Consider the following 112,969-nt stretch of genomic DNA (forward strand, 5'->3'; position numbering starts at 1 on the left):
GTCGGCGCTCGCCGCACTGGGCACGCCCCCCGCGAAGGTCTCCGTGGGAGCGGGGGAGGCGCCGTGAAGTTCGACGTCAACCTCTCCATCCTCTTCACCGAGCTGCCGCTGCTGGAGCGCCCCGCGGCGGCGGCCAAGGCGGGCTTCGACGCGATCGAGCTCTGGTGGCCCTTCGCCGTCCCCTGCCCGGCCGACCGCGAGATCGACGCCCTGCGGCGGGCGGTCGAGGACGCCGGGGTGCGCCTGGTCGGCCTCAACTTCGACGCCGGGGACATGGCGGCGGGGGAGCGGGGCCTGCTGTCGCGGCCCGACGGCTCGGCCAGGTTCCAGGCCAACGTCGAGGTCGCCGCGGGCCTGGCCGGAGCGCTCGGCTGCCGGGTGCTCAACGCCCTCTACGGCAACGCCGTGGCGGGGCTGCCCCCGGAGGCCCAGCGCGAGCTGGCGCTGTCCAACCTCTCCCTCGCGGCGAAGGCGGCGGCCGGGGTCGGCGCCACGGTCGTGGTCGAGGCGCTCAACTCCCACGAGAGCCCCGACTACCCGATCACCTCCTCGGCCGCGGCCTTCGAGGTGATCGACCAGGTGGACGCGGGCAACGTGGCCTTCCTCGCCGACCTCTACCACCTGCACCGGATGGGCGAGGACGTGCTCGCCCTCATCGGCACGAGCGTCCACCGGTTCGGCCACGTCCAGATCGCCGACGACCCGGGGCGGGGTCAGCCGGGCTCCGGGGCCATGCCGTACGACCGGATCTTCGAGCGCCTGGAGACCTCGGGATACCGGGGCCACGTCGGGCTTGAGTACCGCCCCGCCGGTCCCAGCGCCGAGAGCTTCGGCTGGAGGAGCACGTGACCTCCCGCACAGGCCGCGCAGGCCGTACAGGACCCAAAGGACCCAAAGGACCCACCACCGGGCCGAGGCCCGGGGTCCCCACCTTGGAGGTATTCGATGAACGCTGAGCGAGGGAGGAGCGGTGAGCCGCTCATGAACATCGGATTCATCGGCCTGGGGATCATGGGCGGCCCGATGGCGGCCAACCTGGTCAGGGCCGGTCACACCGTCGTCGGCTACGACATGAGCGCCGAGCGGATGGACGCCCTCGCGGTGGCCGGCGGCAAGTCCGCGGGCAGCGTCGCGGAGGCCGTCGCGCAGGCGGAGGTCGTGATCACCATGCTGCCCGACTCGCCCCAGGTGGAGGAGGTGGCCTTCGGCGACGACGGGCTGCTCCAGCGGGGCAGGCGGGGCCTGATCCACATCGACATGAGCACCGTGCGGCCCGAGACCTCCCGCAGGGTCGCGCAGGCCGCGGCCGTCAAGGGCATCAGGGCACTGGACGCCCCGGTGAGCGGCGGGGAGCGCGGCGCGGTCGACGGCACCCTCTCGATCATGGTCGGCGGCGCGTCCGCCGACTTCGCCGCCGTGCGCCCGGTCCTCGCGGTCGTCGGCACGACGATCGTGCACGTGGGCCCCGCCGGGGCGGGACAGACCGTGAAGGCCGCCAACCAGCTCGTCGTCGGGGGCATCTACGGCCTGGTCGCCGAGGCGATCGTGCTGCTCGAAGCCTCCGGGGTCGATCCCAGCGGCGGGCTCGACGTGCTGGCCGGCGGGCTGGCGGGCTCCCGCATCCTCGACCTCAAGCGGCACTCCATGGTCAGGCGCGAGTTCGCGCCGGGGTTCCGGATCGACCTGCACCACAAGGACATGGGCATCGCCGTCGCCGCGGCGCGGGAGGCGGGCGTCTCGCTCCCGCTCACCGGGCTGGTCGCCCAGCTCGTCGCCGCGGCCCGTGCCCAGGGACATGGCTCCCTCGACCACTCCGCCCTGCTCAAGGTGATCGAAAGGATCAACCAGTGAAGCGGATCCCCTGTATGGAGGCCGTGGTGGCCGTCCTGGAGTCCGAAGGCGTCGACACCGTCTTCGGCATCCCGGGCGCGGCGATCCTCCCGCTCTACGCGGCGCTCCAGCACAGCGACATACGCAACGTCACCGTCCGCCACGAGGAGGGCGGCACGCACGCCGCCGACGGCTGGGCCCGGGTCACGGGCAACGTCGGCGTCTGCATCGGCACCTCGGGCCCGGCCGGCACCAACATGATCACCGGCCTCTACACCGCCCTCGCCGACTCCATCCCCATGATCTGCATCACCGGGCAGGCGGCGCGCGACAAGCTCCACCAGGAGGCGTTCCAGGCGGTCGACATCGTGGAGATCGCCAAGCCCGTCACCAAGTGGGCGGTCCAGCTCAAGGAGCCGGCCCAGGCGCCGTGGGTGTTCAGGGAGGCCTTCAGGATCGCCAGGTCCGGGCGGCCGGGACCGGTCCTGATCGACCTGCCGATCGACGTGCAGCGCGGCACCTGCCTGTACGACGCGGAGATCGACACCCCGCTCCCCGTCGAGGTCCCGCAGCCCAGGCCCCCGGCGATCCGGGCGGCGATCGACATGCTCATGGGCGCCCGGCGGCCCCTCATCCTGGCCGGTGGCGGGGTGGTCATCGCCGACGCCGACGCCGAGCTGCGCGCGCTCGCCGAGCACCTGCAGATTCCCGTCCAGGTGACGCTGATGGGCAAGGGGGCCTTCCCCGAGGACCACCCCCTGTTCGCCGGCATGGCGGGCATCCAGACCCAGACGCGCTGGGGCAACGCGGCGCTGCTGGAGAGCGACCTGGTGCTCGCGGTGGGCGCGAGGTTCGGCGACCGGCACACCGGCGACCTCGACACCTACCGCCGGGGCCGCAGGTTCGTCCACGTCGACATCGAGCCCACCCAGATCGGCAAGGTCTTCGAGCCCGACCTGGGCGTGGTCGGCCACGCCCGGCCCACGCTGGCGGCGCTGACGGGAGAGGCGGTCAGCCGCACCGGGGCCCGCCGCCCGGGAAAGTGGCCCGCGCGGGTCGCCGAGCTGCGCGGCACGCTGCTGCGGCGCGACGACTTCGACGACGTGCCGATCAAGCCGCCGAGGGTCTTCCGGGAGCTGAACGACTTCTACGGGCCCGACACGACGTTCGTCACCGCGATCGGCCTCTACCAGATCTGGTCCGGGCAGTTCCAGAAGACCTACCTCCCGCGCCGCTACCTCGTCTGCGGGCAGGCCGGGCCGCTGGGCTGGGAGGTGCCCGCCGCGATGGGCGTCAAGTGCGCCTACCCGGAGCGGCAGGTGGTGGCCGTGGCGGGCGACTACTCCTTCCAGTTCCTGATGGAGGAGATCGCCGTCGCCGCCCAGTACCACATCCCGTTCGTCATCGTGATGATCAACAACGAGTACCTCGGGCTGATCCGCCAGGCCGAGATCCCCTACGACATGAACTACGCCGTCGACCTCCACTACGGCGAGGGCGGTGTCGACCACGTGAAGCTCATGGAGGCGTTCGGCTGCCCGGCCCGGCGCGTCGAATTGCCCGGCGAGATCGGCGACGCGCTGGCCTGGGCGAGCGCGGAGTCCGACCGTCAGCGGCTGCCGGTGCTGGTCGAGGTCATGGTCGAGAGGGAGGCCAACGCGGCCATGGGCCCCTCGCTCGACGCGATCAAGGAGTTCGAGCCGCTGCCCGAGCAGGAGCTCGCCCTCGCCATCGACTGGTCCGACTGAGGAGCGGCGCATGTCACTCGTACTCAAACCGGGGTTCGCCTGGTCCGACGCCTACGACCGGTGCGTGTCGGCGGCGCCCCAGGCCTTCCACGACGACCGGGTGCTCAACCACTGGGGCGGCTTCTGGCAGCGCGACGGCCGCCCGGAGCCGGCCGCCTCACCGGTGGACGGCACCGCCATCGCCGGCCCGCCCCGTCTCGACAGGGCCACCGCCCTGCGCGCGGTACGGGCCGGCCTCGACGAGCACCGCCTCTGGCGCCACGTGCCGCTCGCCGAGCGCAAGGCCCGCGTCACGGCGGCGCTGGAGGCGATGACCGCCCACCGCGACCTGCTCACCCTGCTACTGGTCTGGGAGATCGGCAAGCCGTGGAAGCTCGCCGCCGCCGACGTCGACCGGTGTATCGAGGGGGTGCACTGGTACGTCGGAGAGATCGACCGGATGATCGGCGGGCGCGTCCCGCTGACCGGCCCGGTCAGCAACATCGCCAGCTGGAACTACCCGATGAGCGTGCTGATGCACGCCATGCTCGTGCAGGCCCTCGCGGGCAACGCGGTCATCGCCAAGGCGCCCACCGACGGCGGTCTCGCCTGCCTCACCCTCGCCACCGCGCTCGCCGCCCAGGAGGGGTTGCCGTTCACCCTCGTCAGCGGGGGAGGCGCCGAGCTCTCCCCGGCGCTGGTGCGCGGCAAGGAGCTGGGCTGCGTCTCCTTCGTCGGCGGGCGCGACGCGGGCGGGCAGGTGGCCACCTCGCTCGCCGACCTCGGCCACCGGCACGTCCTGGAACAGGAGGGGCTCAACTGCTGGGGGGTGTGGGAGTACGGCGACTGGGAGCTGCTGACCGGGCAGATCCGCAAGAGCTTCGACTACGCCAAGCAGCGCTGTACCGCGTACCCGCGCTTCGTGGTGCAGCGCTCGCTGTTCCACGAGTTCCTCACCGCCTACCTGCCGGCGGTCCGGTCGGTGCGCTTCGGCCACCCGCTCGCCGTGGCGGGGCCCGACGACCCGCCGCCCGACCTCGACTTCGGCCCGCTGATCACCGGCGCCAAGGTCAAGGAGCTCACCGACCAGGTGGACGAGGCGGTGGCCAAGGGCGGGATCCCTCTTTACCGGGGCTCCCTCGACGACGGGCTGTTCCTGCCCGGCCAGGACACCTCCGGCTACCTGGCGCCCGTCGCCGTCCTCGGCCCGCCGCGCTCGTCCCCGCTCTTCCACGCCGAGCCCTTCGGGCCGGTCGACACCATCGTGCTGGTCGACACCGAGGCCGAACTGCTCGCCGCGATGAACGCCAGCAACGGCGCGCTGGTCGCCACGATCTCCTGCGACGACGAGGAGACCGTCAGGCGGCTCGCCCCGGAGGTGCGGGCGTTCAAGGTGGGGATCAACGCGCCCCGCTCGCGCGGCGACCGGGAGGAGCTGTTCGGCGGGCTCGGCGCCTCCTGGCGGGGGGCCTTCGTCGGCGGCGAGCTGCTCGTCCGGGCCGTCACCCAGGGGCCGGGGACCGAGCGCCTGCCCGGCAACTTCCCCGGCTACACCCTCCTGCCCACGTCCCGCTAGAAGGGAAGGAGATGTCAGAAGGCGCCGAAGCGGTCGGCGGCGAGCAGGATCAGGAAGGTGAGCAGCGCGACGCGCAGGAGACGCCCCCCGGACCCCAGGGACGGCCACGACATGTAGGCGAGCCAGCCGACGAACCCGATCACCGGAAGCACGGCGACACCGCCCCAGAAGGACGGCACCGCGAATCCGGCCAGCAGGAGGACCACCAGCAGCACCGGGGCGATCCACCGGGGAAGCTGGAACAGGAAGACGAGCGGGGCCGCGCTGCGCAGCTCGATCCTCCGCCGCAGCCCGGTCGCCCCCGGCGTGAAGAACTGCTCACCCGGGGGCAGCGGGCGCTTGCCCTGCCTGGGGCGGGGCTGTGCCAGCGGGTGTGCGGGGCGTTCCTGACGCTTGTCGGCCACGGGTCGAGCCTAACGCCACCGCGCCCGCCACGACATGCCCGCCGCCCGGGAGCGGCACGGGACCGGCGGGGCGGCGCCGAGCACCTCGGGACGTGGCACCTCGGGACGTGGCGTCCGGGGTGCGGCGTCCGGGGTGCGGCGTGGCGGGGCCGGGGGCGGGCTCTGGCATGCTGGGCGGATGCTCGCTCTCATCCGCTACTCGGTGCCACCCGGCCAGACCGAGGAGTTCACGCTCCAGGCCCACGAGATCGTCGACACCCTGGCCGGGCAGCCGGGCTACGTGCGCGGCCGGGTGTCGAGGTCGGTGGACGAGCCGGAGCTGTGGGCGCTGGTCAGCGAGTGGGAGGGCGCGGGCTTCTACCGCAGGGCACTGGGCGCGGCGCGGATGGCGATGTACCCGCTGATGACACTCATGATCAACGAGCCGAGCGCGTTCGAGGACGTCGAGCGCCCCTGAGGCCCGCCCGGCGCCCCTGTGACGTCCCTGGGAAGCTTTGCCGGGGACAGGGGGGCGGCATGGTTTATCCGCACGTCCCGTGGCCTCGTCTCCCCTAAGCTGGAGACTCAATCACTTCCTCGCCGACCTCCAGCCGGATGGAGTTTCTCCCTTATGGCACGCCGTACGGACATCATGGACACCATCGTCAGCCTCGCCAAGCGGCGCGGTCTTGTGTATCCCTCCAGCGAGATCTACGGCGGCCTGCGCGCGTCGTGGGACTACGGTCCGCTGGGCGTGGAGCTCAAGAGCAACGTGAAGCGGCAGTGGTGGAAGACCGTGGTGCAGGGGCGTGACGACGTGGTCGGCCTCGACTCATCGGTGATCCTGGCCCGCGAGGTGTGGCAGGCCAGCGGCCACGTGGAGACCTTCACGGACCCGCTGACCGAGTGCCAGTCGTGCCACAAGCGCTACCGGGCCGACCACCTCGAAGAGGCCTACGCCGAGAAACACGGGAAGCAGCCCGTCAACGGCCTGGCCGACATCACCTGCCCCAACTGCGGCAACAAGGGCTCCTTCACCTCGCCGAAGCAGTTCAGCGGCCTGCTGAAGACCTACCTCGGCGCGGTCGAGGACGAGTCGGGCCTCGCCTACCTGCGTCCCGAGACCGCCCAGGGCATCTTCATCAACTACCTCAACGTGCAGCAGTCGGCGCGCAGGAAGGTCCCGTTCGGCATCGGCCAGATCGGCAAGTCGTTCCGCAACGAGATCACCCCGGGCAACTTCATCTTCCGCACCCGCGAGTTCGAGCAGATGGAGATGGAGTTCTTCGTCAAGCCGGGCAGCGACGAGGAGTGGCACCAGTACTGGATCGACGAGCGTTTCCGCTGGTACACCGACCTGGGCATCAACAAGGACAACCTGCGCATCTACGAGCACCCGAAGGACAAGCTCTCCCACTACTCCAAGCGGACCGTCGACATCGAGTACCGCTTCAACTTCACCGGCACCGAGTGGGGCGAGCTTGAGGGCGTCGCCAACCGCACCGACTTCGACCTGACCGCGCACGGCAAGGCCTCCGGCACCGACCTGAGCTTCTTCGAGCAGGACACCGGTGAGCGCTACGTCCCGTACGTGATCGAGCCGGCCGCCGGTGTCGACCGGGCCACGCTCACCTTCCTGATCGACGCCTACACCGAGGACGAGGCGCCCAACGCCAAGGGCGTCATGGAGAAGCGCACGGTCATGCGCCTCGACCACCGGCTCGCGCCGGTCAAGGTCGCGGTGCTCCCGCTGTCGCGCAACGCCGACCTGTCGCCCAAGGCCAAGGACCTGGCGGCCCAGCTCCGCCGCCGCTGGAACGTGGAGTTCGACGACGCGGGGGCGATCGGCCGCCGCTACCGCCGCCAGGACGAGATCGGCACGCCGTTCTGCATCACCGTCGACTTCGACACCCTCGACGACCAGGCGGTGACCATCCGCGAGCGCGACTCGATGGCCCAGGAGCGCGTGGCGCTCGACCAGGTCGACGCCTACCTCCGTCAGCACCTCAACGACTGAGGCCCTCCCCGCCCTCCCCGCCCAACTCGCCCCGCCCGACCCGCCACGGCCGGCGCCCCCCGCACCCGGGGGGCGCCGGCCGTCGCTCTTTCCCGGCGGTCTCCCCGCCCGGGGCGAAAGACGAGATAAAAAGCAGGCTTACGGCGGTTTTCGGGGGCTTTTGATGACATCAGAGTGATCGTTCGTTCGACGAAGGGAAGAACGATGGCGCGCGTATCACCTTGGAAGACCGTTCCGGGGGTCGTGGCTCTCGGCGGGGTCGTCTTCCTGCTCACGGGAAGTGCCGCTCACGCCGACCCGCGACCGGCAAGCGACGCGATCGAGCTGCGGCTGCTCGTCGACGACTGCCCGGCCTCGACCTCCGCGACCGCCCCGTGAACGAGTACACCGACCCCGTGAGGGAGATCCCGTACGAGGCGGAAAAGAGGGAAAGGACGGAAAAGACGGAGAGCGCCGTGCTCGGGCGGGCGCTGTTCGAGGTCAAGCGGGTGATCGTCGGTCAGGACCGGATGGTCGAACGCCTGCTCGTCGCGGTCCTCGCCCGGGGGCACTGCCTCCTGGAGGGGGTCCCCGGCATCGCCAAGACGCTGGCGGCCGAGACGCTCGCGGGTGTCGTGGGCGGCTCGTTCGCCCGGATCCAGTTCACTCCCGACCTGGTGCCCGCCGACATCGTCGGCACCCGTATCTACCGGCCGTCCACGGAGAGCTTCGACGTCGAGCTGGGCCCGGTGATGGCGAACTTCGTGCTCGCCGACGAGATCAACAGGGCCCCGGCGAAGGTCCAGTCGGCGCTGCTGGAGGTGATGGCCGAGCGGCAGGTGAGCATCGGCGGGCGCACCCACCCGGTGCCCGCGCCGTTCCTGGTCCTGGCGACCCAGAACCCGATCGAGTCCGAGGGCGTCTACCACCTGCCCGAGGCCCAGCGGGACCGCTTCCTGATGAAGATCGACGTGGGCTACCCGAGCGAGTCCGAGGAACTCGCGATCCTCTACCGGATGAGCGCCGGCCGGCCGGTCTCCCGGCGGGTGCTCGACTCCCAGCGGCTGCTGGCGCTCCAGGCGGCCGTGGACGACGTCTTCGTCCACCACGCCGTCGCCGAGTACGCGGTCCGGCTGGTGTACGCGACCAGGGAGCCCGCGCGGTTCGGGCTGGCGGACGTCGCACCGCTGCTCGCCTTCGGCGCGAGCCCGCGGGCGACGCTCGGCCTGGTCGCCGCGGCCCGCGCGCTGGCGCTGCTGCGCGGGCGCGACTACGTGCTGCCCGAGGACGTCGCGGACCTGGCCGGTGACGTGATCGCGCACCGGCTGGTGCCGTCGTTCGACGCGCTGGCCGACGACGTCTCCCCCCGGCACATCGTGGACCGGGTGGCCGCGGCGATCCCGATGCCCAGGATCGCCCCCGGGCAGGGAGAGGCGGCCTGATGCGGCACCTGCTGTCCGAGCGGGTGCTCCGGCGGCTGGAGCTGACGGTCGTCAGGCGCCTCGACGGGCTGCTCCAGGGCGACCACCGGGGGCTCACCCCCGGGCCCGGTGGCGAGCTCGCCGAGGCGAGGCCGTACGCGCCGGGTGACGACGTGCGCCGGATGGACTGGAACGTCACCGCACGCACGACGGAGCCGCACGTCCGGGACATGATCGCCGATCGGGAGCTGGAGACCTGGGTGCTGCTCGACGCCAGCGCCAGCATGGACTTCGGCACCGCGCTGATGGAGAAGAGGGAGCTCGCGCTCGCCGCCGTCGCGGCGGTCGGGTTCCTCACCGAGCGGACGGGCAACCGCGTCGGGGCGCACGTCCTGCACGGCGGCGAGGTCCGGCGGTTCCCCGCCAGGAGCGGGCGCCCGCATCTCATGGCGCTGCTCGGCGCGGTGTTCGCGCTGCCGCGTACCGAGCCGGGCGTCCCGGCGCCGCGTGTCGGCCAGGCCGCCGACGACCTGCGCCGCGCCGTGCGCCGCCGCGGGCTCGTGGTCGTCGTATCGGACTTCCTCGACCCCCCGGAGACCTGGGATAGGCCGTTGCGCCATCTCGCGCTCCGCCACCAGCTCCTCGCGGTGGAGGTCGTCGACCCCAGGGAGCTGACCCTGCCCGACGTGGGGGTGCTCACCCTCGTCGACCCGGAGACCGGCCGCCGCAGGGAGGTGTCCACGGCCGGTGCCCGCCTCCGCGAGCGCTACGCCGAGGCCGCCGCGGGCCAGCGGGCGGCCATCGCGACCGCCCTGCGCCGGTGCGGGGCCGCGCACCTGCGACTGGACACCGATCGCGACTGGGTCCGCGATCTGGTCCGTCACGTCATGCTGCGGCGCCGCCTGGCGCGGGGGCGCGGGGCGCAGGGGACGAGAGGGGGTGTGGCGTGACGTTCCTGTCTCCCGTCTGGTTGTGGCTGCTGGTGCCCGCCCTGCTGATCGCGGTTCTCTACGTGGTCATGTACCTGCGGCGCAGCCGGTACGCCCTGCGGTTCACCAACCTGGACCTGCTGGACAGGCTCGCGCCCAAGGGACCCGGGTGGCGCAGGCACGTGCCCGCCGCGGCGTTCATGGGGATGCTGGTGCTCCTCGTCGTCGGGTTCGCGCGGCCGACGGCCGAGGTGCGGGTCCCGAGGGAGCAGGCGACGATCATCGTGGCGTTCGACGTCTCCGCGTCGATGCAGGCCACGGACGTGGCGCCGAACCGGTTCGCGGCGGCGCGGGAGGCCGCGCGGCGCTTCGTCGGGGACCTGCCCTCCCGGTTCAACCTGGGCCTGGTCACGTTCTCGTCGTCGGCCTCGGTGAGCGTGCCGCCCACCGCCGACAGGGCGGCGGTGCTGTCCGCGATCGACCGGCTCACCACGGACTCCGGTACGGCCATCGGCGAGGCGGTGTTCTCGTCCCTGGACGCGATCGACGCCCTGGAAGGCGGCGAGGAGGGGCAGGAGAGGCCGCCCGCCCACATCGTGCTGATGTCCGACGGGTCGAGCACCATGGGGCGGACGCCGGAGCTGGCGGCGCGGGAGGCGGCCTCCCGGCGCGTACCGGTCTCGACCATCGCGTACGGCACCTCCGGCGGCACGATCCAGATGGGCGGCCGGGAGACGCAGGTGCCGGTGGACGGCCCGGCGCTGCGCGAGCTGGCGGAGAGCACCGGCGGGGGTTTCTACGAGGCGGCCTCCGGCGGCGAGTTGCGGGCGGTGTACGACGACATCGGCAGCTCGGTGGGCTACCGGACCGAGCGGCAGGAGGTCTGGCCGTGGTTCGTCGGGGTGGCCCTGCTCGGCGCGGTCGTGGCGGCCGGGACCTCCCTGTTCTGGTTCTCGAGGATCCTGTGAGGAGTCGGCCATGGTGACGTCACACGATCGGCCCCCGGGGCTCGGACGGCCCCGCGGACCGGGTTTCACGCCGGGAGAACCGCCTCCGGCCGCGCCACAGCTGGAGATCGGCCCGCAACCGGGCAAGGTGACCACCGCGAGGAAGGCGGGGGCCGGGCGCGTCCTGGTCGCCGCGGCGCTCGTCGCCGTGGTCACCGGTGGCGCGTCGGGCGTCGCGGCGGCCCGGCTGGCGGGGGAGGAGCGGGCCGCGCCCGTGGCGCTGCCCCGATCCACCGCGGGCCCTTCCGGCCCTTCCGGTCCGGCGGGGGTCGCGGGCGGCCTCAGCGGTACGGCGGCCAGGGTGCTGCCGAGCGTCGTGTCGGTCGAGTCCGGCCGGGGCTCGGGCTCCGGCTTCGTGATCGACGGCGCCGGGCACCTGCTCACCAACGCGCACGTCCTGGCCGGTGGCGCGAGCGTCACCGTCGTGCTCGGCGACGGGCGGCGGCTGCCCGCCGTCGTCGTGGGCACCGACGAGGCGTACGACCTCGCGGTGCTCAGGGTGGACGACGCCCGCGGGCTGGTCCCCGCCGAGCTGGGGAGGTCCGCGGACCTCGCGGTGGGGGAGCAGGTGCTCGCCATCGGCTCCCCGCTCGGCCTGGCCGGTACGGTCACCGGCGGCATCGTCAGCGCCCTCGACCGTCAGGTGCGGCTGGGCGGGCGCGGGCAGACCGCGTTGCAGACCGACGCCTCCATCAATCCCGGCAACTCGGGGGGACCGCTGGTCAACGCCCGGGGCGAGGTGGTCGGGGTCAACACCGCGATCGCGACGCTCTCCCGGCGCGGGACCGGATCGATCGGCATCGGCTTCGCCATCCCGATCGACAGGGCGGCGCCCGTCGCCGAACGCATCATCCGAGAGTGAACGGAGACGGCCGTGCCTCCGGGAGCGAACGGGAGCGGAGTGAAGGGAATGCGAGGGAATGCGAGGGAACAGGAGAGCGGTATGGCGGTGGCATCCGCGTTTCCGGCCGCGCACGACCTAGGTTCGTACCATGCGACTGCTCGTTGTCGAAGATGAGGAAGACCTGGTCGACGCCCTGCGCGTGGGGCTCGTCCGGGCCGGATACGCGGTCGACGTCGCCTGCGACGTGGCCCAGGCGCGGGAGAAGCTCCAGGTCAACTCCTATGACCTGGTCCTTCTCGACCTCAACCTGCCCGGAGGGGACGGCTTCGAGGTGTGCCGGGCACTGCGCGGGACCGACCAGGGCCAGGCCGTGCGGATCATCATGGTGACCGCGCGGGACCGGCTGGACGACCGGGTCAGGGGGCTGGACGAGGGCGCCGACGACTACCTGGTCAAACCGTTCGCCTTCCCCGAGCTCCTGGCCCGCGTCCGCGCGCTGCTCCGCAGGGAGCCGGGCGGCGGCACCGCGATCCTGCAGGTGGGGTCGCTGCGGCTGGACACCTCCCGGGTGGAGGCCCACTCGACCGGGCGCGAGCTGGGGCTCACCCCCAAGGAGTTCGGTGTCCTGCACTACCTGATGACCCGTCCCGGGCACGTCGTCTCCGCCGAGGAGCTGCTGGAGCACGTCTGGGACGAGCACACCGACCCGTTCACCAACACCGTGCGGGTGACGGTCGGGAACCTGCGGCGCAAGCTCGGCGCCGACGCCGTGATCGAGACCGTGGTCAGCAAGGGCTACCGGCTGCGGGAGGACACGTGAGGCTCTCCTTCGTGCAGACGATCCGCTTCCGGCTGACCGTCCTGTATTCCGGCCTGCTGTTCCTGCTCTCCGCGCTCGTCCTCGGCCTGCTGTACGTCGCCGTGGCCAAGAGCGCCGAGGAGCGGCCCTACACCGTCCAGCAGGCCAAGCTCTACAGCGTCGACACCGAGCGCTACATCGGCAAGGCCCCCGTCGTCGAGCTCGCCGAGGTCGAGAACGCGGTCAACCTGCTCACCCTCCGGACCCTGCGCGACTACTCGTTCCTCACCCTGGGCGGGCTCTTCCTGGCGAGCTTCGGCATCGGCTGGGTCCTCTCGGGCCGGGTGCTGCGGCCGGTGCGCTCGATCACCAGGGCCGCCGCCGAGATCCAGGGCACCGACCTGTCGCGGCGGATCCTGCTCACCGGCCCGAAGGACGAGCTGCGCGACCTCGCCGACACCGTCGACACCATGCTCGGCCGCCTGGAGGGCGCCTTCCTGGCGCAGCGGCAGCTGATCGACGACGCCTCCCACGAGCTGCGCAGCCCGCTGGCCATCATCCGGGCCAACGTGGACGCGGTCCTCGCCTCGCCCGACAGCACCGAGGAGGAGCGGATGCGCGCGGTGGCCATCGTGGACCGGGCCACCACCCGGATGACCCGCCTGGTCGAGGACCTGCTGGCGACCGCGCGCCGGTCCGCGCCCGCGCTGGCCGACGCCGAGGTGGACGTGGGGGCGCTGGCCGCCGAGGCGGCCGAGGAGTTCACCACGCTCGCGGCCGGGCGCGGGCTGTCGATCCGCCGGGCGCTGCCCGCCGGGCTGCGCGGGGTGGGGGACCACGACGCCCTGCGCCGGGCCGTGGGCAACCTGCTCTCCAACGCGGTACGGCTCGCGCCCGGCGGGAGCGAGGTCGTCGTGGCGGCGGGCCGTACCAGGGGCTGGATCTGGGTGGCGGTGCGCGACGCCGGGCCCGGGGTGCCCGAGGACGACCACGCGCGGGTGTTCGACCGGTTCTGGCGGGGCCAGACCAGCCGCCGTGACCGGCACAGCGGGCTGGGCCTGGCGATCGTCCGGCAGATCGTGGAGTCGCACGGCGGGCACGTGCGCCTGTTCTCCCGGCTGGGTGAGGGAAGCGTGTTCGTGCTGTGGCTGCCGTCCGGCGCGGGCCCGGCGGAGGGGGAGGTTCCGGACCTGAATCCTCTCGCCGAGGCCGGTCTGGCGGGTCGCTGAACCGGCTGTGAACGGGTTTGAATGGGCGGGGAATTGGTTTATACCAATTGGTGTAAACCAATTTTCGAGGTGATCGATATCCTCGCGCATTTGGGCTGGATTTGAATTGGATTAGACCGGTTTGCCCGCTTTGAGCTGCGATGATGCTGTTCCGTGTGGTGAGTGCCGTTTCATCGCCGTGTTCGTCGGTAGAGTCCGGAGAGAGGCGGAACCAGACGCCGACTGAAGTCGCATAAGGAGCAACCGTGCCGAAGTACGTTTACGACTTCACCGAGGGCAACAAAGATCTCAGGGACCTGCTCGGCGGCAAGGGGGCGAACCTCGCCGAGATGACCAACCTCGGGCTGCCGGTGCCCCCCGGCTTCACCATCACCACCGAGGCGTGCCGGAGCTTCCTCGCGGACGGGATCCTTCCCGAGGGGATGCGGGAGGAGGTCTCCGGGCACCTGACCGCACTGGAGACCGCGATGGGCCGGAAACTGGGCCAGGCCGACGACCCGCTCCTGGTGAGCGTGCGCTCCGGGGCCGCGTTCTCCATGCCCGGCATGATGGAGACCGTCCTCAACATCGGGCTCAACGACGACTCGGTGCACGGGCTGGCCAAGCAGGCGGGCGGCAACGAGCGCTTCGCCTGGGACTCCTACCGGCGCCTCATCCAGATGTTCGGCAAGACCGTCCAGGACATCGACGGCGAGCTCTTCGACGACGCGCTGGAGGAGCTCAAGGACGGCCGCGACGACCTGGAGCTGGAGGCGGCCGACTTCAGGCGCCTGGTCGCGACGTACAAGGAGATCGTGCGCGACAGGACGGGCGAGGACTTCCCCGCCGACCCGTACCAGCAGATGAGCATGGCGGTGGAGGCCGTGTTCGCGTCGTGGAACGCCCCGCGCGCGGTCCTGTACCGCCGCCAGGAGCGCATCCCGGCCCACCTGGGCACGGCGGTCAGCGTCTGCTCGATGGTCTTCGGCAACTGCGGCATGGACTCCGGCACCGGCGTGGCCTTCACCCGCGACCCCGGCAGCGGCCAGCAGGGCGTGTACGGCGACTACCTGCAGAACGCCCAGGGCGAGGACGTCGTCGCGGGCATCCGCAACACCATGCGGCTGCAGGAGCTGGAGGGCATCGACAAGCCCGTCTACGACGAGCTCATGCGGACCATGAAGACGCTGGAGGACCACTACCGCGACCTGTGCGACATCGAGTTCACGGTCGAGCGCGGCAAGCTCTGGATGCTCCAGACCCGGGTGGGCAAGCGGACCCCGGGCGCCGCGTTCCGCATCGCCGTGCAGCTCGTCGACCAGGGCGTGATCGACCTCGACGAGGCCGTGACCCGGGTGACCGGCGACCAGCTCGCCCAGCTCATGTTCCCCCGGTTCGCCGAGGACGCCGGGAGCAAGGTGATCGCCAGGGGGATGAACGCCTCGCCGGGCGCGGCCGTCGGCAAGGCCGTCTTCTCCACGCCCAGGGCCGTCGAGCTCGCGGAGAGCGGGGAGGCCGTCATCCTGGTCCGCCGCGAGACCAACCCCGACGACCTGGCCGGGATGATCGCCGCCCAGGGCGTGCTGACGAGCCGCGGGGGCAAGACCTCGCACGCCGCCGTGGTCGCCAGGGGCATGGGCAAGACCTGTGTCTGCGGCGCCGAGGAGCTGGAGGTCTCCGCCGCCGACCGCGCGTTCACCACGGCCTCCGGCCTCGTGGTCTCCGAGGGAGACGTCATCTCCATCGACGGCACCAGCGGAGCCGTCTACCTCGGCGAGGTGCCCGTCGTCCCCTCCCCGGTCGTGGAGTACTTCGAGGGCTCGGGCGACCGGGACGACGAGCTCGTCCGCGCCGTGCACCGGATCATGTCCCACGCCGACGAGGTACGCCGGATGGACGTGCGCGCCAACGCCGACACCGGCGAGGACTCCGCCAGGGCGCGCAGGTTCGGCGCCCAGGGCATCGGCCTCTGCCGTACCGAGCACATGTTCCTCGGCGACCGCCGTGGCCTGGTCGAGGACCTGGTGCTCGCCACCTCCGCCGAGGAGCGCGAGCGGGCGCTGGAGGCGCTGGAGCCGCTGCAGCGGGCGGACTTCACGAAGATCTTCCAGGCGATGGAGGGCATGCCCGTCACGATCCGCCTGATCGACCCGCCGCTGCACGAGTTCCTGCCCGACTACACCGAGCTGTCGGTGAAGGTCGCCCTCGCCGGTGACGCGGTGGAGGAGAAGGACCGCAAGCTCCTGGTCGCGCTCAAGCGGCTCCATGAGGAGAACCCGATGCTGGGCCTGCGCGGCGTGCGGCTCGGCCTGGTCATCCCCGGAGTGTTCGCCATGCAGGTCCGGGCGATCGCCGCGGCGGCCAGGGCCGTGCCCGGCAGCCGCCCGGAGATCATGATTCCGCTGGTGGCCGCCGTCCAGGAGCTGGAGCACGTCAAGGACGAGGCCCGGCGGATCCTGGAGGAGACCGGCGTCGACGCGCTGATCGGCACGATGATCGAGGTGCCCCGCGCGGCGCTGACCGCCGACCAGATCGCCGAGGCCGCCCAGTTCTTCTCCTTCGGCACCAACGACCTGACCCAGATGACCTGGGGCTTCTCCCGCGACGACGTCGAGGCCGCCTTCTTCGCCAAGTACCTGGAACTGGGCGTCTTCGGCGTCTCCCCGTTCGAGACCCTGGACCGCGACGGCGTCGGCAGGCTCGTCGAGATCGCCGTCGAGCGGGGCCGCGCGACCCGTCCGGACCTGAAGCTGGGCATCTGCGGCGAGCACGGCGGCGACCCGGACTCTATCCACTTCTGCCACCAGGCCGGTCTCGACTACGTGTCCTGCTCGCCGTTCCGCATCCCGGTCGCCCGGCTGGAGGCCGCCCGCGCCACCCTGGTGTGCGGCGGCTCCGACACCCGCTGACCCCCGCCCGCTTCACTTCGAAGGACCCCCCGACCCTCGCTGACCCCCGCCTACTTCGCGAGGCGCCCCGGCACCGCCGGGGGCGACGCCTCGCGGAGCCGGTCCCCGCGGCCCGCCCCACCCTCACCGGGGCGGCCGCGGGCCCGGTCACGCGTCTGATGGACCGCTCCCGGCGAGCCGCCCGAGCCGCCGGGGCCGCCGCGCGTACGGGTGAGGAACGGCGCCACATACCCGGTAACCAGCTGTTTTCTCGCCGTTCGGCATGGGAGGGCCCTTTCGCGGATAAAATCAGGGCACTTATGCACGGCTACGACGAACACGATCAGGCCAGGTGGGTGCCGGAACCGCCCGGCAACCCCGGCAGAGGCCCGTTCGAGCGCGATCGGGCGCGGGTGCTGCACAGCGCCGGGCTCCGCCGCCTCGCCGCCAAGACCCAGGTCGTCGGCCCGGGAGAGACCTTCGGCAGCGGCCAGCACATCCCCCGCACCCGCCTCACCCACTCCCTGGAGTGCGCGCAGATCGGCCGCGAGATGGGGGAGACCCTCGGCCGCAACCCCGACCTGATGGAGACCGCCTGCCTGGCCCACGACCTCGGCCACCCGCCGTTCGGCCACAACGGGGAGACGGCGCTCAACGAGGTCGCCGCCGGGTGCGGGGGCTTCGAGGGCAACGCGCAGAGCCTGCGCCTGCTGACCCGGCTGGAGGCCAAGGTCGTCACCGAGGACGGCCGCAGTGCCGGGCTCAACCTCACCCGCGCTTCCCTGGACGCCGCCGTCAAATACCCGTGGACCCGCGAGCGAAGCGCCAAGTACTGCGTCTACGACGACGACCTGCCGGTCTTCGAGTGGATCAGGGAGGGCGCGCCGGAGGGACAGGTCAGCTTCGAGGCCCAGATCATGGACTGGGCCGACGACGTCGCCTACTCCGTGCACGACCTGGAGGACGCCCTGCACTCCGGCGGCGTGGTGCTGGAGGCGATGCGCGACCCCTCCGAGCGCCGCGAGGTCTGCGCGACCACCCGCGAGTGGTACGCCCCCGACGCCGAGCCCGGCGAGCTGGAGGACCTCTTCGGCCGCCTGATCACCCAGCCGCTCTGGCCCCGCCACTTCGACCGCTCGCTCGCCGACCTCGCCGCGATCAAGGGGCTGACCAGCTCGCTCATCGGCCACTTCTGCAAGTCCGCGGAGGTCGCCACCCGCGAGGCGTACGGACCCGCCGCCGGGCGCTACAGCGCCGACCTGATCGTGCCCAGGGCCACCCGGCTGGAGTGCGCGCTGCTCAAGGGGGTCACGGCCCACTACGTGATGGCGAGCGACGCGCACAACGCCAACCAGGCCAGGCAGCGCGAGCTCATCCACGACCTGGCCCACCACATCACGCCGGGCGCCCCCGGCACCCTGGAGCCCGCGTTCAGGCTCGCCTTCACCAGGGCCGACGGCGACGCCGGGCGGCTCCGCGTGGTCGTCGACCAGATCGCCTCGCTCACCGACACCTCCGCGGTCGCCTGGCACCGCACCCTGACGGGCCGCTGACGGGCCCGGCGACAAGGACCACCGTTGACGGGCCGCACCCGGGACAGGGCATGCCCGTGTCCGGCTCCGGCGCTCCGCTCCCGGGCGGCGACGTGGACGGGCCCGCCGGGGCCCGCCGTGTCACGTTCCCGGCCTTACAGCGGGCCGGTGCGCAGCGGGATCTGCTCCGGCTCCTCCGGCTCCGGCCTCCTGGTGGGCTTCTTCGTCGGCTGTGGCTTCGACGCGCACAGGGTGAAGCAGCGGGGAGCCGAGCCGGTCCGGTTCAGCACCGTCTGCATCTCCTCCCTGGGGGAGAGCGTGGGATTTCCCTTCAGCCAGGCGTCCAGGTAGTCCCAGGGCTCGACCATGCCCCGGCGCACCCACCACATCGTGGGGGAGGTCTTCCAGGAGATCGCGAAGTAGAGGTTGCTCGCGGTCGAGCGGGCGTTGCCCGAGTTGCCGATCTGGCCCAGCAGCTGACCGGCGCCGACGCGCAGCCCCGGCCTGATCCCCAGGGCGACCTTGTCCAGGTGGCCGCCGAGGTAGCGTACGCCGTCGTCACCGACGACCGTGACGAACCGGCCCTCGCGGTCGGCGCCGCGGTCGGTGGAGGGCTTCCACCGGTTCTTGGTGTTGACCTCGTCGACCACGCCGTTCACCGGCGAGACGAACGAGCAGCCCTTGCCCGCCCAGATGGTGGTCTTGGGCAGCACCAGGAGCCTGCTCTCGTAGGTGACCGAGCAGCCCTTCACCGGGAAGGCGTAGGTGTGCTTGGAAACCTTCGGCGGCGGGACCCGCACCGGGGGGTCGGCCTTGGGGCGGTCGACCGCGGTCCGGGGGACCGGGGTCGGGGTCGCCTCGGGCATGGTCGCGGTGACCGACGAGGCCGGTGACCCGGCCGCGGACTCCGCCCCGGGGGTCGGGACGGCCGTGCCGATGCCCGCCACCCCGCCCGGCGACGCGCAGGCGCCGGTGACGAGTACCGCACCGGTCACAGCGGCCAATCGTGCTATATGCCCCGATCGCATGATCTCCACCCGCGTACATTATCGAGAATCCGCCTTTACCTTTGTAACCGACGTCCTGATTGGTCACGACCACTTCGGGAAAGTCGTCGTTCCTCCTGTCCCTCCCGTCCCGGCAGTGGCGTCCCGGCCTGCCGGAAGATCGGTACGGGAGCGGGCGCACTCGTCGCCCCTACCTGTCGGGGGGCCGGACTAGACTCGCGGCGTGGCAGGCCGGATCAGTGATGAGGACATCGCGCTCGTACGGGAGCGCTCACCGATCGCCGACATCGTGGGCGAGCACATCCAGCTCCGCAACGCTGGCGGCGGCAACCTGAAAGGGCTCTGTCCCTTCCATGAGGAGAAGAGCCCGTCCTTCAACGTGACCCCCACCCGGGGATACTGGTACTGCTTCGGGTGCGCCGAGGGCGGTGACGTCATCACCTTCGTCCGGCGCCTGGAGCACCTGTCGTTCGGCGAGGCGGTCGAGCGGCTGGCCGGACGGGCGGGCGTCCAGCTCCGCTACGAGCAGGGCGGCTACGTCCCCGGGCGCGAGCAGGGCGAGCGCATCCGCCTGATCGAGGCACACAAGGCGGCGGCGGAGTTCTACGTCTCGAAGCTGTCGGCCCCCGACGCCGCGATCGGGCGCAGGTTCCTGTCGGAGCGCGGGTTCGAGCGGGTCGACGCCGAGCGCTTCGGCGTCGGATACGCCCCGGCCGAGTGGGAGGCCCTCTCGCGGCACCTGATGGGCCGGGGCTTCACCAGCGCGGAGCTGATCAAGGGCGGGCTGGCCAAGGAGGGGCGGCGCGGCCCGATCGACCGTTTCAGGGGACGGCTGGTCTGGCCCATCCGCGACATAACCGGCGACGTCATCGGCTTCGGCGCCCGGAAACTGAACGACGCCGAAGACGGCCCGAAATACCTGAACACCCCGGAAAGCCCCCTCTACAAGAAGAGCGAGGTCCTCTACGGCGTCGACCTGGCCAAGCGCGAGATCTCCAAGCGCTCCCAGGCCGTGATCGTCGAGGGCTACACCGACGTGATGGCCTGCCACCTGTCGGGCGTGCCGACGGCGGTGGCCACCTGCGGCACCGCGTTCGGCGAGGAGCACATCAAGGTGCTCAGGCGGCTGCTGCTCGACCAGTCGGGGTCGCACGGCGAGGTGGTCTTCACCTTCGACGGCGACGCGGCGGGCCAGAAGGCGGCGCTGCGCGCCTTCGCCGACGAGCAGAAGTTCGTCACCCAGACCTTCGTCGCCGTGCAGGCCGACGGCCTCGACCCGTGCGACCTGCGCGTCAGGCAGGGCGAGGCGGCCGTGCGCGACCTGATCGCCGGGCGCGAGCCGCTGTTCGCGTTCGCCATCCGCAGCGTGATCTCCCGCTACGACGTGAGCACCAACGAGGGGCGGCTCTCCGCCCTCGACGCCGCCGCCCCGATCGTGGCCGGCATCAAGGACAGGTCCCTGCGCCAGCTGTACGCCGTCGACCTCGACCGGTGGCTGGGCTTCAACAACGAGCGCTTCGTCCTCGACCGGATCACCGAGGTCTCCGCGGCCGCCGCCCAGCCGCGCGCCCAGCGCCCCGCGGGGCCCCGCAAGGTCGCCGACCTCACCGACCCCGGCGTACGGACCGAGGCGGAGGTGCTGCGGCTGGCCGTGCAGCGTCCCGCGTTGCTCGGCCCGGGCTTCGAGGCGCTGGGGGCGGAGGCGTTCACGCTTCCCGAGCACGCGGCCCTCTACCGGCTGATCGTCGGCTCCGGCGGCACCGCCACGGCGGGGCAGGGCGGGCGCGAGTGGGTCGACCTGCTGCTCGGCGGCGCCGAGGACGCCCTGCGCGGGGTCGTCACCCGGTTCGCGGTGGAGGAGCTGCGGGCCGACCTGGCGAGCGAGGAGCGCTACGCCTCGGCCATGCTGGCGGCCCTGGAGCTCGTCTCGGTGGCGCGGGCCATCGAGCAGCTCAAGTCGAGGATGCAGCGGACCAACCCGGTCGACGAGCAGCAGGAGTACAACCGGCTGTTCGGCGAGCTGGTCGCGCTGGAACAGCAGCGGCGGGTGCTCAAGGATCGCGCCGCCGGGAGCTGACGGCGTAAATGGCATTAATATCCGGAGGGCGATTCCACCAAACCCGAATAAGGTCTCGATCCGATAATGATCGGGGCCTTACCTCCGGTGACAAAAATAGGTCTGCCATTTAGGGGACCCAATACAGCAGACTGTCTCCCGTGGGTGCATCGGTGCTGCCAAGTGGGCCGCCATCGGTAGACCAGGTGGCCGACCTCGTCACGAAGGGAAGAGAGCGCGGAAGCGTCACGGTCGATGACGTGGCCGCCGCTCTCGACAAGTCCGAGCTGCCGTCCGACGCGCTCGAACGCGTCGTCCGAATGCTCGCCGAGCACGGAGTGGAGGTCCTTGAGCCCCAGGGCGACGAGGAGCCCGCCCGGCCCGATGAGGAGGATGTCGGAAAAAGGGCTCCGACCAGCGATCTTGTCCGTATCTACCTGCGGGAGATCGGCCGGGTGCCCTTGCTCACGGCCGAGGAGGAGGTGGAGCTCGCCAAGTCCATCGAGGCGGGCCTGTTCGCCGAGGACAAGCTGACCAGCGTCGTCTCGCGCATGGTGTTCCCGGAGTTCAAGGAGCTCGCCTGGCAGGGCACGAGGGCCAAGCAGCGGCTGATCGAGGCCAATCTGCGGCTGGTCGTGTCAATCGCCAAAAGATATGTGGGACGCGGGATGCTGTTCCTGGATCTCATCCAGGAGGGCAACCTCGGGCTCATCCGGGCGGTCGAGAAATTCGACTACACCAAGGGCTACAAGTTCTCCACATATGCCACCTGGTGGATTCGCCAGGCGATCACCAGGGCCATCGCGGACCAGGCGCGCACCATTCGGATTCCGGTGCACATGGTCGAGACGATCAACAAGCTGGTACGGGTCCAGCGTCAGCTCCACCAGGATCTCGGCCGCGAGCCCGCGCCCGAGGAGATCGCGATGGAGATGGACCTGCCGATCGACCGGGTGATCGAGATCCAGCGGATCGCCCAGGAGCCGGTCTCCCTCCAGTCGCCGATCGGTGAGGAGGACTCCGACCTCGGAGACTTCATCGAGGACGCCGACGCGGTGGTGCCGATGGAGGCGGCGGCCTTCATCATGCTGCAGGACCAGCTCGACGACATCCTCGCGACCCTCTCCGATCGCGAGCAGCGCATCATCCAGCTGCGCTTCGGGCTCGCGGACGGGCATCCCCGGACCTTGGAGGAGGTCGGCAGGGAGTTCGGCGTGACGCGCGAGCGCATCCGGCAGATCGAGTCGAAGACCCTCGCCAAGCTCAGACACCCGACGAGGGCGCAGATGCTTCGCGACTACCTCGACTGATCCACGACCGCTTCGACCGCTTCGACTACTTCAACCACCTCGACCGCTTCAACCACCTCGACCGTTTCGACCGAGGAGCCACACGGCGCGGGCCCCGGGAACCTCCGTTCCCGGGGCCCGCGCCGTTCGGGGCCCGGCGTCGTCCGGGGGCCGCGCTGTTCGAGGGTCCGCGTCGTTCGGAGAACCGCGCCGTCGTGATCATCCGGGGATTCCGGTCGCCGGTCCCGCGCGTTCCGACGGTCCTGTCGCCGGTCGTCCGGAAGCCTTCGTTTCCGGGGGGCCGGGGCCGTTCCCGGCGTCGTGCGTCCCCCTCTTCGGCGCATTCGGGGCGGGCCGGGCTGTTCTCCTGACCGATACAGGCGCAGACTGGGCGGATGGAGTCGCGAGCGGCGGTCGACGACGCCGCACTCGGGCGCGAGGCGTGGTCCGTGCTCGACGCGAACTGGACGGGGTCCGCGACCGTCCCCGCGCCCGGCCTCTACCCCCACCAGTGGAACTGGGACTCCACCTTCGTCGCGATCGGCCTGGCCCGCTGGGACACCCGCAGGGCCGGGACCGAGCTGATCAGCCTGCTGGCGGGGCAGTGGGGCACCGGGATGCTGCCGCACATCGTCTTCCGTCCCGTCCACGCGGAGAACTACTTCCCCGGCCCCTCGGTCTGGCGCTCCCCCGACCATCCGGCCTCTCCCAACGCCGTGTGCACCTCCGGGCTGACACAGCCGCCGCTGCACGCGCTGGCCCTGTGGTGGATATGGCGGCACGCGGCCGACCGCGACACGGCCGTGGCCCTCGTACGGCGGATCTACCCGATGCTCGCCGCCCAGCACGACTACCTCGCCACCTCCAGGGACCTCGGCGGGGGAGGGCTGGCCGCGATCGTGCATCCGTGGGAGTCCGGGATGGACGACAGCCCCGCCTGGGACGCGCCGCTGGAGGCGCTGCCCTCGGTGCGGCACGCCTACCGGCGGCGCGAGGAGCCCTCCGACCGGCCTCCCGGCAGCCGCCACGACCGCTACATGGCCCTCGTCCTGGGCTACCGGGACTCCGGCTACGATCCGGCCTACCTGCGGGACGAGCACCCGTTCGCGGTCGAGGACCCGATGTTCAACGGGATCTGGCTCGCCTCCTGCCAGGCTCTCGCCGAGCTGGCCCCGGTGGCGGGCGCGGACGCGGGCCCGCACCGGGAGGCGGCGGAGCGGATCCGCGCGGCGCTGCTGGAGCGTCTCTGGGACGACGGCGTCTTCCGCGCCCGCGACCTGCGCGGCGAGCGGCTCAGCCCCGTCTGCACGGTCGGCTGCTTCGGGCCGATGCTCGACCGGGAGATGCCCGCCGACCGGGTCGCGGAGCTGGTGAGGGTGCTGGAGTCGGCCCGCTTCATGGGGGCCGCCGGATACCCGGTGCCGAGCTGCGAGATCCGCGCCCAGCAGTTCGACCGGTCCTGCTACTGGCGCGGGCCGTCCTGGGTGAACACCAACTGGCTGTTGCGGCGGGCGGCGGGCGCGCACGACCTGGCGGGACTGGTGCGGGTGCTCGGCTCGGGCACCCTGCGTCTCGTACGGCAGGCGGGCTTCCGCGAGTGCTTCGACCCCTTCGACGGCAGCGGGCGGGGCAGCCGGGACTTCTCCTGGTCGGCCGCGCTCACCCTCGACCTGCTGGCGGATACCGTGGAACGGTGAAGCTCTTCAATCGCATGCCCTCCGAGGTCCGCGCGGCTCTCGTTCCCGGTGACCGGGTGCTCACCTACGCCGAGGGGCCCGACGGCTACGTGATCGCCGCGGACAAGGCCCTCTATCTGGGTGGCGAACGCCTGCCCTGGTTCCAGGTGGATCGCGGGGTGTGGGACGAGGAGGGGCTCACGGTCGGCACCACCGACGGGCGGTCGCACCGGGCACTGCTGCCCGAGCCCGGCCGGATCCCCGAGACCGTGCGGGAGCGGGTGACCGCCTCGATCGTGGTCAACCAGTACGTCCCGCTGGACGCGCGAGGGGGAGTGCGGCTGGTGGCGAGGAAGACCGACGGCGATCAGCTGATCTGGGAGTTCGTCTTCGACTCCGGTCTCGATCCGCAGGACCCGGGCCTGCGCGCCCTCGCGGAGCAGGCGCTTGAGGAGACCCGCCGGAGCTTCGGCGTCTGAGAGCTCCGGAAACGCGAAAGGCCCCTGAAGGGGCCTTTCGCACCGGCGGGCCGTTCCCGGCCCGTGGGTGCCGACGGGGCGGCGGCTGGAAGGATCAGTAGGGCGCGTTGGTCCTCTGGTTGTCCGGCCAGCCGGTGCCCGTGTCGTCGTGCTCGTCGCCGTGCCAGCCGTTGGCCGAGCGCAGGAACGGCAGCCGGTTCCTGGCCACGTCGCTCACCTTGGTCCTCGCCACGCCCGTCGCCTTGGAGACCTTGGCGCCCATCAGGCCCGCCGTCTCCTGCACCGAGGGGTTGTCGGAGACCCGCTGGGCCAGCCGCTTGATCTGCTCGTACCGTTCCCGGCCGGCGCGGCTCCCCAGGATGTAGCCGACCGCGAACCCCACCCCGAGCATCAGTCGATAACGCATGTCCACCTCCACAAGCATGTTCCGCGGACCCTGTCCTGTGATCACTCGCGGATCGCCTCGCCTCGCACCTACCCCGGAGTATCGATGCGACACACACCCATGGAGTGCGCTAATCTATTCCTGCGCCGCAAGGAACGGGGAACACCCGGCCCGACCAGCGCAAAGCGCAATCCCGTGTAGCTCAATCGGCAGAGCAGCCGGCTGTTAACCGGCAGGTTATAGGTTCGAGTCCTATCGCGGGAGCCCGTTGAAAGGCCCCGGAAGCCCCGCTTCCGGGGCCTTCGCCGTTCTTCCGGCCCGATTCGGACGGCCTCTCACGTCGCGATTCGCCGGACAAACCACGGTGAATCACAGAAAATAAGGAACGCCGCGCCCGGTGCCGCCCTGATCGCGGTGAGTGAGCCGACGCGCGGTTGCCGCGGACAACAGCGATCGCAGCGGGGAAGGGCCGCCGCGTTCAGGGCATCGCGCCGCCCGGAACGGTCGCCGTGCCCGTGAGCCACAATTGGCGGTCTTTCTGTGCTGACCTGGCGAAGGTCCCGGCGGCGTGCGCCGGATCCGATCCGCGACGTCCCCGGCCTCCCCGGTGTTCTCTGTGTCTCCGGTGTCCTCGGTGGCGTCCCCGAGGTGCCCCCGGTCGACGTGGCGGCGGCCGAGGACTATCTCAGGCTGTTCCACGCGGAGAATCCCGGGGCGGGAGTCCTGCGGGAACGCCTGCGCGAGGTCCGGCAGGAGATCGCCAGGACCGGGACGTACACCCACACCCCCGGTGAGCTGGTCTTCGGCGCCAGGGTGGCCTGGCGCAACAGCGGCAGGTGCATCGGGCGCCTGTACTGGCGCTCGCTGCGGGTGCGCGACCGGCGGCACGTCACCACGGCCGAGGGGGTCGCCGTCGAGTGCGTGAACCACCTGCGGGACGCGGCGCCGAGCCGCCGGATCCGCCCGACGATCACCGTCTTCCCCCAGGACCGGCCGGGGGCCCCGGGGCCGCGGATCTGGAACGAGCAGCTCATCCGCTACGCCGGGTACGCGACGGAGGACGGCTCGGTCGTCGGGGACCCCCGCTACACCGGTTTCACCGCGATGCTGCGCGAGCTGGGCTGGCCAGGCGGTCCCGGAAGCCCCTTCGACGTCCTCCCGCTGGCGATCTCGGTGGGGGACGGGCCGCCGCTGCTGTCCACGATCCCCGGCGACGCCGTGCTGGAGGTCGCGCTCTCGCACCCTGCCCACCCGTGGTTCGAGCAGCTGGGACTGCGCTGGCACGCGGTACCGGTCATCTCGAACATGTGCCTGGAGATCGGCGGGGTCTGCTACCGGGCGGCCCCGTTCAACGGCTGGTACATGGGCACCGAGATCGGCGCCCGCAACCTGGCCGACACCGACCGCTACGACCTGATGCCGCTGATCGCCAGGCGCATGGGGCTGGACACCGGGAGCGACCGCTCGCTCTGGCGGGACTACGCGCTGGTGGAGCTGAACGTGGCGGTCCTGCACTCCTTCGAGCGGGCGGGGGTGACGATGACGGACCACCACACCGAGGCCAGGCACTTCCTGATGCACGTGGAACGAGAGGAGAAGGAGGGACGGGTCTGCCCGGCCGACTGGACCTGGATCGTCCCTCCCATTTCGTCCTCGGCCACGCCGGTCTTCCATCGCTACTACGAGGACCGGCTGCTGTCGCCGAACTTCGTCCACCATCCGGACGCCCTGGCGCGTGCACTCGGTCACTGGACTGCAACGGGGTGTTAATCCGGAGGAAACGTACCGGCGATGCACTTGCAGTGACCCACCTCGTGGTGGGGCGCACCTAGGGTTCCGCCGCCGCCGACGCCGGGCGTCACGACCGTGAGGCCGCAGGCGTCGGCGCGGGACTGGTCCGAGAGGTGCAGGCGGCCGCGCGGCCGTTCCACGGCGGGACAAAAGCCCGGGAGGCCGGCCGATCCCGGCTGCCCTCCGGCCGGGTTCCGAGCTGATCGGAGCTCCATGCACTGGCACCCGTCCGCTTCCGACCCCGCCCGCCAGGGCCCTTCCGGCGCCGCGCCCTCGGGGCCCTCGGGGCCCGACCGGTACGGCCCCGAGGCCCGCTTCGCCGTCGACCGCGAGGCCGAACTGCCCACCACCAACTGGGAACGCGAGGTCGCCTGGGCCCTGGAGGTGGGCCTGCAGGGCGCCGACTCCATCGTCGACCGGCGCATCCCGACCTTCTCCCGGGGCGAGCTGCCGCACTTCGCGGGGATCAACACCTTCCTCAAGGCCCCGTACGTCGAGGACGTGCGGCGCTGCGGCGCGTACGACGTGGCGATCATGGGAGCGCCCTTCGACGGCGGCACGACCTACCGCTCGGGCACCCGCTTCGGCCCGCAGGGCATCAGGAAGATCTCCGCCCTGTACGGGCCCTACAGCTTCGAGCTGGGGGTGGACCTGCGCGAGTCGATCACGATGGCCGACCTCGGGGACGTGTTCACCATCCCCGGCAACATCGAGAAGACCTTCGACCAGATCTCCAAGGCCGTCTCGCACGTCTACTCCAGCGGGGCGTTCCCGGTCGTCCTGGGCGGGGACCACTCCATCGGGTACCCGACCGTGCGCGGCGTGGCCGAGCACCTGTCGGGCAACCTCGGGATCATCCACTTCGACCGGCACGTGGACACCCAGGAGACCGACCTCGACGAGCGCATGCACACCACGCCGTGGTTCCACGCGACCGACATCCCCAACGTGCCGCCGCGGAACCTGGTGCAGATCGGCATCGGCGGCTGGCAGGCACCCCGGCCCGGGGTGAAGGTCGGTCGCGAGCGCGGCACCACGATCATGACGGTCACCGACTGCGTGGAGATGGGCATCGAGGCGGCGGCCGAGCGCGCGCTGGAGGTGGCCTGGAAGGACGCCGAGGCCGTCTGGCTCTCCTTCGACGTCGACTGCCTGGACGCCGCGTTCGTCCCCGGCACCGGCTGGCCGGAACCCGGCGGCTTCCTGCCGCGCGAGGTCCTGAAGTTCATCCAGATCATCGCCGACGCGGCGCCGCTGGCCGGGATCGAGGTCGTGGAGTGCTCGCCGCCCTACGACAACGCGGAGATCACCTCGCTGATCGCCACCCGCGTCATCTGCGACACCCTCGGCTGCCTGGTCCGTTCCGGGCACCTGCCCGCGAGGAAGGGAGCCTCCTGATGCTCCGCCGCCCGCTCGTCACCCTCCGCCCGCTCGGCCCGCCCGGCCCGCTCCGTTCGTTCCGGCCGGCTTTCTCGCTTCGCCTGCTCGTCCCGCTCCTCCTGCTCGCCGCCTGCGCGGCGTGCGCGTCCGCTCCGGGAGGGGCCGCCGAGCCCGAGGCCTCCGGCGGGAAGAAGACCCTCACTCTGGGCTTCTCCGCCTGGCCCGGCTGGTTCCCCTGGCAGGTCGCCCAGGAGAAGGGGCTGTTCGCCAAGAACGGCCTTGAGGTCGAGCTGAAGTACTTCGACAGCTACACCGACAGCCTGACCGCGCTGGCCACCGGCAACGTCGACGCCAACAGCCAGACGCTGAACGACACCCTCGCCTCGGTGTCCGGCGGGGCGAAGCAGACGATCGTGCTGGTCAACGACAACTCCACCGGCAACGACCAGATCATCGCCAGGTCCGGTATCTCCACGGTGGCCGACCTGAGGGGGAAGACCGTCGCGGCCGAGCAGGGGACGGTCGACCACTACCTGCTGCTGCTCGCGCTGCGGAAGGCCGGGCTCACCGAGAAGGACGTCACCTTCAAGCCGCTGCCGACCGACGCCGCCGCCGCGGCCTTCAAGGCGGGCCAGGTGGACGCGGTCGGCGTGTTCGCGCCCTTCACCACCACCGCCCTGGAACTGCCGGGCTCGACGGCGATCGCCACCTCCAAGGACTTCCCCGGGGCCATCCCCGACCATCTGGTGGTGGCCGCCCCGCTGGTCGCCGAGCGGCCGCAGGAGGTGCAGGCGCTGGTGAAGACCTGGTTCGAGACCCTGGAGTGGATGGCCGCCAACAAGGCCGACGCCACCGCGATCATGGCCAAGCGGGCGGGGGTGAGCGAGGCCGACTACGCGGGCTACGACGCGGGGACCACGATCTTCTCCCTGGAGGACAACCTCGCCGCCTTCGAACCCGGTGACACCGGCGACCACCTCGACAACCAGGCCGCCCTGATCGCGAAGTTCCTCGTCGACTCGGGCCTGGCCGACACCGAGCCCTCGCTGGACGGCCTGTTCGAGCCGAAGTTCGTCAGGAGTCTCAAGCCGTGAGGACCTTGAGGCGTGTGAGCGCCGCGAGAACGGGAGCGCCGACATGGAGACGACGCCGGGCGACGACCGGTTGTGGCCGGGGCGGGTCCGGCTCGCCCTGCTCGCCACCCGGAAGGTCGAGGCCCTGATGAGCGCGCGGACCGCCGAGCCCGTCGCGTCCCCCGACGCGGGGCGGCGGGACTGGGAGCCGCTGCCCCGGCGTTCTGACCGTCCGGGACGCCTCCGGAGACGGCTCCCCGGCCCCGGCTCCGACCCGTCCGGTGGGAATCGGCCGGTCGAAGGGGAAGGACTGGGTGCGGGAAAAGGGCCGGTCGCGGGGGAAGGCCGATCCGATGGGCGGGGACGGTCAGGTGGGCAGGGCCCGTCCGTCCGGGCCCGCTGGGGCCTGCGGGTGGCCTCGGTGCTGTTCCCGCTCGCCCTCTGGGCCGCCGCCAGCTCGGCGGAGCTGGTCGACCCCACCTTCCTGCCCTCCCCGCTGGCCGTCCTGGAGGCGTTCGCGGAGATGCTGGGCACCGGGCAGCTGCTCGACGACACCCTCGCCAGCCTCGGCAGGGTCGGTGCCGGGTTCGGGCTGGCGGTGCTGATCTCGGTGCCGCTGGGCGTCGCGATGGGCACCTCGGCCGTGGCGCTGGCGCTGCTGGAACCGGTCGTCGGCCTGCTCCGCTACATGCCGGCCGCCGCCTTCATCCCCCTGCTGATCATCTGGCTGGGCCTCGGAGAGCCCTCCAAGATCGCGATTCTCGTGCTGGGCGTGGTGTTCTTCAACACGCTGATGGTCGCCGACGCCGTACGGCGGGTGCCCGGCGAGCTGGGCCAGGCCGCGGCCACCCTCGGTGCCCGGCGCGGTGAGATCCTCAGGAAGGTGACCTGGCCGTACGCGCTCCCGGCGGTCGTGGACGCGGGGCGGATCAACGCCGCCGCCGCGTGGAACTTCGTGGTGGTGGCCGAGCTCATCGCGGCCGAGTCGGGGCTCGGCTACCGGATCGTCCGGGCCCAGCGGTTCCTGCAGACCGACAAGATCTTCGCGGTGCTCATCGTGATCGGGGTCGTCGGCCTGCTGATCGACGTGGCGCTGCGCGTCCTGCGCGACCGTCTCGGGAGGTGGGTGGTGTGAGGTCCGTATCACTGGTGCCGGGGTCCGTGTCACGGGTGCCGGGGTCCACGTCACGGCTTCCGCGTGATCCGGGCGGCCGGTCCCGGAGGTGGACGGCATGACCCTCGTGTTGCGCGGCGTGGCCAAGGACTACGGCACCACGCGCGTCCTGGACGGCATCGACCTCTCGATGGAGCCGGGCGAGTTCGTGTGCGTGGTCGGGGCGAGCGGCTCGGGGAAGTCGACGCTGCTGTCGTTGATCGCCGGGCTCACCCCGGCGAGCGCGGGATCCATCTCGCTCGCAGGGGAACCCGTCACGGGCCCGGGGCCCGAGCGCGGGCTGGTCTTCCAGTCGGGCGCGCTGTTCCCCTTCCTCACCGTCGCCGAGAACGTGGCCTTCGGGCTGCGGCTGCTGCCGATCTCCCGGGCGGACCGGGAGCGGCGGGTCCGCTGGTATCTCGGCGAGGTCGGGCTGTCGGCCCTGGCGGGCGCGCTGCCCCGGCAGCTGTCCGGCGGGCAGCGCCAGCGGGTGGCGATCGCGAGGGCGCTGGCGTGCGAGCCGGCCGTACTGCTGCTGGACGAGCCCTTCGGGGCGCTGGACGTGCAGACCAAGGAGGACATGCAGCTCTTCCTGCGCGAGGTGTGGCGCGACACGGGCACGACCGTGCTGATGGTCACCCACGACGTGGAGGAGGCGGTCCTGCTCGCCCAGCGGGTGCTCGTCTTCGCCTGCGGTCCCGGCAGGGTCGCCGCCGAGGTCCCGATCGGCCTGCCCGCCTACCGGGCCCTCACGGTCAAGCGGACCTCCTCCTTTCTGGGCCTGCGGGCCACGGTCGAGGATCTGGTCCGCTCCCACATGCTGACGCCGGAGAGGGAAAAGGTGTAGAACGATATTCTGTGGCTCTCCGGGCGGGTGTCCCGCCGGGCTTTCGAGGGGGATGCGGGATGGTCGATCCGGTGCTGTCGTCGATCGAGCGGGGCGTGCTGACGCTGACGTTCAACCGCCCGGACCGGCTCAACGCCTGGACCGACGAGATGGGCCGCCGCTACTTCGACCAGCTGGCCGACGCGGAGAAGGACCCCGAGGTCCGGGTGATCGTGGTCACCGGCGCGGGGCGGGGCTTCTGCGCCGGCGCGGACTTCCGGACGCTCACCGCCCTGCAGGACGGCTCCTATACGGGGCAGCCCGACCCGCGTCCCACCACCTTCCCGACCACGATCCGCAAACCGATCATCGCGGCCGTCAACGGTGCCTGCGCCGGGCTCGGGATGGTCCACGCCCTGCTCTGCGACCTGGTCTTCACCGCCGACGAGGCCAAGTGGACCACCGCCTTCGCCCGGCGCGGCCTGATCGCCGAGTACGGCATGTCGTGGGTCCTGCCCCGCCTGGCCGGTCAGGCCAAGGCCATGGACCTGCTGCTGTCGGGCCGTACCTTCACCGGTGCCGAGGCGTACGAGCTGGGCCTGGCCGGCCGGTCGGTGCCGGGGGAGAGGCTGATGGAGGAGACGCTGGCCTACGCCCGCGAGCTGGCGACGCACAGCTCCCCGGCCTCGATGGCCGTGATCAAGCGCCAGGTGTGGGGTGACTGGCAGCAGAGCCTGGAGGCGTCGGAGCGGGCCGCGACACGCCTGATGGCCGAGTCCTTCGGCCGGCCGGACTTCGCCGAAGGCGTCGCCAGTTTCGTCGAGCGCCGCGCCCCAGGCTTCCCGCCCCTGTGAGTGTCGCCGACTTCGTCGACGCCGCGCCCCCGGTCTGTCCCCGCCCCTGTGAGTGCCGCCCGCTTCGTCCAGCGCCGAGCCCCCGGCTTGTCCCGCCCCTGTAGGTCCTGCGGGTCCCCCGGCGGCCTTCCGTGCCGTCGAGCACGCGACACCGCCGGGCACGCAACGCCGCAGGGATGCCGGGGTGGGCCGGTTTCCGGCGTGAGCACCGCGAAGGTGTCCCCGGATCAGACGGGCGGTTCTCCGGTCACGAGCACCGCGAGGCCGTCGAGGATGCGGTCCATGCCGAAGACGAACTCGTCCTCGGGGCCGCTGGACATGTCGAAGACCCGGGCCCCGAGAAGCTCGTGGATCTCGGGGAAGCGCTCGGCGTCGGTGAGCCTGGCGAGCGCCTGGCCGTAACCGGACAGCATCTCCTCGTCGGTGACCTGGGAGGCGTCGAAGGCCTCCTGGAGATCGGCCAGGAGCGCCACCTCGGTCCTGACGAAGCCGTTGACCAGCAGCAACGCCGCCATCTTCGTGCCCGGGTCGAGCCCGGTGCCGCGCAGGCAGCGCAGCCCTGCCTCCAGCCAGGCGACGTGGTTGGGCATGATCCCCGGGCCGGTGATGGGGATGCGCAACGACCAGGGGTGCCGCTGCAGGGCGGCGCGCATGGTGGCGCCCCACCGGTGGACGCCCTGCCGCCAGTCGTCGCCCGGCTCCGGGAGCCGGGGAGGCGGGCCGAGCACCGCGTCCGTGATGAGCGCGAGCAGGTCGTCCTTGGCGGAGACGTAGCGGTAGAGCGCCATCGTGGAGACGCCGAGCTCGGCGGCGATCTTGCTCATCGAGACCGCGGCGAGCCCATCGGCGGAGCCCACCCGCAGGGCCGCCTCCACGATGTGCTCCAGGCTCAGGGTGCGCTTGGGCCCCTTGCCCGGCCGCTCGCGCAGACCCCAGGCGATCTCCACACTCTCCGGCACTTCCATCGCGCTCCCGGCCTTGACCGTCCTTTCCCGCGAGTGTATACCTTACGCAATACCGCGTATGCCATAAACAGTAGAGCGTACGCCATACACAGGAGGGACAGTGGAACCAGCGATAGAGGTGTCCGGCCTCACCAAGTCCTACGGCCGGGTCGCCGTCCTGACCGGCGTCGACCTGCGCGTCGCCAAGGGCAGCGTGTACGCGCTGCTCGGTTCCAACGGCGCGGGCAAGACGACGACCGTGCGTACCCTGGCGACGCTGGTCACACCGGACGCGGGACGGGCCACGGTCGCCGGTTTCGACGTCGTACGCGACCGTCGCCGCGTCCGCCGCGCCATCAGCCTGACCGGCCAGCACGCGGCGGTCGACGAGCTGCTCACCGGCGAGGAGAACCTGCGGATGATGGGCCGCCTATCCGGCCTGTCACGCGGCGGGGCCCGCCGCAGGGCGGCCGAGCTGCTGGAGCGGTTCGACCTGGCCGAGGCGGGCGGGCGTCGGGTCGGCACGTACTCGGGGGGCATGTGGCGACGCCTGGACCTGGCCGCGGGGCTGGTCGGCGCGCCGTCGGTGATCTTTCTCGACGAGCCGACCACGGGACTCGACGTGCGGAGCAGGCAGGCGATGTGGGAGGTGATCACCCGGCTCACCGGCTCGGGCACCACGGTCCTCCTGACCACCCAGTATCTGGAGGAGGCCGACAGCCTGGCCGACAGGATCGCGCTGCTCGACGGCGGGCGGGTGGTGGCGGAGGGCACCGCCGACGAGCTCAAGGCGAGGGTCGCCGCCTGGCGGCTGGACCTCGTCCTGGCCGACGCCCGGTCTTTCGCCGACGTGACGCGCCTCCTCGGGGCGCGTGCCGTCCACGCCGACCCCGGTCGGCTGACCGTCGGGGCGGCCACGGACGGGAGCGCCGCGGAGATCCGTGCCCTGCTGGACGAGGTGGACCCGGGGCGTTCGGCGGTCGAGAGGTTCACCGTGCGGGGCGCCACGCTCGACGACGCGTTCCTCGCGCTGACGGACAGGCAGCTGACGGACAGGCAGCTGGCGGACAGGCAGCTGGCGGACAGGGAGCCGATGAGCAGGGAGCCGATGAGCAGGGAGCCGACGGACGGGGAGACGACGAGCGGGGAGCGGGCCGGTGTCTGATCTCGTCGCCTGGCCGGTGATGACCGGCCGTGCCGTCCGCCTGTCGCTGCGCAACCTCGACGCGCTGCTCACCTCGTTCCTGATGCCCGTCCTGGTCATGCTGCTGTTCGTCTACCTGTTCGGTGGCGCGATCCAGACCGGCGTCGACTACGTCACCTACGCCGTCCCCGGCATCCTCGTCATGTGCGCCTCCTACGGCGCCTCCCTGACCGCGGTCGCCGTCAGCCAGGACATGAGCCGGGGGATCGTCGACAGGTTCAGGTCGATGGACGTCGGCGGCGGGGCGTTCCTGGGCGGGCACGTGGCCGCCAGTACCGTGCGCAACCTCACCTCGCTCGTCATCGTGTTCGTCGTCGCGTTCCTGCTCGGCTTCCGGGCGGAGGCGGGCCTGTCGGGCTGGGCCGCGGCGGTGGGCGTCCTGGTGGTGTTCGTCCTGGCGATCTCCTCGGTCTCGGCCGTGGTCGGCCTGCTGTCCAGGACGCCGGAGGCGGCGGGCGGCTTCACCTTCCTCGTGATGTTCCTGCCCTACCCGAGCAGCGCCTTCGTCCCGGTGCACACCATGCCCGCGTGGCTGCACGGGTTCGCGGAGAACCAGCCGGCCACCCCGATCATCGAGTCCGTACGCGGCCTGCTGCTCGGTCAGCCGGTGGGCGGCGATCCGTGGAAGGCGCTGGCCTGGTGCGGCGGTTTCCTGCTGGTCTCGGCGGCCCTCTCCGGCAGGCTGTTCCGCCGCCGCGCCCGCTGAGGTGGTGGGGGCGCGACCCCGCCCGTACGGAAGGAGACCACCGGGCCCCGGCGAGGCGGGCCCGGTGGTCTCCGGCGTCGGGGGACACGGGCGGGCGGGGTGGTTTCGGGGAAGTTCGGTGACCGGGCCCGACGAGCCGGCCACAGAGCCCGGATGCCCGGAGCCCGGATGCCCGGATGCCCGGAGCCCTGATGTCCGCCAGGCTCAGGACGACCCGGCTCAGCTGACCAGGGTGAGCCAGTGCGGCGCGTCCCCGAAGGGGGCGGTGCGGGCGGTGACGGCGTCCATCAGCCAGGCGGCCGAGGCGCGGGCGTTCTCCACCACGCCGGGCGGGTAGGCGTACTTGACCCGGTGCTCCTCGAACTCGTCCTCGTCGTCCAGGAAGACCCGGCTCGCGCGGCCCTTGAGCAGGTTGCGGCGGGTCCGGATCACGTCGAGGTCCAGGTCGACCATGGTGACCTCGCCGTCGCTCCACTCGGGCACCGTGGAGATGTCGCAGTAGATCTCGTGCTTGTGCGGGGCGGCGTTGAAGGCGGCCGTCCACCAGGCGTCGCGGGGGAAGAGCATCACGAACGGATGCGGCCAGGCGACCGCGGGACCGTCGCCCTTGTGGCCGCTGGAGTCGGCCACGCAGCCCGTCCACACCCCGTGCTCGTCCTCGCCGAGCAACAGGCCGCGGTGGTGCCAGTGCAGTGACCCGTCGTACTTGCGGTAGACCACATTCACACTCTCATAGGACATTCCCCGACACTAAGGCTTGACAGAGATCTATGTATTTCCTACCTTCTAAATAGGTTAAGAGTGTCAGTGAGAAGCCCCGGCTGGCTGACCGGCAACCCTCGCACCGCGGCGGGGTGCCCCCGGGGGAGACCAGGCGGCACGGTGGGCGTGCCGCAAGCGCGGACCCCTTCACAGGGGTCACCGAGACATGCCCGGGAGTGCCACATGTCGAAGACCAGCACACTGAACCACGCGAGCCCCGTCGACCTCGACACCCACGGCCACTACCGGCCCGGTGGCAGGCCCGGCCCGCGTTACCCCTTCCAGGGGCGCGTCGGCACACCCGCCTTCCCCGCGGAGCCGGGCCGCTACCACCTCTACGTCGCGGCCGTCTGTCCGTACGCCCAGCGCGCGGCCATCGTGCGCTCCCTCAAGGGACTCCAGGACGTGGTCTCGCTCTCCTACGTCGACGACGAGCGCGACGGCCGCGGGTGGGCGTTCCGCGAGCGGCGCGGCGCCGACCCGGTCAACGGGTTCACCGTCCTGCGGCAGGCGTACGAGGTGACCGAGCCCGGCTTCGACGGGCACGTCTCGGTGCCGGTGCTGTGGGACAGGACGACCGGCCGCATCGTCAGCAACGACTTCCCCGACATCACGATCGACCTGGCCACCCGGTTCGGCGGCGACCCCGACGCCGACCTCTACCCCGAGGAGCTCAGGCCGGAGATCGACGAGCTCAACACGAGGATCTACGAGATCGTCAACACGGCGGCGGGCCGTGTGGCGGCGGCCACCACCGAGACCGCGTACACCGAGGCGCGCGCGGCCGTGGTCGCCTTCCTGGACGAGCTGGACGACCGCCTGGCCGACCGCAGGTTCCTGTTCGGCTCGGGGATCACCGAGTCGGACGTGCGGCTCTGGCCGACCCTGCTCCGCTTCGACCTGAGCGACAACCCGGCGGCGAGGATCAGTGAGCGCCCGCTCACCGCCTTCCCCAACCTGTGGGACTACGCCAGGGACCTGTACGCCCACCCCGCCTTCCGCGAGAACACCGACTTCACCGTCATCTCCCCGGCGAAGGGCGAGACCGGCGCCTGGCGGATCCCGGTCGAGCCGCTGCATGCCGACTGGGACCAGCCGCACCGCAGAGCCGCCGTATGAGCGCCTCGATCGCCGTCGTCGGAGCCGGGCCGACGGGCACCTGCCTGGTGGAGCGCATCTGCGCCAACGCCACCGACCTGCTCGGCTGGCCGTCGCTGGACGTCCACGTGATCGACCCCCACCCGCCGGGCGGCGGGCGCGTCTGGCGCCACGACCAGCCGGACCTGCTCTGGATGAACTCCGCCGCCGCCGACGTGACGCTCTTCACCGACGAGTCGGTGCGCTGCGAGGGGCCGATCCGCCCCGGGCCCACGCTGGCCGAGTGGCTCGGCGGCGACCCCGGCGGGTTCGCCTCCCGCCCGGCGCAGAACGGCTACCTCTCCCACGTCTTCCGGCACGCGGTGGCGAACGCGCCACGCGGCGTCCGGGTGCACGTGCACGCCGCCCGCGCCGTCGACCTCGCCGACGTCCCGGGCGGGCAGGTGGTGAAACTGGAGGACGGCCGGACGATCGAGGCCGACGCGGTGATCCTCGCCCAGGGACACGGCGACGTGACACCGACGAGGGAGGAGGGCGAGCTGGCCGGTCTGGCCGCGCGCGGCGGGCTGCGCTACCTGCCCACCGGCTACGCGGCGGACCTCGACCTGGACGCCGTCCCCGCCGGGGAACCGGTGCTCATGCGGGGGATGGGCCTCGCCTTCGTCGACCTGATGGTGCTGCTCACCTCGGGCCGGGGCGGCCGGTTCGTGCGCGAGTACGACGGGGAGCTCGTCTACCTGCCCAGCGGGCGCGAGCCCCACATGCGCGTGGGGTCGCGGCGCGGCGTGCCGTACCACTCCAAGACCGGTTACCCGTTCACGGGCACGCGCCCGCCGGTGCCGCGTTTCCTCACCCGCGAGGCGCTGGGCGAGGGGCCGTGGAACTTCCGCAAGGACGTGTGGCCGCTGGTCGCCAAGGAGCTCGCCTTCGCGTACTACCACGAGCTCGTCACCGCCCACCCCAAGCGCGTCAAGCGGGGCTGGGCGGAGTTCGAGGAGGGTTTCGCCGCGGAGGAGTGGCGCAGCCTCGGGATGCGCAAGCTGATCCGCGAGACCGTGCCCCGGCATCTGGACCGGCTCGACTTCGACCGGCTCGACCGGCCGCTGGACGGCATCCGGTTCGGCGACCAGGCCGGGCTGCAGAAGTGGATGCACGGCTATCTCGCCGCCGACCTGCAACGACGCTCCGACCCCGCGCACAGCGCCGACCACGCGATGATCCTCGGGCTGCTCTCCGTCCACGGTGTCCTCGCCGAGCTGGGCATCTCCGACCCGTGGTTCGCCGGGTTCTTCGGCTACGTCGCCAGCGGCCCGCCGGGACCCCGGCTGGAGGAGCTGCGCGCCCTGGCCAGGGCCGGAGTGGTCACCTTCCTCGGCGCGAACGTCAAGGTCGACCACCACGACGGGCGCTGGCGGGCACAGACCCCCAGCGTGCCCGGCGGCGTGACGGCCACCACCCTCGTCGAGGCGCGGCTGCCCGCGCCCAGCGTGAGCCGGGCCGTCGACCCGCTCGTCTCCGCGCTCCGCGACCGGGGCGAGCTCGACGAGGAGTCGGGCCTGGTGAACGTACGGCCCGCAGACCGCCGCCTGCTCGACAGGTCCGGCACCCCGCACCCCCGCAGGTTCGCCTTCGGTCCCTGGGTCGTCGGCGGCCGGGCCACCGGCGGCTTCGCCAGGCCCCGCCTCAACGCCCCGCTCTTCCGCCACGCCGACGCCCTCGCCCGGATCGTGCTGTCCGAGGCCGCCGGAACCCAGATAAGACGGCACGTCGCATGAAGCGCTCCGGCCGGTACGCCGTACCGGAGCCCGCAGCACAGAACCAGGTAACAGGAAAGCGCAAGGAGAAGAACGTGAAGTTGCGATGGGGCGCCCTGGCGCTCGCCGGGGTGCTGGCGCTCGCGGCGTGCGGAGCCGAGAGCGGGGCCCCGGGCGCGGCGGCCGGTGGCGAGGGCGGCGGTGGCGACGGCGGGTCGCTCGTGTGGGCGGTGGAGACGCAGCCGATCACCTTCAACCCGCAGCAGTGGGGCCAGAACAAGGCCCGCCTGCTGGTCCACAACCAGTTCGACGCCCTGATCGCCCGGGGCAAGGACGGCGAGTTCCTGCCGTGGCTGGCCAAGTCCTGGAAGGTCTCCGAGGACGGGCTCACCTACACCTTCGAGCTCCGCGACGACGTCACCTTCCACGACGGCGAGAAGTTCGACGCCGCCTCGGTGAAGGCGAACCTCGACCAGCTCGTCTCGCCCGGCTACAACGCCGCGGTCAGCGCCATCCAGCTGCGCAACTTCGACAGGGCAGAGGCGACCGCGCCGCACACCCTGAAGGTCACGCTGAAGGCCCCCGACGGATTGTTCCTCGACTTCCTCTCCTCCCCGTACGCGGGCCAGGTCTCCCCGAAGTCGCTGAAGAACGCCAAGGACCTCAAGGCGGGCGGCGTCGACGTGGTCGGCACCGGGCCGTTCATCCTCGACCGGTTCACCCCCGGCCAGGAGGTCCACTACAAGCGCAACCCGGACTACAACTGGCCGCCCACCGGCTCCGCCCACCAGGGCCCCGCGCACCTGGCCGAGATCACCTACCGCTTCCTGCCCGAGGCCGCGGTCAGGGTCGGCGCGCTCACCTCCGGGCAGGTGCAGGTGATCGAGGGCGTGCCCGCCACCGAGATCGGCCTCATCAAGAGCGACCCCGAGCTGAGGCTGGAGACCAGCCTCAACTCCGGAAGCGCGTTCTCCTACTACTTCAACACCTCCCGCCCCCCGTTCGACGACAAGCGGGTCCGCGAGGCCTTCCGTGACGCCGTCGACGTGGACGCGGTGCTCAACTCCGTCTACCAGGGCACCGCCAAGCGGGCCTGGAGCGTCATCGGCCAGGGCAGCCCGCAGTTCTACGACCCCTCGCTGGAGAAGACCTTCGGCAACAACCCCTCGCGGGCCAACCAGCTGCTCGACGAGGCCGGCTGGAAGGAGCGTGACGCCGAGGGCTTCCGGGTGAAGGACGGCAAGAGGCTGACCGTGCGTACCGTCAACGCCGCGCCGTTCGTCCGCGACCGCCGCGACATCCTCGCCCAGGCCGTCCAGGCGGCCGTCAAGCAGAGCGCGGGGATCGACTTCCAGGTCAAGATCGTGGACCAGGGCACCGCGCAGAAGGCCATCGACGACAACGAGTACGAGATCTTCGAGAACTCGCGCGGCGACACCGACGCCGGGGCGGCGCTCAACCTGATCCTGGCGAAGGGCGCCGCGATCAACCGCACGAAGTTCGAGAGCGCCGAGCTGGACAAGCTGCTCGCCGACGCCTCGGTCACCACCGACCTCGCCGAGCGCAAGGAGCTCTACGCGAAGGTGCAGAAGATCGTCGTCGCCGACGAGGCGATCCTGCTCCCGGTCTACGTGCCCGCCGACCAGATCGCCCACGGCGCCGGGGTCACCGGGATCACCTTCGAGCCGGTCTCCGGCACTCCCAACAGTGCTTACGACGTCCGGACAGGGACGTGAACACGTGAGCACCCTCACACTCACCCGGCGGCGGGGGCTGGCCGCCGCCGGGTGGCTCGGCCCGGTGGTCCGGCGGCTCGGAGCGGGCGTCGCCGTGCTCTGGGCCGCCGCCACCGCGGCCTACCTCTCGCTGATGCTCGTCCCCGGCGACACGGTCGACGTGCTCATCGGGGACGGCCTCGACACCCCCGAGCGGCGGGCGCAGATCATCGCCGAGTGGGGGCTGGACCGCTCCCCGCTCCAGCAGTACGGCGACTATCTGTTCCGCCTGCTCCAGGGAGACCTGGGCCACTCCTACATCCTGCAGCGCGGCGTCGGCGAGATCCTGTCCTCCCAGATCCTGCCGACGATCCAGCTCGCGCTCACCGCGGCGCTCTTCGGGGTCGTCCTCGCCCTGGTGCTCGCCCTGGGCACCGCCGGGCGCCGCCCCTGGCTCGGCGGCCTGGCCGGGCTGTCGGAGCTGGTCGTCGTCTCGGTCCCGCCGTTCCTCATCGGCATCCTGCTGCTCGCCGTCTTCTCCTTCACCCTCGGCTGGTTCCCCGTCTCCGGGGACAGGGGGCTCGTTTCCCTCGTGCTGCCGGGGCTCGCGCTCGGGCTGCAGGTCGCCGGGGTGCTCGGCCAGGTGCTCCGCGAGGGCCTGGAACGGGCGCTGGAGGAGCCGTTCGCGGTGACCGCCCGCTCGCGCGGCATCACCGAGTGGCGGCTCGTCGCCCGGCACGCGCTGCGCCACGCCCTGCTCCCGGCCGTCACCCTCACCGGCTGGTTCACCGGCTACCTGCTCGGCGGCGCGATCATCGTGGAGGCCGTCTTCGGCCGTCCCGGGCTCGGCCAGGTCACCGTCAACGCGGTGACCGGCAAGGACATGCCCCTGGTGATGGCGGTCGTGCTGATCTCGGCCCTCGCCTACGTGACGGTCAGCACGATCGTCGACCTCGCCTACCTCGCGATCGACCCCCGCCTGAGGAGGAGCCGATGACGGTCCCGTCGCGCTCGTCGTGCTCGTCGTGCTCGTCGTGCTCGTCGTGTTCGTTGTGCTTGTCGCGTTCGTTGTGGAAGGAGCCGGTGGCGTCACGGTCGCCGTACCGTCCGAGGTCGTCGTATCGCCCGAGGATGAGCCGATGACGACGATCACCGAGGTCCCCGGTGTCGCGGCCGTCGCTCCCGCGGCGGCCGGGCGCGGGTACGGCTTCGGCGCGCCGCTGGTCGTGCCGCTGCTGTTCCTGGCGGTCGCCGCGGTCGCCGCCGTGGCGCCCGGCCTGCTGACCGGTGTCGACCCGCTGGCCGCCGACCCGCTGCACGCGCTCGCCGGGCCGAGCGCCCAGCACTGGTTCGGCACCGACCACCTCGGCCGCGACGTGCTGTCGCGCGTCGTCCACGGCGCCGGGCACTCGCTGAGCATCGGTGCCGCCGCCGTCCTGCTCGCCGCCGGGGCCGGCACCCTTCTGGGCATCCTGGCCGGGCTGTCCCCCCGCTACCTCGACGAGCTGCTCAGCCGCCTGTTCGACGTCGTGGCGACCTTCCCCGAACTGCTGCTCGCCCTGCTGGTCATCGCCATCACCGGTCCCGGCACCGGCAACGTGATCCTCGCGATCGGCATCGCGCAGATCCCCAACTACGCCCGGGTGATCCGCGCCCAGACGTTCGTGGTGCGCCGCTCCGGCTACGTCGAACAGGCGGTCACCCTCGGCCTGGCCAGGCCGGTGCTGATCGTCCGCCACGTGCTGCCCAACGTGCTGGGCCCGCTGCCGGTGCTCGCCACGATCGGCATGGGCACCGCCATCATCGCCACCTCCGGGCTCAGCTTCCTCGGCATGGGCCCGCAGCCGCCCAGCCCCGAGTGGGGCTCGATGCTGTCGGAGGGCCGCAACTACCTGCGCGTCGCCTGGTGGACCGTGCTCTTCCCCGGCCTCTTCGTCACCCTGACCGTCATCAGCCTGACGCTCGTCGGGCGCCGCCTGCAGCGCCGTTTCGAGGGGAGAAACCGTTGAGCCTCATCGACGTCGAGGACCTGCGGGTCGGCTTTCCCAAGGCCGGGGTGCGGGCCGTACGGGGAATAAGCCTGTCGATCGAGGCGGGCGAGTGCGTGGCGATCGTCGGGGAGTCGGGCTCGGGCAAGAGCGTCACGGCCAGGACCCTGGTCGGGCTGGCCGGTCCGGGCGCCGAGGTCACGGCCTCCCGGTTCGCGGTGAACGGCCGGGACGCGCTCGGGTTCGGCGCCCGCGACTGGCGGCGGCTGCGCGGCCGGTTCGCGGGGCTGGTGCTCCAGGACGCGCTGACCTCGCTCGACCCGCTCCGTACCGTCGGCGACGAGATCGCCGAGGTGCTCACCATCCACGACGTCGTCCCCCGCGCCGCCCGCAGGGAAAGGGTGATCGAGCTGCTGGAGGCGGTCGGGGTGCCGGAACCGGAGGTGCGGGCCCGGCAGTACGCCCACCAGCTGTCCGGGGGGCTGCGCCAGCGCGCCCTGATCGCCTCCGCCATCGCCGCCGGTCCGCCGTTGATCATCGCCGACGAGCCGACCACCGCGCTCGACGTCACCGTGCAGGCCCAGATCCTGCGCCTGCTCGCCACCCGCAAGGACGAGGGTACCGCGCTGCTCATGATCAGCCACGACCTCGCCGTGGTCTCGGCCATCGCCGACCGCGTACTGGTGATGAAGGACGGGGTGATCGTCGAGGAGGGGCCGACGGGACGCGTGCTGTCCGCGCCCCGGCACGACTACACCAAGCTGCTGCTCGCCGCCGTACCCTCCGCGGCCTCGCGCGGCACCCGCCTGTCGGCCATCGCCGCCGGGGGGATCGCGCTGCGCGCCCCGCTGCCGGAGCGGACCGTGGACCACGCCGCGCCGATCCTGGAGGTCTCGGGGCTGTCGGCCGCGTACGGCTCGCGCACGGTGGTCGACGACGTGTCGTTCGAGGTCTACCCCGGCGAGACGCTCGGCATCGTGGGAGAGTCGGGCTCGGGGAAGACCACGGTCGCCAGGCTCGTCCTCGGCCTGCTCGAACCCTCCTCGGGGGAGGTCCGGCTGGGCGGTGAGCCCTGGTCGGGGATCCGCGAGCGCCGGAGGCGTTCCCGCAGGTCCCGCATCCAGGTGATCTCCCAGAACCCGCTCGACTCCTTCGACCCCCGCTACACGGTGGGCCGCCTGGTGGCCGAACCCCTGCGTGGCGCCTCCGTCGAACGCGGCGCCTCTTCCGGGAACGGCTCCTCGCGCGACGTCTTCTCCGGTAACGGTTCCTCGCAGGGTCTCTCCTCGGGGAACGGCTCCTTGCACGGGCTCTCCTCCGAGAGCGGATTCTCGCGCACGGCTCCTTTCCGGCGCGGCTCCTCGCGCGGTGTCCTCGCCGACCGGGTGGCCGAGCTGCTGGGCCGGGTCGGTCTCCCCGCGGACGTCGCCGGACGCCACCCCCGGCGTCTGTCCGGCGGCCAGCGCCAGCGCGTGGCCATCGCCAGGGCCCTCGCCACCCGTCCCGACGTGCTCGTCTGCGACGAGCCGGTCTCCGCGCTGGACGTGTCGATCCAGGCGCAGGTGCTCGACCTGCTCGCGGAGATCCAGGCCGCCGACGGGACCGCGCTGATCTTCATCTCCCACGACCTCGGGGTGGTCCACCACGTCGCCGACCGGGTGCTGGTCATGCGCGGGGGCCAGGTCGTGGAGGAGGGGCACGTGGACGAGGTGTTCTTCCTGCCCCGGCACGACTACACCCGCGAGCTGCTCGGCGCGGTGCCCAAACTGGTGTCTGCCGAGCCCTGATCGGCCGAGCTCTGACCGAGGCCGTGGGTGCCGGCCGAGCCCTGACGCAGGCCGCGGATGTCGGGCAGGACCAGCACCCCCAGGCAGGAGACCGCGAGCAGCGCCGCCGCCCCGTACAGGGTGGGGGCCGTGCCCACCGCGCCGGCCAGCGGACCGGCCAGGGCCATGCCGAGAGGGGTGAGCCCGAGGGAGAGCAGCCAGTCGTACGCGGAGACCCGTGAGATCGCCTCGGACGGGATGTGCTCCTGCACGGCGGTCTCCCACAGCGGGGCCATGAACGCGAGGCCGCCGGTCATCAGTCCGTAGGCCGCCGCGACGATCGGCGCGGGCGCCCCGGCGGCGAGCAGGACCAGCGGCAGCGCGCCGAGCGCGAGCGCGAGGTTCGCCGCGACCAGGGGCTTTCGCGGCCTCGCCCGCAGAGCCAGCAGCGCGCCGCACAGGGCGCCGACCGTGCCGCCCTGCACGATCGTGCCCCAGGCGAGCTCGCCGCCGAGAGTCGTGACGGCGATCACGGGGCCGATCGTGATCAGGGCGCAGCGGCTGAGGTTCCACAGGGAGTGGCCGACGAGGTTCGTCCAGTACCACCGGTGGCGGCGCAGCTGCGCCCAGCCCTCGGCCAGCTGCCTGACGAACCGCTCGCGCGGCGCGGGCGGGATCGGCGCGAGCCGGAGCCGGCCAAGCAGCACCGCGCTGGCCGCGAACGTCACGGCGTCCAGGAGCAGTGCCCAGCCGGGCCCGGCGGTCAGGGCGAGGGCGGTGGCGATCCCCGGGCCGAGCAGCACGGACCCGCGCTGGGCGATCGCCATGAGCGCGTTGGCCCGGGGAAGGTGCTCCGCCGCGACGGTGGCGGGCACCAGGCCGGTCGCGGCGGGCAGGAAGAACGCCGACCCGGCCCCCGAGACGGCCGCCAGCGCCGCCAGGTGGACGATGTCGACCGTGCCGGTGATCAGCTCCAAGCCCATGACGGCGTGGGCGAGCCCGCGCACCACGTCGGCGCCCATCATCACGCGACGGCGCGGGAGCCGGTCGGCCCACACGCCGCCGGGCAGCATCAGCGCCACCGTGGCGATCGACTGGGCGGCCAGGACCACCCCGAGGTCGGTGGCCGAACCCGTCGTGGTGACGATCGCGAGCGCGAGCGCCACGGAGGTGATGGAGTCGCCGACGTGCGAGAGGGTCTGGCCGGTCCACAGCAGTCGGAAGCGGGGGTCTCGCAAGGGGGCCCAGAGGCCGGATGAGGAGGGCATGCTCAGAAAATTACTACGAAATCATAATATATGCATCCGTATTAACGGCGACCTGGTGGGGAGCCTTGAGGGTGACCTGGTGGGGGCCTTGGTGGTTTGGCGGAGAGCCTTGGCGGTGACCCGACGGGGGCGCCAAGACTGGCCTGCCGGGGAATCTTGAGGGGGGCGGCGGAGAACGTCGGGGGTGGCCTGGCGGGGAGCCTTGAGGATGGCCCGGTGGAGAGCACCAAGGGCGGCCCGGTGGAGGGCGGCGTTACCCTTTGGGCATGCCAGAGCCTGACTCCATCGATCGGCACATCGCGCACTGGTCCCGGGAGCTGTCCGACCTCGACCCGCAGGTCGAGGGGATCGTCACGCGCATGCAGGTGCTCGTGCGGCTGCTCAGGCGGAACAAGGAGGCCTGGCTGACCGCGGGCGGGCTCAAGCCCTGGGAATTCGACGTCCTCCACCACCTGGTCGCGGCCGGGCCGCCCTACCGGGTGACCCCTTCGCTGCTGGCCGGATGGCTCGACACCCACCCGGCCACGCTGACCAACCGGCTCGACCGGCTGGAGCAGGCCGGATACGTCGACCGGGTGCACGACCCCGGCGACCGCCGCCGCCTGCTCGTCGCGCTGACCCCCGCCGGGCGCGCCATCTGGCAGGAGCGCATGGACCTGGGCGACATCTCGGAGCGGGAAGTGCTCAGCCCGCTCGCCCCCGGGGAGCGCGAGGTCCTCAACGATCTCCTGCGCCGGATGGTCGGTGCCCTGGAACGGGACGGGTCACCGCTGATGCCCGACTGGCCGTCGGCCTCGGACGCGGACGCGGGGACGAGAGGGAGAGAACCGCACGCCGGATCGGGAAAGGGGCCGTTGGCGTGAGAGCCCGGCCCGCCGGGCGATGTTCTCCTCCCCATTCAGGAGGCGCCCGATATCTCGTACGCCGGAGCAGGTCTGGGGGCCGGGGAGGGCCGGTCAGAGGAGCCGGCGGGCTCCCGCGGCCGGGGTCGCCGGGTAGATCTCCGGTGCGGCCCAGCCGCGCTCGGCGTAGGCCCCGGTCACCGACTCCCGTACGGACTCCACCCGGTCGTCGGCGACCAGCGCGATCGCCGATCCGCCGAACCCGCCCCCGGTCATCCGCGCCCCTCGCGCCCCGCCCCTGACCGCCGACTCCACGGCCACGTCCAGTTCGGCGCAGGACACCTCGAACTGGTCGCGCAGCGACAGGTGGGAGGCGTTCAGCAGCGACCCGATCTCCCGTACGGCACCGGCTCGCAGCATCCCGATCACCGCCTCGACCCGGTGGTTCTCCGTCACCACGTGCTGGGTGCGCCTGCGCTCGTCACCGCTCAGCCTCGCGAGGGCGCCCGCCAGGTCCGTGACATCGCGCAGCGCGTCGACGCCCAGGTGCCTGGCGGCGTTCTCGCAGTCCTTGCGACGTCGGGCGTACTGCCCGTCGGCGAGCTCGTGGTGCACCCCGGTGTTGATGATCAGCAGCTGCAGGCCGTGACTCGCCAGGTCGAACGGGATGTTCCTGGTCCCGAGGCTCCGGCAGTCCATGAACAGCGCCTTCCCCTCCTCACCGAGGGCCGAGGCGGCCTGGTCCATGATCCCGCACGGCATGCCCACGAAGTCGTTCTCTGCCCTCTGCGCGGCGAGGGCGATCTCCATCCTGGTCAGGCCGAGGCCGTACAGCTCGTTGAGCGCCGTACCGACGACCACCTCCAGCGCCGCGCTCGACGACAACCCCGCCCCCCGGGGCACGTCCCCGTCGATCACCACATCCGCACCGCCGACCGACCGCCCTCGGCCCTGTCCCTGCTCCTGGCCCCGATCTCGCTCCGGCCCCGCTTGGCGGAGGGCCCGGAACACCCCGGCCACGTAGCGGGCCCAGCCCTCGGCCTCGTCGAGCGTCGCCAGCGTCACCGGCTCACCCGCCTGCAGCGACCGCAGCCTGAGCACCCCGTCCTCGCGCGGCGACACCGCCGCGGTCACCCCCCACGGCAACGCGAACGGCAGAACGAACCCGTCGTTGTAGTCGGTATGCTCCCCGATCAGGTTGACCCGCCCCGGAGCGTGCCACACCCCGGCCGGTTCCGTGCCGTACGAGTCCCTGAAAGCCTCAACAACGCGCATGATCCAACACTCCTCAACAAGGTTCACCAGTAGGGTAGCGAGTCCGCCGGAGCCCGGTTCCACGCCCGATCCCGCCGAAGGTCACATCTTGAACCCGTCCCGCCCGGCAGGTGTGCGAACAGCGTCCACGTTTGGTTGAATGCCGCGTACGGCGTGCGCGAGGGGCGGTAGCTCAGCCGGTTAGAGCAGGGGACTCATAATCCCTGGGTCGCGGGTTCGAGTCCCGCCCGCCCTACCCCTTCCGATCTGCGGAAAGCGTCCTTGACCTGCGTGTTCGCAGTTGGGGGCGCTTTTGTGACGTCCGGCGGCCTGCCTGCCTGTTCACCTGTCCACGGCATACCGGGAACCTGCGCGCACGCATGGGGGCACCTGGTCGCCTTGTGATGTTGCCGTGCGCGGGATAGATCTTCGATCGAGGACGTCTGTGTACTGCCAGGTCACCGACTCCGTCCAGGCGGACGTCCGGAGCGGCTGCCTTCGGCCGCGGCGCCCTCTGCTGTCGGAGGTCCGCCTCCAGCGGAAGTACGGCGTGGCCCGCGGTGATCGTGGGTCGTGTGATCGGTTACCCCGCTGAGTTCGGTCGGTGCGCCTGGCCGCCGGCTGGGGAAGCGTTTGTGCGCGTGATGGAGGCGACCCTGGCGAAGGCGGAGCCGACGACAGAGGACGGCTGAAGCCGACGGGCCGGCACTAAGCTCCGCGCGGTGGTGTGCGGATATCCACAGCCCACGGGACGCTTCAGCTGGACATCGCTTCCTGCGCAATGAGCTTTCTCTGTCCCGCTCGCACAACGGGAGCTTTCCGCACCTGGTGAGAGCGATTGGCCGGCGAGCCCGGTCCGACCGCGTCGAGAGTCGTTGCTGTTCTTGTGCCTAACCATGTTGGTCGGCGGACGTTTCGCCATTATTTGAATAGCGGGCGATGACTTCCCGCAACTGATCACTGTTGTCGAATTGGTCGCGCGTCAATTTGATCTCTTGTCCGTCTTTGACGCGTATGGTCACAGCAACGTCGTCTTTTGACCTGCGGGCCCGCAGCCAGGCCATCACGGCCGCCACGAAAACATTCAGGACGCTACCACCGGTTAAAAATAGGACCGCCAATTCGCTTGATTCCACTGGGCTTCCTTCGTACCGAAAAATGCCTCCGAGGAGACCGTCTTGCCGCTGGAATATAAGCCGAATATGTCGATGATTATGGGGCTGAGGCCCACCGGTAGGCTTACTGTGAACCATTTCGACGTTCTCGCCATGACACGATGGACTATGGAATGAGGTGAAGGTGTGCCTTGCGGCTGGCCGGCCGCAGAGCCTTGGGCGCCCGCCTGCTGCGGAGATGGTTGCCGTCCAGGCGCCGGTGTGGGGGGAAGGCTGGCCACGAACTCATCTCCATGGTGGCCTAGGATCCCTATCATCCGCTGTTACTCCAGTTACCTGTCAAGGTATGAGTTGGTTCGACGCTTCGTCTTGCAAATCCGTGAGATGGGTTAAGGGTCTTTCTGCCGGATATCAAAGGCCGGCTCCGCCCCTCGGCGATTTCATCGCCCGCCATACGGCGTCGGACGATCGGTTGCCGCGCTTGCCTTTCCCCAGGTCTTGCCGTCGAGAGACGAGGCGAAGTCAACGTTCCCCGGACATGCCGCATCGATCAAGACATGACAAGTTGGCTCTCCATGATCAGGGCCGTTCTGGCAGCTGGTGGCATGGATGAGCGAGGTGTTCATACGGAAGCGGAGGCTGCCCGCTCCTGTGGTAGCGGGTTCAAATCTGATGATTTGGGCTATTTTGCGAACCGAAGAGGCGATGGGAAAGCGCGTTCGCCGAGGAGTCGAAGCCGGACAATGCCGCCCCGCGAGAGCGATGCGGTGACAGCTCGCGGGCTGAGGATGGTCACATGAGCATGAGGTGTGCGACACAAGACGGATACGCCCGTGGCGGCGGAGACGGTGGCCGGACGGCCGTGGCGCGTCTTCGTCTCTGACATGCCTGAATCCCACTGTTCGGGTGTCTGCGGCGTTTCGGTGCGCAGGCCATCCGGGGTGACCTAGATTGCCGCGACGTGTCACCAATGGCGACTAAATTGTCCCTTTTGTCGGCACCCTGTTGGCCATCTTCAATTGTCGCGGTGGAGGCGAGCCTGGGAAGGGGTGCGCAAGTGCGGAGGTCCTGGGGTCAGGGACGCAGCAGCTGGATGATGGCGACGGTGCCGACCGCCACGATGAGGGTTCGCAGCACCGTGGGGCTGAGCCGGCGGCCTACCTTGGCCCCGATCGAGCCGCCGAGGGCGGAAGCGGCCGCGATGAGTGCGACGGCCGTCCAGTCGAAGTCGGCGGAGAAGAGGAAGAAGAGGGCGGCGGCGGTGTTGACGACGGCGACGAGGACGTTCCTGACGGCGTTGAGGCGTTGCAGGGTCTCGTCGAGGAGCATGCCCATCAGGGCCATGTAGATGATTCCCTGGGCGGCGGGGAAGTAGCCGCCGTAGACGCTGGCGAGTGTCAGTCCGGTGAGGAGCAGCGGGCCGCCGTCAGGGTGTGCGGCGGCGCCGCTGGTGCGTTCGCGGCGCCGCCGCACGCTCTCGGCGATCCGGGGCTGGAAGATGATCAACACGAGGGCGAGGCTCACCAGGGCCGGCACGATCTTCTCGAACGCCGTGGCGGGCAGGGTCAGCAGGAGCGCGGCGCCCGTGAGGCCGCCGAGCAGGGCGCCGACGCTCATCCTCAGGATGCGCCGGCCCTGGCCGCCGAGCTCCGCGCGATAGCCGATGGCCCCGCTGATGGAGCCGGGAATCAGGCCGAGGGTGTTGGAGACCGCGGCGGTGACGGGCGGCATGCCGGTGGCGAGCAGCACGGGAAAGGTGATCAGCGACCCGGAGCCGACGACGGTGTTGACGGCTCCGGCGCTGACACCCGCCGCGAAGACGGCCAGCATCTCCCACGGCGTCACTCTGTCTCCTCCCTCGCGGAACCGGCGTTCGTGCCCGGCCGGGTGGCGTGCGAGGGCGATGCCGTACGGCGCATCGGCTCAGGTGCTCCCGAGACCGGTGATCCGGCGAGGAGCCGGCCCGGCATGTGTGCTCCCGGGACCGGCGCTCCTGAGACCGGTGGTCCGGCGAAAGGCCGTCCTGACATCGGCGCTCCCGGAACCGGTGGTCCGGCGAAGGGAGGTCCCGGCGGACGGGCCGCCCGGTCGGCCGTGTGGACGGAATCGCCGGTCAGGGGCCACGGCGCGGCGGTTACGCCCGCTGCGGCCAGGGCGGGCGATTCCGGCTGACGGCCCGTGTCCGGCGAGGGTCTCACATGGCCGACGCCGGGTTTCACGTGGCCGATGCCGGGTTTCACGTGGCAGACGCTAGACCGGAAACACTTCGGCACCCGGCGAAGTGTCCCGGCTCGACGGGGTCAGGCGACCTTCGAGGAGGGGGCCTTCCAGGTGTTGCACGCCCCCGGGCCCCTCGACCCGTAGCCCTGCTCGAACCAGTGGAGGCGGTTGGCGGGCTTGCCGTACCAGTCGAATCTGCCGTATTCCTTCGGCGTCTCCGCGGTGAGGAGGGGCTTCCAGTTCTTGGCCGAGCGCCCCAGGATCTTCATGGAGATCCCGCCCATGCAGTCGGCCTGCAGGTAGAAGCGGTGCGTCTGCTCCACGCCGCCGTCCTTCTCGTCCCCGGCCGGCAACGCCCACCAGGCCTCGCTGATGCCCACCTGCGCCTGGATGACTCCGGCGTACGCGCGCGTGAGCTCGACGAGGACGGCCTGGTCGGACTTCGCCGTGATCCAGTCGGAGCCGAGCTGCACCTGGACGGCGCCGTAGCAGCTGATGGCGAAGGAGCCGGTCACCCGCAGGCCGCTGAGGCAGGGCCCCTTCTCGACCTTGGCCTTGGCGCTCACCCTGACGGGGACGAAGCCCTTGACGGCCTCGCGCCAGGAGGAGTTCAGGCAGCCGACGACCTTGTCGAGGTATCTCGTGGTGGACGCCTTGGTGGTGCCCTTGGTCACCTTGCAGGAGACCGCGGGGAGGCGGCCCTGCTTGTAGAGCGGGTTGTGGGTCAGCTCCGGAGCCCCGACGACGGGACCGGCGGAAGCGGTGGCCGTACTGACCGTACCGGCGAACAACAGAACGAATATCCCAGCAGTAGCCGTAAATGTGCGAATCATCATGAAGCATGATCGCAGCGGCGAACGTCAACGCGACGGGAATTTCACTTTTCGGGCATGGAGTAGGTCACTTCCGGTCCGTCCTCCTCGGTCATGACGAAGCCGTGCCGTTCGTGGAGGCGGCGGGCGCCGGTGTTGGCCCCGTGGGTGGTGACCCCCGGCCCGTCGGGCCGGGCGCGCTTGGCGTGGGCGAGCAGGGCCGTTCCGGCACCGCGGTTCTGCGCGTACGGGGTGACGTAGAGGTGGCAGAGCCAGTCGACGATGAGGGTCGCGAAGCCGACGACCCGGCCATGGAGCTCGGCGATCCAGAGCTCGTGCAGGTAGCCGCACCCGAGGAAGCCTTCGAGCCACTCGGGGAGTCCGGTGTCGGGGTCGGACTCCCGCAGGTAGGGTTCGTCGGCGGTGGCGGCGAGGAAGACCGTGCGGATCGCGTGCGCGTCGTCGACCCCTCCCTTGCGGATGAGGGGCGGCGTCTCCGGGAGGAGGGGTCCGGTCATCGCGGTCACCCGCTCACGGTGTGGCGCCGAGGGCGTCGCGGGCGTCCATGAGGGCGAAGCCGAGCAGGTTCAGGCCCCGCCACGTGACGGGGGAGGCGGCGCGTTCGTCGTCGGCGGCGAGGCCGATGCCCCAGATCCGGTCGACGGGACTGGCCTCGACCAGGACGCGGGAGCCGGTGCCGAGCAGGAAGTCCCTCAGCTCGGGGTGCTCGCCGAACTTGGCGATGTTTCCGCGCACCACGATCCCGTAGCGATGCTCGTCCCACACGGCGCCGTCGAAGCCGCGGACCTCGCGGCCGAGTTTCTTCGCCTCGCCGGGGTGCCCGGCGGCGAGGATCCGCCCGGCGGTCTCGTCGTCGCCGAACAGCCACGCCTTGTGCGCCATCATGTAGTGCTCGGCCGACCGGAAGTCGTGCCCCTCCGTGGTGAAGACGACCTCCCACCACTGGCTGAGGCATCCGGCGCCGACCCCGCCGTCACGCGGCGGCCGGTGGCCCCAGAAGAACAGGTAACGCGACCGCTCGCCGTCTCGCTCGGCGGCGACGGCCTCGGCGACCGAGCGGGGTGTTCTGATGAGATCGGACACCCGTACACCGTGCCACGGGCGGACGCCGGACGGCCACCGGGTTACCGGACCGCGGCCCTACGGGGTCATGGGAGGTCGAGGGAGGGAGGGAAGGAGACCGGGCCGTCGGGGGTGTGGACGGTCACCTTTCCCCCGGAGACGGTGATCTCCGGGTCTGCGGTGCCCGGGACGATCAGGGTCAGCAGGGAGGCGGCCGGAGGAGAGAGCACCGTCACCGTGTCCGCCTTCCTGAGGTAACCGGTCGAGATCGCGCAGGCTCGCACCTCCTGGCCGCCGACCGGCCGCGGGGAGGGCGTCGCGAGTTGCGGCAGCGTCGCCCGCCAGCTCCCGTCGGCCAGCACCACCCTGCCGTCGCGGTTGGAGACCACCCTGAGCGACGGGCCCACGTGCCACAGGTTGCGCAGCGCCGACCCGGCCGGGACCGTGTCCAGTACGGCCATCAGGTCGGCGCCGTGGCCGACCAGGACCGAGCGGGTGCGCCTGACGCCGTACGCGTCGTCGGTGAGCGTGCAGGACTGGCGGGCGCGGCCTGTGGACGAGCTCACGAGGCGGGTCGCCGTACCCTCGCGGAAGGCGGCGCCCACGACGACGGGGACGTTGTGCGCCTCGGGGGAGGCCGTCCATTCCCGGTAGGCCGTTCTCTCGTAGGAGTGGAAGCCCGCCTCCACCAGGATGTCCCGGCCGTGGGCGTGATAGGTGACGCCCAGGTGGTCCTCGTGGCCGTGCGGGCGGCGTCCGGGGCCGAACCTGATCGGGTAGTGGGCGGATCCCGGGTCGTCCCACGCCGTCCCGCCGAAGACGTAGCCGTCGTCGAACACCTTCACCGTGCCCTCCCCGTGCTCTCCCCGTGCGGGAAACCCCCGGGACGCGTGTCGGCCGGGCTGTCACCGATCGGCACCAGCCGGCCGTCGGGCTGGGTGGCATGGCTGACGTACGTGTCCAGCGACGTCCGCCGCGCGGCGAGGCCCGCGGGGATCTCGGCCCCGCACCTCCCGATCGCCTCCAGGGCCGTTCCCAGCCGCCGGTGGACGTGGACGCCGTATCGCGGAGCCTGCTCGTGCAGCGCGCCCTGCGCGTCGATGGAGAGTTCCGCCGACTCGGTCATCCGCCGGATGGCCAGGTCCCTCCACCGTTCCCGCCGGAGACGGCAGCCGATCGCGAGCAGCGCGATGTCCTGGTCCAGGCCGTGGTTGTTCCCCTTGGGGTACGGGTCGAGGCGCCAGTCGATGTCCGGGCCCAGGTCGACGGGAGGCAGGCCGACGAACGTGACCCGGCCCCGCATGACCTCGGCCACCTCGATCGCCGGGAACCGCTCGGCCGGGTGGACGACAGGACCGTCGGCCGTCGCGAGGGAGAGCGGGGCGGGGCGGTTCCCGATCAGGCCGAGGGCCCCGCGGGCGCGCTGAAACACGTGATCGCTCCAAAGGGTGGTGGTGTACGGGCGTCCTCGCACGCCCGCGTACCCGTGTGTGGGTGTGGGCGCGGGTGTGGTGGGGAGACGGTGGCCGGGCGGGCGCGGTTCGGAGAAGGGCGGGCTAGGGGAGTGTGGGAGGGGCGGGCTCGTCGTCCGTCCAGCCCGCCTCCAGGACCACCTCGGCCTCGTCCCCCACGACCGCCCCCGGTCCGCCCGTGCCGGTCGAGGACAGCACGCGGGCGCTGGTGACGTCGATGATCAGCGTCCGCTGGACGGTCGAGACGGGGGCGGGGGAGGAGGTTCGTACGGTGAAGGAGAAAGCGGCTCCCCTCCTGCCTCGCTCGTCCGCCGCCGTACCCAGGTAGCGGACGTTCGGCAGCTCCGCCAGGGCCCGGTAGGCGGCCGCCCGCGCCTCCGGCGACGAAGGCTTGCTCCACAGCAGCCCGCTGAGCGCGTCCGCCACGACACCGCCGTCCAGGCCGGTCGAGCCGCCCGAGCCACCGTTCGGGTCGGCCGGGCCGCCCGAGTCACCGTTCGGGTCGGCCGGGCCGGAACCGTCCGGCACGCCTCGCACCATCCCGGAGATCCGCTCCTTCAGGACGTCGCGGTCCCGCCGGTGGAGTCCGGCCAGGGCCGTCGCGAGGCTCGGCCGCAGGCTCTCCGCGCTGACCCGTGCCGCGACCCGTTCCTCGTGACCGTGGGGGCGGGGTCCGGGCCGTGGCGCCCGAGCGCGCGCAGCGCGCGCACCTCGACACGGCGCCGCTTGCCGATGAGGTTGGTCGCGATTCCGTACAACCATGCCCGCCCACCGGCACGCGACGGGTCGTAGAGCGCCCGCTTGCGGAACGCGGTGAGAAACGTCTCCGCCACGACGTCCTCCGCGCCGTCGGCACCGGGTCTCTGGGCGACACAGCGGTGGATCTCGGTGAAGTGGAGATCGAAGATCGCGCTGAACCGCTCGGGCTCGACGAGGGAGAGCCGGACGACCTCGGCGTCGTCCACCGGGCGAGCGGTCCAGGACATCGTGGTCACGATGGTCTTCCCGTCATGCGCGACCCTTCGGACCGATCGGCGATCACTCTTTATCACCCGATCCGCCGATGTGCTTTCACGGTCACGACAACGGTCACGGACGACGGGCTCGCCGATGGTCGCGGCCGGTCGGCCGTCGGGTGTGCGGGCCGGGCTCCGGTGTGCCGGTACGTCGCGGAGGGGCTCGGCGCCGGTCGTGGACGGCCGGGCTTCCGGCATGATCACCGCTCGCGTCGACGACGCCGATAATGGGGCGTGCCCTTCACCCTGAGCCATGTCGTCGCGATCCTGCCGCTGCGGCGATGGTTACCCCCCGCGGCGCTGGCGGTCGGCACGATGATTCCCGACCTGCCGTACTACCTGCCGCTGCCCTTCTCCTCGAAGATCACCCACGGCTGGCCGGGCGCGTTGCTGGTGGACCTGCCCCTGGGAGTGGTGGTGCTCGTCGTCTTCGACCTGTTGCTGCGCGCGCCGTTGACGGCGCTCGCCCCGGACGGGTTGCGCGCGCGCCTGCCCGGCCGGGCGCCGTACGGGCGTGGGGTCGCGGTGGTGGCCGCGCTGCTGACCGGTGTCGCCACGCACCTGGTGTGGGACGGGTTCACCCAGGTGGGAGGCTTCGCCGTGGTGCACTGGCCGGCGATGCGCGTCTCGGTCGTCGGGGCGCACCGGGTGTTCAACGTGGTGATGTACGTCAGTTCGCTGGGCGGGCTCGTGGTCCTGGCCTGCTGGTTCGCCCTGTGGTACCGGCGCGCCGCCGTACGGCCGGGGCGTTGGCCCGGCGTGACGGGACGGTGGCGCGGCTGGGTCCTCGTCACCGGAGTGGGCGCCGCGGGTGTCGGCGCGGCCGTGCTGGGGACCGGTGAGCGTGCCGCGGTGAGCCTGTACGACCTGGTGCGCTGCCTGATCCTGGGCGGGATGGTCGGGGGCGGCGCCGTCCTGGCCGGTTACGTGGTCGTGTGGCACGTGTGGTCGGTGGCGCGCTCCCGGCGGGACACGCCCCGGCCGGATCGAGTCGAAGATCCCGTTCACTGACGGTCCCCGGTTCCGCGCGTCCGCGAATGGTGTCGCGCGGCGGTGGCCGGGTATCCCGTCCAGAGGGAAAACCCCAGCTCACAGTGCTTGATCAGCTCCGGAAGGACATGGACGATGCCTCTGAGGCGGCCCGGTCGCACCGGGAGCGGGAGCCGGGATCTGGAGATCAACCCGGTCTTCAGCCGGGAGCCCCTCCGGGTCCCGCGCCACGCCATGCCGGCCGGGGAGATGGAGCCGGACACGGCGTACCAGCTGGTGCACGACGAGTTGATGCTGGACGGCAACGCGCGGCTGAACCTCGCGACGTTCGTCAGCACCTGGGCGGAGCCGCAGGCGCTGAGGCTGATGGCCGAGTGCGTCGAGAAGAACATGATCGACAAGGACGAGTACCCGCAGACCGCGGAGCTGGAGACGCGATGCGTGGACATCCTCGCCCGGCTCTGGCACGCCGAGGACCCCCACCGCGCGACGGGCTGCTCGACGACCGGGTCGAGCGAGGCGGCGATGCTGGGCGGCCTGGCGCTCAAGCGGCGCTGGCGGCACCGGCGCCGGGAGGAGGGCCGCCCCGCCGACCGGCCCAACCTGGTGATGGGCGTCAACGTGCAGATCTGCTGGGAGAAGTTCGCCGACTACTTCGACGTCGAACCCCGGTACGTGCCCATGGAGGGCGACCGGTACCACCTGAGCCCCGAGACGGCGGTCGAGGCGTGCGACGAGAACACCATCGGGGTCGTCGCCGTCCTCGGCTCCACGTTCGACGGCGGTTACGAGCCCGTCGCCGACATCGCCGCGGCCCTGGACGAGCTGCGGGCCCGTACCGGACTCGACGTGCCGATCCACGTGGACGGCGCCTCCGGTGCCATGATCGCCCCTTTCCTCGACCCGGACCTGCGCTGGGACTTCCGGGTGCCGCGAGTGGTGTCGATCAACACCTCCGGGCACAAGTACGGGCTGGTGATGCCCGGGGTGGGCTGGGTGCTGTGGCGCGACGCCACCGCGCTCCCCGACGACCTGGTCTTCCACGTCAACTATCTCGGCGGGGACATGCCGACCTTCGCGCTGAACTTCTCCCGGCCGGGTGCCCAGGTGGTCGCGCAGTACTACAACTTCCTGAGGCTGGGCTTCGACGGTTACCGCCGGGTGCAGCGGACCTGCCGGGACGTGGCGACCCGCCTGGCCGGTGAGATCGCCGGGCTGGGCCGCTTCGAGCTGGTCACCGACGGCGGCCAGACTCCGGTGTTCGCCTTCCGGGTGCGTGAGGGAATCGACGGCTTCACGGTCTTCGACGTCTCCGCCGCGCTGCGTGAGCGCGGCTGGCTGGTGCCCGCCTACACCTTCCCCGCGAACCGTACGGACCTGGCGGTACTGCGCGTCGTCGTCCGCAACGGCTTCAGCCACGACCTGGCCGATCTGCTGCTGGAGGACCTGCGCAGGGTCCTGCCCCGGCTGGAGGCCCAGGGCGGACCACGTCGTACCGCCGACGACGCCGGAGGCTTCGCGCACGGCACCGAGAGCAAGACCCCTCGGCGCCACGGTCACGGCTGAGGGCGTACGGCGGCGCCCGAGGACGTCCGCGCCGGTCGTGGGAGAAGACCGGGGGAGAAGGTCGGTCGGGAGAACCGGCGCGGCCGGAGGAGAAGGAAGAAGGGGGCATCGGGATGTGCCGTTTGTTTGGCATGAGCAGCGCGCCTCGTCGTGCGTGTGCCACCTTCTGGCTCCTGGAGGCGCCGGACAGCCTCAGCGAGCAGAGCCGCCGCTATCCCGACGGGGTCGGTCTGGGGTACTTCGGCGCCGACGGCACCCCGAAGGTGCACAAGGCCCCCGTCGCCGCCTTCGAGGACAGGTGTTTCGCGGAGGAGGCCAAGTGGACGGAGTCCACCACCTTCCTGGCCCACGTCCGCTTCGCCTCCACCGGTGGCCTGGACGAACGCAACACGCATCCCTTCCTGCAGGACGGCCGGATCTTCGCCCACAACGGGGTGATCGAGGGCCTGGACGAGCTCGACGCCGAGCTGGGCCGGGATCGAGCGCTGGTCAAGGGGGAGACCGACTCCGAGCGCTTCTTCGCGCTGATCACCCGTGAGACCAGGGCGCGCGGCGGCGACGTCGCCGCCGGTATCGAGGCCGCAGCCCGCTGGATCGCCGGGAACCTGCCCGTCTACGCCCTCAACATCGTCCTCACCGCCCCGCAGGAGCTGTGGGCGCTGCGATACCCCGACACCCACGAACTGCACATGCTCCAGCGTGCCGCCGGAGGGTGCCACGGCGGCCGGCACCTCGACCAGAGCGGTACCGACGGCCGCATGCGTGTCCGCTCCCGCGACCTCGCCGGGATCCCCTCGTTCGTGGTCGCGAGCGAACGCATGGACGACCATCCCGACTGGTGCTCGATGGAGGCCGGTGAGCTGCTCCACGTCGGACCGGGGCTCGTCCCCACCCGCCGGATCGTGCTGCCCGACGAGCCCGCGCACCGGATGAGCCTCGCCGACCTGCGCCCCGAGGCCGCCGCCTCGCAGCAGGTCACCTGACGTCGCGCCTCGCGAGGTACGGATCGAACCGCAGGTCAGGGACGAGGCCGCACGGCGTCAGGTCCGGGGCCGCCGGGGCCGATGACCGGAGGGGCGTGTGAGGAGGAACCCGCGCCAGGTCGACGGGATCGCCGCAGGGGCGGATCGTTCCCCCGCCGACCGTTCCTTCGGTGACGGTTCTTCCGGTGACGGATTTCCCGGCGACGGTTCCCCCGGCGACGGACGTTGAGCGGGGGTGTCGACGCTCCCGGCCGTCGGCAGGGGTTCCCGCACGCCTCCCGTCGCGGAGGTGGTCTGGTGTTCCAGATCCTGCGTGAGAACGCACATCACGCGGCCCGCGGGGATGCCTGGCGAGCCGTCGTCCCGGCGGGGTCGATCATGATGCCGGTGACGTCCAGATCCTCGATCATGTGCCGAAGCGCGGGCTCGGTGAGCCGGATCCAGCGCTGGTCGGCGCCGAGCACCTTGGTCAGGCGCATCGGCGAGGAGAAGGCGGCTGCCGTCCTCCTGCCCGAATCGGTCCTGAACAGGCGCAGCGACATGCTGAAGGCGCCTTCACGGACCGGTACGTATAACGGGACTTCCGACATTACTTCCTCCTGGTGAGAACTCGTACGAAAACGACGTTATCCCCTTTCTGATGGCTTCCGGGGTGATCTCTACAGGATTCAGACGGGGAGGGCAGGAGCGTTGACGCCTCGTTGACGTGTGGCGTACCGCCGCCCGGGGTGTGGGAGGGCAGCGCCTCCTGACCGAGGTCCGTACGGGAGGCGTCCTGCCGTTCTGCTGCTCTGCCCGTCGTTCCGCTGTGCCGCCTGTGGCGCTGTCGTCCTGTCGAGCCGGACTGGTCCCGGGTGGGACGCGCATCGGGCTCTGGCGGGGGCCTCGTGCCCGTCGTCGATGGCGCGGATGCATCCGGGAGATGCTCGCGAAAGGCGGCAGCGCGCGGGGTGATCGGCCAATCAATCATAAATATCTACGATTTTTCGTGAACAGTCAGACAATGTGCTTTACGGGGCTGTCGGGGCTTCCCTTTTCTTGGTTTTCCGTTAGCGCGCCACGGACGTTCCGGCCCCGGAATCACGACGCAAAGCAGATAAGGCAAGGGGCGGCTGTCGGCGCCGAACGTTTTGGTTTCGATCTTTGTAGGCGCCCACCCCGTCTGCCGGAGACTTCTTTTCTCTCGATCGGGATCGAGCGGTCCGAGACCTCTGCCGTCTGGGCGGAACGGGGCCAGTGTGGCCGTACGCTCTCCGTGGCCGAGACACCTGCGAGCAGGGAAAGGAAGAGCCGGTAAAGAGGGAATTTGTTTTAGGTTGCCTTTGTCCAAGAGTGGCTTTATGGCGAAAGGGTAGGGTGCCGACATTGATGTCGGTGGAAATGTTGACCTTGTCGGGCGAGAAACCACTATTCGGGGTCATCGACTGGATCGGCGCTCGCTGCTAATGTTTCGCTCGACCGGCGGATTCGGCCGGCCGGCGATTCGCGGCTGTTGGCGTAACTCGGGGTAACTCGCTTTTCTCTGGTCAAATCTGGTTGAGTCTGGTCAAAGGAGGTCCCCCATTTCTGGTCTGGATGGTGACGACTCCGAACTCCGGACGGACGCGGGAAACGTCAGGACCGGCCCCCTGCCGTCCTCGAAGATCGAGTCGACCTACAACGAGCTCACGGCACTGGTGGACGAGATCGCGGGGCCCGGCCGGCACGACGGCTTCCGGACGGGTTCCCACGACGTCGCGCCGATCCGGGAGGCTCAGGAGGCCACGGAGCGGATGACCGACTTCGTGCTGGCCAGACTGGGGGTGGGGCAGGGCTCCCGGGTGCTGGACGTGGGCTGCGGCGACGGCCGTCCTGCGGTGCGCCTGGCCCGGACCCTGGGCGCGCGGGTCGTGGCGATCGACCTCGACCGGGAGGCGCTGCGCGACGGAGCCGAGCACGCCGCGGCGCGGGGTGTGGCGGAGATGGTGCGGTTCCGGCACGTCGACGCGCTGGACCTGCCGTTCGCCGACGCCGCGTTCGACGCGGTGCTCGCCCTTGAGGTCACCCCGCACCTCGACGTCGAGACCCTCTACCGGAGCATCGCCGGGGTCCTGCGCCCGGGGGGCCGCCTGGTGGTCGAGACACCTTACCCACGGGTTCCGCTGACCGAGGAGATCCGCGAGCGCATCGCCCTCCACCTGAACACGCCGAACGCCGTGTCGCTCGACGCGCCGGAGGGTCACCTGTCGGCGGCGCGGCAGGCCGGGATGGCCGTCACGGAGCTCGTCGACATCACCGAGGACGTACGGGACTCCTTCTCCCGGTTCGCGCGCGGGACGCGGGAGCACGGGCCGAGGCCGGAGGCCGGAGGCGGGGCGCCCGGCACCGCGCGGCGGCTCGGCGCCTTCGCCGCGTGGGCGGACGCCGCCGAGGTCGGCGGGGTGGTCATGACCTTCACCAGGACGGAGCGCTGACATGACGGATGTGACGGTCATCGGGACCGGGGTGGTCGGTGCCGCGATCGTACGGGCCTGCGTCGACTCGGGCCTGGAGGTCTCGGTCTGGAACCGTACGCCGGAACGCTCGGAGAGGCTCGCGGGACGGGACGTCCACCTCCACGCGACTGCGGCCGAGGCGATCGAGGCCTCCCCGATCGTGCTGCTGTGCCTTCTCAACTACGAGATCACCCACGCGGTCCTCGACGAGACCGCGGCCGACCTCTCCGGCAGGCTCGTCGTCCAGCACGCCAGCGGCATCCCCGACGACGTCGCCCCCCTGCGGGGGCGGGTGGAGGCCGTGGGAGGCAGATACCTGGAGGCCGCGATCCTCAGCCACCCGGACGCCGTCGGCACCGAAGACTGCTTCGCCGTCTACGGCGGGGCGGCCGAGGACTTCAAGGAACTGGCGGGCGTGACCGAGGCGCTGTCCGGCAAGCAGATCCGCCTGGGCGCCGACCCCGGCTACGCGAAGGCGTACCACGTCGTCTCCCGCGCCTTCTACTACGCCTTCGTCAACGGTTTCCTCGAATGCTCGGCCATCGCGGAGAGCATGGGAGTCCCCCTCAACGACTTCGCGGAGTCCGTGCCGCTCTACGACCCCGGTTTCCAGAACACGATCGGCGTCGGCCTCGGCCTCATCGCGCGCCGTGACTACACCTTCGAGCAGGCTCCGCTCACCTCGCACCTGGACGTCCTCAACAACCTGGCGGGCGTCGCGGAGCGGGCGGGGATCGAGCAGTCCTACCTCGCCGTGATGCGCGAGCGCGTGCTGAGGGCGATGGAGCAGGGCTACCGGCGCGAGCACGTGGCGGTGCTCACCGAGCAGTTCCGCAGCCGCCGAATGGCCGTCCATAACCGCTGAGAGGAACCATGTGCGGGTTTGAACCGAATGGCGATGGGCCGGGTTCCGGTTTCCCGAGGCCGGGCACTCCCGGTCCCGGCCTTCCCGACCCGGCCGTCCCCGGTCCCGGAATCCCCGGCCCCGGCACTCCCGGCCCAGGGGCCCCCGGTCCCGGCACCCCCGGCACTCCCCGGCCCGGGGGCCCTGACCCCGGCCCACGGGGTCCCGGCATGCCCGATCCCGGCGCTCCCGACCTCGATGTTCCGGGTGCCGACGCCTCGGGTGCCGACGTTTTGGGTGACGGCGTCCTTGGTGACGGCATCGCGGTCGACGGCATCGCCCGTCGCCTTCCCCGCGCGCCCGTCTCCGCCACTCGTACGGGTGGCGAGGTGGTGTTCATGTTCCCCGGCGGCGGGGCGGGGTATCCCGGGATGGGCCGCGAGCTCTACCGCGGCGAACCGGTCTTCCGCGCGGCCGTGGACGAGTGCCTGGGCCTGCTGCCCGACCGCTCCGCCGCCGAGCGGCTGCACGCCCTGTGGACGGACGCGGCACCGGCCCTCCCGGACGAGCCCGACGAACCCCACGAGCCTGGCGAACCCCGCGAACCTCGCGAGTACGGCGGGCCCGATGAGACCGTCGCGCTCCCGGACGGGGAGGCCGGGAAGGCCGGTCCGTCGTCGGCGCCGCCCGCCGTGTTCGTCATGGAGATCGCGCTCGCCCGGCTCCTCATCGCGCGGGGGGTGAGCCCTTCCCTGCTGATGGGACACAGCTTCGGTGAGTACGCCGCGGCCTGCGTCGCGGGTGTCATGTCGCCGCGCGACGCTCTCGCCGTCGTGGCCAGGTGCGGAGAGCTCCTGTCCACCCTGCGCGACGGGGCGATGCTGGCGGTTCCGGCCTCCGAGCGGGAGGTCGAGCCCTTCCTCGGGGAGGGAGTGTGCCTGTCGGCGGTCGACGGCCCGGCGTCCTGCGTGCTCGCGGGTCCCGCCGCTCACGTCGCCGAGGTCAGGGAACTCCTGGACCGGCGCGGGATCGCCTGCCGTCTCCTGCCGCTCGGCACCGCCGCGCACTCGGCCCTGGTCGATCCCGTGATCGACGAGTTCCGCGAGTTCCTCGGCGGCATCCCGCTGCGCCGTCCCTCGGTGCGCCTGGTGTCCGGCGTGACGGGGACCTGCGACGCAGACTTCGCCGACCCCGAGTACTGGGTCACCCATCTCCGGGCGACGGTCCGCTTCGACGCCGGACTCGGCCACGTCCTGGACGGCGGTCCGAAGGTCCTCGTCGAGGTGGGGCCGGGCACGACGCTGACCACACTGGCGAGGGCACGGGCGGGTACGGAATCCGTCGTCGTCAACGTGACCCGCCATCCGGCGGAGAAGCGGACCGACAGGGCGGTCCTGCTCGACGCGCTGGTCCGGCTGTGGGAGGCGGGCGTCGAGGTCGACCCGCCCTCCCGGCGGCCGGAGCGGCGGCTCGGGCCGCCCGCGGTGCCCCGCCCCTTCGTGCCCGCCGCCGTTCCCCCGCCGGACCGGCCGGCCGTCGCTCACCTGCCTGAGCAGGCCACTGCCGCTCACCCGCCGGACCGGCCGCGCGTCATGGACCCCGTACCGGATCCCCTCACGAATCCCGTCGCGGACCATGTCACGAATCCCGCCGGCACCGTGCGGGAACGTTACTCCGGCGGTCTGTACGGGATCACCTGGAAACGGGCCGTGGAGGTGCCTCCGGCGGACCTCGGCCCCACCGTGCGGGAGCACCGCTGGATCCTGCTCTCCGACTCGTCGCCCCTCGCCGAGGCGATCACCGCGAGGCTGGAGGGGTACGGGGCCACGACCGTCGTCGTCACCCCGGGGCGCGCGTTCCACCACGCGGGCCGGGACCGGATCACGATCGACCCCCGGTGCGGGGAGGACTACGAGCAGCTCCTGAAGACGGTGGAGGGCGACGCGGACGAGCCGTCGCGGATCGTCTGCCTCTGGGGAGCGTCGTTGCCCGCACAGGTCTGCCCGCCGCTGGGGCACGTCGTCGGCCTGGCCCGTACCCTGATCGGCCGGCCGGAGACCGACCTCTGCCTTGTCACCCGGGGGGCCCTGGAGATCACCGGAGGTGAGCGGCTCGACCCTCGGGCGGCTCTCACGGCCGGAGCCGCCGGGCCGCTTCGCCACGAGCTGACCGGCACGCGCGTCCGGCTCGTGGACCTGGACCCCGGCGACACCGGAGACCACGGGATCCGGGCTACGGAACTCCTGGCCGAGCTCTGCCGCCCGCCGTACGAGGACCCGGTGGGCCTGAGGGCGGGGCATCGCTGGTTGCGCGGGTTCGAGCCGCTGGACGTGGTGCCCGGCACGTACGGGAGTCCCTCGGTGCGCCGGGGCGGGACCTACGTGATCACCGGGGGGACGAGCGGGATCGGGCTGCGGCTGGCCGGGCACCTCGCGGCCACCCACTCGGCGCGGCTCGTCCTGGTCGGGTGCGAGGGGCGGGGGAGGTTCTCGCCGTACGGAGGTCACCCCGAAGGCTCGGACGGCTCCGGAGAGGTGCCGGGCGGTGCGGGAGAGGGCGGCGCCTTCGAGAGGTTCGAGAAGTCCGGGAGTTTTGGGGGTTTCCGAGGGGAGGGCGACGGCTCCGGCGGTCGGGAGGGCGCGGCGCTGAGGGCGCTTCTCGCGGAGCGGGGGGACGACGTGCTGGTACGCGGTGCCGATGTCGCCGACGCCCGGCGCCTCAGGGAGGTCCTCGAAGAGGCGCGGTCGTGGTTCGGCGAGATCCACGGGGTGATCCACGCCGCGGGCGTGCCGGGGGAGGGCCTGGCGGAGTTCCTCACCGAGGACGGCATGGCCACCGCACTGCGGGCCACGACCGAGGGGGCCGCCACCCTGGTATCGGTCCTGCGGGAGGTGGGCGCGCTTCCCGATTTCGTGGTGCTGCTCTCCCCGCCGGAGTCGTTCTCCGGGGCTTCCGGGCTCACCTGTCACGGGGCCGCCAACGCCTTCCTCGACACGTTCGCCCTTGTCGCGCGGCGCGACGGCGGAGGCGTACCGGTGCTGTCGATCGACTGGGAACGACGAAACGGCGTGGGAACGGCCCGCGACACGGAACGCCACCACCGCGAGCCCGCCGGGGAGAGCCCGACCGGAGGGCTGAGCCCCGAGGAGGGGGTCGGGCTCTTCGAGAGGTGCCTGGCGGCCCTTCCGCTGGGTCAGGTCGTCGTCTCCTCCCGTCCGCCGGGGGGCACGGATCCCGACCGGCGGGTCTCGGTGCCGGGCGCCCGGTCACGCCTCCCTCGCCCGCGTCACCTCGCCGCGACCCCGGCACCGGGCGGGGGGGCTCACGCGTACGGAGACGCGCCCCCCTGGGCCGAGGGCGGGGGAGAACCGGAGGCGGTCGGCCCGCACGCGGTCCCCGGAAGGAACGACCTCCCATGACCGAGACGATCCCGGCCGACTCCCGCGTGTGGCTGCGCAGGCAGCGCCCGCTCGCCGAGCCTCGCGTGCGTCTCGTCTGCTTCCCCCACGCCGGGGGTACCCCGATGTCCTACCGAGGCTGGCAGGACCGGCTGCCCGCAGACGTCGAGTTCTCCGCCGTGTGTTACCCCGGCAGGCAGAACCGCGTCAACGAGCGGCCCATCGACCGGATGGAACCCCTCGCCGACCACGTCTGCCGGATACTGGTCACCCTGGCGGACCGGCCGCTCGCCCTCTTCGGGCACGGCATGGGCGCCGTGGTCGCGTACGAGGTCGCGGTCAGGCTCGCCGGACAGCACCGGATCTCCCCGGCGGCGCTGCTGGTGTCGGCGTACGCGGCGCCGCACCTGTGCGCGGACGACGCGAGGAGGATCCCCATCGGTGACCGCCAGCTCGCCGAGCAGGCCGCCGCCGCGAATCCGATGCTCCTGCGCTTCCCGGAGCTGATGGACCTGGCGATGATCGCGCTGCGGGCCGACCACGATCTCCTGCACGCCTACCGGCCCGCGTCCACCCCGCCGGTCACCGCTCCGATCGTCGGTTACCGGGGGACGGACGACCCGCGTGTGAGCCACGGGGAGATGCGTGCCTGGAGCCACGTCGCGGGCTCCGGGTTCGAGCTGCGGACCTTCCCCGGGGACCACTTCTATCCGGTGGACGCGGAGGAGGCACTCGTCGCCGACATCACTGAGCGCCTCGCCGGCGTGGAGGACACCGACGGGGCGCTCCGCGAGGATTCGCCCGCCGCTTCTTCCCGGCACGCGTGAGGTCGTCCCCGGACGGGACGCGCGGCCCGGCGGCGGCCTTGCCGGGTTGAGGTCCGCGCTGGTCGCAAGGGTCATACAGGTTGTGCCGGTTGCGTGATCCGTGCGACCTGCGTGATCTGTGTGATCCGTGCGACCTGCATGATTTGTACGATCCGCGCTTGGGATCCGTGTGACCCGCGAGCGCGGGCGTGGGTGTCCGATGCGGCCGGTACGAATCCGCGCTCGCCGGTCGCCCCAAAGTGCGCAGTCCTGGAAATTGTCGGTGCCCGTTGTCAGAGTCGACAGGGTCAGCGGCAACGTTCCAACCTCGTCCCCCGGAGGTGCGCGATGGCACGGCGACGGACACCCGCCAGGGCGGTGCGACGGCGGGCGTCCGGCGGGCGAAGGCCGCGCCGCCGTAAGGATGACGGCGACTGGTTCCTGTGGGTGGTCGCGGCCGTGGTCCTCCTCCTGGTCGTGATGTGGCTCGTCGACGTCGTCGTGGCCAACTGGCAGCTGGTGATCGGCGGCACGATCGTGCTGATCGCGGGTCTGGCCGGGGCGCTCCTGCTCCGCCATCGGGTGATCGAGGCCCGGGAGCGGGAGTGGCTGCGGGACAACGCGCGCCTCGAACGCGTCGACCGCATGACCGGCGACCGGTTCGAGGCCCTCGTCGAGGCCCTGTTGCGGCGCGAGGGCTTCCGCGGGGTGCGCAGGATCGGCGGCAGCGGTGACGGCGGTGTCGACGTCGTCGCGACCGCGCCCGGCGGCGACGACTTCGTCATCCAGTGCAAGCGCTGGGGCTCCACGGTCGGCTCACCCCAGATCCGTGACCTTCTCGGCGCGCTCCACGCCTATCCCGGCCACCGTGGCGTGCTCGTCACCTCGGCGACCTTCACCGCTCCGGCCAGGGAGTACGCGGCGGGCACCGGCCTGACGCTGATCGACCGCGCGATGCTCGCCGCCTGGTTCACCGGGTCCTTCACCCTCGCTCCGCGGGCACGCCACGGGGCCGGTCGGCGGTTCCCGCCGGGACGCCGTCTCGCGACCCCCTACCCGGACGGCGAGCTGGGCCTGGAGGGAGCGCTCGGCGACGAGCCGGCCTGACGACCGTGCCGTCAGTGCCGTCCGCCGGGCGTACGACAAGGCGCGGTGGTGCACGGCGGGGCGGCGCACGGCGGGGCGGAGGGGGTGTGCCGGAAGGCGGTGGCGGCGGCCGGGGAGTCTCCCGAGCGAGTCGGCATCTCGCCTGAGCGAGCCGGTGTCTCTCTTGCGCGAGCCGACATCTCTCCCACCCGAGCTGGCGTCTCTCCTGCGAGAGCCGGTGTCGGTTTTGGGAGGGTGCGGCCGGGGGCGGCTCACGATCCCGTGGTGTCGAGGGCCTTTTCGAAGGCGGCGTAGGCCTCAGGGGTGAACAGGACGAACCGCAGGTCCGTCACCTGTGTCGGGGTGGTCCGCACGGTGTCGATGGCGGTACGGGCGGCGTCGTCCATTGGCCAGCCGTAGACTCCCGCCGACACGGCGGGAAAGGCGACGCTGGTGGCGCCGAGTTCGTCGGCGACGCGGAGGGATTCGCGATAGCAGGAGGCCAGGAGGTGCGTGCGGTCCTCGGTGGGGGAGTGGACGGGACCGACGGTGTGGATGACCCAGCGGGCCGGGAGGTCTCCCGCGGTGGTGGCCACGGCCTGGCCGGTGGGGAGTCCCTTGCCGTAGTGGGAGGCGCGCAGTTCCCGGCACGCGGCGAGGATGGCGGGGCCGCCGCGCCGGTGGATGGCCCCGTCGACCCCGCCGCCGCCCAGAAGTGAGGAGTTGGCGGCGTTGACGACGGCGTCGGCGTCCTGCGTGGTGATGTCCCCCCGGACCAGCGTGATCCTCATGAGCGATGGCCTCCCTCGGTGGTTCGTCTTCTCGTATCGGGTCCTTCCCCGGTTTCCGGCCCTCTGACGTGTTTCCCGTCCGTTTCGCCCCCGGACGTGCCGGGGTTCTCGCTCCTCGCCGTCTCAGGACGCCGCCGCCACCGCTTCACGCGACGGGCCGTCTCAGGCAGGGGGCAGGGTGGGGGCCACGACGGGCTCCCGGCGGGAGCCCGTCGTGGCCGGTGCTCACGTTCCGGCCGGGAGCGGGCCTTCCGCCCGGCGCGCGGTGAGCAGCAACCGTCCGGCGCCGATCCGGAAGGGAGAGCCGTCAGGCCCGCCGAACCGTTCGATGCCGGTGAACCCGCCGTCCGTGAGGATCTGGCCCAGGTGGGCGCTGGTGTAGACATGGTGGATCGCGGTGACCTTGAGTTCCTCCGCGCCCCGGGTGAAGTGGTATCCACTGATCAGGCGACTGCGAGCGACGTCGTACCCCGTCGTCGCCGTGACGGTGATGTCGCCCGTCCGCATCTGGCGCGGTTCGCCCTGGTAGCCGGGCAGGACGGACTCGGCCGTCGCGTTGAAGTCGACCACCAGCCCTCCGCCCGGCCGGATCGCGTCCGCCAGCGCGGCGACGAACTCGCGGGTTCCCTCGAGTTCGAGGTAGCCGAAGCTGTTGCCCATGCAGACGGCGGCGTCGAACGAGCCGTCACGCGGGACGTCCCGCATGTCGGCGATGCCGAGTTTGACGTCGAGCCCGGCATCGGCGGCGGCCCGCCGGGCGTACCCAATGGCCTCGACCGAGATGTCCACGCCGGTCAGGCGGTGGCCACGTGCGGCGAGGGCCAGGGTGTGCCTGCCGCTGCCGCAGGGCGCGTCGAGGATACGGGCGCCGGGGCGCAGCCCGAGGTGACGTTCTATGAAGTCGACGTCCGCCTCGGTGGATTCCGGCGTCGCCGCGCGGCGCCAGAACTCGTTGGGAAGTTCGGTGAAGAAGTTCGCGTACCAGGTGGATGAGGTGTCGTGTGACATGGGGAAGGCTCCAATGATGTCGTGCGTCAACATGATCGCGATATCACCGGGGCACCACGGGAGAAGGTCAATCGCCACTCGATCGCCACTCGGGCGTCTCAGGCGTCGTCGACCTCGATCGTCACCGCGCCGGAACGGCCGGTGCGATGCGGTGGCCCGGTGTCAGATCCCGGGCAGCCATGGCTTCCTCCACATTCGTCGCCGGACCACGCCCGGCGGGACTCCATCGACGCTAACAGAGCGGGCCGTCGCGCGCCGCAGGGTTTTTCGCCACGGCCGGTTCACCCGTCCCGGCCTGTCGCGGCCGGTCTACTCGCCCCGGCCTGTCAGGCCGGTCAGCCCGTCCCCCCGCGACCCTCGACGGGGGCACCGGGGACACCGGGGACGTCTGGGGTGCCGGGGGTGTCACGCACGTTGTGCGCCATCGTCGCGAGCACCCGTTCGAAGGCGGCGACGTCCTCCTCGTCCAGGTCCGCGCGCAGCCGCCGGTCGAAGGCCGTCGCCGCCTCCCGCAGCCGGTGGAACAGGGCCTCTCCCTCCTGGGTGAACTCCACCATGTGGGCGCGCCGGTTGGCCGGATCGCGGCGGCGGGTGAGCAGGCCGGTGTTCTCCATCGCGTTGAGGTGATGGGTCAGCGTGGCCCCCTGGATGCCGACCGCCTCGGCCAGCTCGCGCTGGTTGCCCAGCCGGTGGGTCTTGAGGGAGATGAGGATCAGCCACACCGGCAACGACCCGCCCGCGGCGGCCAGCGTCTCGTCGAAGGCGCGGCCGACGGACTTGGCGGTACGGCTCAGGTGCAGGCCGATCGGCGGCCTGAAGGGTGGCGGCATTGGCCCACGGTAGCATCGCGCTCTAACCATTTGACGTCTAATCATTAGACATCTATCGTTCTGATGAGACGGACCGCCGGAGCGTGGCCGTTCTCCAGCCCGTCAGAGCTCGCCCTTCAAAGGGGGTACGCGATGGCCTTTTCCACGGGGAGCACACCATGACCGTTCAGGGGGAGCACACCATGACCGTTCAGGGGGAGCACACCATGACCACCACGACGTACCCGCCCGCAGACCGCCCGCTCGACGGCAGGGTCGCGCTGGTCGCCGGGGCCAGCCGGGGCATCGGCGCCGTCACCGCGCGGGCCTTCGCCCGTGCCGGTGCCGCCGTCGTGCTGGGCGCCCGCGACGAGCGGGCGGTGGAATCCGTCGCCGAGTCCATCCGCGCCGAGGGCGGCCGGGCGCTGGCGGTGCCCGCCGACGTCGGTGACGCCGCGTCGTCCGAGCGGCTCGTCGGGCACGCGCTGGACACGTTCGGCCGCCTGGACGCCGCCTTCAACAACGCCACCGACGGCCCGCTGCCCGCGCCGCTGGCCGACATCGACCCCGACGACTTCGACCGGGGGATCCGCACCAACGTCCGTGGCACCTTCCTCGGGATGAAGTACCAGGTCCGGGCGATGTTCGGCTCGGGCGGCGGCGCGATCGTCAACATGGCGTCCATCGCCGGGTTGCGGGGCACCGCCGGCCTCGCCGCCTACGTGGCCGGCAAGGCGGGGATCATCGGCCTCACCCAGGTCGCCGCGCTCGACTACGCCGACCAGGGGATCCGGGTCAACGTCGTGGCCCCGGGGCCGATCCTCACCCACCACCTCAGGGCCGCGGGCGAGGAGGCCCAGCGCATGGCCGGTCTCTCCACCCCCATGCGCCGCGTCGGCCGCGCCGAGGAGGTCGCCGACGCCGTCGTGTGGCTCTGCTCCGACCAGGCGTCCTTCGTCACCGGGGTGGTCCTGCCCATCGACGGCGGCCAGTACGCCGGAAACAAGCCCCCGCGGATGTACCGCCAGGGCCAGGGCATGCAACCGCAGTCCGTGCAACCGCAGTCCGTGCGGCCGTAGTCCGCGCAGGGCCGGTTCGTGCGGTCCCGGTCCGTGCGGCCTCAGGACCCTTGACCCGGCGCGCGGGCCGAGGTCATGAGTGCTGGGAATCACGCCTTCGGCAGGGGGCCGAGGGCGAGAGGGCCGGGGTCACGGCTCCAGCAGTTCGACCGTGCCGCGCTCGCCGTCGACCCTGATCCGGTCTCCGTCGCGCAGGCGCATGGTCGCGTTGCCGGTGCCGACCACGGCCGGGATGCCGAGCTCGCGGGCGACGATCGAGGCGTGTGACAGGGGCGCGCCCATGTCGGTCACCACGGCGGCGGCGCGGGGGAACATCGGGGTCCAGCCGATGTTGGTCAGCGTCGTCACGAGGATCTCGCCGGGGGCGAGCCTGTCGCCGTCCTCGGGGCCGGCGATGACGCGGACCACGCCCTCGACGACGCCCGGCGCTCCGGGGAAGCCGGTCACGGTGTCGCTCACCGGGGCTCCGCCGCCCCTGGCGTCGAAGATGTCCCCGCGCCGGCCGGGGTCGGCGGCCCAGCGTTCCGGGTCGAAGCGGCCGACGATCAGCGTGGGGTAGGCGGGCAGGGCCGCGTACCGCTCGTACGTCGCCCGCCGGACCGCCACCGGCTCCGTCGGGGTGTCGTCGCCGCGCAGGACGGCGAGGATCTCCTGGATCGACAGGAAGAACAGGTCGTCACCGTGGCCGGTGAGCTCCCCGGCCCGCAGGACGAAGGCGCGCAGCGCCCAGAAGGCGCGGATCACCTCCGAGCGGGCGTTCTCCCGGTCGCGGACGATGGCGTTCCACCGGGCCACCCGCAGTCGCGTATCCGCCAGCTTGCGGGGGTAACGCTCTTCGAAGCGCCTCCAGGCCGCCTCACGCGCCTCCCGCTGGTGGTCGAGCAGCGTACCGGCGTGCCCGCTGCTCCCGGGAACGGCCGCGAGCCGCGCGTCGATCCATCGCGGGTCCTCACCGGGCCTGGGGATGGAGACCTCGAACTCGTGCGCGCCCCGGTGCCCGTAGAGGCGGGCGAACGTCTCCCTGTCGATCTCCTTCGCGGCGAGTCTCTCCAGGCCGACGATCGTCCCGAGGCTGGCGAGCTCCCCGTCGGCGTTGGCGCCGGTGAGCATGGCCTCGGCGTCCCGCTCGCCCACCGCCTCGCGCAGCCTGGCGCGGGTCATGACCAGGGTGTTGCCGCCCTGCCGCCCGGCGGCCTCCAGGGTCCGGCAGGCCTCGACGAAGTACGGCAGCAGCTCGGCCTCCCACAGCCCGGCCAGCTCGCCCGCGGTCGCGGTCGCGGCGATCCGCTCGCGCAGCTCCTCGCATCGCTGCCGCGCCGTCGCGAGGAAACCGGGCATCCTCTCGGCGTTGGCCGCGATCCGCCCGCGCAGGGTGAAGGCGAGCGGCAGCACGCTCCTGATGATCTGCCAGCGCGAGGCGGGCAGCAGCGGCACGTCCAGGCCGCGCGGCAGCCTGCCGAAGACCTGCTCGACCGCGCCGAGCCGCTTCCGCATGCCCAGGGCGCGCGCCACCGAGAACACGACGCTCAGGTTCATGTAGAAGCGGCCGCCGATGTTGCCGACCATGTGGAAGCCCGGCAGCGCCGACGTCGACATCGCCTCCCCGATGAAGATCTGGACGAGTGACCACGTGCACGGCGTCATCACGTCGGGGATGGCCTCGCCGAGGTTGGCGCTGGTCCACAGGTAGTCGCCGGCCAGGCTGTCGTTCCACTCCTCGACCCGCCGCCTGAGCCGGGTGATCGGGCGGGCCTGCACGACGAGGAACGTCCCCTCGCGCCTGACCCACTCCACGTCCATGGGTGTCCCGTACAGTTCCTCGATCTCCGCCGCGAGCCGCGCGAGCCGGGTGACCTGGGCCGGGTCGAGTACGGGCCGGTGGCGCAGGTCCTCGGGCACGGGTTCCTCGCGCGTGCCGCCGGGGACGCGGACCGTCATGACGGTCTTGTCGCCGACGCGCTCCTCGACGATCTCGCCGCTCTCCTCGCCGTCGGTCCTGACGACGACGGTGTCGGGTGTCACCTGCCCGCCGACGACGGCCTCGCCCAGGCCCCAGGAGGCGTTGATCACGATCTGGTCGAGCGCGCCGGTGACCGGGTTCGCGGTGAACAGGACGCCCGCGGCGTCGGCGTCCACCAGTTCCTGGACCACCACGGCGAGCGCCACGTCGTCCTGCGGCACGCCGTTCGCGGCCCGGTAGGCGATGGCGCGCGCGGTCCACAGTGAGGCCCAGCAACGCCGGACCGCGTCCAGCAGGCCGTCGCCCCGGATGTTGAGGTAGGTGTCCTGCTGCCCGGCGAACGACATGCCGGGGAGGTCCTCCGCGGTGGCCGACGAGCGCACGGCGACCGGCACGTCCTCGCCGAGCCTCGCGTGGGCCGCGCGGATCTCGGCGGCCGTCTCCGCCGGTATCTCCCGCGCGGAGAACAGCTCCGCGATCCGCCGCGACGACTGCTCGGGGGACGTGCCGGAGACGGCTTCCATGATCTGGTCGTTCAGGCCGTCGCGCGAGACGAAGTCTCGGTAGGCGTCCGTGGTGACGTGGAAGCCGCCGGGAACCGGCAGGCCCGCGCGGGCCAGCCGGGCCAGCGAGGCTCCCTTGCCGCCCGCCAGCGCGAGGTCGGCCGCTTCGTCGTCAAGGGGGAGGGTCTTCACCGCACGTTCTCCTTGGGCTCCTCGGACTCCTCGGGTTCCCCGGTCTCCCCGGGCTTCTCGTTCTCCTCGAAGCCGAGGGAGACGCGCAGTTTCCGTTGCGCGGCCTCCACGATGGCGTCGACGTACTCCAGGGTGGCCCGCGTCACCGCCCGGGTGACGTCGGGGGGGAGCGGGCCCGCGACCTCCGTCGCGCTGCCGCCGGCGTCGGCGATCAGCTCCGCCAGCCGCTCGTCGGGCGGCCGGTAGCCGGCCGGCATCCTCGGCGAGACGAGCAGGAACCCGTACAGGACGGAGACGAGCATGGTCACGTGCTCGGCGGGCGACAGGTCGCTCCGCAGCGCGCCGTGGCTCCGTAGCGTGCCGAGGTAGGTCTGGAAGTCGCCGCCCAGTTCGGCGCCGGCCGCGCCGTCCCGCTTCTGGCGCGTGAGCCTGCCCAGCACCTCCGAGTCGCCCAGGACGCTCGCCCGCATCAGGGGCCTGCCGAGAACCTCCGAGGCGAGCGACCTGAGCAGGTCGCGGAGGGTGGCCGGGCCGTCCCCGAGCCGCCGCCGCACCTCGGTGACCATCTCGACCCGCTCGCGGCGCACCAGCGCGGCGAACAACTCCTCGCGCGTCTTCCAGTGCAGGTAGATCGTGCCCTTGGCGACCCCGGTCCGCCGGGCGATGTCCTCGACGGTGGTCTTGTCGTATCCCCAGCGCAGGACGAGGTCGGCGGTGGTGTCCAGGATTCGGTGCGCCCGCGCGAGCCGGTGCGAGGCGTCCCGCGGGGGTCGCCCCGCCTTCCTGGTCTCCGGCCTCACAGCACCGTCATTTCCCGTAAATTTGACCAAATATCCTTATCTGGTCATTTAATTAGTACCACACCGCAGAGGGGGTGACGATACGGGGCATGAGAGGTCCGAGGGTTACGGCCGGGGGCGGTGCGCGGGCAGGTCGAACCAGACGCCGGTCCCGATCTGCCCGGTGCCGCACAGCCGCGTCCAGCGGGCCCCGCAGTGACCCGCGGTGAACTCGTCGACGATCCGCAGGCCCCGCCCGCCGAGTTCCAGGTCGTCCACCCGGCCGGGGGCGGCGAACGGGCGGCGCAGCAGGCGTTCGATCAGCGGAGCCCCGCCGCCGGCGTCGGCCACCTCGGCCCTGATCGGCAGGTCGTCGTCGTGCAGGACACGAAGTTCGTACGGGCCCGGGGCGTAGCTGCCGGCGTTGGTGGCCAGCTCGGTGACCACGACCTCCAGCTCGGCCACCTCGTGGGCGGCGAAGGGCGGCCGGGACAGCAGGTCGCGGAGCAGCCTGCGGGCGTGGCGGGCGGCGTTGCCCGGGGGAAGGCACCAGGCGGTCATCCGGAAGCGGCCGTGGAGATTGCCGGGCACGCCGAAGTCCAGGGCCTGAGCGCGCTCGGTGAGCATCGTCGCTCCTATCGCGTAGGGGACCAGGGGCACTGTCGCCGGGGCGTCCGGCCGCGCGCTGGTCTGAATTACCCATGGTGCGGGACAAGACCGATATACGGAGAGTCGCGGGACCAATACTGTCCGCAGATCGGTTCGCCGATAGGCGGGGCCGATCACCTTGCATGATCGGTCGTACCGATACGGCTTCGGCGACGCGGGGCCGCCGGTTACCTTGGCGTCAAGGAACCCGTCAAGGGGACCCGCCAGGGGGTACGGCAGGGGATTCGGCCGGGAAAGGTCGGCATGAACGTCAGCAGTGGGAACGCGCAGGAAATCGACCCAGCGCTCTGGGAACGCCCGCAGATGCGCCAGGCTCTGGCCGCCCGCGACATGGCCACCGTGTACCGGCTACTCCAGCGGATCGGGGTCTCACAGCGTCACATCGCCGCCCTCACGGCCCAGTCCCAGTCGGAGATCTCCGAGATCCTCAAGGGCCGCCAGGTGATGGCGTACGAGGTGCTCGGCCGGATCGCCGACGGGCTGGGGATCCCGCGCGGCTACATGGGGCTCGCCTACGACGCCTCGTCCACGGCGCTCGCCGGGACGGCGGCGGCCGAACAACGCGACGACCCCGGAGAGGACGAGCAGGTGCGCCGCCTCCTCGCGCACGCCGCGCAGGTGACCATCGGCGCGACGGTCGGGGACGCCGAGGAGTGGGCCGAGCCGCTGACGCCCACGGAGACCCCCGTCCCGTACCGCATCGGCATGGCCGACGTCGAGCAGATCGAGGCGGTGACCCGCACGCTGCGCGCCCTGGACTACCGGCACGGGGGCGGGGTCTGCCGCGACGCGGTGGTGGCGCAGCTGACCTGGTCGCAGCGGCTGCTGCGGGCCACCTGCCCGGAGTCGGTCACCCTGCGGCTGCACCAGGCGCTGGCCGACCAGCACAACCTCGCGGGCTGGACCTCCTTCGACGTCGGCCTCTACGGCTCCGCCAGAGGTCACCTGGCCCGCGCGCTGGAGCAGGCCAAGTACGCGAGGAATCCCTCGCTCGCCGCCAACGTCCTGTACCGGATGGGACGCGTCCACCTGCACTGCGACCGCATCCTGGACGCGCTGCGGTTCTTCCAGCTCGGGCAGATCTGCGCGCAGGACGCCAGCTGCGAGCGGACCGTGGCGATGCTCTTCGCCAACGAGGCGTGGGCCTACGCGCTGCTGGGCGACAGCGACCTCGCGCTCAAGTCGATCAACAGGGCGAGCGACGAGCTGGCCCGCGCCCGTGACCGCGAGTCGCCCGCCTGGGTGAGCTTCTTCGGCACCGCCGACCTCGACGCCACGAGCGGCATGGTCCACGCCGACCTCGCCGAGACCCACCTCGACAGCCACCTCGGCATCGCCGAGCGGTTCCTCACCGACGCGCTCGGGCAGCGCGACCCGAGCATGGCCAGGAGCAGGGCCTTCGAGCTGACGGCCCTCGCGACGGTGCAGCTCAGAGCGGGTGACCTGAACTCGGGGCTCGCCAACGGCGACGAGGCCGTCACCCTGGCGACCGAGATCCGTTCGGTGAGGATCATCGACCGTCTCGCGCCGCTGCAGGCCGTCGCGATGATGCGGGCGCACAGCGGCGACGCGCAGGACCTCGCCCGGCGGATCTCGGCGGTGCGCGCCGCATGACGATGACCACCGACCACGCGGGCGGCCTCACTCGCGACCGGCTCCACTCGCTGCTCGCGTCGGTCTGTGCCCAGGCGGGGCTCGTGTCCGACGACGCCGAGCTGATCAAGTTCACCAACAACGCCGTCTTCCGCCTGCGGCGGGCGCCCGTCGTGGTGCGGGTCGCCGGATCCTCGGCCGCGCGCTCCCGCGTGCCGACGGTGGTGCGGGTCGCCCGCTGGCTCGCCGACCACGACTTCCCCGCGGTGCGGCTGCTGCCCGGCTGCGAGCAGCCGCTCCGGGTGGAGGGGCACCTGGTCACCCTGTGGGAGGAGACCCCCGAGGTGGGGCCGCGCCCCGGCGGCGGCGACCTGGCCGCCGTGCTCGGGCGGCTTCACAGGCTTCCCGGCCCGCCGGCGGACCTGCCGGAGTGGACCCCGATGACCGAGGTCCGCCAGCGGCTCGACGAGCCGGAGGACCTGCCCCCGGGCGACCACGCCTTCCTGCTCGACGAGTGCGACGAGATCGAGGAACGGCTCGCCGCGCTCGACTACGTGCTTCCCGCCGGGGTCATCCACGGCGACGTGTTCATGGGCAACGTCATCGCCGGTCCCGGGGGGCCGGTGCTGTGCGACTTCGACAGCGCGGCGATCGGCCCGCGCGAGTGGGACCTGGCCCCCGTCGCGGTCGGACGCCTGCGGATGGACTATCCCTGGGACGAGCACACGCCGCTCGCCGAGGGCTACGGCTTCGACGTCACCCGCTGGCCGGGCTTCCCGGTCCTGCGCCGGCTCCGTGAGCTGAAACTGGTCACCAGCGTCGTGCCCGTCCTGCGCAGCAACCCGGGCATCCGGCCGCAGTGGGAGCACCGCATGCGCAGTTTCAGATCCCGCGACCAGACGGTCAGGTGGCAGCCGTACCGGTGAGCGGTGAGCGGTTGATCGGCCCCGGGGAGGCCGGGGCCGGTCGTCCGTGGGAGGAGCGGTGGCCGGTTGCGGGGAAGCGGCCTTCCGGGGAAGCGGCCGGGCCTGCCGTCCGGGGATCGTGGACGGTTGTCGGGAAGCGGTGACCTGTCGTCCGGGAGGAGAGGCCGTGGCCGGTTGTCGGGAAGCGACCGGGCGCCTGCCGTCCGGAGGGGCGGGGAGCGGTGACCTGTCGGGAAGCGACATCCGGTCAACGTTCGGGACGGTTTCCACGGGGGACATAGGGGCTGGACTCCAGGCCCTCGCTCGAAGGACATCGCATGCTCAGCATCGGCAAGCTCAGACGCGCGGACCGCGCCGACTGGGAAACCCTGTTCCGCGGCTACAACGACTTCTACGGGCGCACGCTCACGCCCCAGTTGTACGACCGAGCCTGGAACGAGTTCCGGGAGGACGTCCGGCTGCACGCCCTCGGCGCGAAACTCGACGGCGAGCTGGTCGGCATCGCGCACTTCCTCATCCACTCCAGCACCACGGCGCTGGACGTGTGCTACCTGCAGGACCTGTTCACCGCGCCACAGGCCAGGGGCAAGGGCGCGGGGCGGGCGCTGATCGAGGAGGTGACCAAATGGGCCCGCGCCCGTGACTGCAGCCGGGTCTACTGGTCCACCCAGGAGACCAACACGGCCGCCCGGCGGCTCTACGACGAGGTGGCCGTGAACCGGGGATTCATCCTGTACCAGATCGACCTCTCGACGGGGGGTCCTGACCGGGGCCGGTGACCTCAGGCGACAGGCCGCCGCGTCCAGGTGTTCCCCGCGTGCGCGGTGTTCGCCGTGCTCCTGGCTCTTCCGTCTCTCCCGCGAAAAGGATTTGCGGCACCCCACCCCGGTCAGCATGCTGGACGCCATGCTGATCAGAGACGCGACGTCCGGTGACTGGCCGGCGATCTGGGCCTTCCTCCTCCCGATCGTGGCCGCGGGCGAGACCTTCACCTGGGACCGCGACGTCAGCGAGGAGCGGGCCAGGGCGATGTGGCTGCTGGAGCCCCCGGGGCGCACGGTCGTCGCCGTCGACGCCGACGGGACCGTTCTGGGCAGCGCCAAGATGAATCCCAACCACATGGGGCCCGCCTCACACATCTCCAGTGCGAGCTTCATGGTCGATCCCGATCACGCCGGACGCGGCGTCGGGCGGGCCCTGGGTGAGCACACCCTGGACTGGGCGCGCGCCGAGGGCTACCGGGCGATGCAGTTCAACGCCGTGGTGGAGACCAACACCCGGGCGGTGCGACTGTGGCGCTCGCTCGGTTTCGAGGTGCTCGCGACGTTGCCGGAGGGCTTCGACCACCCGGTCAAGGGCTACGTCGGGCTGCACATCATGCACCGGTTCCTCTGAACGCACCGGCTGCTCCGAACGCACCGGCTCCTCTGAACGCACCGGCTGCTCCGAACGTACGGCCCCGCCGATCGCCGGTACGCCGGTCAGCCGCTCCCCGCGCCGGGGCCGGTGGATCGACCGCGCCGCCGGCCGGTTGGGCCGGCACCGAGGCGCGGTGCCTCGACGTCCTCGATCGTCTCGGCGCGCCCGCCCGCCCCGGAAGGGGACGGCCGCTCGGCCGTCAGCTGGGCGAGCGCGAACAGCAGGAGCTCGCCGCTGCCCCAGTCGGCGCGGTCGCCGCGACCGAGATCCACGACGCGCCGCATGACCTCGGCGGGGGTGATGCCCAGCGCGACGGCGACGTGTTTGGCGGCCTGCAGGAGTTCGTGGTCCCGGGCCCCCATCAGAGCCTCCCGAGTGGGCCGCCGCCCATGGGCGGCGGGTCGATCGGAAGCGGTGGGGCCGCCAGGGCCCGATCGTGGGGTGACCCGCGCATCTCTCTGTCTCCTCGGCTTGGCGTTCGGGGCTGAGGACATGTTCTCCGACGGCACACCGGCCGGTCCGGTCCTCCCGCTGGCCGATCCCACGGGCGGACACGGCGCGGGCCCGCGACCGCCTCTCCTCTCGCGAGTCAGGACACCCGGGACGCGGGGGCGGCCCACGTGTCGCAGGCGGCGGGGGAGACCGCCCGGTAGCCGCGTTGGAACCAGCGCAGCCTGTTCGCGCCGATGCCGTGGGTGTGGCGGTCGCCGTCGTCGCCACTGGCGCGGAGCGCGCCGGACAGCGCCTCCCAGTCCTGTCCGGTACGGGGCAGCGAGCCTCGTACGCTGCCCAGGAACACGCCCGCCAGGCAGTCGGCCTGGAGCTCGTAGCGGCGGCCGAGCTCGGCCTGGTGGGTGCGGTCGGAGCGGGCGCGGGCCTCGTAGGCCGCCCTGACGCCGGTGAGGCTCTGCAGGTGGTGGCCGTACTCGTGGGCGGCCACCTTGAGGGGGTACAGGTCGGTCCGGCCCTCGATCCAGTAGCCGGTGAGCGAGAACACCAGCGTGGCGCGTTCGGTGCAGTAGAAGGCGTCCGCGTTGACCGGCCAGCGCACCCCGCACACGCGCCGGGCCGGTTCCTCGTAGAAGCGGACCGCGGGCTTGCGGAACCTCAGCCCGGCGCGCGCGAGGTGGGCGGACCACGACGTGTTCAGGCACTTCACGGCCGCCGCCAGGTACTCGCGCGGCATCGGCACGCCCCTGTCGATGATCGGTCGTTCCTGGCAGGAGGTGGCCGCCAGCCTCCCGGTCCTCAGCAACGGGTCCTTGGGCGCGGCGGCCCGCGCGACCCCGGACGGCAGCACGGCGAGGCAGACGGTCACCAGGAGGGTCCACCGGGTGAGAACGGCGGAGCGCCGGGAGGCGACGCCGGACGGGAGGGGGCGCATGGTCGGACAGCATAGGACTCCCGGCGCGCCGGACCGAGGCGGAGCCGGGAAAACAGGCCGGGGCGGCGCCGGAAAAAGGGGAGGCGGGCGGGGGAAGCGGATCTGTAAGGTGCCGGCATGCTTCCTTCGCCTCGCCTGGAGAAGGTCACTCCGGACAACGTCGAGGCCGCCTGCCGGCTCCAGGTACGCCCCGGCCAGGAAGGGCTGGTGGCCCCGGTCGCGTGGTCACTGGCCGAGGCGTACGCGCAACCCGAGATCGCCTGGCCGCGACTGGTCTACGACGGTGAGCGGCTCGTGGGCTTCGTGATGGCCTTCTTCGACGTCCGCTTCGACCCGGACGACCCGGACGACCCGGACGACAGGCTCCGCTCGGGGCTCTGGCGGCTGAACATCGCCGCCGACCAGCAGGGCCGGGGATACGGCCGCTTCGCCGTGGAGTCCGTGTGCGCGGAGATCGGAAGGCGCGGGCTGTCACGCGTGACGGTGACCTGGGTTCCGGGGGAGCACGGTCCCGAGCGGTTCTACCTGCGGCTCGGGTTCCGTCCGACCGGTGAGAAGAGCGGCGACGAGGTCGTCGGCGAGCTGGACCTGCCCGGGGTCTGAGGGGGCCGGGGTCTGAGATGGCCGGGTCTGAGGGGCCGGGTCTGAGGGGGCCGGGGCGCCCGATCCGCCGGAGGTCAGGCCGCGAACGAGGCCAGGACGGTGAACAGGGCGTCGAAAGCGGCCGGGCAGGCGCGTTCCGACGGGGCGGCGAAGCCGACCAACAGGCCCTGCGGACGGCCGGCGGGGTCGTGGTGGAGTTCGGTGAGACCGCGCAGGGCGAGGCCGTGGTGGGCACACCTGGTCAGGAGCCGGTCCTCGGCGGGGCCGTCGGACGGGAGGGTGACGAGGGTGTGCAGACCGGCGGGGACCCCGTGGGCGGTGAGGCCGGGGACGGCGGCCACCCGGTCGAGGAGGAGTTCGCGGCGGCGGCGATAGCGCAGGCGGGCGGCGCGGATGTGGCGGTCGTAGGCGTGAGTGGTGATCAGGTCGGCGAGGACGAGCTGGCCCAGGGTCTCGGTGTACAGGTCGGCGTGCTGTTTGGCCCGTACCACCGGTCGCACCAGATGGGACGGCAGGACCATCCAGGCCAGGCGGAGGGCGGGGCCGAGGGTCTTGGACGCGGTGCCGCAGTACACGACCTGATCGGGAGCGATGCTCTGGAGGGCGCCGACAGGCTGGCGGTCGTAGCGGTACTCGCCGTCGTAGTCGTCCTCGACGATCAGGCCGCCCGCGGAGCGCGCCCACGCGGCCAGGGCCCGGCGGCGGCCGGGATGCAGCGGAACGCCGGTCGGATACTGGTGCGAGGGGGTGAGGAACACCGCTCCCGCGCTCTGTGTCAGCGCCTCCACACGGGCGCCGTGCGTGTCGACGGGCAGGGCCTGGACGGTTAACCCCGCGCGCCGCACGACGTCACGATAGCTGTTGTGGCCCGGGTCCTCCGCGGCCACGGTGCGGGTGCCGTCCGCGGCCAGCACACCGCTGAGCAGGCCCAGGCCCTGGTGGTAGCCCGAGGTGATCACGATTCGATCCGGGGTCGTGATCACGCCGCGGGTGCGGCCCAGGTAGTCGGCGAGCGCGTCGCGCAGTTCGATCCGCCCCTGTGGGTCCCCGGCGCCGAAGACCTCGGGGCGAGCGTGGGTGAGGACGCGGCGGGTGGCGGCGAGCCAGGCGCGGGTGGGAAAGGCGCTGAGGTCGGGGAGGCCGGGGCGAAGGTCGTGGCGGGGAGCCGCCGGCGCGGGCGCGCGTCGCGCGGGGGCCTGGGCGCGCTGCGACACCTCGGCCACCCTGGTTCCCGATCCCGGCCGCGCGGTCAGGTAACCCTCCTCGGCCAGCTGGTCGTAGGCGGCGCTGACGGTGCCCCGCGAGAGTCCGAGCTCCCGGGCCAGCCCGCGGGTGGACGGCAGCGGCGTCCCGGCGGGCAGGCGCCCCTGGTGAATCGCCGCCCGGAGCGCGGACTCCAGGCCGGAGCGCCGCCCGCCCGTGACGTCGAGGGGGATGTACAGGTCCAGCCGGGAACTGGCCCAAGAATTCGACATGAAACCGGATCTTATTCCTGGTCCGCCTGCCCTCTACGTTCGAGGTGAGCCCGAACGAGGGGCATGAGCGTGAAACGGGTCGCCGACGCCGGATTCGAGGGGCACCAAGTTCGAAGGGCGCCAGTTTGAGGGGCGCCGGTGTTTGAGCCGATGTTTGAGCCGGTGTTCAAGGGGCGCCGGTTCGAGGTTGTTCGGCCGTTCACGCTCACATCCCGCACACCACGACGAAGGGACCCCAGGGATGATCGTGATCGCCCACCTCAGCGACACCCACATCGACAGCGGGCAACGCAGCGTCGAGCGCACCCAGGCCGTCATGAACCACCTCGAAGACCTCCCCTACGACCTGGACGCCGTCCTGGTCACCGGTGACATCGCCGATCACGCCCTGCCGGCCGAGTACGAGCGGGCCCGCCGGCTCCTGACCTCCCGGCACCCGGTCGTGATCTGTCCCGGCAATCACGACGAACGCGCCGCGTTCCGGCGGCATCTGCTCGGGCAATCGGGACCGGGAACGGGACCGGGAACAGCGGAACCGATCAACCAGGTGCACCACGCGGCCGGCGTCGTCATCGCCCTGTGCGACTCCTCGGTACTGGGCAAGGACGAGGGCTTCCTTGAGGACGAGACGCTGGCGTGGCTGGAGGACACCCTGGCCCGGGCTCCGTCCGGGGTGTCCGTCCTGGTCGGCTTCCACCACCCGCCGGCTCCGCTGCACATCCCCTTCGTGGACGGCATCCGCCAGTTCGGGGCGGAGCGGCTCGCCGCGATCGCGGACCGCCACCCCAACCTCGCGGCCTTCCTGTGCGGCCACGCCCACACCTCGGCGGCGACCACCTTCGCCGGACGGCCGCTGCTGGTGGCCCCGGGAGTCGTCTCCACCACCCGGCTCCCCTGGGAACACCGGGCCCACCCCGAGGACCACGTCCACCTCGACCAGCCGCCCGCGCTCGCCTTCCACGTCCTGGACGACGAGGGACGGCTGACCACCCACTACCGGTACGTCGGCAACCGGTCCCGTGGCCACAGGGTCTGAGCCCCCGCTGACCGTGCCCCACGTGGGGACCGACGGCCGGATCGCGGAAACGCGTCACCCGCCGCGGCGGTACCTGCCGGGGGCGGTGCCGTACCGGCGTTTGAACGCGCCGGCGAAGGCGAACTCCGACGAGTAGCCGACCCTGGCCGCGATGGCGTGCAGCGGGGCGTCGGACTCCTGGAGGAGCCGGGCGGCGGTGGTCATCCGCCACCACGTCAGGTAGGTCAGCGGAGGCTGGCCGAGCAGGGCCGTGAAGCGGCGGGCGAACGGCGCCCGGGACAGCCCCGCCTCGGCGGCGAGCGTCGCGACGGTCCACGGCCGCGCCGGGTCGCGGTGCATGGCCTGCAACGCGGCGGTGGTGACCGGGTCGTTGAGCGCCGCCGCCCAGCCCGTGCTTCCGGGGGCCGGCCGGCGATCGAGCCAGGCGCGCAGGATGTGCAGCAGCAGCGTGTCGAGCAACGCGGGAACGATGGCGTCCGTACCGAGGCGGGGGCGTTCCACCTCGGTGGCGAGCAGGTCGACGGTGGAACGCAGCTCGGGGTGCCTGCCGAGGTGCGCGGGAAGGTGGATGAGTTCGGGCAGGTCGTTCAGCAGCGGGTGGGTGCGGGCCGGATCGAGGTGGTATCCGCCGCAGAGCGTCACGGCGGCCGGAGCCCCGGTGCCGTCGGGGACGCCGATGGTGTCGGTGACGTAGCGCTGGAGGAACCGCGGGTCGCCCGGGTCGCAGTCGAGCGCGGCCGGTGGGGTCGACGGGCTGTCGGCCAGCGTGTGCCCCCGCCCGTGGGGCCGGAACACCACGTCCCCGGCGGCCAGTCGCACCGGGTCGCCGTCCGGCCCGATGAGCCAGCACGGTCCCTGGAGGATCACCTGCAGGCCCGCCGCCCCGGGCATGGGGGCGAACCGCTGCGCCCACGGGCCGTGCCAGGCCACCCGCGCCGAGCGTGGCTGTCCGGTCCGCATGACCGCGATCACGTCGCTGAGCACGTCCATGCGGCGAGGATATCCCCCCGAAGACGATCGAGTATGAACGAGGGATCACTGAGCATGGTTCGTCCTGCGTCCTCGCCTCTAGGTTCGATCCGTGAAAGCCATGCGAATCCACCGGTACGGTGACGCGTCCGTCGTCCGCCTCGACGACATCCCCAGGCCGGTTCCCGGCCCGGGTGAGGTGCTGATCGACGTCGCCGCGACCTCGTTCAACCCGTCCGACATCGGCCTGCGTCGTGGGCTGCTGCGCTCCGTCTTCCCGCTCGACCTGCCGTACACGCTCGGCGGGGAGGTCGCCGGCACGGTCGCCGAGGTCGGCGACGGCGTGCACACCCTCGCCGCCGGTGACCGGGTCATCGGCCGGCTCGACGGCGGAGGCGCCGCGGCCGAGTACGTCGTCGCGGAGGCCGGCACCCTCGTCGCGGCGCCCGTCGCCGTCCCTCTCGCCCACGCCGCCGCCATCCCCATCGCGGGCCTCACCGCGTGGCAGGCGGTGTTCGAGCACGCGGGCGTCACGTCCGGGCAGCGGGTGCTCGTCAACGGCGCGGGCGGCGGCGTCGGCGGGTTCGCCGTCCAGCTCGCCAGGTACGCCGGGGCGCACGTCATCGCCACGGCCGGTCCGCGCAGCGCCGAGACGGTCCGCGGTTTCGGTGCCGACCGGATCGTCGACTACACGACCACGCCCGTCGCCGGCGCGCTGGACGAACCGGTCGACGTGGTCCTCAACCTCGCCGCCGTCAGCGCCGAGCCTCTGGTACCGCTGGTCAGGCCGGGTGGCGTCGTCGTGTCCATCACCATCCCGGTCGAGGTGCCGGCCGGCTCCCCGGTGACCGCGACGCACTTCGTGGTCCGCAACGACACGAGCCACCTCGCCGCCCTCGTCAAGCTCGTCGACACCGGCGCCGTCCGCCTCGACATCTCCGCGTCCCGCCCGCTCGCCGACCTGGCCTCGGTCCACCACGACGCCGAGTCCGGCCGCACCCGCGGCAAGATCATCCTCGTTCCGTGAATCCGTGAATCCGTGAATCCGTTAAGGAGTCCCCGATGAGCACCGTACCGGTGAAGGAGTTCCCGATGAGCACCACGTCCGCGAAGAAGCTCTCAATGAGCGCCACGTCCGTCAAGGAGTCCAGATGAGCACCACGTCCGCCTCCCCGGCGACCACGCGGCCGCGCACCGCCGCCCTCGCGGTCGGTGGCGCCGTCCTCGCCGTGACGCTGCTGTGGACCGTCGCCCATATCATGGGTATCGAGCTGCGCGTCGACCCCCGCAACGGCCAGCCGCCCGGAGTCATCAGCCTGCCGTTCGCCGCGCTCCTCACCCTCGCCCTCTCCGTGCTCGGCTGGGGTACGCGTGCGCTGCTGAATCGGCTGACCCGCCGGGCACCGGCCGTCTGGACCGTGATCGCCGTCCTCGTGCTGCTGGTGTCGTTCCTGCCGCTGCTCGCGGTCGAGGCGACCGGCGGGACCAAGGTCGTCCTGGCGCTGATGCACCTCGCGGTCGGCGCGGTGCTGATCCCGGTCTTCGGCCGCCGAACAGTGTGATCACCGCAGCGTGATCACCGTCGTGCTTCGCCGGTCGGGGACGGTGGTCCTGTCATGCTTCGCAGGTTGGAGGTGATAGCCCCGTCATCTTCGCCGGTCGGATTCGGCGGTCCGGAACGGCCGCGAGAACATCCTCACCGCGATCGGTCCAGCGGTGTCCATTCCTCACACGCCGATGCCACATGGTCGCCTCATCCATCGAAAGTGATTTCGCGGCCCGGGAACACCCGCCGGCGTCGCGTGTGACGGCTGCCCGCCGCCGGCGGACCTCCTCACCCGGTACGCCAGGGCGGGCGGGAGCCATCTCGTCTGCCCGATCTGCTTCGACTCGCGAAAACTCGACAAGAGCGGCCTCATCGAGGGCGCCGAGCTGGGCGCGACCGTCCCCAGGTGGCAGTGGATCGGCGACGAGGACGCGACGACCTTCAACTACCGACGCTCAATTCGGCCGTAGCAGTTCGACGAGCTCCGGGGCGATGCCCGGGAATTTCCGGTCTGCGGTGAGTAGCGCGTCGGCTCCTGCCTCGCGGGCGGTCGCGATGATGAGGGCGTCGGGTATCCGAATCGTCAGGTCCGCGGCCCTGAGCAGGGCCGCGCTCTCGGCCGTCGCCTCGTCCACACCGACGATCCGATCGATGACGGCGGCACGGAACGCTTCCAGCATCCTCTCGGCCTCGGCACTCCTGCGAACCGCGCCCACTCGTAACTCACCCCAGGTGATCACGGAGATGGCGAACGAGGCAGCCTTGTCCTCCCAGCGGCGAATGGCGTCACGGGCATGGCCGTGCAGCGCGTCGTCGGGATTGAGCAGGCCGGCGATGACGTTGGTATCGAGCATCACGGTCGGCACCCGTCATCTCCAGCTCTCGCGGCTCGCCTCGACGTCCACGGCCTCGGTGAAGCCGGGGATGGTGCCGATCACCCCATCAAGGCGGCTGCGATGTCGCCGGATGATGATCTGACCGCCCTCTTCGGTGATGTCGACCGGGTCTCCCGCGTGGAGACCCAGTTTGCGCAGCACCGTCGCCGGCAGGGTCACCTGGTTTTTGCTTGAGATGCGTGCCGGCCCTGTACGCCTGGCGCGTGTCCTCTTGCCGTGCTCCATAACCTTTACCTTAACCCTCATGGGTAAAGGTTAAACGGTGTCACGCGGAGGGTGTGAACGATCACGGAAAGTCGCGTGCCTGCCGTCGGGGTCAGTTGGCCAAGAGACCGGTGTGAGCAAGGGGAGCGGGCGAGGACGCCGACCGGGTGGTGCCGGCGCCTTGCGGAAAGGTTCAATGAACATTCTCGCCGAATAGGTAAATAGACTATAAAGACTCTTTTGAGTGACCATACGTAGCATCATGCTCCTGGGTAGAACTCAATCGATCTAGGAGTAACCTCCTGTGGCACTTCCCCGGGTGCGTCGGCTGATCACGGCCGCGAGTCTGTCGCTGGTGGTCGCGGCGACCATGACAGCACTTCCCCCCAGCACCGCGAACGCCCTCTCGTCCGACGTCGTCATCTCCGCCGTGTACGGCGGCGGCGGCAACTCCGGAGCGGTTTTCAAGAACGACTACATCGAGCTGGCCAACCTCACCGGCAGCCCCGTCGACCTCTCGGCCTGGAGCGTCCAGTACGCCTCGGCCGCGGGTGCCGTCTTCCAGCTCACCAGCCTGACCGGCACCATCCCCGCGCACGGCAGGTACCTCGTCCAGCAGGCCGCGGGCGCCGGCGGCTCCCTCAACCTGCCCACCCCCGACAACATCGGCACGATCCCCATGTCGGGCACCTCCGGCGTCGTCGCCCTGGTCACGAACAAGATCCCGCTGGTGGGCTGCGGCATCTCGTGTTGGAGCGCTCCTAACGTCAAGGACCTGGTCGGATACGGCGCGACCGCGAACGTCGAGACCCTCGCCGCCCCCGCGCTCACCAACACCACGGCCAACGCCCGCACCGGAGCGCTGACCGACACCGACAACAACGCCGCCGACTTCACCTCCGGCGTGCCGAAGGCCACCAACTCCGCGGGCACCACGGTCAGCGCGGGCGACCCGGGCGGCCCCGGTGACCCCGGCGACCCGACCCCCGGCACCAGGCGTATCCACGACATCCAGGGCTCGGGCCGGATCTCCCCGATCGTCGGGCAGAACGTCACGAACGTCCCGGGCATCGTCACCGCCGTCCGGGTGACGGGCAGCTCCCGCGGTTTCTGGTTCCAGGACCCGTCGGCCGACGCCGACCCCCTGACCAGCGAGGGCCTCTTCGTCTTCACCGGCTCGACGTCGCCGACGGTCGTCATCGGGGACTCCGTCCTGGTCTCCGGCCGCGTCACCGAGTACCGCCCGGCCACCGGCGCGCAGACCCTCACCGAGCTCGGCGGCACGATCAGCACCATCAGGCTCACCGGCGGCAACGCGCTGCCCGCGCCCGTGCCCGTCGCCTTCCCCGACGCCTACACCAAGAGCGGCAGCCTGGAGGCCCAGCCCCTGGAGCCGTCCTCGTACGTGCTGGACTGGCTGGAGGTCCACGAGGGCATGCGGATCACCGTCGCCCAGGACACCCGGCTGATCAGCCCGGTCAACACGGCGTTCTCCGAGCTGTGGGTGACGCTCAAGCCGGGCCAGAACCCGACCCCGCGCGGCGGTACCATCTACGCGGGCTACGACGCCCTGAGCAGCGGCCGGCTGCTGATCCTCTCGCTGAACGGCGGCGCCCCCGCCGCCAACGTCGGCTCCACCCTGGCCGCCGGAACCACCGGACCGCTCGACTACCAGTCGTTCGGCGGCTACGTCCTGCTGGCCACCCAGCTCGGCACGATCACCGAGGGCGGCCTCAAGCGCCAGAAGGTGCTCCCGCCGAAGAAGCAGGGCGACCTGTCCGTCGCGACGTACAACGTCGAGAACCTCGCCGCCACCAACCCGGCCGCCAAGTTCGCGCGGCTGGCGGAGGCGGTCGTCGACAACCTCGGCAAGCCCGACATCCTCGCCCTGGAGGAGATCCAGGACAACAACGGCGCCGTCAACAACGGCGTCGTCGCGGCCGACGAGACCGTCGCCAAGTTCATCGCGGCGATCCAGGCCGCGGGCGGACCCACGTACGACTGGCGCTCCATCGACCCGAACGACGGCACCGACGGCGGCGAGCCGGGCGGCAACATCCGCCAGGTGTTCCTGTTCAACCCCGCACGCGTGACGTTCGTCGACCGCCCCGGTGGCGACGCCGACACGGCCGTCTCCGTCGTCCGCGAGCGGCCGACCAGCAACCAGGTCTCCCTGTCGGTCTCACCCGGCCGGATCGACCCGGCCAGCGACGCCTGGGCCTCCAGCCGCAAGCCACTCGTCGGCGAGTTCCTGTACGACGGTGACAAGCAGCTGTTCGTCGTCGCCAACCACTTCAACTCCAAGGGCGGCGACGCCCCGCTGAGCGCGGCCGTGCAGCCCCCCGTCCGGAGCTCCGAGGTCCAGCGCGTCAAGCAGGCCACCGAGGTCCGCGACTTCGTCAAGGACCTCTCCGTCAAGAGCGCCGGCCGCGCCGCCGTCGTGGTCCTCGGCGACATCAACGACTACCAGTTCAGCCCCACCCTCCAGACCCTCACCGAGAACGGCACCCTCCTCAACACCCTGATCGACACCCTCCCCGTCGACGAGCGCTACAGCTACATCTTCGACGGCAACTCCCAGGTCCTCGACCACATCCTCATCAGCCCGGCCATCAAGGGCTACTCCTACGGCGTCGTCCACATCAACGCCGAGTTCTCCGACCAGGCCAGCGACCACGACCCCCAGGTCGTCCGCATCCTCACCGGCTGCAACGTCGACCCCCTCCCCACCCGCTGCCGCCCCGGCAGCCCCGTCGTGGACGAGTAACAACCCCCTGAAAAGCGCCCGTCCCCCCGGGGACGGGCGCTTTTCCCGTTTTCCCGTTCCGTTTCGTACGGCGGTGATTCTGTCGGTGGCGGGCCGTACAGTGGCGGCATGATCATCGTCTCCGGCCGGCTCAGTGTCGATCCCGCTGCCCGTGACGCCTATCTGCGCGATTGCGTCAGCGTGGTCGAGCAGGCACGCGCCTCGTCCGGCTGCCTCGACTTCGCGCTCAGCGCCGACCTCGTCGAAGCCGACCGGATCAACGTCTACGAGCGCTGGGAGTCGGAGGAGAGCCTCGACGCCTTCCGGGCCTCCGGGCCGAGCGACGACCAGACGGCGGCGATCCGCGACGCCGAGGTGACCCGCTACCAGATCTCCGGCTCCGGCCCCGCTTGATCTGGCGGGTGTGCGGCGTATGCGCGTGCCGGTTTCGTACGCCCGGCACGCGGTCTCTTGCCGTGTTCCACGATCTTCGTTAGTGGAGCATGCCGCCGAAGGAGTCCGGGGTGACGATGGGGATGCCGTAGGCGCGTGCTTTGCGCGCCTTGCCGGAGAGGGTGTCGGGGTCGGCGGCGACCAGCAGCCGGACCTTCTTCGTGATGTTGGGATATGGAACGTAGCCGGCTCGGCTGGCGCGGGCCTCCCAGCTTTCGCGACCGCCGTCCATCTCGCCGGTGAACACCACCAGGTCACCGGCGGCCAGTTGAAAGCGAGAGAGCTCAGAGGGGAGCTCCTGCGTCGCGCGGGTGAGTGCCTTGTCGACTGATTCGCCGGGCAGGCCGAGCAGCGTGGCGGCGAGGTCCAGCGCCTGTCGTTCGGAGGCGGTGACGACGCCGTCGGCCAGGGCGGCGTGTGCGAGCGCGGTCAGGTAGTCATGGTGCAGCCGTTCCACCTCGGCGCGGGGGAGTCCGAGGTCGGTGGCGAGCTGGACGAGGGCGTCTGCTTCGGCGGCGGAGATGTGCTGGTCCAGCAGGGCCTGGTCGAGCAGGACGAGATAGGAGTCGGCCGTCGCGGGCTGGGGTACGCGGGGGAGCCGGTCGACGATGCGGGCCAGGAAGTGGCCGTCGCGTTCGGCGGAGGCGCCGCGCCGTACCCAGGGCGTTCCGGTGTCGGGGAGCGTGGGCCAGGAGGTCCGCGCCGCGGCGGTGAGCAGAGCGTGCCACGGGTGGGTGGCACCTGCCAGCGTGAGGTAGTGGCGCAGGAGGCCGGCGGCGGCACGGGCGTCGACGAGCGCGTCGTGGTGGCCGTCGAGCGGGATGTCGGCCACGGCACAGCAGCCGGCGAGGTTGCGCGGGGCGTGGGGGAGGAACCGTACGGCTTCGGCCATGGTGCATACGCCGAGGTCGTGGCGGAGTGGCGCGGCAACGCCGAGCCGTTGGAACTCGTAGGCCAGGAAGCCGAGGTCGAAGGGGAGATTGTGGGCCACCGGGACGCGCCCGTGCAGCAGGGCCGTCAGGGTCGCGGCGATGTCGTCGAAGGTGGGGGCGTGGCGGACGTCGGCCGCTGTGATGCCGTGGACGCGCTGTGGGCCGAGGTCGCGTCCGGGGTTGACCAGAGTGCTCCACTCGCCGGTGACCCGACCGGCGGGATCGAGATGCACGACGCCGATCTCGATGATCCGGTCATGCCAGGCAGGACGCAGGCCCGTGGTCTCCAGATCGATGACCGCGTAGCCGGGTGAGCCGTTGAGCATCCGGGCGCCTTCCTGTGGTGCTCGCTTTCCTGAACGGTGGCAGGTGAGGTTCGAGTGGGCGGCGCGAACGAGCAGAGTGTGATGGCTTCGTAGCGAAGCGAATCGACCTTCCCGCGCCGGCCGGCCGCCGAGGGTTCCACGACGTCGAATTCGTCAGGTGTCTCCAAAGCGGCTTCCACATGAGGGCGTCCCGTATGGGGGCGTTCCGTCGAACGCGCTCTATGCGAGCTTGAAAGAATGGTCGGATATTTAAGGATTTGAGATCGTCCGATTGACTTTCACAGTCACCGAATTACCTCATCCGGCTTTCGAAGTGCGGTGACGTCGTCTAGCCTCATGCCGCGATCCCGGCGACAATCCGATCAGATGGGCTTGTGAGAGTGCTGGTCATAGACAACATCGCACCTAAACTGGGCGGCGTGACGACCACTGTGACCCTTCGCGGTCCGGCCGCGGCCGTCGCCTGTCTGCTGGCGATGGCCCGCTCCCGTGGTGTGCGGATCAATCGCACCAAGCTCACGAACCTTCTCTACCTTGCCGATCTACGTGCCGTCGAGCACGGACTCCCGCCCGGCTCGGGTGTCGATTGGAGGTGGCGCCGGCACGGCCCGCACAGTCTGCGCCTTGCCGAGGTTGTGCGGGATCTTCGCGAGGCGGGCGTCATCCTGCTGGAAGACACGGCCGATCCCTTCGCCGGTCACCGGGAATGCCTCATCCGTCTTGTGAACGATCCTCGGACGGAGATCGACGCGGAGTTCGCGGAGGTCATCGACGCGGTCCTGGCCGACTACGGGCAATGGTCGGCCGGGCAACTGTGTGATCTCACCTGTCAGACACCTCCGATGCGGGAGGCCGGCGAATCGCACAAGCGTGGCGCACGGCTCGATCTTGCTGGAGGACCTCCTCTGCCGGACCTCGGTTCCGAGCTTTCCCGGCTCCGCCGATGGGCCCTGAGCAATCCCCTGCCGGATGACGAACCCGGCGGAATCGACGATCTCGTCGAAGAGGCCGATCGGTTCACCGAGCACCGTACCGACGCCACCCGGCATCTCCTGGAGGAATAGTGCCGGGCCCCTACCTGGCTGGCGGTGTCTATCTCGTCAGCGACAAGTCACTGCGTCTCGTCCCGGAAGAGGAACGCGTCGTCCACGACGAACGGCGCCCTGTGGCGGTGGTCACGGGAACCGAATCGAACGGGGACCCCGAGTGGCCCTTCGTTCTCGTCTGCCCTGTCTCCGGATCCACCTCACGGCGCACTCGTTTCGACGTCCAGCTGGCCAAGGGGCAGGGTGGGGCCATCAAGAAGTGCTGGATCCGTATTCCGGCCGTGCAGCCCCTGTTGAAATCCGCGCTGGAAGATCGGAGTGGCCCCCTGAACGAGGACCTGCTGACTCAGGTCCAAGGTCGTCTCGCCCAGTATCTTGGCCTTTTGGATTGAAGACTCCGGAGATTCCGAACAAGCCTTGACAAGGGCGTCGCACATCGCGCGGTGATGTTCCCGCTGACCTGAAGTCCGATTTCACCTGAAATCGGGGGTGATGCTTGCGTAGGCTCGCGGGGTGGCGCTTTCCGGGCTTCGACGTGAGATGGTGCTCGCCACCATCGCCGAGTTCGACCGGCTGGGCCGTGACGCCTTTCTCAAACTGTACGGCTACCGCCCCGCCACCGGCTACTTCCTCGTCCACGACGGCAGGCGGTACGACTCCAAGGCGATCGCCGGAGTCGCCCACCGGGGAGTCGACGGCAGGCCCCTGCGTCCCGGCGACTTCTCCGGTGGGAACGCCACCGTCGCCCGGGTGCTCGGAGATCTGGGCTTCGAGGTGACGAAACCGGGGCAGACTGCCGAAGTGTCCTCTGTCGAAGAGCTCCTGCGGAAGGTCGAGTCGCTCAAGCCCGCCGTGTCTCCCGCGACCGGTGCGCGGAAACGGCACCAGCCGCTGACCCTGCTCTGGGCGATCGGCCGCGCGGCCCAGGGCAAGCCACGTCTGCGGCGGTGGGAGAGCGCCCACCGCGAGCTCGGGCGGCTCATCGAGGAGTTCGGTCTCGAAGACGACCGGCCCAACCCGGAGTTCCCCGTGCTGTGGCTTCACCACCACGGCCTCTGGGATCTGCCCGGCCACGCCGACGTACCGGCCGCCAGTGGTCGGCCCGCGCAGCAGTGGATGAAGGAGCGCCAGCCGGACAGCGGCCTGCGGCCGTGGGCGTACGAGATCGTCACCGACCGGGAGGACATCCGGGCCCGGATCGTCGTGAGGCTGCTCAGCGCGTACTTCCACGGCGTCGACCACAACAGGCTTCTCGGCAGGGTCGGCCTGGACGCGATCTCCTCTCCGCCCAGCCGTCGCGAGGTCGTCATGGAGCGCGTCATCCGCGACTCCCTGCTCGCCGATCAGATCAAGCGCGCGCACGACTTCCGCTGCCAGATCTGCGGCGACCGTCTCGCTCTCCGCCGGGGCTTCTACGCCGAGGGCGCCCACATCCGCCCGCTCGGAAAGCCGCACAACGGCCCCGACGAGCCCGGCAACCTGCTCTGCCTCTGCCCCAACCACCACGTCCTGCTCGACCGGGGGATGGTCACCGTCCAGGCCGACCTCACGGTGACGGACATGGCGTCCGGCGCCTCGCTCGGTGACCTCCGAGTCACCGAGAACCACGAGATCAGCCAGGATCACCTGGAGTACCACCGGACGTTCATCGCCCAGTAAGTCCTCCGCGCCCCCAGCAGACCATCGGCACGCCGAACAGGTCCTCGCCAAGGGGGAAGCGGCCGTTCAGCCAGATGCTCCACGCAGCTCATATCCGCCACCACCGGAGCGTAGGGCCAGCGGCAGGACCTGACGAGAGGCTATGAAGCGAGAAGGTCGAAGTGGAAACCCACCACGACGCATACCAGCGCACCGATACGCATGATTGTCACGTTGCGTTCGTGGGCCAGCAGCCACGCCACCTGCTTTTGAACCCACATCAGCAGCAGCCCAGGCGCATAGAACAAGAAGATGGGGCCGAACATCGCCAGGCCCACGGTCACGAGGAAGGCGGCGACGAAGAGGACGAAACTGATCACCGGAATGTCGGGCATCCGTTCTACCAAGTCCACCAGGAAGAACATGTGCTCAAACACGACTGGCGCCAGAAAGAACGCAGACCCGAAACAGGCCAGCGCGAGCAGGCAGCCACCGTTCTTGATGATGGGCGCCAGGCGTTGCAGGCGCTCAGCACCGATGATGTCCAGCAGAAGAGTCAGGCCGCCCGCGAAGCTCAGGATCTTCCCGACGCGGCCCACCCACACCATGGACATGACACCGAAGAGATCATGACCGAGCGTGGATTTCCCCTCCCACCACATTCCCCAGGCTTCGAAGTAGTTGATGCTCGTCACGACCGGAGCGTAGAAGCGGGCCGCCCGTACCGCTAGCACTCCGATGACACTTTGCGATTATGGTCGGGATCTGCGCTGGTAGTGGCGGTGCCGGGCCGCGGCTTGGTGGTGTCGGACATGCGCGCCAAAGGTGACGGCACGCTGCTGCTGACCACCGGCGTCTCCCCGACGGTTCCCGCCCCGTTTCTGACCAACGTAGGTCTCGCCACGGCCGCTCTGCGGAACTGGGCCCACACCCTGCACGCCGAACTCAGGGCCGAGGGGATCCATGTGGGAACGATGACGATCGCCTTCAGTGTCGCCTTCGGTGTCGTCCCCGGTGGCGGCGAAGCCGATCCCGACGCCATCGGCGACCTGGACACGTTCCGCGCCTTCGTCGCCCAGTACGGAGGAGCGCCCGGCGAACCGGCCACATCGGTCACCGCTGCCGACTGAGCGATGTCCTCACCGACGCGATTGAAGAACCGGCCGCGTTCGAAGCGGTCTTGGGCGCGGACGAGGAGTACCGGGGGTTCGCCGGTGTGACCATGAGGGCCCGCGGTGGGCGGGGAGACCGGCGTCCCGGACAAGGGTGGGATCAGGTCCGTGGACGCCGGTCTTTGGTACGGCCCACGCTCGGCACGGGGGAGCCGTCGGCGTGGGCCGGCTCCGGGCTCAGCGGGGATCGGGGGACGACCCCGGCTGCCCGGAGGTTGGAAAGTCGTGCCCGGTCGGCAGGTCGAACCAGACACCGGTGCCGAGTTGGCCGGTGCCGCACAGGCGGGTCCATTGGGTGCCGCAGCGTCCGTGGGTGAGCTCGGCGACGATGCGCAGGCCCCGGCCGCCGAGTTCGAGGTCGTCGACGCGCTCGGGGACAGGTAAGGGGCGATTCAACAGGTGTTCGATGAGGGTGGTTCCGGCTCCGGTGTCGACGACCTCGGCGCGGACGGGCAGGCCGTGGTCGTGCAGGAGACGGAGTTCGTAGGGGCCGGGGGCGTAGCGGGTGGCGTTGGTGACCAGCTCGGAGACCACGATCTCCAGCTGGTCGAGCACGTCCGGGTCCAGAGGATGTTTGGCCAGCCGATCGCGGAGCACTTCCCGCGCCCGCCGGGCCGCACCGCCGGGAGGCAGGCACCAGGCGGTCATCCGGAAGCGTCCCAACGGTTTGCCGTGTTCGTCGAAGGGCTGGGCGAGAGTGTCGTCGTATCTCATCGAGATAAGAGGATCTTCGTTTGGAGGTCTATCCATGGACGGCCGGGAATTCGAGGAATTCACTGGTTCATGCCATCCCTTCTTTTCGCGTTGCCGTAGACCGGACCGGTAATCCCCGCTTGACTGGACGACACAAGAGTGCGCCCTTCTGGGGGCCTGTCCTAGCGCGCGCAAGGGGGCGCAAATGTGCACTCGGGAGGAGGGGGAATGACAGAGCAGGCGCCCAATGACCGATTGGCCCGACTTGTTAAAGAAGCCGGGTTTTCCCGTAAATCGTTTGCCCGAACGATCCGAGAGTCCTCGGAGAGCGCCGGAACTCCCATCAACTGTGATCACACGTCGGCGAGCCGGTGGTTGAACGGTATGCAGCCTCGCGCCGACACCGCAGGGCTGATCATCGCGACGTTGAGCCGAACCTTGGGACGTACGATCGCCCTCTCCGACGCCGGTCTGGCGTCCTCGGCCAAGCTGCCTCTGGATCTGGGACTGGCCTATCCCGAAGCGTTGGCCGAAGGGATGGAGGCAGTCATACAACTGTGGCAGGCTGACCTCGATGAGGCATCGGTCGCACTCAACGGACACATTCATGCGCGAGCATGGAGTGACGCTTCCCTGGCCTGGCTCCTGGCGATGCCGCTATCCGTCGATGAAAAAGGGTCTCGGATGGGCGAGGCCGACATCACGCGATTCCGTGTCACAGTTGACCTGTTCGCGCAGATGGACGACCGGTTCGGCGGGGAGCACGCGCGACGTTCTTTCATTCACTACCTGAATACGGACGCCACCCGTCTTCTGGGTGGTCGGACTTCGGAGAAGACGAGCCCTCGTCTCGTATCCGCAGTGGCCGAAGCTACCCTCCTGGCCGCCTGGATGTCATATGACAGTGGCTTGCATGCTCTGGCCCAGCGTTACTTCATCCAAGCTCTCGGCCTGGCCCAGGCGGCAGACGACCGACTGCTGGCCGCCGGTGTTCTCGATGCCATGAGCCATCAGGCCACCTTCGTCGGCCGGTACCGCGAAGCCGTCAACCTGGCCCGAGCGGCACGCCAGGGAACAGCAGGGGCGGCCACTCCGACAATGACCGCGCACTTCCACATGATGGAGGCCCGAGCGCCGGCACGCCTGGGCGACGCCCCTGCCTGTGATCGCGCTCTGACCCAGGCCGCCCGGGAATTCGAGCGACGGAACCCCGACGACGACCCGGACTGGATCGGCTACTTCGACGAGGCCGAACTCGCCGCTGAGTTCGGTCACTGTTTTCGCGACCTGGGACGCCCGGCAGCGGCCAACGAGTACGTGACCCCGTGCGTCAGAACCGGTCGGGACAGTGAATACCTCCGCAGTGACTTCTTCGCCACGATGGTTCTCGCGGACGCGCACCTCGGTGCGGGGGAGGCAGAGCAGGCATGCCTGGTCGCACTGGACGCGCTGAGGTTCGGCGAGCGGTTACGCTCGGCCCGCTGCGCGAACTATCTTCGCGAGTTCTCGGTACGGCTCGCATCGACGGTCACCTTCGCGCAACTCGGAGAGTTCTACGAACAGGCTGCGAATTTCTCTCTGTGGCAGCGGGTGACGATGGCTCAGTAAGGCTCCCAATCGTCTCGTTCGGCGCCGGTCCTCAACGCTCGGATCCGCTTGCGTACCTCTGAGGCGGCTCGCTCGTCCTGACCGGCCTTCTGGCCGAGCCAGGTGACCATGAGAAACTCCCGGACGTCGCCCAGGACCCGGTATCCGGGCCAGCGCATCACGTCGAAGCCGTAAGCCCGCGTGTAGGCGTCGTACTCCTGGGCGGTGTGCCAGCCGAAGCGGTCGTAGTAGATCGCGGTGAGGACGAGGTCCCACTCGCGAGGTCCCAGCGCGAAGCCGTCCAGGTCGAGTAACATCGGGCGGCCCGTACGGTCGCGGATGACGTTGCCCACGCTCGCATCCCCATGGATCACACCCTGGGGAAGCTCGAAGCTCAGGGCCGCGTAGTCATCGCGCAGTTGCGCGAGCCGCTCGCGCAGGAACGAGGCGTCCTCGGAAGTGAACCAGTCGTTGCCCGCGATCCGGCGTTCTACCCGAGAGAAGGGCTCCAGCCGGGGGAGCCGCGATTCTGCCGGTGCTCCCATCTTGTGGAGCATGGCGAGCAGGGCGCCCAGCTCGGCGGGCGAGGCGTAGTCCTCGACCTCGGAAACGGACTCCCAGAACGTGACGACGCGTCCATCCACGACGAGAGGCTGATCGGAAGGGAGTGCACGAACAGCGGGGAAGCTCTCGACAGCCAGCCAGCGGGCTACCGCGACTTCCTTTCGAGCATCATCCATGTACGCCGCCGTCCGGCCGATACGCGCGACCACGGGTGAAACCAGGCGGTAGACCGCGTTCTCTCCGATCCGGATCAACCGGGCGTTCGACGGATCAAGCCCGACTCTTGCGCATGCTCGCAGGAGTGTGGCCCTGGTGCTCTCAGGGGTGAAGGGAGATCCGGGGCGATCAGCGGGCGATACGGCCGTTTGACTCTCGGTCATGAACCGAACGCTATCCCCTGCACCGGTAACCGACTCCGGCATCCACGACTCGAAGCTGTTCGGAATCTTTGTGAATCGCCCCGGCGTCGGGGGAGACCACGGCTTGGTCGGCTCTCATGTCGACAGGCCACACCTGTAAGCGGCCACGCCTCAAAAGCGGGCGCGTACCTGCCGGATGAACGTGAGCCAATCGCCTGGCCGGAAGGTTTTGCGTCCGCTGCGCTCCAAGGTCAGGGCCAGGGTCCTTCTGAGCGGGTGCGGTGACCGCATGATGGCTTCGTTCCGCTCCACGAGTCTGGACATCTCCTGTTCCGTGGGAGGTCTGCTGCTCTTCTGGCCGTTGCATTCCGCGTGCGTGGGAGCCAGGTTCCAGATCGCGTCCAGGTCGGGTGTCGTCCCTCTGCCGCCGGAGGGAAGAAGCCTCCTGAACGAGAGAGGGAACACGTGGTCGACGGCGATGCTGTCGATGCCAAGGGTGATGGGTTCCGCGCAGATCATGCAGAGACCATGCTGGAAGCCGATGACCGCCTCCGTGACGCCGGCGACCGATCGGCGGCGCCGCCTGTCGGTGATCCGCAGGGTGGCCATGTCCACGACGACACCCTCATTGATCAGGCTCTGGCCGATCCCGGCGGCGAAGGACGTCTCCACGATGTTCCAGCGGGCCGACAACTCGCCTCGCAGAGTCGCGGCCTGCTCTGACTGAGCGATGTCGCGGAGTTCCCTGCTCAGCCGGACGACCTGCTCGTGGGAGCGGCCCGTCACCTCGTAGAAACGGTGCGGCACCTCCGCTCCTTCGCCGCGCAGGTTGTGGAACTTCCGCATCACCATCCTGGGCATGGAGTGGACGGCCGCCGCCAGGAGTTCTTCGGTGGGATGTCCGAGCCTGAGCGACTCCGGGGCCTCTCGCTCGGCCACCGAGAGGAAGTCCGTCCCGCCCCGTTCCCCCTTCTCGGACGCCTGTGGTGCCTGGCCGAGATGCCGTACCAGCTCCATCGCGTACGGCACCGCCAGGTCCCGGAGCAGGATCTCCGGCCGGTCTTCGGCGGCGGCGTCCAGGAGCGCGGCGCCGAGGGCGAATTTGTAGGTGCGGCTGTTCGCCCCTATCAGCACGGCCATACGCCATGAGGACCGTGGGCTCCGTTCCCAGTGAGAGAGATCCATGCGCCGCCGCCCTGGTGTGTATTTGCCGAAATACAGGCTATTTTCACCGCTTGTACCGGGAAACGCGTACGGCAGAGGAGCCGGGTAGTCTCTGGGACTTCCGAAAGAAGTTGAAGAGCGGTCTGACGTGGGGAAACTCGTGCGGGACCGGATTCCGGAGATCTTTCGCGAGGATGGCGGGGAGCCGGCGGTCGCCTGCTTGGCAAGGTGGTTCGCGACAAGGTTCCCTGGGCCGACGGGTCCGGCGCGTCCGAGAAAACCCAAGCAAAACCGTTGAGGCGGGTAAGCGTCCGTGCGCACACTCAAGCAAGGCTCGTGACCTGCTCGAAGAGGAGATCAGGATGGCGCTTCGGTTTCTCGGCAAGGATCCCAACAGCCCGAACGGTGACTCCGCGACGGTGTGGGAAGACACTGAAACCGGCGAGTATGTCCTTCGGGGATATGTGGTGGCCGACCCTGCAGCCCTCGGTGTCGGTTCCGTTCCCGATGGGGAGACGGTGATCCGGTTCCCCAAGCGCATGATGCGGTTCTTCCCGGAGGTGAACGGTGGCGGTTGGGCGGACGCTTGAGCAGTGGCTACGTGTGTGCGCGCACTCCGCCCTGCACCTGGAAATGCGCGACGGCTACATGCTCGACGACCCCGACTACCACGCCTGGCAGGCCGGTCACCGGATCGACCCGGACGATCGGGCTTCCTGGTGGCGGCCGTGGCTGCGGAACGTCGTCGACGCGACCGCTCGCGGTGTGGAGATGCGGCGCGCCCGGATCGTGTCCGAGCCTGTCAGCCAGTACATCCGGTACGAGTACGACGTCACCTTTCCCAATGTGCGTGCGGGGGAGCAGGTGCGGTGGCTGCCCCGGCGTGACGCCACCGGTCTGGCGTTGCCCGGTAACGACTTCTGGCTGTTCGACGAGGAGACGTTGCTGGTCGGCTACTTCAGCGGTGACGGTGACAAGGTGGGTGCGGAGACCTTCACCGATCCGGATCTCGTGAAGTTCTGTGTCACGGCGTTCGAGGCGGTGTGGGAGCGGGCTACTCCTCATGGCGACTACCGGCCCGTCTGACCTGTAGCGGATCATGCGTTCCTCGTCCTCCAGCGCGCACAAGGCGCTCGAAGCCCTCGGTGTGAAGCTGCGAGGCATCCGGCTCGATGCGGGACTTTCGGGGCGTGCTCTTGGGCACTTGACCGGCTGGCACTCCTCCAAGGTCAGCAAGATCGAACACGGTAGACAGACTCCCACGGCCGATGACATCCGCGCTTGGTGCGAGCAGTGCGGTGCCGGGGACCAGATCGCTGACCTGGTCGCCTCGCTACGGGCTGTCGAGGGCATGTTCGTGGAGTGGCGGCAGATGGAACGCACCGGCCTGCGACTCGCCCAGGAGTCCGTGTTGCCGCTGTGGGAACGAACGCGGCACTTCCGCATCTACTCCCCGAGGATGGTCCCGGGACCGTTGCAGACTCGCGCCTACATCACGGCCGTACTGACCGCGATCATGCGACGGAGGTCTCTCCCGGACGACGTGGACGCGGCCGTGCAGGTTCGTGTGGACAAGCAGAACGTCGTCCGTGAAGGAGCCCGTCGATTCGCCGTTCTCTTGGAGGAGAACGTTTTAAGCCATCCCATCGGCGGGTCGGAGACCATGGCCGGACAACTGGGACACCTGCTCACGGCAGGCGCGCTTCCCGCGGTCTCACTGGGCGTCATCCCGCTCGGCACCGACCGCTCGAACATCTGGCCCGTGGAGGGGTTCTGGATGTTCGACGACGCGGAGGTGACGGTCGAGCTCGTGTCCGGGCATCTGACGATCACCCAGCCGCGCGAGATCGCCCTGTACGACGGTGTGTTCGCCGCGCTCGCCGAACTGGCGGTCTACGGTTCCGATGCTCGTGCTTTGATCACATCGGCTGTTGCCGCGTTGGATGGATGAGTGGCACCCGCGGGCGTGGCCCACCCGCGAGGTGGATATCAGTTGAGATGCGCGTACGAAGGAGTGGTCCGAGGTGGGGAAACTCGTGCGGGACAGGATTCCGGAGATCATTCGGGATGGTGGCGGGGAGCCGGTGGTGACCGTTCTCGGGGACGCGGACTATCGCGAGGCGTTGCTGGAGAAGCTGTTCGAGGAGGCGGCGGAGATGCGCGAGGCTCCGGTGGACGGGGTGGCGGAGGAGATCGCCGACGTGCTCGAAGTGCTGCGGGCCGTCGCCCATGTCCACGGGTACGAGTGGTGGGACATCGAGAAGGTCGCGGAGGTCAAACGCGCCGAGCGGGGGGCGTTCCTCGAACGGCTCCACCTTGGCTGAGCCGGCCCTCCGGCCCCACGGATCTACCTCGAAAGGCGCACGGCCGGGGACTGTTGCCGGAGCCCGGTCAGCCGGCGGCGATCGCGTCGAAGCGGGGGGCGTCCGCGGCGTGGCCCCAGCGGTGGCACTCCCAGGACAGGCGCCGGGCGCGGAGTCGTAGTGCGGTGGGGGTGCGGTCGGTGGTACGTGGGTGGCCCGCCGATCGGAGTCCTCTCCCGAGCGGCGCGTCGGCGCGCAGGACCTCCTCGGCGGCCGAGGGGTCACCGGTCAGGACCCGGAGGAGAGCACGGCGTACGTAGCCGAAGTCGTCGTTGGGACAGCGCGCGATGTGCTCCTCGGTCGCCGTGTGCGCGTCGTCCAGCCGGCCCCGCGTCAGGAGCAACTCGACGCGCAGGCGGTGCAGCCACGCCCTGTCGAGCCACCAGCCGTTCCGCGGGATCGCGTGTTCCACGACGGTCAGGGCGTCGGTGCTCCTGCCCTCCTCGCGCAGGAGCACGGCCTCCGCGAGAGCGAGGCGCACGGCTTCGTGGTCCCCGTCGGCGCCGACCGCGTGGGCCTGGGCGACGAGGTCGCGGGCGTCGCCGTCGCGGCGTTCGTAGAGGGCGAGGTGGATCCGGCGGGCCAGCCGCAGGACCTTCACCGCCGGTTGCTCGTCATCGTCGGCGGGCGGCGGCGGGAGGAGGCCGAGCAGCCGCCGGTCGACGCTCCAGCCGGTCTCGTCGCGCACGGTGGCCTCGATCCGCTCACCCAGCACCTCGCGCAGCGAGACCTCCAGCCAGTCGTGGTACCACGCGCCGAACGACTCGGCCTGCGGGACGAGCGCCTCGCCGACGCATGTCCAGTCGCCCCAGACCTGGCCCGCTGCGGGGCCGTCGACGACCAGGTGGGAGCGGTAGCCGCAGCCGTGCTCGGCGACCGGCAGCAGCCCCTCGAAGGCGGCCTCCATGGCGTCGTCGTAGCCCTCGTCGTCCGTGGGCGGCTCCCACTCCTCCGTGAACGGGAACGGGCCGAACCGCGTCCAGGAGCCGTCCGGCCGCACCCCGTGCACCCCGTAGTACGGGCCGGCGCCGCCGTTGCCGAGCCGGGTCAGGAACGTGCGGTAGTCGGCGGGAAGGCGCATCCCGATCCGCGTCTCGACGTCCTCCAGCGTGGCCTCGTCGAGCGGCGGCTCGAACCGGTAGCGGTGCTCGCGGGCGCCGAAGAGGTCGAGGTCCGTGTCGTACTCACGGAGCGCGTCGATGCCGCGCCGGATGACGTCAAGATCCACGGCGGCACCCTACCCGGAGGACCGGAGGACCGGAGGACCGGAGGAGCCGGAGGCGGCCCGAACGCGGCGGGGCCGCGGTGACGGCCGTCCTCGGGCACGGTTCACGGTTTCTCGAAGGCGGGTCACTGTGGGGGTCTGGTCAGGGGTTTTCTACCGGTGTGCTCGATCACCCCGAGTGCGGAGGGTGTCGCCCGGCGGCGGGAAAACGGGTGGCCGAGGAAAGCGGCGTGCTTCTACGCTCGACAGTCATGAGTTTCGAGTGGGTTCCGCTGACGAAGGACGATGTCGGGGCGTGGGCGGAGTTGCTGGTGGCGATCGACGAGGTGGATCAGGTCGGGGGGAGGCAGACCGCGGACGACCTCGCCGGGGATCTCGCCAACCCGCTGCTCGATCCCGTCGAGGGCACGCTGGGGGTGTGGGAGTCCGGCCGGCTGGTCGCGTACGGGATGACCATGAGCCGGGCCGCGGCGGATCCGGTCCATCGGATGAGCATGTGGGGCGGGGTGCATCCGGAGCACCGGCGCGGGGGGCTGGGGGGCCGCCTGCTGGAGTGGGCGATCGGCAACACCCCGGTGCTGCACGAGCGCCGCTTCCCCGGGCAGCCGCTGGAACTCCACGTCGAGGTGGACAGCCGCAACGAGGGGTTGCGGGCGCTGGTCACCGGGGCCGGGATGAAGCCGGCCCGGTGGTTCTACGGGATGACCCTCGACCTGGGGGGCGAGCTGCCGAAGGTCTCGCTGCCGGAGGGGCTGGAGGTCATCCCCTACCGGGACGATCTGGAGGATGCCGTCCGGGAGGTGCGCAACCGCTCGTTCGTCGACCACTGGGGGAGTGTCCGGCACACCCCGGAGTCCTGGCGGAGCAACCTCGTCGGGGTGCGGGCGTTCCGGCCGGAGGGGTCCTTCGTCGTGCTGGACGCGTCGGGGGAGTGCGTGGGCGTCCTGCTCACCCACTACTTCGAGGCCGACACCGAGGCGACCGGGGCGCGCGAGGCGTGGATCCAGATCATCGGCACCCTGCGCGAGTGGCGCGGGCGCGGGGTGGCGAGCGCGCTGCTCGCGCACGCGCTGGGCGAGTTCCGCGCGCAGGGGTACGACACGGCGGGGCTGGGGGTGGACGCGGACAACCCGACCGGGGCTCTCGGCGTCTACACCCGGGCCGGGTTCGAGATCACGCGCCGTACGGCCGAACACGTGCTCCCGCTGGTTCCCGCGGAATGACCTGGCGAGTTTCCGCGGTGGATGACGGCCCCCGCCGAGGAGCGACCCGGCGGATCAGACGACCCGGCGGACCAGACGACCCGGGGGACCGGTGGCGTCGGCGGGAACGGCGCCCCGCCCGCTCCCGCCTCCTCGGCGTGATCCGGCGTGAATTCGGCGTGATCCGGTGTGAGAGCCTGACAGGGCGGGACGCCCTTCGGAAGGGCGTCCCGCCGTCATGTGTGTCAGTGGTGGTGCTGGTCCCGGCCCTTCTCGGGGACGTCGCTGGAGATGACGGCCTCGTAGGACTTGTCCCTGGCCTTGGGGCGCGGGTCGTCGACGAGGCCGGCGCACTGGCCGCTGCCGGTGATCTGGTTGGGCACCCCGGCGTCGGACGGGGCGGGCGTGTTGCCGCCGCAGGAGAGCGCGCCGCGGATCCTGGTGCCCGCCATCACGAGGGCGTCGACGGTGGTGTTGCCGGTCAGCACCGCCGCGCCCCTGAGGTCGGAGCCGGCGACGATCAGCTGGCGGGTGGTGCCGGAGACGCCGACCGCGCCGTTGACCTGGGTCCTGAGCAGGTGCACCTCGGCGGCGGCGGACGAGGTGATCGCTCCGTTCACGCTGCCGCCGTTCACCACGAGGGACGCGCCGGAGCCGACGGTCACCCCGCCGTTGATCCGGGCGTCGTTCAGGCAGGTGACGCCGGAGCGGACCGCGATCGTCCCGTTCCTCGTGCCGGTGATCGTGGTGGTGCAGGCGGGCGGCGCCGCGAGGGTGGTGACCGTGAAGTTCCCGGCCGTGCCGTGGTTGCCGCTGGGGTCGATCGAGCGGTACTCGACGGTGTGCCTGCCCCGGGGCAGCTTGCCGAAGGTGAGGCTGTCGATGACGGTGCCGCTCTCGCTGAACGTCCACGGCAGGTCGGCGGAGGTCGGCCAGCCGAAGTAGTTGAACCAGCCGTCGCCGTCCACCCGGGACTCGTGCACGACGTACCCGTCCTGGTCGTCGCCGCCGGTGAGCCTCATGGTGAAGGGGCCGTTGTAGACGTGGGTGTCGCCGGAGGCGACCAGCGGCTCGGAGAGCTCGTAGCCGGTCGTGGGCAGCGTGTTGTCGACGGTCCAGGACCGGGTGTCGCCGCCGGAGGTGGCGGTGAGGGTGTGGTTGCCGGGGGCGAGAGTGAGCTGCCCCAGATCCAGGTCACCGTCGGTGTCGCCGAGCCGCGTACCGTCCAGTGTCCAGGTGACGGCGGGGACGTCGTCGTCGGGGTGGGTGGTCTCGACGTAGACGACCTCGTCGTGGCCGACGGCCTGGCCGGTGGGCGTGGAGGAGAGCAGGCCCGCGTCGACCGGGGCGGGGGCGGTGGTCACGGTCGTGTCCACCGTCCAGGTACGGGTCGCGGTGAGGGCGCCGGAGCGGATGGCGGGGTCCCGCACGAAGCCGGTCGGGTCGACGACGGTCGCCTTCACCGTGTGCGTGCCGGCGGGCAGGTTCAGCGTGCGGAGGTCGAGTGTGGTGCGGTCACCTGGGAGGTCGGTGCCGCCGCCGGGGAGACCGGTGTGGTCGCCCGGGAGGTCGGTGCCGTCGACGCTCCAGGTGGTGGTCAGCGAGTGGCTGTTGGGGTGCAGCGGCTCCACCCAGAGCACCCGGTCGGCGCCGACCGGTGACGCGGTGGGCGTGCCGTCCTGGATGAGGCCGACCTTGGCGGAGATCTTCTGGGTCATCACCTCACGGCTGACCTGGTCGTAGTAGTAGCCCAGCGTCCTCATGATCGAGTGCTCGCTGGGCCGCCAGACCCCCTTGCCGAAATACAGGCCGCCCTCGTAACGGCCGATGACGCCTCCCGCCTCGCTCGGCTCGCCCAGCCAGCGCCACCACTTCTTCCGCTCGTCCCTGATCCGCTGCTCGGTCAGCAGGGTGTGGTGCACGGAGGTGGGTTCGCCTCCCGTGTAGGTGCCGCCCTCCACGCCGCGTGTGTAGTAGGTGTACTCGTCCTGCAGCCCGCCCAGCGAGTGGCCGATCTCGTGCGGCGCGATGAGGGCCGACATCGAGTTGTGGCCGGAGGAGGTGGCGTAGGCGCCGCCCGCCCCGCCGTAGGTCCCGCTGTTGCCCAGGGCGAGGATCTGCCGGTTGGCACCGCTGGTCCCGGTCACCAGGTTGGCGTACGAGTTGGCCGCCGAGTTGCTCATGGTGATGAGCCGCTGGACGCTGGCGGGGTTGCAGCCGCCCCAGAACGCCATGCTCAGCGGGGTGTTCCTCCTCCCGGAGGCGAGGTCGGGATCGCAGCCGATGCCGAACTCGCCGGAGACGATGTCCACCCGGTAGACGTTGAAATAGTTGCGGTAGGACTTGTACGGCTCGATGGACCACATCACGTTGAGCTGCCGGTCGGCGTCGGCGGCGAACGTGGACCGCTCGCCCTCCGTGTAGCCGTCGCCCAGGATGATCAGATTGAACCGCTTCTCCGGGGCTCCGGTGACCTGGAGCGGCACCACGGTGGCGCTGCCGACGTCGGCCGAGGCGTTGGCACTGGCGTTGGCGGGTGTCGTGGGAGCGGTGAGCAGGGCCGCGGTTATCGAGACGGCCGCCAGGGCGGTGAGCGGCCTGGTGATACGCATAGCGGGGGGAACCTCCATGGGCCAGTCGAGACTCCCAGCACTATCGTGCGTCGGCGCTCCGGGCGTCCATCTCAAATAGTGATAAATCCGGATTTATGGCTCTAGTTGGTCTTTATCTCGTTCCTGCACTGTCCTATAGTTCTTTGGAATACTGGAGCACGGTGACGGAGGCGCGATGTCGTACCCGGAGGCGCGTTACCCGGGCGAGGCGGGCGAGAGCAGCGGGACCTTCCGGCCGGCGAGCGCGGGGCCGGATCTGATGATCGGCGGGACGGCGGTGCACTACCTGGGCACCGGTGCCTCGACGGGCGGGCAGTTCGGCCTGTACCGCTGGGAGATGGGGCCGAGGCGGTCCGGCCCGGCGCCCCACTTCCACCGGACGATCTCCGAGTCCTTCTTCGTCCTGTCCGGGACGGTGCGGCTGTTCGACGGGAAGGGCCCGACCGACGCGACGGAGGGGGACTTCCTGCACGTCCCGGCGGGCGGGGTGCACAGTTTCCGCAACGAGTCCGGCGAACCGGCCTCGATGCTCATACTCTTCACCCCCGGGGCGCCGCGCGAGGCGTACTTCGAGGAGCTAGGCGCGATCGTGGCCGAGGGGCGTGAGCTCGGCGACGCGGAGTGGACGGACCTCTACCTCCGCCACGACCAGTACATGGTCTGACGGTCATGGCGGAGTTTCGCGAGGAACCGATCTACCGGCAGCTGGCGAGGATCGGGAAGACGCTGGCCAGTCCCGTGCGGCTCAGGCTGCTCGACGTGCTCGACCAGCGGGAACGCACCGTCGAGCAGCTGTCCGAGGCGGCCGGCGTCCCGCTGAAGAACACCTCGGCCCAGCTGCAGCAGCTCCGCGCCGCCCACCTGGTGACGAGCCGCAGGGACGGTACGCGGGTCTACTACCGGCTGGCCGACGAGCGGGTCTCCCGGTTCCTGGGCGAGCTGCAGGACTTCGCCGGGGAGAGGCTCGCCGACCTGCGGGAGGCGGTGTCCGAGCATCTCGGCGACCCCGCCGCGCTGGAGCCGGTGACCGCCGGTGAGCTCGCCGCGCGTCTCGCCGACCCCGGCACCGACATCGTGATCGTCGACGTCCGCTCCGCGGCCGACCACGCCCGCGGCCACGTGCCGGGCGCGCTGTCGGTGCCCCTGGCCGAGCTGCGCGACCGTCTCGACGAGCTCCCCGGGGACGCCGAGATCGTGGCCTACTGCGGCGGACCCTACTGCGCGGTCTCCCCGGAGGCCGTACGGCTGCTGCGCGAACAGGGTTTCCGCGCGCGCCCGCTGGACGGCGGGCTCGCCCGCTGGCGGCGCACGGGCAACCGGCTGCAGGCCGGTTCCGCCCCGTCGGCCCTGTGACGGATCCCTCGGCTCTGCGATAAATCCCCTGCGGCAAATCCCCTGTGACGGATCCCCTGTAACGGATCCACGTCCCCGTCACGGGGCCGTGGCTTTGTGACGGGTCGTCCTGTCGGGCGAACGTGGCTGTCAACCTCTCTGACCTGGGCAGAGGCGGCCATGCGGCCATGTGGCCATGCGGTCATCCTGAAAGCCGAAAACAGCTTCATTTACGTTATGTGCGGAAATCGTTGTGCAATAAAATATCCCGCATGTCGCATAACGAGTACGACTTCGCCGATTAGTAGGATCGGATGAAATGGCGCATCGTCGGCAATGCGTCTGAACGGAGTAATACCAAAAGAAAAGGTCAGCATTATGACAGGCATTGGTCATTTGCGAATTGTCGCGCGAAGTGTCGTTCGCCCTGGGCTCTCCGGAGCCCTGGCGGCCGTCCTCGCGCTGGGGTGCGTCACCGCGACACCGCACGCGGCGAGGGCGGCGACGGCACCTCCGCTCGGCACGGTCACGAGCTACGCGGTCCTGGGCGGTTCCGCCGTCACCAACACCGGCCCCACCGTCCTCACCGGAGACCTCGGTGTGAGCCCGGGGTCGGCGATCACCGGTTTCCCGCCCGGCCTCGTGGTCGGCGCCGTCCACGCGGCCGACGCCGCCGCCGCCCAGGCGCAGGCCGACCTGACCACCGCCTACAACAACGCGGCCGGCCAGGTCGCCGACGCCACCATCGCCACCGAACTCGGCGGCGCGACCCTGACGCCGGGCACCTACAACTCCGCCCTGGGCACCTTCCAGATCACCGGGGAGCTGACCCTGGACGCGCAGGGAGACCCCGACGCCGTCTTCATCTTCCAGGCGGCCTCCACCCTCGTCACCGCGTCCGCGAGCACGGTGAACCTCATCAACGGAGCCCAGGCCTGCAACGTCTTCTGGCAGGTCGGCAGCTCGGCCACGCTGGGCACCGGCTCCAGCTTCGCCGGCAACATCCTGGCGCTGACGTCGATCACCGCGACCACCGGCGCGGTGATCGACGGCCGCCTCCTGGCCCGCAACGGCGCCGTCACCCTGGACACGAACACCGTCACACGCTCGCTCTGCGCCGCGCCGGTGTCACGGGAGACCTCGACCGCGCTGGCCGTGGCGCCCACGCCCGGGGTTCCGGGCGGGTACACCCTCACCGCGACCGTCACCTCCTTCGGCCCCACCCCGCCGACGGGGCCGGTCGGGTTCTTCGACAACGGGGTGAGCCTGGGGACCGCCGTGCTCGACGCGAACGGCCGCGCCGTGCTGGCCGTGGTCCTCGCACCGGGAAGTCACGGGCTCGTGGCCGCCTTCCCGGGCACCGCCCTGCTGGACGCCAGCGTCTCACCGGTGGTGCCCCTGGTCGTCCCGCCGGTGTCGCGGCAGAGCGCGACCACCCTGGCCACGGCGCCCACGCCCGGGGTGCCGGGCGGGTACACCCTCACCGCGACCGTCACCTCTCCCGGGCCGAACGCGCCGACGGGGCCGGTCCAGTTCCTCGACAACGGGGTGAGCCTGGGGACCGCCGTGCTCGACGCGAACGGCCGCGCCGTGCTGGCCGTGGTCCTCGCACCGGGAACCCATGTGATCACGGCCTCCTTCCCCGGCACCGCCCTGCTGGACGCCAGCGCCTCGGCGCCGGTGACCCTGGTCGTCCCGGCCAACGACGTCCCGGTGCCACCCACCGGCACGTCCACCTTGCCCACCGGCCGTAAACCCGGCACGAGCATCAGGAACCACCAGCACGACGACAACGTGATCAGGATCAAGGATCGCGTGCGCCGTCACCACCACCGCCATCACTGCTGCCGCTCGGGGGCCGGGTGCCGCCGTTCGCACCCCAGCGCGGACGAGAAGCCCGTTCTCCGGCGCTGACCACGCGCTCAAGGGGTGAGCGGGAGGAGGGGCGCACGTCTGTCGGCACGGTCACGGGGCCATGGCCCCGTGACGGATCCGCGGCCGAACTGTCGGAGTGGATCACTACTGTTCGCGGCATGTCCACCCCCCACCAGCACGCCGCCCCGCCGGCCGGGACGAAGGTCCCGGCGCCCGGCGTACTCCCTCGGACCTCCCGACACGCAGAGGCCGGTCGCCGTGAAGAGGCCGTCACGTGAGCGCCTGGGAGGAGATCCGCGGGCTCATCGACCGCCGGGACGCCGACGCCGTCGCGGCCCGGATCGCCGGGCTGGACGAGGAGGCGCGCAAGGAGGTCGCCGGCCGTCTTCCCGGATACCTGAAGACGCTGCGCGGCCGGCGCGAGTCCTGGCGGAGGCTCGAAGACCACGCCGAGGTGCTCCGCGCCGCCGGGGCGGGGGTCCTCCCCGGGGCGGCCGCCGTGGCGACCTGGCTGAACCGCCGGGACTTCACCACCGCCTGGAGCCCGCCGTACGGGGACACCGGGCGGATCACGACGATCCTCGCGGCCCGGCCCGCGGAGTGGCGGGCCGACCTGGCGAGGCGGCTCGTGCTGAGGCTCCGGACGGCGGAGGACCGTGGCATGGAGCTGGCGCTCGCCCTGCTCCGCGCGACCGGGATCGAGGTGCCGGACCACGATCCGGTGGTCGCCGGATGGGCGAGCGCGTTCGCCGCCCTGCCCACGCCGCCCGCCCCGCACGAGGATCCGCTCCTCGACGTCATGCTTCCCCGCCTCTTCGAGGCCCAGGGGGTGGGGCGGGCCCTGCGGTGGGAGAGCGATCCGGCCGGGGCGTCGCTGGGTGCCCTGAGCGCCCTGGCCGCCGCGGACGGGGCGAGACGGTCCGCGCTGCTCCAGGGGTGCGTCAGGCGGTTCCTGCTGGGCGGCTCGGTGACGGATCTGCGGTTCTTCGTCCGCCTGCACGAGGTCCTGGACCCCGCGCCGCACGAGATCGAGCCGCAGGCCCGTGACTACCTGCGGCTGCTGCCCGCGGCCCCGGGGCCGGTCGCCGAGCTGGCGCTGCGGCACCTGCGCGGGCTCGACGAACTCGACGTCCTCGACCCCTTCGACCTGGTGGAGGGATGGGAGGCGGTGCTCTTCCGGCCCGAGCGCAAGCTCGTCCGCGCCGGGCTCACCTGGATGGACCAGCGGGTACGGCTCTCGCCCGGCCTGGCGGCCTCGATCGCCGGACCGCTGGCGCTCGCGTTCGCCTCCGACTCCGTCGAGCTCCAGGAAAGGGCGCTGAAACTCGCGATCAAGCACGCGGCCACGATGGACGACGAGGGCCGTACCGCCATCCGTGACGCGCTCGGCGCGCTCCCGCCCGACCTCGGGCGGCGTGCCTTCGCGGTCTTCGGCGGTGAGGAGCCGGCCGAGGCCGGGCCACGGGACGGGTTCGACCCGCCCGCGCTCCCTCGGCCCGACGCCCCCCGGCGGATGCCGGAACCGATCGGTTCCGTGGCGGAGATGGTGCCCCTGCTGAACGACTCCGACGACTGGCGGGCGTGGGAGCGGCTGCTCGCCGGTTTCGTCGCCCTCGTGCACCGGGACAGGGAGGGCACGGCCGCCGCGTTCAAGCCCTACCTGCCCGGCAGGTACGAGAGCCTGTACGGAGTCCATCACTGGGACCGGGAGGACATGGCCGCCGCCCTGCCCGGCGGGCACGGGCATTTGTACGGCGTCCACCACTGGAACCGGGTCGACCACTGGCTGATCGGTGCCGCGTGTTCCCTCACCGGCGTCGCGCCGGAGCGCGGCTCCTGGAGGAGCAGGCTCCCCGACACCCGCCGTCTCCCTCCGCCGCGCCTGCTCCTGCTGCACCGGGCCGCCGAGATCCAGATGGCCGTGGAGCGGGACGTCGTCCCACCCCTGCTGCTCGCCACCCCCACCCTCACGACCGGGCACGTGGAGGCGGCCGAGCTGGTGACGAGGCTGGAGGTGATCGAGGCCGCCGGGGCGAAGCCGCTCGCCGCCGACCTGCAGCAGGCGCTCCTGCGGCTGCCGAGAGAGCGGGACGGGGAGGCGGCCGAACGCGCCGGCCGGCTCTCCTCGGCGGCAGGCCGCCTGGTCGCCCGATGGCTGTCCGGCGCCCGGCTCGCCGACCCGGTGGTGGAGATGGGCTGGTCCCACCCGGAACACGGGGACGGGGAGACGAAGCCCGTCCCGTCGCTGCGCGCGCAGGCCACCGGGCTGCCGCTCGTCGACCGGATGTTCGCCGACTCTCCGTGGCATGGCGACGGAGTCCAGCCGAGCTGGTGGCCGTCGATGTTCCCGTCCCACCGCGAGGTGGCCGCCGCCTACCTGTCACGTCAGCTCCGGCACGACCAGTGGCACCACATGGCCGTACGGCCTGGCCAGCTGCGCGAGCTCGCCCGGCTCGACGGGCCGCCGGGAGCGGCCGTGGCGCTCGTCCTCGCCCGCCTGCTGGGAGACCCGGACACGCCGGAGGCCGTCGACGTCCTGCTGACGATGGCGGGTCGCGGTGACC

Annotated in this window: 103 protein-coding genes, 2 tRNA genes and 1 riboswitch (1 of these 106 cut by a window edge); of the genes, 69 read left to right on the top strand and 36 right to left on the bottom strand. The window is 71.1% G+C overall.

Features of this window, described 5'->3' with window-relative positions; all coding sequences use genetic code 11:
- Positions 1 to 63: 63 nt before the first annotated feature.
- The 4 genes from ACSC1Q_RS33830 to ACSC1Q_RS33845 all read left to right on the top strand — a co-directional run bounded on the left by ACSC1Q_RS33830 (position 64) and on the right by ACSC1Q_RS33845 (position 5,133).
- Complete coding sequence (locus ACSC1Q_RS33830; RefSeq protein WP_436762777.1) at positions 64 to 849, top strand: hydroxypyruvate isomerase family protein; 786 nt, start codon at positions 64 to 66, stop codon at positions 847 to 849.
- A gap of 132 nt (positions 850 to 981) precedes the next feature.
- Entirely contained in the window at positions 982 to 1,851 is an 870-nt protein-coding gene (locus ACSC1Q_RS33835) for a 2-hydroxy-3-oxopropionate reductase (RefSeq protein ID WP_436762778.1), read from the top strand.
- Positions 1,848 to 3,578, top strand: coding sequence for a glyoxylate carboligase (gene gcl, locus ACSC1Q_RS33840; protein ID WP_436762779.1), 1,731 nt, complete (start codon positions 1,848 to 1,850; stop codon positions 3,576 to 3,578). Before ACSC1Q_RS33835 ends, gcl begins: the two co-directional genes overlap by 4 nt.
- A gap of 10 nt (positions 3,579 to 3,588) precedes the next feature.
- Positions 3,589 to 5,133 carry an aldehyde dehydrogenase family protein gene (locus tag ACSC1Q_RS33845; RefSeq protein ID WP_436762780.1) on the top strand — a complete coding sequence of 515 codons (1,545 nt, stop codon included), beginning with the start codon at positions 3,589 to 3,591 and terminating at the stop codon, positions 5,131 to 5,133.
- Between the two features lie 14 nt (positions 5,134 to 5,147).
- Here ACSC1Q_RS33845 and ACSC1Q_RS33850 read toward each other — a convergent pair whose 3' ends face one another.
- A complete protein-coding gene (locus ACSC1Q_RS33850) occupies positions 5,148 to 5,537 on the bottom strand; it encodes a DUF6703 family protein (protein ID WP_350977779.1) in 390 nt (129 codons plus the stop codon).
- Positions 5,538 to 5,715: 178 nt separating this feature from the next.
- On the opposite strand from ACSC1Q_RS33850, the gene ACSC1Q_RS33855 reads away from it, so the two are divergent.
- From ACSC1Q_RS33855 to ACSC1Q_RS33905, 11 genes are all read left to right on the top strand, one after another.
- Entirely contained in the window at positions 5,716 to 5,994 is a 279-nt protein-coding gene (locus ACSC1Q_RS33855) for an antibiotic biosynthesis monooxygenase family protein (protein WP_436762781.1), read from the top strand.
- A 153-nt stretch (positions 5,995 to 6,147) separates the two neighbouring features.
- Complete coding sequence (locus ACSC1Q_RS33860; protein ID WP_436762782.1) at positions 6,148 to 7,533, top strand: glycine--tRNA ligase; 1,386 nt, start codon at positions 6,148 to 6,150, stop codon at positions 7,531 to 7,533.
- A gap of 204 nt (positions 7,534 to 7,737) precedes the next feature.
- Complete coding sequence (locus ACSC1Q_RS33865; RefSeq protein ID WP_436762783.1) at positions 7,738 to 7,911, top strand: hypothetical protein; 174 nt, start codon at positions 7,738 to 7,740, stop codon at positions 7,909 to 7,911.
- A gap of 17 nt (positions 7,912 to 7,928) precedes the next feature.
- A complete protein-coding gene (locus ACSC1Q_RS33870) occupies positions 7,929 to 8,954 on the top strand; it encodes an AAA family ATPase (RefSeq protein WP_436762784.1) in 1,026 nt (341 codons plus the stop codon).
- Positions 8,954 to 9,883: a DUF58 domain-containing protein gene (locus tag ACSC1Q_RS33875; protein WP_436762785.1), complete on the top strand. Its 930-nt coding sequence runs from the start codon at positions 8,954 to 8,956 to the stop codon at positions 9,881 to 9,883. Before ACSC1Q_RS33870 ends, ACSC1Q_RS33875 begins: the two co-directional genes overlap by 1 nt.
- Positions 9,880 to 10,830 carry a VWA domain-containing protein gene (locus tag ACSC1Q_RS33880; RefSeq protein ID WP_436762786.1) on the top strand — a complete coding sequence of 317 codons (951 nt, stop codon included), beginning with the start codon at positions 9,880 to 9,882 and terminating at the stop codon, positions 10,828 to 10,830. The genes ACSC1Q_RS33875 and ACSC1Q_RS33880 overlap by 4 nt, the downstream gene beginning before the upstream one ends.
- A 10-nt stretch (positions 10,831 to 10,840) precedes the next feature.
- On the top strand, positions 10,841 to 11,731 hold the full coding sequence (locus tag ACSC1Q_RS33885; RefSeq protein ID WP_436762787.1) for a S1C family serine protease: 891 nt from the start codon (positions 10,841 to 10,843) through the stop codon (positions 11,729 to 11,731).
- Positions 11,732 to 11,861: 130 nt separating this feature from the next.
- Positions 11,862 to 12,533, top strand: a complete 672-nt coding sequence (locus tag ACSC1Q_RS33890; protein ID WP_436762788.1) for a response regulator transcription factor — start codon at positions 11,862 to 11,864, stop codon at positions 12,531 to 12,533.
- A complete protein-coding gene (locus ACSC1Q_RS33895) occupies positions 12,530 to 13,741 on the top strand; it encodes a sensor histidine kinase (RefSeq protein WP_436762789.1) in 1,212 nt (403 codons plus the stop codon). Before ACSC1Q_RS33890 ends, ACSC1Q_RS33895 begins: the two co-directional genes overlap by 4 nt.
- A gap of 245 nt (positions 13,742 to 13,986) precedes the next feature.
- Positions 13,987 to 16,629 carry a pyruvate, phosphate dikinase gene (ppdK, locus tag ACSC1Q_RS33900; RefSeq protein WP_436762790.1) on the top strand — a complete coding sequence of 881 codons (2,643 nt, stop codon included), beginning with the start codon at positions 13,987 to 13,989 and terminating at the stop codon, positions 16,627 to 16,629.
- Positions 16,630 to 16,928: 299 nt separating this feature from the next.
- Complete coding sequence (locus tag ACSC1Q_RS33905; protein ID WP_436762791.1) at positions 16,929 to 18,161, top strand: deoxyguanosinetriphosphate triphosphohydrolase; 1,233 nt, start codon at positions 16,929 to 16,931, stop codon at positions 18,159 to 18,161.
- A gap of 134 nt (positions 18,162 to 18,295) precedes the next feature.
- Here the strand turns inward: ACSC1Q_RS33905 and ACSC1Q_RS33910 are convergent, their stop codons facing one another.
- Positions 18,296 to 19,135, bottom strand: a complete 840-nt coding sequence (locus ACSC1Q_RS33910; RefSeq protein ID WP_436762792.1) for a M23 family metallopeptidase — start codon at positions 19,133 to 19,135, stop codon at positions 18,296 to 18,298.
- A 235-nt stretch (positions 19,136 to 19,370) separates the two neighbouring features.
- Between ACSC1Q_RS33910 and dnaG the strand changes: the two genes are divergently transcribed.
- The 4 genes from dnaG (at position 19,371) to ACSC1Q_RS33930 (ending at position 24,647) form a co-directional block, all read left to right on the top strand.
- Positions 19,371 to 21,224, top strand: coding sequence for a DNA primase (gene dnaG, locus ACSC1Q_RS33915; protein ID WP_436762793.1), 1,854 nt, complete (start codon positions 19,371 to 19,373; stop codon positions 21,222 to 21,224).
- 152 nt (positions 21,225 to 21,376) lie between these two features.
- Positions 21,377 to 22,513 carry an RNA polymerase sigma factor RpoD gene (gene rpoD, locus ACSC1Q_RS33920; protein WP_436762908.1) on the top strand — a complete coding sequence of 379 codons (1,137 nt, stop codon included), beginning with the start codon at positions 21,377 to 21,379 and terminating at the stop codon, positions 22,511 to 22,513.
- A gap of 374 nt (positions 22,514 to 22,887) precedes the next feature.
- On the top strand, positions 22,888 to 24,189 hold the full coding sequence (locus ACSC1Q_RS33925; RefSeq protein WP_436762794.1) for an MGH1-like glycoside hydrolase domain-containing protein: 1,302 nt from the start codon (positions 22,888 to 22,890) through the stop codon (positions 24,187 to 24,189).
- Positions 24,186 to 24,647, top strand: coding sequence for a hypothetical protein (locus ACSC1Q_RS33930; protein WP_436762795.1), 462 nt, complete (start codon positions 24,186 to 24,188; stop codon positions 24,645 to 24,647). The genes ACSC1Q_RS33925 and ACSC1Q_RS33930 overlap by 4 nt, the downstream gene beginning before the upstream one ends.
- A gap of 94 nt (positions 24,648 to 24,741) precedes the next feature.
- Here ACSC1Q_RS33930 and ACSC1Q_RS33935 read toward each other — a convergent pair whose 3' ends face one another.
- Positions 24,742 to 25,053: a YtxH domain-containing protein gene (locus ACSC1Q_RS33935; RefSeq protein WP_436762796.1), complete on the bottom strand. Its 312-nt coding sequence runs from the start codon at positions 25,051 to 25,053 to the stop codon at positions 24,742 to 24,744.
- Positions 25,054 to 25,223: 170 nt separating this feature from the next.
- Here ACSC1Q_RS33935 and ACSC1Q_RS33940 point away from each other — a divergent pair.
- The 7 genes from ACSC1Q_RS33940 (at position 25,224) to ACSC1Q_RS33970 (ending at position 32,109) form a co-directional block, all read left to right on the top strand.
- Positions 25,224 to 25,296, top strand: a tRNA-Asn gene (locus ACSC1Q_RS33940).
- Between the two features lie 384 nt (positions 25,297 to 25,680).
- Positions 25,681 to 26,802, top strand: coding sequence for a nitric oxide synthase oxygenase (locus ACSC1Q_RS33945; RefSeq protein WP_436762797.1), 1,122 nt, complete (start codon positions 25,681 to 25,683; stop codon positions 26,800 to 26,802).
- Between the two features lie 234 nt (positions 26,803 to 27,036).
- Positions 27,037 to 28,221, top strand: a complete 1,185-nt coding sequence (locus ACSC1Q_RS33950; RefSeq protein ID WP_436762798.1) for an agmatinase family protein — start codon at positions 27,037 to 27,039, stop codon at positions 28,219 to 28,221.
- Positions 28,221 to 29,297, top strand: coding sequence for an ABC transporter substrate-binding protein (locus ACSC1Q_RS33955; RefSeq protein WP_436762799.1), 1,077 nt, complete (start codon positions 28,221 to 28,223; stop codon positions 29,295 to 29,297). The genes ACSC1Q_RS33950 and ACSC1Q_RS33955 overlap by 1 nt, the downstream gene beginning before the upstream one ends.
- 43 nt (positions 29,298 to 29,340) lie before the next feature.
- Positions 29,341 to 30,411, top strand: a complete 1,071-nt coding sequence (locus tag ACSC1Q_RS33960; RefSeq protein ID WP_436762800.1) for an ABC transporter permease — start codon at positions 29,341 to 29,343, stop codon at positions 30,409 to 30,411.
- 97 nt (positions 30,412 to 30,508) lie between these two features.
- Entirely contained in the window at positions 30,509 to 31,276 is a 768-nt protein-coding gene (locus ACSC1Q_RS33965) for an ABC transporter ATP-binding protein (RefSeq protein ID WP_350977277.1), read from the top strand.
- 59 nt (positions 31,277 to 31,335) lie between these two features.
- Positions 31,336 to 32,109, top strand: coding sequence for an enoyl-CoA hydratase-related protein (locus ACSC1Q_RS33970; RefSeq protein ID WP_436762801.1), 774 nt, complete (start codon positions 31,336 to 31,338; stop codon positions 32,107 to 32,109).
- A 227-nt stretch (positions 32,110 to 32,336) separates the two neighbouring features.
- Here the strand turns inward: ACSC1Q_RS33970 and ACSC1Q_RS33975 are convergent, their stop codons facing one another.
- Positions 32,337 to 33,074 (bottom strand): TetR/AcrR family transcriptional regulator, encoded by a 738-nt coding sequence (locus tag ACSC1Q_RS33975; protein ID WP_436762802.1) that lies wholly within the window; start codon positions 33,072 to 33,074, stop codon positions 32,337 to 32,339.
- Positions 33,075 to 33,174: 100 nt separating this feature from the next.
- On the opposite strand from ACSC1Q_RS33975, the gene ACSC1Q_RS33980 reads away from it, so the two are divergent.
- Together ACSC1Q_RS33980 and ACSC1Q_RS33985 are read left to right on the top strand one after the other, a co-directional pair.
- The gene (locus ACSC1Q_RS33980) at positions 33,175 to 34,218 is read left to right on the top strand and encodes an ATP-binding cassette domain-containing protein (protein WP_436762803.1); all 1,044 of its coding nucleotides are present in this window, start codon (positions 33,175 to 33,177) and stop codon (positions 34,216 to 34,218) included.
- Positions 34,211 to 34,963, top strand: a complete 753-nt coding sequence (locus tag ACSC1Q_RS33985; RefSeq protein ID WP_436762804.1) for an ABC transporter permease — start codon at positions 34,211 to 34,213, stop codon at positions 34,961 to 34,963. Before ACSC1Q_RS33980 ends, ACSC1Q_RS33985 begins: the two co-directional genes overlap by 8 nt.
- Before the next feature lie 219 nt (positions 34,964 to 35,182).
- Here ACSC1Q_RS33985 and ACSC1Q_RS33990 read toward each other — a convergent pair whose 3' ends face one another.
- Positions 35,183 to 35,704 carry a DUF402 domain-containing protein gene (locus ACSC1Q_RS33990; RefSeq protein ID WP_436762805.1) on the bottom strand — a complete coding sequence of 174 codons (522 nt, stop codon included), beginning with the start codon at positions 35,702 to 35,704 and terminating at the stop codon, positions 35,183 to 35,185.
- Positions 35,705 to 35,756: 52 nt separating this feature from the next.
- Positions 35,757 to 35,869, top strand: a riboswitch (SAM riboswitch).
- Positions 35,870 to 35,908: 39 nt separating this feature from the next.
- On the opposite strand from ACSC1Q_RS33990, the gene ACSC1Q_RS33995 reads away from it, so the two are divergent.
- From ACSC1Q_RS33995 to ACSC1Q_RS34020, 6 genes are all read left to right on the top strand, one after another.
- On the top strand, positions 35,909 to 36,844 hold the full coding sequence (locus ACSC1Q_RS33995; protein WP_436762806.1) for a glutathione S-transferase C-terminal domain-containing protein: 936 nt from the start codon (positions 35,909 to 35,911) through the stop codon (positions 36,842 to 36,844).
- Entirely contained in the window at positions 36,841 to 38,598 is a 1,758-nt protein-coding gene (locus ACSC1Q_RS34000; RefSeq protein ID WP_436762807.1) for an FAD/NAD(P)-binding protein, read from the top strand. Before ACSC1Q_RS33995 ends, ACSC1Q_RS34000 begins: the two co-directional genes overlap by 4 nt.
- A gap of 74 nt (positions 38,599 to 38,672) precedes the next feature.
- On the top strand, positions 38,673 to 40,313 hold the full coding sequence (locus ACSC1Q_RS34005; protein WP_436762808.1) for an ABC transporter substrate-binding protein: 1,641 nt from the start codon (positions 38,673 to 38,675) through the stop codon (positions 40,311 to 40,313).
- A 4-nt stretch (positions 40,314 to 40,317) separates the two neighbouring features.
- Positions 40,318 to 41,289 carry an ABC transporter permease gene (locus ACSC1Q_RS34010; protein WP_436762809.1) on the top strand — a complete coding sequence of 324 codons (972 nt, stop codon included), beginning with the start codon at positions 40,318 to 40,320 and terminating at the stop codon, positions 41,287 to 41,289.
- A gap of 142 nt (positions 41,290 to 41,431) precedes the next feature.
- Complete coding sequence (locus ACSC1Q_RS34015) at positions 41,432 to 42,301, top strand: ABC transporter permease (RefSeq protein ID WP_436762810.1); 870 nt, start codon at positions 41,432 to 41,434, stop codon at positions 42,299 to 42,301.
- A complete protein-coding gene (locus tag ACSC1Q_RS34020; RefSeq protein WP_436762811.1) occupies positions 42,298 to 44,067 on the top strand; it encodes a dipeptide ABC transporter ATP-binding protein in 1,770 nt (589 codons plus the stop codon). Before ACSC1Q_RS34015 ends, ACSC1Q_RS34020 begins: the two co-directional genes overlap by 4 nt.
- On the opposite strand, the gene ACSC1Q_RS34025 is transcribed toward ACSC1Q_RS34020, so the two are convergent.
- Positions 44,013 to 45,314 (bottom strand): MFS transporter, encoded by a 1,302-nt coding sequence (locus ACSC1Q_RS34025; protein WP_436762812.1) that lies wholly within the window; start codon positions 45,312 to 45,314, stop codon positions 44,013 to 44,015. The genes ACSC1Q_RS34020 and ACSC1Q_RS34025 overlap by 55 nt on opposite strands.
- Positions 45,315 to 45,580: 266 nt before the next feature.
- Here ACSC1Q_RS34025 and ACSC1Q_RS34030 point away from each other — a divergent pair, with 266 nt between their 5' ends.
- The gene (locus tag ACSC1Q_RS34030; protein WP_436762813.1) at positions 45,581 to 46,177 is read left to right on the top strand and encodes a MarR family winged helix-turn-helix transcriptional regulator; all 597 of its coding nucleotides are present in this window, start codon (positions 45,581 to 45,583) and stop codon (positions 46,175 to 46,177) included.
- A gap of 93 nt (positions 46,178 to 46,270) precedes the next feature.
- On the opposite strand, the gene galK is transcribed toward ACSC1Q_RS34030, so the two are convergent.
- Positions 46,271 to 47,431 carry a galactokinase gene (gene galK / locus ACSC1Q_RS34035; protein ID WP_436762814.1) on the bottom strand — a complete coding sequence of 387 codons (1,161 nt, stop codon included), beginning with the start codon at positions 47,429 to 47,431 and terminating at the stop codon, positions 46,271 to 46,273.
- 161 nt (positions 47,432 to 47,592) lie between these two features.
- Between galK and ACSC1Q_RS34040 the strand changes: the two genes are divergently transcribed.
- Positions 47,593 to 47,666: transfer RNA gene (locus ACSC1Q_RS34040), tRNA-Ile, on the top strand.
- Positions 47,667 to 48,300: 634 nt separating this feature from the next.
- On the opposite strand, the gene ACSC1Q_RS34045 is transcribed toward ACSC1Q_RS34040, so the two are convergent.
- The 9 genes from ACSC1Q_RS34045 to ACSC1Q_RS34085 all read right to left on the bottom strand — a co-directional run bounded on the left by ACSC1Q_RS34045 (position 48,301) and on the right by ACSC1Q_RS34085 (position 55,098).
- Positions 48,301 to 48,546, bottom strand: a complete 246-nt coding sequence (locus tag ACSC1Q_RS34045) for an effector-associated constant component EACC1 (protein WP_436762815.1) — start codon at positions 48,544 to 48,546, stop codon at positions 48,301 to 48,303.
- 1,053 nt (positions 48,547 to 49,599) lie between these two features.
- Positions 49,600 to 50,370 carry a sulfite exporter TauE/SafE family protein gene (locus ACSC1Q_RS34050; protein ID WP_436762816.1) on the bottom strand — a complete coding sequence of 257 codons (771 nt, stop codon included), beginning with the start codon at positions 50,368 to 50,370 and terminating at the stop codon, positions 49,600 to 49,602.
- A gap of 455 nt (positions 50,371 to 50,825) precedes the next feature.
- Complete coding sequence (locus ACSC1Q_RS34055; protein WP_436762817.1) at positions 50,826 to 51,536, bottom strand: hypothetical protein; 711 nt, start codon at positions 51,534 to 51,536, stop codon at positions 50,826 to 50,828.
- A gap of 86 nt (positions 51,537 to 51,622) precedes the next feature.
- Positions 51,623 to 52,075: a GNAT family N-acetyltransferase gene (locus ACSC1Q_RS34060; protein ID WP_436762818.1), complete on the bottom strand. Its 453-nt coding sequence runs from the start codon at positions 52,073 to 52,075 to the stop codon at positions 51,623 to 51,625.
- Between the two features lie 13 nt (positions 52,076 to 52,088).
- The gene (ybiA, locus tag ACSC1Q_RS34065; RefSeq protein ID WP_436762819.1) at positions 52,089 to 52,661 is read right to left on the bottom strand and encodes a riboflavin biosynthesis intermediates N-glycosidase; all 573 of its coding nucleotides are present in this window, start codon (positions 52,659 to 52,661) and stop codon (positions 52,089 to 52,091) included.
- Between the two features lie 65 nt (positions 52,662 to 52,726).
- Positions 52,727 to 53,485, bottom strand: a complete 759-nt coding sequence (locus ACSC1Q_RS34070; RefSeq protein WP_436762820.1) for a heparinase II/III domain-containing protein — start codon at positions 53,483 to 53,485, stop codon at positions 52,727 to 52,729.
- Positions 53,482 to 54,072 (bottom strand): hypothetical protein, encoded by a 591-nt coding sequence (locus ACSC1Q_RS34075; protein ID WP_436762821.1) that lies wholly within the window; start codon positions 54,070 to 54,072, stop codon positions 53,482 to 53,484. Before ACSC1Q_RS34075 ends, ACSC1Q_RS34070 begins: the two co-directional genes overlap by 4 nt.
- 124 nt (positions 54,073 to 54,196) lie before the next feature.
- A complete protein-coding gene (locus tag ACSC1Q_RS34080; RefSeq protein WP_436762822.1) occupies positions 54,197 to 54,640 on the bottom strand; it encodes a hypothetical protein in 444 nt (147 codons plus the stop codon).
- Positions 54,641 to 54,669: 29 nt separating this feature from the next.
- The gene (locus ACSC1Q_RS34085) at positions 54,670 to 55,098 is read right to left on the bottom strand and encodes an RNA polymerase sigma factor (RefSeq protein WP_436762823.1); all 429 of its coding nucleotides are present in this window, start codon (positions 55,096 to 55,098) and stop codon (positions 54,670 to 54,672) included.
- 264 nt (positions 55,099 to 55,362) lie between these two features.
- Between ACSC1Q_RS34085 and ACSC1Q_RS34090 the strand changes: the two genes are divergently transcribed.
- The 3 genes from ACSC1Q_RS34090 to ACSC1Q_RS34100 all read left to right on the top strand — a co-directional run bounded on the left by ACSC1Q_RS34090 (position 55,363) and on the right by ACSC1Q_RS34100 (position 58,667).
- The gene (locus tag ACSC1Q_RS34090) at positions 55,363 to 56,139 is read left to right on the top strand and encodes a DUF4184 family protein (protein ID WP_436762824.1); all 777 of its coding nucleotides are present in this window, start codon (positions 55,363 to 55,365) and stop codon (positions 56,137 to 56,139) included.
- A gap of 114 nt (positions 56,140 to 56,253) precedes the next feature.
- Positions 56,254 to 57,684, top strand: a complete 1,431-nt coding sequence (gene gad, locus ACSC1Q_RS34095) for a glutamate decarboxylase (RefSeq protein ID WP_436762825.1) — start codon at positions 56,254 to 56,256, stop codon at positions 57,682 to 57,684.
- A gap of 113 nt (positions 57,685 to 57,797) precedes the next feature.
- Positions 57,798 to 58,667, top strand: a complete 870-nt coding sequence (locus tag ACSC1Q_RS34100) for a class II glutamine amidotransferase (RefSeq protein WP_436762826.1) — start codon at positions 57,798 to 57,800, stop codon at positions 58,665 to 58,667.
- 326 nt (positions 58,668 to 58,993) lie between these two features.
- Here the strand turns inward: ACSC1Q_RS34100 and ACSC1Q_RS34105 are convergent, their stop codons facing one another.
- Positions 58,994 to 59,257 (bottom strand): SAV_915 family protein, encoded by a 264-nt coding sequence (locus tag ACSC1Q_RS34105; RefSeq protein ID WP_436762827.1) that lies wholly within the window; start codon positions 59,255 to 59,257, stop codon positions 58,994 to 58,996.
- Between the two features lie 1,086 nt (positions 59,258 to 60,343).
- On the opposite strand from ACSC1Q_RS34105, the gene ACSC1Q_RS34110 reads away from it, so the two are divergent.
- The 5 genes from ACSC1Q_RS34110 (at position 60,344) to ACSC1Q_RS34130 (ending at position 67,296) form a co-directional block, all read left to right on the top strand.
- Entirely contained in the window at positions 60,344 to 61,120 is a 777-nt protein-coding gene (locus ACSC1Q_RS34110) for an SAM-dependent methyltransferase (RefSeq protein ID WP_436762828.1), read from the top strand.
- A gap of 1 nt (position 61,121) precedes the next feature.
- Complete coding sequence (locus ACSC1Q_RS34115) at positions 61,122 to 62,006, top strand: NAD(P)-dependent oxidoreductase (RefSeq protein WP_436762829.1); 885 nt, start codon at positions 61,122 to 61,124, stop codon at positions 62,004 to 62,006.
- A 209-nt stretch (positions 62,007 to 62,215) separates the two neighbouring features.
- Complete coding sequence (locus ACSC1Q_RS34120) at positions 62,216 to 65,404, top strand: acyltransferase domain-containing protein (RefSeq protein WP_436762830.1); 3,189 nt, start codon at positions 62,216 to 62,218, stop codon at positions 65,402 to 65,404.
- Positions 65,401 to 66,210: a thioesterase II family protein gene (locus tag ACSC1Q_RS34125; protein ID WP_436762831.1), complete on the top strand. Its 810-nt coding sequence runs from the start codon at positions 65,401 to 65,403 to the stop codon at positions 66,208 to 66,210. Before ACSC1Q_RS34120 ends, ACSC1Q_RS34125 begins: the two co-directional genes overlap by 4 nt.
- A gap of 327 nt (positions 66,211 to 66,537) precedes the next feature.
- Complete coding sequence (locus tag ACSC1Q_RS34130; RefSeq protein ID WP_436762832.1) at positions 66,538 to 67,296, top strand: restriction endonuclease; 759 nt, start codon at positions 66,538 to 66,540, stop codon at positions 67,294 to 67,296.
- 251 nt (positions 67,297 to 67,547) lie between these two features.
- Here ACSC1Q_RS34130 and ACSC1Q_RS34135 read toward each other — a convergent pair whose 3' ends face one another.
- The 3 genes from ACSC1Q_RS34135 to ACSC1Q_RS34145 form a co-directional block, all read right to left on the bottom strand.
- On the bottom strand, positions 67,548 to 68,066 hold the full coding sequence (locus ACSC1Q_RS34135) for an O-acetyl-ADP-ribose deacetylase (RefSeq protein WP_436762833.1): 519 nt from the start codon (positions 68,064 to 68,066) through the stop codon (positions 67,548 to 67,550).
- A gap of 225 nt (positions 68,067 to 68,291) precedes the next feature.
- Positions 68,292 to 69,074 carry an SAM-dependent methyltransferase gene (locus ACSC1Q_RS34140; protein ID WP_436762834.1) on the bottom strand — a complete coding sequence of 261 codons (783 nt, stop codon included), beginning with the start codon at positions 69,072 to 69,074 and terminating at the stop codon, positions 68,292 to 68,294.
- A gap of 335 nt (positions 69,075 to 69,409) precedes the next feature.
- Entirely contained in the window at positions 69,410 to 69,904 is a 495-nt protein-coding gene (locus tag ACSC1Q_RS34145) for a MarR family winged helix-turn-helix transcriptional regulator (protein WP_436762835.1), read from the bottom strand.
- Positions 69,905 to 70,062: 158 nt separating this feature from the next.
- On the opposite strand from ACSC1Q_RS34145, the gene ACSC1Q_RS34150 reads away from it, so the two are divergent.
- The gene (locus tag ACSC1Q_RS34150; protein WP_436762836.1) at positions 70,063 to 70,962 is read left to right on the top strand and encodes an SDR family NAD(P)-dependent oxidoreductase; all 900 of its coding nucleotides are present in this window, start codon (positions 70,063 to 70,065) and stop codon (positions 70,960 to 70,962) included.
- A 129-nt stretch (positions 70,963 to 71,091) separates the two neighbouring features.
- On the opposite strand, the gene ACSC1Q_RS34155 is transcribed toward ACSC1Q_RS34150, so the two are convergent.
- From ACSC1Q_RS34155 to ACSC1Q_RS34165, 3 genes are all read right to left on the bottom strand, one after another.
- The gene (locus ACSC1Q_RS34155) at positions 71,092 to 73,617 is read right to left on the bottom strand and encodes a PEP/pyruvate-binding domain-containing protein (RefSeq protein WP_436762837.1); all 2,526 of its coding nucleotides are present in this window, start codon (positions 73,615 to 73,617) and stop codon (positions 71,092 to 71,094) included.
- On the bottom strand, positions 73,614 to 74,417 hold the full coding sequence (locus ACSC1Q_RS34160; protein ID WP_436762838.1) for a TetR/AcrR family transcriptional regulator: 804 nt from the start codon (positions 74,415 to 74,417) through the stop codon (positions 73,614 to 73,616). Before ACSC1Q_RS34160 ends, ACSC1Q_RS34155 begins: the two co-directional genes overlap by 4 nt.
- 105 nt (positions 74,418 to 74,522) lie before the next feature.
- Entirely contained in the window at positions 74,523 to 75,023 is a 501-nt protein-coding gene (locus tag ACSC1Q_RS34165; RefSeq protein WP_436762839.1) for an ATP-binding protein, read from the bottom strand.
- A gap of 285 nt (positions 75,024 to 75,308) precedes the next feature.
- Between ACSC1Q_RS34165 and ACSC1Q_RS34170 the strand changes: the two genes are divergently transcribed.
- The 4 genes from ACSC1Q_RS34170 (at position 75,309) to ACSC1Q_RS34185 (ending at position 78,979) form a co-directional block, all read left to right on the top strand.
- Positions 75,309 to 76,679, top strand: a complete 1,371-nt coding sequence (locus tag ACSC1Q_RS34170) for a helix-turn-helix domain-containing protein (RefSeq protein WP_436762840.1) — start codon at positions 75,309 to 75,311, stop codon at positions 76,677 to 76,679.
- Positions 76,676 to 77,584 carry a phosphotransferase enzyme family protein gene (locus tag ACSC1Q_RS34175; RefSeq protein ID WP_436762841.1) on the top strand — a complete coding sequence of 303 codons (909 nt, stop codon included), beginning with the start codon at positions 76,676 to 76,678 and terminating at the stop codon, positions 77,582 to 77,584. Before ACSC1Q_RS34170 ends, ACSC1Q_RS34175 begins: the two co-directional genes overlap by 4 nt.
- Positions 77,585 to 77,901: 317 nt before the next feature.
- Positions 77,902 to 78,363 (top strand): GNAT family N-acetyltransferase, encoded by a 462-nt coding sequence (locus ACSC1Q_RS34180; protein ID WP_436762842.1) that lies wholly within the window; start codon positions 77,902 to 77,904, stop codon positions 78,361 to 78,363.
- Positions 78,364 to 78,490: 127 nt separating this feature from the next.
- Complete coding sequence (locus ACSC1Q_RS34185; RefSeq protein ID WP_436762843.1) at positions 78,491 to 78,979, top strand: GNAT family N-acetyltransferase; 489 nt, start codon at positions 78,491 to 78,493, stop codon at positions 78,977 to 78,979.
- An 86-nt stretch (positions 78,980 to 79,065) separates the two neighbouring features.
- On the opposite strand, the gene ACSC1Q_RS34190 is transcribed toward ACSC1Q_RS34185, so the two are convergent.
- On the bottom strand, positions 79,066 to 79,365 hold the full coding sequence (locus ACSC1Q_RS34190; protein WP_436762844.1) for a hypothetical protein: 300 nt from the start codon (positions 79,363 to 79,365) through the stop codon (positions 79,066 to 79,068).
- 227 nt (positions 79,366 to 79,592) lie between these two features.
- Complete coding sequence (locus ACSC1Q_RS34195; protein ID WP_436762845.1) at positions 79,593 to 80,387, bottom strand: neutral zinc metallopeptidase; 795 nt, start codon at positions 80,385 to 80,387, stop codon at positions 79,593 to 79,595.
- Positions 80,388 to 80,504: 117 nt separating this feature from the next.
- Here ACSC1Q_RS34195 and ACSC1Q_RS34200 point away from each other — a divergent pair, with 117 nt between their 5' ends.
- On the top strand, positions 80,505 to 80,990 hold the full coding sequence (locus tag ACSC1Q_RS34200) for a GNAT family N-acetyltransferase (RefSeq protein WP_436762846.1): 486 nt from the start codon (positions 80,505 to 80,507) through the stop codon (positions 80,988 to 80,990).
- Positions 80,991 to 81,064: 74 nt separating this feature from the next.
- Here ACSC1Q_RS34200 and pdxR read toward each other — a convergent pair whose 3' ends face one another.
- Positions 81,065 to 82,465 (bottom strand): MocR-like pyridoxine biosynthesis transcription factor PdxR, encoded by a 1,401-nt coding sequence (pdxR, locus tag ACSC1Q_RS34205; protein ID WP_436762847.1) that lies wholly within the window; start codon positions 82,463 to 82,465, stop codon positions 81,065 to 81,067.
- Positions 82,466 to 82,706: 241 nt separating this feature from the next.
- Here pdxR and ACSC1Q_RS34210 point away from each other — a divergent pair, with 241 nt between their 5' ends.
- The gene (locus ACSC1Q_RS34210; protein WP_436762848.1) at positions 82,707 to 83,501 is read left to right on the top strand and encodes a metallophosphoesterase; all 795 of its coding nucleotides are present in this window, start codon (positions 82,707 to 82,709) and stop codon (positions 83,499 to 83,501) included.
- A 54-nt stretch (positions 83,502 to 83,555) separates the two neighbouring features.
- Here ACSC1Q_RS34210 and ACSC1Q_RS34215 read toward each other — a convergent pair whose 3' ends face one another.
- Positions 83,556 to 84,491: an AraC family transcriptional regulator gene (locus ACSC1Q_RS34215; RefSeq protein ID WP_436762849.1), complete on the bottom strand. Its 936-nt coding sequence runs from the start codon at positions 84,489 to 84,491 to the stop codon at positions 83,556 to 83,558.
- Positions 84,492 to 84,591: 100 nt separating this feature from the next.
- Here ACSC1Q_RS34215 and ACSC1Q_RS34220 point away from each other — a divergent pair, with 100 nt between their 5' ends.
- Complete coding sequence (locus tag ACSC1Q_RS34220) at positions 84,592 to 85,497, top strand: NADP-dependent oxidoreductase (protein WP_436762909.1); 906 nt, start codon at positions 84,592 to 84,594, stop codon at positions 85,495 to 85,497.
- Positions 85,498 to 85,621: 124 nt separating this feature from the next.
- A complete protein-coding gene (locus tag ACSC1Q_RS34225; RefSeq protein WP_436762850.1) occupies positions 85,622 to 86,032 on the top strand; it encodes a DUF6069 family protein in 411 nt (136 codons plus the stop codon).
- A gap of 439 nt (positions 86,033 to 86,471) precedes the next feature.
- On the opposite strand, the gene ACSC1Q_RS34230 is transcribed toward ACSC1Q_RS34225, so the two are convergent.
- Both ACSC1Q_RS34230 and ACSC1Q_RS34235 read right to left on the bottom strand, forming a co-directional pair.
- Entirely contained in the window at positions 86,472 to 86,882 is a 411-nt protein-coding gene (locus ACSC1Q_RS34230; RefSeq protein WP_436762851.1) for a type II toxin-antitoxin system VapC family toxin, read from the bottom strand.
- A gap of 3 nt (positions 86,883 to 86,885) precedes the next feature.
- Complete coding sequence (locus ACSC1Q_RS34235; RefSeq protein WP_436762852.1) at positions 86,886 to 87,137, bottom strand: AbrB/MazE/SpoVT family DNA-binding domain-containing protein; 252 nt, start codon at positions 87,135 to 87,137, stop codon at positions 86,886 to 86,888.
- Between the two features lie 283 nt (positions 87,138 to 87,420).
- On the opposite strand from ACSC1Q_RS34235, the gene ACSC1Q_RS34240 reads away from it, so the two are divergent.
- Both ACSC1Q_RS34240 and ACSC1Q_RS34245 read left to right on the top strand, forming a co-directional pair.
- On the top strand, positions 87,421 to 89,883 hold the full coding sequence (locus ACSC1Q_RS34240; protein WP_436762853.1) for a DUF8508 domain-containing protein: 2,463 nt from the start codon (positions 87,421 to 87,423) through the stop codon (positions 89,881 to 89,883).
- Positions 89,884 to 89,991: 108 nt separating this feature from the next.
- A complete protein-coding gene (locus ACSC1Q_RS34245) occupies positions 89,992 to 90,276 on the top strand; it encodes a putative quinol monooxygenase (protein ID WP_436762854.1) in 285 nt (94 codons plus the stop codon).
- A gap of 79 nt (positions 90,277 to 90,355) precedes the next feature.
- Here ACSC1Q_RS34245 and ACSC1Q_RS34250 read toward each other — a convergent pair whose 3' ends face one another.
- Positions 90,356 to 91,573: an exonuclease domain-containing protein gene (locus ACSC1Q_RS34250; RefSeq protein ID WP_436762855.1), complete on the bottom strand. Its 1,218-nt coding sequence runs from the start codon at positions 91,571 to 91,573 to the stop codon at positions 90,356 to 90,358.
- Positions 91,574 to 91,992: 419 nt separating this feature from the next.
- Here ACSC1Q_RS34250 and ACSC1Q_RS34255 point away from each other — a divergent pair, with 419 nt between their 5' ends.
- From ACSC1Q_RS34255 to ACSC1Q_RS34265, 3 genes are all read left to right on the top strand, one after another.
- Positions 91,993 to 92,637 (top strand): Panacea domain-containing protein, encoded by a 645-nt coding sequence (locus ACSC1Q_RS34255; protein WP_436762856.1) that lies wholly within the window; start codon positions 91,993 to 91,995, stop codon positions 92,635 to 92,637.
- Positions 92,637 to 93,011, top strand: coding sequence for a type II toxin-antitoxin system PemK/MazF family toxin (locus ACSC1Q_RS34260; protein ID WP_436762857.1), 375 nt, complete (start codon positions 92,637 to 92,639; stop codon positions 93,009 to 93,011). Before ACSC1Q_RS34255 ends, ACSC1Q_RS34260 begins: the two co-directional genes overlap by 1 nt.
- Positions 93,012 to 93,132: 121 nt before the next feature.
- Entirely contained in the window at positions 93,133 to 94,278 is a 1,146-nt protein-coding gene (locus ACSC1Q_RS34265; protein ID WP_436762858.1) for an HNH endonuclease, read from the top strand.
- Positions 94,279 to 94,418: 140 nt separating this feature from the next.
- On the opposite strand, the gene ACSC1Q_RS34270 is transcribed toward ACSC1Q_RS34265, so the two are convergent.
- Positions 94,419 to 94,952, bottom strand: coding sequence for a hypothetical protein (locus tag ACSC1Q_RS34270; protein ID WP_436762859.1), 534 nt, complete (start codon positions 94,950 to 94,952; stop codon positions 94,419 to 94,421).
- Positions 94,953 to 95,069: 117 nt separating this feature from the next.
- On the opposite strand from ACSC1Q_RS34270, the gene ACSC1Q_RS34275 reads away from it, so the two are divergent.
- Positions 95,070 to 95,387 (top strand): SDR family oxidoreductase, encoded by a 318-nt coding sequence (locus ACSC1Q_RS34275; RefSeq protein ID WP_436762860.1) that lies wholly within the window; start codon positions 95,070 to 95,072, stop codon positions 95,385 to 95,387.
- Between the two features lie 219 nt (positions 95,388 to 95,606).
- Here the strand turns inward: ACSC1Q_RS34275 and ACSC1Q_RS34280 are convergent, their stop codons facing one another.
- On the bottom strand, positions 95,607 to 96,143 hold the full coding sequence (locus ACSC1Q_RS34280; RefSeq protein ID WP_436762861.1) for an ATP-binding protein: 537 nt from the start codon (positions 96,141 to 96,143) through the stop codon (positions 95,607 to 95,609).
- A gap of 207 nt (positions 96,144 to 96,350) precedes the next feature.
- On the opposite strand from ACSC1Q_RS34280, the gene ACSC1Q_RS34285 reads away from it, so the two are divergent.
- A complete protein-coding gene (locus ACSC1Q_RS34285) occupies positions 96,351 to 97,730 on the top strand; it encodes an NsdA family TPR-like regulatory protein (protein ID WP_436762862.1) in 1,380 nt (459 codons plus the stop codon).
- Here ACSC1Q_RS34285 and ACSC1Q_RS34290 read toward each other — a convergent pair.
- Positions 97,724 to 98,695, bottom strand: a complete 972-nt coding sequence (locus ACSC1Q_RS34290; protein ID WP_436762863.1) for a phosphotransferase enzyme family protein — start codon at positions 98,693 to 98,695, stop codon at positions 97,724 to 97,726. The genes ACSC1Q_RS34285 and ACSC1Q_RS34290 overlap by 7 nt on opposite strands.
- A 108-nt stretch (positions 98,696 to 98,803) precedes the next feature.
- A complete protein-coding gene (locus ACSC1Q_RS34295) occupies positions 98,804 to 99,772 on the bottom strand; it encodes an HNH endonuclease family protein (RefSeq protein ID WP_436762864.1) in 969 nt (322 codons plus the stop codon).
- Between the two features lie 386 nt (positions 99,773 to 100,158).
- Here ACSC1Q_RS34295 and ACSC1Q_RS34300 point away from each other — a divergent pair, with 386 nt between their 5' ends.
- The 4 genes from ACSC1Q_RS34300 (at position 100,159) to ACSC1Q_RS34315 (ending at position 102,120) form a co-directional block, all read left to right on the top strand.
- On the top strand, positions 100,159 to 100,386 hold the full coding sequence (locus ACSC1Q_RS34300) for a hypothetical protein (RefSeq protein WP_436762865.1): 228 nt from the start codon (positions 100,159 to 100,161) through the stop codon (positions 100,384 to 100,386).
- Positions 100,364 to 100,882 (top strand): DUF6879 family protein, encoded by a 519-nt coding sequence (locus tag ACSC1Q_RS34305; RefSeq protein WP_436762866.1) that lies wholly within the window; start codon positions 100,364 to 100,366, stop codon positions 100,880 to 100,882. The genes ACSC1Q_RS34300 and ACSC1Q_RS34305 overlap by 23 nt, the downstream gene beginning before the upstream one ends.
- Before the next feature lie 13 nt (positions 100,883 to 100,895).
- The gene (locus ACSC1Q_RS34310; protein WP_436762867.1) at positions 100,896 to 101,747 is read left to right on the top strand and encodes a helix-turn-helix domain-containing protein; all 852 of its coding nucleotides are present in this window, start codon (positions 100,896 to 100,898) and stop codon (positions 101,745 to 101,747) included.
- 136 nt (positions 101,748 to 101,883) lie between these two features.
- The gene (locus ACSC1Q_RS34315; RefSeq protein WP_436762868.1) at positions 101,884 to 102,120 is read left to right on the top strand and encodes a hypothetical protein; all 237 of its coding nucleotides are present in this window, start codon (positions 101,884 to 101,886) and stop codon (positions 102,118 to 102,120) included.
- Between the two features lie 67 nt (positions 102,121 to 102,187).
- On the opposite strand, the gene ACSC1Q_RS34320 is transcribed toward ACSC1Q_RS34315, so the two are convergent.
- Positions 102,188 to 103,387, bottom strand: a complete 1,200-nt coding sequence (locus tag ACSC1Q_RS34320; protein ID WP_436762869.1) for an SMI1/KNR4 family protein — start codon at positions 103,385 to 103,387, stop codon at positions 102,188 to 102,190.
- A 248-nt stretch (positions 103,388 to 103,635) separates the two neighbouring features.
- Between ACSC1Q_RS34320 and ACSC1Q_RS34325 the strand changes: the two genes are divergently transcribed.
- On the top strand, positions 103,636 to 104,607 hold the full coding sequence (locus tag ACSC1Q_RS34325) for a GNAT family N-acetyltransferase (RefSeq protein ID WP_436762870.1): 972 nt from the start codon (positions 103,636 to 103,638) through the stop codon (positions 104,605 to 104,607).
- A 224-nt stretch (positions 104,608 to 104,831) separates the two neighbouring features.
- On the opposite strand, the gene ACSC1Q_RS34330 is transcribed toward ACSC1Q_RS34325, so the two are convergent.
- On the bottom strand, positions 104,832 to 107,198 hold the full coding sequence (locus tag ACSC1Q_RS34330) for a M64 family metallopeptidase (protein ID WP_436762871.1): 2,367 nt from the start codon (positions 107,196 to 107,198) through the stop codon (positions 104,832 to 104,834).
- 175 nt (positions 107,199 to 107,373) lie between these two features.
- Between ACSC1Q_RS34330 and ACSC1Q_RS34335 the strand changes: the two genes are divergently transcribed.
- The 4 genes from ACSC1Q_RS34335 to ACSC1Q_RS34350 form a co-directional block, all read left to right on the top strand.
- Entirely contained in the window at positions 107,374 to 107,862 is a 489-nt protein-coding gene (locus ACSC1Q_RS34335; RefSeq protein ID WP_436762872.1) for a cupin domain-containing protein, read from the top strand.
- Between the two features lie 5 nt (positions 107,863 to 107,867).
- The gene (locus ACSC1Q_RS34340; RefSeq protein ID WP_436762873.1) at positions 107,868 to 108,551 is read left to right on the top strand and encodes an ArsR/SmtB family transcription factor; all 684 of its coding nucleotides are present in this window, start codon (positions 107,868 to 107,870) and stop codon (positions 108,549 to 108,551) included.
- A gap of 357 nt (positions 108,552 to 108,908) precedes the next feature.
- Positions 108,909 to 110,444, top strand: a complete 1,536-nt coding sequence (locus ACSC1Q_RS34345) for an ice-binding family protein (protein WP_436762874.1) — start codon at positions 108,909 to 108,911, stop codon at positions 110,442 to 110,444.
- Between the two features lie 235 nt (positions 110,445 to 110,679).
- Positions 110,680 to 112,969, top strand: the 5' portion of a protein-coding gene (locus tag ACSC1Q_RS34350) for a DUF7824 domain-containing protein (RefSeq protein WP_436762875.1). The gene runs 344 nt beyond the window's last position; 2,290 of the gene's 2,634 nt are visible here — the first part of the coding sequence; its start codon is at positions 110,680 to 110,682; the stop codon falls past the right edge of the window.

Source organism: Streptosporangium heterodermiicola, assembly GCF_051390675.1.
Taxonomy (GTDB): domain Bacteria; phylum Actinomycetota; class Actinomycetes; order Streptosporangiales; family Streptosporangiaceae; genus Streptosporangium.

Coding starts and splice junctions, on each gene's coding strand:
- ACSC1Q_RS33835 (WP_436762778.1), top strand. CDS start 982: ATGAACATCGGATTCATCGGCCTGGGGATCATGGGCGGCCCGATGGCG.
- ACSC1Q_RS33845 (WP_436762780.1), top strand. CDS start 3,589: ATGTCACTCGTACTCAAACCGGGGTTCGCCTGGTCCGACGCCTACGAC.
- ACSC1Q_RS33855 (WP_436762781.1), top strand. CDS start 5,716: ATGCTCGCTCTCATCCGCTACTCGGTGCCACCCGGCCAGACCGAGGAG.
- ACSC1Q_RS33860 (WP_436762782.1), top strand. CDS start 6,148: ATGGCACGCCGTACGGACATCATGGACACCATCGTCAGCCTCGCCAAG.
- ACSC1Q_RS33865 (WP_436762783.1), top strand. CDS start 7,738: ATGGCGCGCGTATCACCTTGGAAGACCGTTCCGGGGGTCGTGGCTCTC.
- ACSC1Q_RS33875 (WP_436762785.1), top strand. CDS start 8,954: ATGCGGCACCTGCTGTCCGAGCGGGTGCTCCGGCGGCTGGAGCTGACG.
- ACSC1Q_RS33885 (WP_436762787.1), top strand. CDS start 10,841: ATGGTGACGTCACACGATCGGCCCCCGGGGCTCGGACGGCCCCGCGGA.
- ACSC1Q_RS33890 (WP_436762788.1), top strand. CDS start 11,862: ATGCGACTGCTCGTTGTCGAAGATGAGGAAGACCTGGTCGACGCCCTG.
- ACSC1Q_RS33905 (WP_436762791.1), top strand. CDS start 16,929: ATGCACGGCTACGACGAACACGATCAGGCCAGGTGGGTGCCGGAACCG.
- ACSC1Q_RS33925 (WP_436762794.1), top strand. CDS start 22,888: ATGGAGTCGCGAGCGGCGGTCGACGACGCCGCACTCGGGCGCGAGGCG.
- ACSC1Q_RS33935 (WP_436762796.1), bottom strand. CDS start 25,053: ATGCGTTATCGACTGATGCTCGGGGTGGGGTTCGCGGTCGGCTACATC.
- ACSC1Q_RS33950 (WP_436762798.1), top strand. CDS start 27,037: ATGCACTGGCACCCGTCCGCTTCCGACCCCGCCCGCCAGGGCCCTTCC.
- ACSC1Q_RS33955 (WP_436762799.1), top strand. CDS start 28,221: ATGCTCCGCCGCCCGCTCGTCACCCTCCGCCCGCTCGGCCCGCCCGGC.
- ACSC1Q_RS33960 (WP_436762800.1), top strand. CDS start 29,341: ATGGAGACGACGCCGGGCGACGACCGGTTGTGGCCGGGGCGGGTCCGG.
- ACSC1Q_RS33965 (WP_350977277.1), top strand. CDS start 30,509: ATGACCCTCGTGTTGCGCGGCGTGGCCAAGGACTACGGCACCACGCGC.
- ACSC1Q_RS33970 (WP_436762801.1), top strand. CDS start 31,336: ATGGTCGATCCGGTGCTGTCGTCGATCGAGCGGGGCGTGCTGACGCTG.
- ACSC1Q_RS33975 (WP_436762802.1), bottom strand. CDS start 33,074: ATGGAAGTGCCGGAGAGTGTGGAGATCGCCTGGGGTCTGCGCGAGCGG.
- ACSC1Q_RS33990 (WP_436762805.1), bottom strand. CDS start 35,704: ATGTCCTATGAGAGTGTGAATGTGGTCTACCGCAAGTACGACGGGTCA.
- ACSC1Q_RS33995 (WP_436762806.1), top strand. CDS start 35,909: ATGTCGAAGACCAGCACACTGAACCACGCGAGCCCCGTCGACCTCGAC.
- ACSC1Q_RS34000 (WP_436762807.1), top strand. CDS start 36,841: ATGAGCGCCTCGATCGCCGTCGTCGGAGCCGGGCCGACGGGCACCTGC.
- ACSC1Q_RS34015 (WP_436762810.1), top strand. CDS start 41,432: ATGACGACGATCACCGAGGTCCCCGGTGTCGCGGCCGTCGCTCCCGCG.
- ACSC1Q_RS34025 (WP_436762812.1), bottom strand. CDS start 45,314: ATGCCCTCCTCATCCGGCCTCTGGGCCCCCTTGCGAGACCCCCGCTTC.
- ACSC1Q_RS34030 (WP_436762813.1), top strand. CDS start 45,581: ATGCCAGAGCCTGACTCCATCGATCGGCACATCGCGCACTGGTCCCGG.
- galK (WP_436762814.1), bottom strand. CDS start 47,431: ATGCGCGTTGTTGAGGCTTTCAGGGACTCGTACGGCACGGAACCGGCC.
- ACSC1Q_RS34060 (WP_436762818.1), bottom strand. CDS start 52,075: ATGACCGGACCCCTCCTCCCGGAGACGCCGCCCCTCATCCGCAAGGGA.
- ACSC1Q_RS34085 (WP_436762823.1), bottom strand. CDS start 55,098: ATGTCCTGGACCGCTCGCCCGGTGGACGACGCCGAGGTCGTCCGGCTC.
- gad (WP_436762825.1), top strand. CDS start 56,254: ATGCCTCTGAGGCGGCCCGGTCGCACCGGGAGCGGGAGCCGGGATCTG.
- ACSC1Q_RS34100 (WP_436762826.1), top strand. CDS start 57,798: ATGTGCCGTTTGTTTGGCATGAGCAGCGCGCCTCGTCGTGCGTGTGCC.
- ACSC1Q_RS34105 (WP_436762827.1), bottom strand. CDS start 59,257: ATGTCGGAAGTCCCGTTATACGTACCGGTCCGTGAAGGCGCCTTCAGC.
- ACSC1Q_RS34115 (WP_436762829.1), top strand. CDS start 61,122: ATGACGGATGTGACGGTCATCGGGACCGGGGTGGTCGGTGCCGCGATC.
- ACSC1Q_RS34120 (WP_436762830.1), top strand. CDS start 62,216: ATGCCCGATCCCGGCGCTCCCGACCTCGATGTTCCGGGTGCCGACGCC.
- ACSC1Q_RS34125 (WP_436762831.1), top strand. CDS start 65,401: ATGACCGAGACGATCCCGGCCGACTCCCGCGTGTGGCTGCGCAGGCAG.
- ACSC1Q_RS34130 (WP_436762832.1), top strand. CDS start 66,538: ATGGCACGGCGACGGACACCCGCCAGGGCGGTGCGACGGCGGGCGTCC.
- ACSC1Q_RS34135 (WP_436762833.1), bottom strand. CDS start 68,066: ATGAGGATCACGCTGGTCCGGGGGGACATCACCACGCAGGACGCCGAC.
- ACSC1Q_RS34140 (WP_436762834.1), bottom strand. CDS start 69,074: ATGTCACACGACACCTCATCCACCTGGTACGCGAACTTCTTCACCGAA.
- ACSC1Q_RS34145 (WP_436762835.1), bottom strand. CDS start 69,904: ATGCCGCCACCCTTCAGGCCGCCGATCGGCCTGCACCTGAGCCGTACC.
- ACSC1Q_RS34150 (WP_436762836.1), top strand. CDS start 70,063: ATGACCGTTCAGGGGGAGCACACCATGACCGTTCAGGGGGAGCACACC.
- ACSC1Q_RS34165 (WP_436762839.1), bottom strand. CDS start 75,023: ATGCTCACCGAGCGCGCTCAGGCCCTGGACTTCGGCGTGCCCGGCAAT.
- ACSC1Q_RS34170 (WP_436762840.1), top strand. CDS start 75,309: ATGAACGTCAGCAGTGGGAACGCGCAGGAAATCGACCCAGCGCTCTGG.
- ACSC1Q_RS34175 (WP_436762841.1), top strand. CDS start 76,676: ATGACGATGACCACCGACCACGCGGGCGGCCTCACTCGCGACCGGCTC.
- ACSC1Q_RS34180 (WP_436762842.1), top strand. CDS start 77,902: ATGCTCAGCATCGGCAAGCTCAGACGCGCGGACCGCGCCGACTGGGAA.
- ACSC1Q_RS34185 (WP_436762843.1), top strand. CDS start 78,491: ATGCTGATCAGAGACGCGACGTCCGGTGACTGGCCGGCGATCTGGGCC.
- ACSC1Q_RS34190 (WP_436762844.1), bottom strand. CDS start 79,365: ATGGGGGCCCGGGACCACGAACTCCTGCAGGCCGCCAAACACGTCGCC.
- ACSC1Q_RS34195 (WP_436762845.1), bottom strand. CDS start 80,387: ATGCGCCCCCTCCCGTCCGGCGTCGCCTCCCGGCGCTCCGCCGTTCTC.
- ACSC1Q_RS34200 (WP_436762846.1), top strand. CDS start 80,505: ATGCTTCCTTCGCCTCGCCTGGAGAAGGTCACTCCGGACAACGTCGAG.
- pdxR (WP_436762847.1), bottom strand. CDS start 82,465: ATGTCGAATTCTTGGGCCAGTTCCCGGCTGGACCTGTACATCCCCCTC.
- ACSC1Q_RS34210 (WP_436762848.1), top strand. CDS start 82,707: ATGATCGTGATCGCCCACCTCAGCGACACCCACATCGACAGCGGGCAA.
- ACSC1Q_RS34215 (WP_436762849.1), bottom strand. CDS start 84,491: ATGGACGTGCTCAGCGACGTGATCGCGGTCATGCGGACCGGACAGCCA.
- ACSC1Q_RS34220 (WP_436762909.1), top strand. CDS start 84,592: ATGCGAATCCACCGGTACGGTGACGCGTCCGTCGTCCGCCTCGACGAC.
- ACSC1Q_RS34225 (WP_436762850.1), top strand. CDS start 85,622: ATGAGCACCACGTCCGCCTCCCCGGCGACCACGCGGCCGCGCACCGCC.
- ACSC1Q_RS34235 (WP_436762852.1), bottom strand. CDS start 87,137: ATGGAGCACGGCAAGAGGACACGCGCCAGGCGTACAGGGCCGGCACGC.
- ACSC1Q_RS34245 (WP_436762854.1), top strand. CDS start 89,992: ATGATCATCGTCTCCGGCCGGCTCAGTGTCGATCCCGCTGCCCGTGAC.
- ACSC1Q_RS34250 (WP_436762855.1), bottom strand. CDS start 91,573: ATGCTCAACGGCTCACCCGGCTACGCGGTCATCGATCTGGAGACCACG.
- ACSC1Q_RS34275 (WP_436762860.1), top strand. CDS start 95,070: ATGCGCGCCAAAGGTGACGGCACGCTGCTGCTGACCACCGGCGTCTCC.
- ACSC1Q_RS34280 (WP_436762861.1), bottom strand. CDS start 96,143: ATGAGATACGACGACACTCTCGCCCAGCCCTTCGACGAACACGGCAAA.
- ACSC1Q_RS34285 (WP_436762862.1), top strand. CDS start 96,351: ATGACAGAGCAGGCGCCCAATGACCGATTGGCCCGACTTGTTAAAGAA.
- ACSC1Q_RS34290 (WP_436762863.1), bottom strand. CDS start 98,695: ATGCCGGAGTCGGTTACCGGTGCAGGGGATAGCGTTCGGTTCATGACC.
- ACSC1Q_RS34295 (WP_436762864.1), bottom strand. CDS start 99,772: ATGGCCGTGCTGATAGGGGCGAACAGCCGCACCTACAAATTCGCCCTC.
- ACSC1Q_RS34300 (WP_436762865.1), top strand. CDS start 100,159: ATGGCGCTTCGGTTTCTCGGCAAGGATCCCAACAGCCCGAACGGTGAC.
- ACSC1Q_RS34310 (WP_436762867.1), top strand. CDS start 100,896: ATGCGTTCCTCGTCCTCCAGCGCGCACAAGGCGCTCGAAGCCCTCGGT.
- ACSC1Q_RS34325 (WP_436762870.1), top strand. CDS start 103,636: ATGAGTTTCGAGTGGGTTCCGCTGACGAAGGACGATGTCGGGGCGTGG.
- ACSC1Q_RS34330 (WP_436762871.1), bottom strand. CDS start 107,198: ATGCGTATCACCAGGCCGCTCACCGCCCTGGCGGCCGTCTCGATAACC.
- ACSC1Q_RS34335 (WP_436762872.1), top strand. CDS start 107,374: ATGTCGTACCCGGAGGCGCGTTACCCGGGCGAGGCGGGCGAGAGCAGC.
- ACSC1Q_RS34340 (WP_436762873.1), top strand. CDS start 107,868: ATGGCGGAGTTTCGCGAGGAACCGATCTACCGGCAGCTGGCGAGGATC.
- ACSC1Q_RS34345 (WP_436762874.1), top strand. CDS start 108,909: ATGACAGGCATTGGTCATTTGCGAATTGTCGCGCGAAGTGTCGTTCGC.